Genomic DNA, 115343 nt, shown 5'->3' with positions numbered 1-115343 from the left:
TGCAAGCGATCACCTATTGCTACATCTGTCGCAGTTTTTACCACTTGGTCTTCCTTGGTCGTATAGGTATACCCTCGACCCATGATTTTTAGTGGACTTAATAAATCAAGTGATTGAATAGCTTGCAGCAAGCGATTTTCTTTCGCCGTGTATACATCCTTCATACTCTTGTTCAATCGTTGCGATAAGTAGGTCACTTCTTGTTGTGCCGACTTGATCCGACTTTGCAATTGCTGCTGTTCTAAACGGTGGATGACGCTTCGCGCCTGTTTGTCTTTTTCAAACAACATCGCTTGCAGCCCTTGATTCATGCGTTGCTGCAATTGATCCAGCTTGATAGATTGTGCTTCATATAACCGTTCTGGCTGCCTAAAGACATACGAGCCGATTGCTCGTTGATAGCGTTCCTGCTTGCGCTGGATCTGATGCATAAAGGCTTGGGACAAGCGGGCTTGTTTTTCTTCGATGCGCAAGATTTCTTCAGCTAATACCGGCACAGCCAACTCAGCAGCTGCGGTTGGGGTTGCTGCGCGAACATCCGCCACCAAATCAGCAATCGTTGTATCTGTTTCATGCCCCACTGATGAAATGACTGGTGTTTTGGCAGCGAATATTGCCCGTGCTACCCGTTCTTCATTAAATGGCCACAGGTCTTCGATTGATCCACCACCACGGCCAATAATCATCGTATCAAACTGACCATCTGCTTCAACACGTGCAATATTTCTCACCACATCATCTGCAGCTTTGTTGCCTTGGACCACGGTTGGGAATAAAACGATTTGCGCGATAGGATAGCGTCTTTGGGTCGTTGTGATAATATCTCGGATCACCGCACCACTCGGACTTGTTAAGACCGCGATGCGCTTGGGGTATCGTGGCAGTGGCTGTTTTGGCGCTGTGAACAAACCTTCAGCAGAAAGTGTTTGTTTCAATTGTTCATAGGCCTGATACAACGCACCGACACCGTCTGGTTCCATATGTTCGATCATCATTTGATAGTTGCCGCTGGCTTCGTACAATGTGATTCGGCCGACAGCCATCACTTTCATGCCTTCTTCGGGTTGAAACTTTAATTTGTCAAAGGCACCTTTGAACATGACCACCGATAGTTTGGCCCCATCATCCTTCAAACTGAAATATTGATGGTTGGGCCGCCGGCGAAAGTTAGAGATTTCCCCAGTCAAATACACCCGTTCTAAATAGGGATCCGCATCAAATTTTCGTTTTAAATATTTGGTCAAGGCAGTGACTGTTAAATATTCTTGTGCCATTTATTCTTCTCATTGCTCCTTTGCTGCTTCAATGGTCTGTGCCATCAGCATCGTGATCGTCATCGGACCCACACCACGGGGAACTGGTGTGATATAACTAGCAATTGGTTCGACTTCATCGAATTTGACATCCCCAATCAGTTTGCCCTGTTCGTCGCGATTCATGCCGACATCGATCACCACCGCACCTTCTTTGACGAACTCTTTTGTCACAAAATGGCCGCGGCCGATGGCAACAACTAAGATATCCGCTTGTTTCGCCAAGGCAGGCAAATCTTTCGTTTTTGAATGGGCGATCGTGACGGTTGCGTTCTCAGCCAAAAGTAAATGGGCCATCGGTTTGCCGACAATATTGCTGCGGCCGATCACCAAAGCATTTTTACCTTCTAGCGAAATATCATACGCCGAAAACATTTTCATGATGCCATAAGGCGTACAAGGAATACGGTCAGGAACACCGGCAAATAATTTACCAAGGTTCATCGGATGAAAGCCATCGACATCTTTTTCGGGTTTGATGGCCAAAAGTACTTTCTCTTCATTGATATGCTTAGGTAAAGGCAATTGAACTAAGATGCCATGAAATGCAGCATCTTGATTGTATTTCTCAATCTCAGACAGTAGTTCTTCCTCGCTGATCGTTTCAGAATAGCGGGCAACTTCAGAATGGATACCGATTTTTGTGGCCGCCAACTCTTTGTTTTTGACATAAGTTTGACTGGCTTTGTCTTCACCCACAAGCAATACCACCAATCCCGGTGTAATGCCTTGTTTTTTTAATGCTGCGGTTTCTAGTGTAAAGTCACTTTGCATGTTATCTGCTAATTCTTTTCCGTTGATCAATGTAGCCATTCTGACAATTCCTCCAACCTGATATACCACCATTTTATTTTACTTCAAAGAAAGACGACAGCTTGATTCACTGAAGGCTTTATGGTATCTATCATAGCATTTTCTGAAAAGAAAAACATCGGTAATTGCTTTATAATTTTGTTTCTAAACAATTGATCGTTCTCGCTATGCAAAAAACATCTTGATATCTCTATCAAGATGCTTCAGTCTTATTCTTCCGTTTTGTCTTCAGCAGACAACTCTTGGTTGACCGTTGATAAGATACCATTCACAAATTTACGTGATTGGTCATCACTAAAGGTTTTGGCAAGTTCGATTGCTTCGTTTAGCGCAACACGGTTTGGTACATTGTCGACATAGATCATTTCATATAAAGCGATGCGTAAGATCGTCACATCCATTTTGGATAGACGTTGGATCTTCCAGCCCGCTTTTAAATGGCTTTGGATCACTTTATCCAGCTCTTCTTTATAATGACAAACACCTACCACTAATTGATCTAGATATTTAGGAACGAAATGTTCTTGTTCTTCATCGACCAATTCATGATGTTCTAGTTCAATGGCGTGTCTGATTGCATCTTGTTTGGTTAAATCTTTATTAAAGTCCAACGGAAATAATGCTTGTAGCGCCATTTTCCGAATGTCATGTCTTGATAATTCTTTACTCATTTTCTTCCTCATCGTTTCCGAATAATTCTTCGATATCTGGTAATTCTACTTTTTCTGGCACAACTGCAACAACATGGACATTGACTTCTGTCAATTGCACATCCGTCATAAATAGGACTTGTTGTTTCACACGTTCTTGAATCTCCATCGCTACTTTAGGCACTGACACACCGTAAGTCATGTAGCTGTATAAATCAACTTTGATCCCCGTTTCGTCGATCGTTAAGTATACGCCTTTGCCATGCGCTGCACGGCCCAAAAGTTCAGTTACACTGTTGGCGAATGTGCCACGCATGCCATAGACACCGTCTACTTTTGACGCTGCGATCCCAATAATGATTTCAATGACTTCAGGTGCGATCACGATTTCACCTAACTCAGGACTAGCGTCTAAGACTAGATTTTTATCTTCATTCATCTGTTTTGCCTCCATTTTTGAACATCTGCATACTTGAGCAACGCCACGCTGCACAGCATTTCGAATCACAAAAGAGATGTGCGCGTCATCTGCGTTTTGCAGAGAGGTTTATTCTCGTTTTTAGTTTATCATTTTCTCAGCGGATAATCTATAATAACCCACTTTTCTCAACGAATTTCCTGTTTGAACGAGGGTCGGATTATAAGATGATCAATTCCTTTGGCGCATGGGTCAATACTTTGTTGCCTGTTTCAGTGATCAGCAAGTCATCCTCGATCCGGACACCACCAATACCTGGCAAGTAAATACCTGGTTCATCTGTGATGACATTGCCTGTAACAAAAGGTTTGTCCGCTCTAAAGGATACGTTTGGCCCTTCATGGATCTCTAAACCGATGCCATGGCCAGTTGAATGACCAAAGGCTTCGCCGTATCCGTAAGAAGCAATATGATCACGCGCAACAGCATCTAACTCGATACCTGTCATGCCAGGTTTAGCTGCAGCCAAAACTTTCTCTTGCGCTTCTAGAACGATTTTGTAGATATCTTTTAATTTGTCACCTGGATAACCAACAGCAAAGGTTCTCGTCATATCAGAGACATAACCTTGATAGTAACAACCGAAATCAAGCGTGATCAAGTCTCCTTGTTCAATGACTTTTTCACTGGCTACACCATGGGGCATTGCTGAACGCAATCCACTAGCAACGATCGTATCAAATGAGACACTCGTTGCGCCCAATGAACGCATAAAGAAATCTAACTGATTGGCTACTTCGATTTCTGTCATACCAGGACGCACCATTTTTAGAATGTGTTCAAATCCTTGATCAGCAATATGACAGGCTTGCTGGATCAACGCAATTTCTGTTTCATCTTTGACTTCCCGCAGATTTTCGATCATGCCGGAAATAGGTGCCAATGAAGACTCATCAATCAAATCTTCAAGAACAGAATAATCCGAGAAGCTTACAGAGCTTTCTTCAAAGGCCAGTACATTGATATCTTCATTTTTGCAAATCGCAGCTACTTCATCGAAGATCGGTCCGCTGTTCTTAACGATCTCAAATCCCACAGCTTGTGCCGCTGCTTGTTCCGTATAACGGAAATCTGTCACAAAAAAGGCTTTCGTTAACGTGATCACTGCTAGACCGGTCGTCCCAGTAAAATTGGTCAAGTAACGCAAGTTATATGGACTAGTGATCAAAAAACCATCGATTGATTCTTTCCGCATTGCTTCTCTTAATTTTTCAACTCTTAACATATGATATTCCAACCTTTCTTGTACGCTTCTTGTTTATTATAGCAAACTTCAGGAAAAAGCGGAAAGAATGGAAAATGTTTTCTGAAAAAAAACTCATTTGTGTATTCTTGCATGCTACCTAATTATCCTTCATTGAAATAAATGAAACAGTGTTGTTTCTACTACTCTAACGGCTAAAACATCTTCTCCTGTTTTTAGTAACGCAGTCAATTCATCTACATTCGTACGGATAGAGACCCCATACGTTGTAACGCCATTATTGCCTACATAATCCAGCGTGTCATTGATTTGGTCAGAAGATACGATTTTTCGACCATATTCTGGTTCAAGGGCTAAGAAATCTGTTTGCGTCTGCAAGTACTGCAACATAGAGGTAAAATGGGCAGCTTGCTGCGCTGACTCTGAATACGCTACTTGTTGTGCATCTGTGCTATGGAAATGGGTAAGAAAAGGGTATTTTTCCAGAAAAGCCTGGTCAAAGTCTTCTTGACTAGGCAGGACGCCAACATAGGCATTGGCAAACCCTAATGGCTGATAGTCCTGATCACTCGTCGGTACAGTGCTGCGGACTGCCGTCCATAGGACTTCTCCCTCACTTAAGTGATACGTTTGCCATTCTGCCAAATCATCTAAAGTCATGTCTTCATCAAAAATGACCGTCGCGATGATTTCCGTACTTTTCGGTAATCCTTTGACTTTTTCTAAAAGTAAATCTTTGTATAACGCACTATCAGTGAACATATCAGATGAGGCATCGTGAAACCGTTGATCAAATAAATAATCTGTCACTTCTGGTAGAGAAAGTTGATTCTCTTGGATTTGATTTTGCTTGACTTCATAGGTTTTCGTATTGGTTTGCGTTTGCGCTAGGTTTCTGTAAATCTCAGTGATTGTATAATTCCCATATCCTTGGGCCTTAATTTCATATCGACTGAGAAACTGATTTTGAGTTGTTAATTCATTGTTGATTTGGCGATTGACAATATAGCTGTCTAAGCTAGTTAATTGACTCTCGCTCTTAGGGTTATAGAAAAAAGAATCTATAAGTTTAGGCGCGCCCCAAATAATCATTAATGACATCAGCGCGGCCATACATACCAGCCATATGTTCCGACGCATTTGCTGTTTTTTCACTTGTTGCTGCACTTTTTGAAAATCAAATGGTTCTTTCATGTATGATATCCTCCTTTAATAATAAACGACCGCGATACAAGCGATTCTTCGTTTGGGTATAGGTCCATTCTTTATATTTGGCAATCTCATCGATAGACAATTCCATAAAATAAAAAAGCAGAATCACTTCTCGGGTATCCTCTGGCAAACGATCGATCGATCGATACAATGTTCTACGTTCTTCTTCTTTGATCACATGCGTCAACGGGGTATTGAATGCATCTTGTTTCGTATGATGCCATGCTGAACGGCGCCATTTTTGATGATTCTTTTCCTTACGCTGGCCATCGATAAACCCATTTTTGATTGTTTTGAATAAGTAATACTTGATTTGTTCTTCTTGTAAAAAAGGAAGGGCGTCTAGTATCGCGAGGTATGCTTGGCTGACCAAGTCTTCCGCTTGCATGGTATTTTTGGTAAAGTAGAACGCATACAAATAGCATTCTTTCCCATACAAATGATACATGTTCTCCAACAAATCCATTTTCACCTTCAAGCCCCTCCCCTTTTACACTTACTATACGTGCCAAGTACAAAAAAGTCACAACAAAAAAGCATTTTATCCCGAAAGATAAAATGCTGCCAAATTTGACACGTGTCAACGTATTTTATTTTTTTCGCCCGAAGAAAAATGTCACTACTGCGACGAAGATGACTGCACCAATAATCGCTGGTACGATCGCCATATCAGCCACTTGTGGGCCCCACGTACCAAATAATGCTTGACCAATCGATGCGCCGATCAATCCAGCTACAATATCAAAAATACAGCCACGCTTTTCGCCGGCGATCGCGCCACCTACTGAACCAATGATTGCACCTACGATCAATGTCCATAGAAAATGCATCGTAACGCCTCCTTTGTTTACTTTATTCTAGCCTAACACAGGCAGACGTCTTTGGAAAAAAATATGCTTACTTGTTATTTTCTGCGTGAAAATGAACGTTTCAGTACATCGAAAAAGCCTAGCGAATGAACCATATGATCAGGATCCACATATTCACGAATCGCACGCAGCACTTTTTTTGGTTCTTTTGATGAAAATGTGTAGGTGCCATTTTTCTTGGTTTTTACCGCATACCGAGGAATCCAACGGCCTTTGAACATGACAGATGCGATCACATAGTCCACATCTTCCCAAGGAATCTGAACAAACTTCCGTTTATCACGATCATTATAAAACTCAAAGGCATTGTCGCCGATCATGATTTTGCCATATTCATTGATACCTAAAAACGAGGTGGCATCAATAGTCAAATCAACTTTTGTATTCAGGGATTGTACCATCTTTGATAAGCTCCATTTCTGTCTTTTGCTATATTATACGTGTTTTTACGTATTTTGGCGACTATGTAAAAAAGTGCTTGGGTCACCCCAAGCACTTCGTTTTGAAAAGATTATAACAATCCGATCAAGTGTCCACCAATACCGACTAAGAATAAGCCGATGATGATGATGATTGGAGAAACTTTTTTCTTCAATAACCACATGCATAGAAGTGTCAATAACAATGCAGCCAAACCAGGAATCAATTGATCCAAGTTATTTTGCAAGGTTGTTACTTTCACATCTGACAATGCACGACCTTGAGCGACTTGTTCAAACGCTGTTTTCACACCTTCTGAACCTGCTGGAAGGTTAGCCCAATCGATATAAGCACCTTCATCTAACGGTACACTTGAAACGACTGGCGCAAATGATACAGATACCCAGCGTTGCACAAGAGAACCTAATACGAACATCCCTAAGATTGACGCACCTTTGGTCACGTCTTGCAATAGACCACCTGAAAGGTCATCAGTGATTTTAGAACCAGCACGGTAGCCGAATTCTTGTGTGTACCACATAAATGCCCAACGAATGATATTCCATGCCAAGAAGAAGATGATTGGGCCTAAGATGTTTCCGCCTAAAGCAAGAGAAGCACCTAATGCACCTAACATCGGACGAACTGTAAACCAGAATACTGGGTCACCAACACCGGCTAAAGGACCCATCATACCCACTTTTACCCCTTGGATCGCTACATCGTCAACGGGCGCACCATTGGCACGTTCTTCTTCCAAAGCCAATGTTACACCTAAAATAGGTGATGCAATATATGGATGTGTGTTAAAGAATTCCAAGTGACGTTTTAACGCAGCGGCACGGTCTTCTTTTGTCTTGTATAATTTTTTGATTGCTGGAATCATTGAGAATGCCCAACCACCATTTTGCATACGTTCATAGTTCCATGAACCTTGAATGAAGGTAGAGCGCCATGCTACGGCTAAACGATCTTTTTTATTTAATTGAATTTTTTCTGCCATTTTTTTCTCCTCCTTCGATTCTAATAGTCATTCAAGATATCGCCTAGAGGGTCGCCAGTGTTTCCGCCGCCGCCTCCATTTGATGATCCACCCATTTTGGTTACGTTCAAGTAGATCAATGCAATAGCTACTGCCAATGCACCGATTGCGATCAATGTTAATTCAGAGATTGCCGCAATCACAAAACCAATAATGAAGAATGGCCATACTTCGCGAGTTGCCATCATGTTGATAACCATTGCATAACCTACGGCAACGACCATACCACCACCGATAGCCATACCATCTGTTAACCATGCAGGCATAGATTCTAGGAAAGTTTGTACTGTGGCAGCAGGGATTGCTAACAATGCTGCAGCAGGAATCGCGATACGTACCCCTTGCATTGCAACAGCAGCAATATGCCACATTTCGATTTTACGAATATTGCCTTCTTCAGCTGCAGCATCCATAAAGTGAACGATTGGCACAGCCAAAGTACGAACGATCATTGTTAAGAACAAACCAGCTACTGCCAAAGGAATCGCAACAGCAATCGCTGTATCAACACCATTTGTGCCTTGTCCGCCTAATACCAAAATAATTGCAGATGCCACAGATGCCAATGCAGCATCCGGTGCAACAGCGGCACCAATATTCGCCCAGCCCAAAGCGATCATTTGCAATGATCCACCTAGGATAATACATGCTTCCAAGTTACCGGTCACTAAACCGATCAATGTACAAGCTACTAGTGGTTGGTGGAATTGGAATTCATCCAAGATTCCTTCCATACCAGCTAAAAAGGCAACGAGTACTACTAATACCATAGATATAATAGTCATGATAGACCTCCTATTTAGTTGAATACAATTCTATTTGTTTGCTAACTCATTTTTTGCTTTGCGTAAGATTTCGTCCATGTTGTCGCGTGAATCATTCGGTACTTTACGTACATCGAATTTAATGCCGCGATTTTTAAGTTCTTCAAATGTAGCAACATCTTCAGTTCCCATTGACAATACTTTACTTACAACAACTTTACCGACAGAGTGCGCCATTGAACCAACATTGACTTCTTGAATATCAACGCCGCCTTCGACTGCACGAAGAACATCTTCCGGATTTTCAAACAATAGCAAAGCTTTTGTATTCCCAAAACGAGGGTCTTTAGAAACTTCAATCATTTTATCTACCGGAATCACGTTTGCTTTCACGCCAGGAGGCGCTGCTTGTTCAATCAATTTCTTGCGCAAATCATCTTTTGCAACTGCATCAGATACAACGATGATCCGTGAAGGATTGACTGATTTTGTCCAAGCGGTTGCCACTTGACCATGCAATAATCGAGAGTCGACACGTGCCAATACGATTTTGACTTTGCCGTCACCTAGAACAGTGCCAGGAGGAAGTGATCCTTTTGGTTGGTCGTCTTGTACCGCTTTTGGTGCTGCAGCTTCTGCAGGTTCTAGCGCTTCAGGTTTGACCTTGACCCCTTCTTTGGCTGTTTCAACGATATGCGCAGCAATTTCATGCGCTTTATTCATTGAAAAACGTGATGCGTAAGCTTCGATCACCATTGGTAAATTCATACCTGCCACGATTGCCCAAGTATCTTTGTGGTCTTCAAACAAACTGTTGGCTTGGTTGAATGGTGTGCCACCCCATAAGTCAACTAAGAAAAGTACTTCTTCTTGGTCGTCAAATGTAGCGATTGCTTCTTGCATTTTTGCTTTGATGTCATCTGGTCCTTCACTTGGCATCAATGTTACAGCTTTAACATTTTCTTGTTCGCCGAAAATCATTGAACCGGATTGCAAAATGCCGTTTGCAAATTCTCCATGACTTGCTAGGATAATTCCTACCATCTTTTTACCTCCTATTTCAAAATTGAAAATTGTGACACGAATATGAAAGAAAAAACAACGACGAAAAATTAAGAGTGACTACCTTCCTTTTCCAAAATATCCTTCAAATATATTTTTCGATCAGCTGGAACTTTGCGAATCTCGACTTCAATGCCTTGCGCTTGTAAATAAAGCAAAGCGTCAAGATCTTGGTCATTGACAGAAACAAAGTTCGTGATCATCCGTTTTCCCATTGAAAAACTCATCCCGCCTATATTCACAGAGCGAATCGGAATCCCACCTTTGACGAGGGTCACGACATCTTGAGGGTTAGTAAATAATAACATGACTTTTTGGGTATTAAATAATGTGTTATGTGCTACCTCAAGCATTTTCGCTACCGTTACGACATTCGATTTGATTCCTGGCGGTGCAGCTTCTTTCAAAAGAAATTTACGCAGTTGATCATTGGCTACTTCATCACTGACCACGATGATTCGGTTGATACCGGTCAATTTCGACCATGCTGTGGCGACTTGACCATGAATCAGACGATCATCGATTCGGGCAAGACGTATATCCATTCCCATTGCAAAACCTCCTACATCGATCCACTGAACAATTTGAGGATCCGTCCTTTTTTTCGATCACCTCCTGTATCCACTTATATAAAAGCAAGAAGCGTGCCAACTTTTATCAATACACTAATCTTGTGAAAAGCTTAAGAACCAGCTTTGTATAGATACACTAAAAAAGATACACTGCGATTCAGTGTATCTTTTTTAGTGTATCTGTATTCTTTTTTATTTTAAATACAATTCTTTTTCTTGATGATTCTTTATAAGTGCCAACAAATAGAATTCTTCCGAATCAGGAATGGCTAAGTTCATCAACCGTGCAAAGGACTGCACGTGCACATGCAATTGTTCATATTGCGGATTGTCATACATCTCTTGGGTTTCTTCCGGGGAAATCGTTAGGGGTTGGCGCAAAACGATTCGTTCCAACATCCCCGCAGTATGCATGACAAAATTGATTTGAAATCCTTGTCTGGCATCATTCAATTCCAGATCATGAATCAACTCTTGGCTAAACTGCCACAATGGGTCGACCACTTTTTTGGCATTGATATAGGTAAAGTTTTCTTCCAAATAGCCGATACAAATTTCTTTTGATTGTCGATCATCTAATTGAACTTCGTCATCAAAACTCAATTCTTGCTCCAATAGGATATCTTCCAACAATTGATCGACATCTTGATCAATAAAGCGTTCCAACGAAATAAATGGTGCATCGATATGCGGATCAACAATCCCTGTAGAGGCAATCAATTGATAGCGCTGTTGGATACCTTCTAATTCAGAGCGCAGATCAGCAACAGACAGCGTCACGACTTCGACGGATTGGTTTTGCCGTTTGGACAATGAACTTTGGATCAACTCTTTGATTCGCTGGGCTGTACCTTTTCCTGAAGCACAGATAGCCAAAATGGCTTTCGGATGATGATTTGGTAGGATAGACTCTTCGTTGATGACAACACCATAGCCGCGAAACTTGCGTAAAGAATCGTACAATTGATCGATATCGGTCCCAATAACTGATGCTTTGCGGACTGTTTCCAATACGATCGATGTCGTGACCATGTCTACCGTCCTTACAACGACGCCTGTTTCTCGTTGAATCTCGCTATTAAAGGTCGCTAAAGACCCCATGTCCACTAACAACATCACGCCGCTGCCATCGTTGACTTGTTTGACACTTTCGACGATTTTTTTCAAAGCAACTGCCGGCGGCATATCCAACGGCATATCAACAGCAGTCACTTGATCGACTTCCAACAACTGCTTGACGACTTGCACCATACTACTAGCGGTACTATTGCCATGGGCTGCCACCACCACGCCGATTTTCCCAGAAGAATGGGTCGTGCGCAACGAAACAAGCAAGACGGCTAAATAGTAAGACTCGCTTTCCGGGATCGTTACCCGAAAACTTTCACCAATAAAAGCCCGTACTTCTTTGGCGGCTTCAAACTCTTCTGGATAATCGGCGACCATTTGACGAATATTGTCATTGGTTTGACGTTCTTCACCTAAATGGATTTTTTTCAAAAAAGAACTGATGTGCAAACTCATTGCATAAATAAAGTTTTGTTGAAAATCGACTTTCAAGCGTTGGCGCACCATTTCATAAATTTGGTTTGTAACAGTGATGACTTTTTGATCGACAAACTCACTAAGCTTGTTGACAGAATTAAAGGAAAAACCATGGTCTTTGTAAAACGACTTCAAATGCACATTGATATCCGTCGAGATAAAGTGATTGATGGCTTCTTGGTCTAAGCCATCGGCCTTTAACAATGCCGCTTTATCACCAATAATGTCGTATAAATTATAAGGCAGTTCATAGGCATCCGACTGGATGTCATTTAAATTTTCATTTGGTTGGACACTGATTTTCGGCGCCAACGTTTTGGATAATTCAGCCAGCTCGTTCCGACGATTGCCTAAGATGATCAATCCCGAACGAATCCCTTCAGGCAGATCCATCAATTCGATTTCGATTTCCTCTGCTTGCATGTGATTCAAAAAGCCTCTAGCGCAGACAAGCTGGACATTGGATTTCAACTGACCGATATTGCCAAAGCTCACACTGCCAATCAACGCTTTGACAACATCTTCCGTCAACGTGATGCTTCGTTGGATACGGGTAGCTTCTTGGCCAACCAATACACGAACCAATTCGATTTTTTCGGAAGCAGGTCGCTTCTCAAAAAACGGCAATTGAATATTGATGGGGATCCGTCGGGTAAAAGTATCCAAAAGTGTTGAATTTGGATCCTCTGTCGTTGCGCCGACAATCCGTACATTGGCTTGATGATTTTTACCGGTTTCACCTAGTCGACTGAAGGTACCATGATCCATAAAGTAAAAGATCATTTCTTGCCCTTCTGGCGGTAGTCGATGAATTTCATCAAGAAACAGCATGCTTTCATCGGCTTGATCAATGATCCCGATTTTCTCTTGCTCGGCACCGGTAAATGCGCCTTTGACATAACCAAATAAATGACTCATCAATAACTCTGGGTTATTGGCATAGTCGGCACAGTTAAAGACGATCAATTCTTTCTCGTCCGCAATCACTTGATTGGTTTTGGCAAATTGAAACATCGCATGGGCAAAGTAGGTCTTCCCAGAACCGGTCGGACCAGTGATCAAACAATTCAATCCCTTTGGCGGATACAAAATTGCTGCCTTGGCTTGTTCGACCGCGTTCTTCATACTGCCATTGGCACCGATGATCGTTGAGAAGATATCTCGCTTGCTTTTGACCACAGAGACCCGTTGCGGATGGGCTTTCTCTCTGGGAGGCCGATTTTCCATATAACTCGGCACATAATTTTCAGGCGCTTTCTCACTGACATTCGCCCAATAACGCACCGGTCGACTGTCACTTTTTTGAACACGGCCTTCTTTGACTAGCTGATTCAAATCTTTACTGGCATTGCTGCGTTGAATCGCTAGATGATCAGCGACCTCAGATGTCGACAACCCTTTCTTTTCTCCTAAGCCGCTCATCGTATTTTCAACGATATATTGATAAATACGTTCGATTCGCTTCCCCAACAGCTTCGCCTCCTCGTTTTTTTCCACTTGAATACTGTAATCATTTTTTCGCAAAAAAGCAACTTTTTATAAAAAATAGACGATCCTTGCTTGCTTTTCCCATAAAAAGTCGTCAATTATAGCCTAAGAATAAAGCATTTCACAAAAAAAAGACACTCATATGGCTATGGGTGTCCAGATAATTCAGTGATTGGTCGAAAAGGCGGAACGTCGTCATTGAATGTTTGCAGCTCTTTTTGCATCCAAATCACATCGTGCCATTGACCAAACTTATAACCGACTTTTTTAAAATCAGCTACTCGTTGATAGCCCCGTTTATGATGGAAGCCTTCGCTTTGCTGATTGCCACCGGTGATACAGGCGGTTAAGTTGACTATATGCTGTTCTTTCAGTATCTTTTCTAGGGCATCGTACAGTGCAGTTCCGATCCCTTTCGCTTGTGTCGACTGATCTAAATAGACCGTCACTTCCACCGTCCAATCATAAGCAGCTCGTTCTTTGTATGCTGTCGCATAGGCATAACCCAAGATGCGGCCTGATTCTTCCGCGACAAGATACGGGTATCTGCTGGAGATAGAACGAATCCTTTCGCTGAATGCCTCGATCGTTGGGATATCCGTTTCAAATGTGATTGGCGTATGAAGCACATAGTGACTATAAATAGCCAATACTGCTGGTGCATCCGCGGTAGTTGCAAATCGTATCTGCATACGATCCCTCATTTCGTTAAATTTCCAACAGTATACTCTTTTTGAACCAAAAAAACAATCCGCTTTCAGGATTGTTTTTCGGCACGAAGGCTGTGCGTCTCTTCGTTTTTTTCTTCACCACAATAAACAGTCAAGTGTTGCGGTAGCAATTGAATAGTCACTGGCAATTCGGGACCCGCATCTCCATCGACATTGGTCTCGATCGAAGTATTCCCTTTTAGGGAAATCTCGGCTTTCTCAAAGGTTTCATATCCTAAAACTTCATTCGATTCCGTCACGCCTTTCAATAATTCCGGAATACTCTTGATCGTTTCCCATAAATTGCTGTCCTTCAAATAAATCAAGTGTAACTTGCCATCCTTGGTGCTGGCTTTGGGCAACAACGATTCAAATCCGCCCACGCTATTTGAGGAACCGATGATCAAAGTACTGCTTTCGATGGATAGCTGTTTTGTTTCATCCGCTGCTGTTAAAGCAACGTCAAACTGATGGCTTTCATTTTTGCGGACTTCCCGCAAACCAGAAACAAAATACGCCATTTTGCCCAATTTGGTTTTCTCTTCCACTTCAACATTGTTGATGGCAGCGGGAATCATGCCAATAGCGACCACATTCATGAAATACTCATCATTGATTTGGCCAATATCGATAGGTCTTGAATGGGCGATGTCAAATGTATCAATGGCTTCTTGCGGATCAAGAGGAATCGCCAATGCTCTCGCCAGATCATTGACTGTACCCAAAGGAAAGAAACCAAAGTTTGGCCGATGGTCATGAGGTGCTAAGCCGCTGATGGCTTCATTCACAGTACCATCACCACCCATCGCAAAAACACTGTCGAAGACACCCACTGCTTCAGAAGCAAACTGCGTGGCATCTCCTGCTTCTTTTGTGTGTTTGACTTCAACCTCATCAAAAAACATCGCCAACTTCTCTTTGGCCTGTTGTTCATATTCCTTGGCTTGCTCACCACCAGCACTAGGATTCACAATCAATAATGCTTTCATAAAACAGCCTCCTCTGAATTCATTTTTCATACATTCAGTATAGCAAACCCAGCCACGACTTGTCCTTTTTGACACTGCAAAACAGCACACTGACAAAATCAGTGCGCTGTTTCATTGTGGATCAAACCAAACGTTTACGCAAACGACCTGAAATAAAGTCGATCACAGTAACGGTAACTACGATTCCTAACAAAATAATCCCAACACGATTCCAAGAACGAGCATTAATGGCAAAGATCATCGGCGTACCGATACCACCAGCACCAACGATCCCTAGAATTGATGCAGAACGCACCGCCAATTCAAAACGATACAATGTGAAAGACAAAAATTCCGGAATCAATTGCGGCAATGTCGCAAAGCCCAAGACATCCCAACGGTTCCCGCCAGCACTAATCACTGATTCTGAAGGGCCTTGATCCATATTTTCAATCGCTTCGCTATACAATTTTGCCAACATACCGATTGAGTGTACGCTGACAGCCAGCACACCGGCAAAAGAACCCGGGCCAACTGTTTTGATGAACATAATCGCCAACACGATCTCAGGAAATGTCCGTATCGCAGTCAACACCACTTTACCTACACCAGATAAAAAGCGCGGACTATTTTTACTACGGGCTGCCCAAAAAGCAAAGGGGATACTTAAAATTGATGAAATAAATGTGCCGACAAATGCAATCGCCACCGTTTGAATCATCAAACTGATCAAATCTTCGCCATCGCCGGTATAAACATAACTCCAGTCAGGATGAATCAACCCATCAAAGATCGAGCCGATGATTTGGCCTGCATTGTCTTTGACGCCATTAAAAGGAATACCGGAAAAAGCCCAAATATACATGACAACAATGGCAAAAATAAGCAGCCACAGTTTGACTTTCTTTTGTTTTGGTTCTGCAGGTAACATCATAATAATCGCTCCCTTAATCTATTACTGATGGTATCGATCACTAACACGACTGCAAAGATCACTAACACGATAACTGACGTTTGATCATACCTAAATTGACTCAACGAACGTTGCAAGAACACACCGATCCCACCTGCACCGATGTACCCAAGAATTGTTGACGCACGAATGTTGATTTCAAAAGCGTATAAAAGATAGCTCAAAAAGTGGCTCATCACTTGCGGCATGACCGCATAACGGATGATATCGAATTTCGATCCGCCAGAAGCTGTGATCGCTTCGATGGGGCCTTCATCAATCGTTTCAATTGATTCATAAAACAATTTCGTGATCATCCCAAAAGAAAAGACGGAGATCGAGATGACCCCTGCAACTGGCCCAATGCCGACAACTGCCACAAACAAAGCAGCCATCATCAAATCTGGAATCGTCCGGATAATATTCAGCACAAATCGAAACACGCCGCTAATCAAAGTATTGGTCATGATATTGCGGGCAGCAAGCAATGAGAACGGCAAAGCGACGATGGCACCAAAGGTTGTACCAACAATCGCCATTTGAATGGTTTGCAAAATCGGTTCAACGATAATAGGAACATAAGCCCAATCCGGTCGGGCCATTTTTTTCAAAATCACATTCATCTGGCCCATATTGCCAAAAAAGCTTGGCATATCTACACCAGAAATCGATCCACTTACATACAAAACGATCACAAAGATGGCTAGCCATAAGACGTTTTTCCAAAGACCGCTGCGTTTGGGCAACGTTTGGGTGGTCATAAAGCTTCGCCCCCTTGTTCTTCCATAATCTCACTGCCGTAGATTTCTTTCAAGCGTTGATCGGTTGCTTCGCTCACAGGCCCATCAAAGACCAAACTTCCATCACGCAACCCAATAATGCGGGTACCATATTCTCGCGCCAATTGAACCGAGTGCAAGTTGACAACGATCGTGATACCTAAGTCTTGATTGATACGTTTTAAGTCATTCATGACTTTCTCAGTAGTCAAAGGATCTAGTGATGCCACTGGTTCATCTGCCAAAATGATTTTCGGTTCTTGTGTCAACGCTCTGGCAATAGAGACCCGTTGTTGCTGACCACCTGACAATTCATCCGCTCGCGTGTACACTTTTTCAGCTAAGTTGACCCGTTGCAATGATTGGTAGGCGAGTTCTTTGTCCGCTTGCGGGAATAATCCAAATAACATTTTGATAGTCGGATGATAAGCCACCCGCCCCGTCAAGACGTTCCGTAAGACACTCGAACGCTTCACCAAATTGAAGCTTTGGAAAATCATGCCAATGTCTCTTCGAATCAAACGCAACGAACGCCCTTTGGCTTTTGTGATCGATTGATTGTCGATCAAAATCTCGCCGCTTGTAATTTCATGCAGCCGATTGATTGAGCGCAGCATTGTTGATTTCCCTGCGCCGGATAATCCCACCACAATCACAAATTCACCTTTTTTAATATCAATATTCAAATCTTTCAACCCCAAAACACCATTTGGGTATTGCTTGGTCACATTTTGGAATGAAATGATTGTATCTTTGTCTAACGCCATGATTCTCCTACTTTCTATTGTAAAAATCGCCATACATTCGAAAAGGGCACCTCAAGTTCTGGCACCCTTTCGTTATTGATGAATTATTGACCTACTTGCTCGGCATATTCTCTTACGATGTCGAAATTGCTGTCTTGAGAGACAACATACCCTTCATGAGAATAAATGTCAGAGATGATTTGTTTGCCTTCTTCATCTTGACCGATAGCGATAAAGGCATCTTGGATTTTTTTGTCCCATTCTTCACTCATATCACTGCGAACACTGATCGTATCGTTTGGAATTGGTTCAGTGAAGTACATTGGTTCTACTTCATCCATGATTTCTGGATAATCACTCTTCACGGTATTGCGGGCATCTTCAAAGACAAATGCCGCATCCACATCACCATTTAGTACAGATAGGATTGCTTGGTCATGTCCTTTGACTTGAACAGTGGTGACATCTGTATTGATATCGATCCCAGCTTTTTTCATTTCAGCTACAGGCCATACGTATCCTGCAGAAGAAGTGACATCTTGAGTCGCGATCGTTTTGCCTTTTAAGTCTTCAAGATCTTCGATACCACTGCCGCTTTTGACAACAATCATTGAACGGTAGCTATCTACCAATTCGTCTGTCGCTTCTCCACCAGGCTGTTTGATACCATATCTTTGTGCTTGCAATAATACCTTCACGTTGCTTTGCTCATGAGCCAGTACATATGCATTTGGCGGTAAGAAGCCGACATCTACTTGTTTTGAAGCCATGGCTTCAACGATCGTATTGTAGTCAGTAGAAACACTTACCGTAACTGGAATCCCTAGCTCATCACTTAATAATTGCTCTAAAGGTTTTGCTTTGGCTTCCAATGTTTCAGCCGCTTGAGATGGAACGAATTGAACAGTTAATTCCTCCGGCACATAGCTTTCTTCACCAGAAGCATCCGTACTTGAATCTCCTGATCCGCAAGCTGCCAAAGTAAATGCTGCGGCCAATCCTAGTCCAACTGTTGCTGCTTTTTTCCAAACTTTCATCACTTTTCCCCTTTTCAAATAAAAAAATCGAACAAAACGAAAATACCGAACTTTCCTTTCTGATTATAAGAAAAAAAAACCAACAAAACAACCAATTTTTATTTTATTCCATATATATTTTTTTAATTGTTCGTTAAAACCGAACATTATTTCGTGAGTCCTTTCCCAATCAGAGAAAATCAAAGTCGGAAAAATCCTAATTTGCCCTTCTTCAGCATCGTAACAAAGCACTGTGCATTTTAAGTTAGCAACGTGTAAAGCTTTTGTTAAGCTTACAAAAATACATTGTGAATTAAAAAACATTTATTGTTATTTTCATTTGTTCGTTCCTACAGAAATGCTGATCATTTCACCACTCAGCATTTCCGTAATAGAACGAACTCACCACTCACTTCTTCACCTGTTTTTTCAAAACCCATTTTCTCGTATAATGTCTCAGCTATTTCATTGCCAGCGACAGTTGAGATGCGTAATTCTTGCGCCTGCACATGTTCATTGAACCATTTGAAGGCAACTGCCAGCCCTTGGCGACCATATCCTTGCTGTTGATATTTGTGATCGATCATGTAACGCTCGATCCACCACGAATCTTTCGGATAATCATCATCTGCCGCATAATAACTGAAAAGGATAAACCCCACCATGTCTTTCTCGTGATAAATCGCAAATGCTTGCCTCTGTTCTTCGAAGATAGATTCCAATAATGAATACCAATTAGGGGAAACAAAGTCTTTTTGATGCCCTGCCAGTTCCAAGGCGATACAGGCACGATAATTCGATTGATTGATTTCTTTTAAATGAATCATTATCATCTCTCCTTCCGATTTTTTAAAACGCTTACATATCATCTGATAAAAAAGTCCGGGTACTATAAAGTATCCGGACTTTCTACTTATTAAGCTTCTTGCGCTACTGGGTAAACTGACACTTGTTTTTTGTCGCGGCCTTTACGTTCGAAACGAACAACACCGTCAACTTTAGCAAACAAAGTATCATCTCCACCGATACCAACATTTACACCTGGGTAAATTTTCGTACCGCGTTGGCGATAAAGGATAGATCCGCCTGAAACAGTTTGACCGTCAGCACGTTTCGCACCTAAACGTTTTGATTGAGAGTCACGTCCGTTAGACGTAGAACCTCCACCTTTTTTGTGAGCGAAGAATTGCAAATTCATTTTCATCAACATGAGATGCACCTCCTATTTTTCTTTAGTAGTTTTGATTTGGATATAATCGTTGTACTCTTCTTGAACTGATTGCAAGCCGATCAGCAAATTCTCCAAAAGAATTTGTGAGATATTCGACTGCTCTTGGGTCAAACGAGCAGGTAGTGTTACCAATAGATAACCACCTTGTTCATTGTCTGCTTCAACTTTTGGCGCAATGCCAGCTAAAGCGTCGATCCCATTTACTGCACTGATAGCCAATGCGGATGCTGCAGCACAGACGATGTCTTTGCCGTATTCTCCTGCTTGGGCATGTCCAGTAAGTTCAAAAGAAACAATCCGACCAGAGTCATTGCGTTTGAATGTCCCTTTGATCATATTCGTTACCCTGCTTTTCGTCAGAATTAAGCGTTGATCGCGTCAATAACAACTTTTGTGTATGGTTGACGGTGACCTTGTTTACGGTGTGAATGTTTTTTAGGTTTGTATTTGAAAGTCACGACTTTCTTTTGTTTGCCGTGTTTTTCAACAGTACCTTCAACAGTTGCACCAGCAACGATTGGGGCACCTACTTTTGTTGATTCGCCACCTACTAAGATGACTTCGTCAAAAGTAACTGTTTGTCCAGCTTCAACGTCTAATTTTTCAACGTAGATTGCTTGACCAACTTCAACTTTCACTTGTTTCCCACCAGTTTTGATAATTGCGTACATGCTCTACAGCACCTCCTTATGATATACTTAGACTCGCCATCCCAAGTGACTTTCGTGCTTAATACTTGTTCTGTGCGGTTGTAGCTGTGGAGTCCACAATTACAACAGACTAACTTTATCAAAATCCCAGCATAATGTCAATGCAGATAGTCAAAATAGTTTCATTTTTATTTTCTGCAAACCATTATGAATTGACACTTATTCTATGTAAAAATAGAAATCTTTTAATAAGAAAGGACTACTCATGGACTATCCTAAAGAACTCGCTTACCCTATTCAACAATTATCTAAGGCGTATCCCCTAGAAGGCTTCGTCGCTGGCCAAGGACCACTGCATCCTCGATTGATAATCGTGGGAGAAGCCCCCGGTCGAACAGAAGTTGAAAATTTCATTCCCTTCAGTGGCCAAGCTGGCAAAGAGTTGATCAAATCTCTAGCCCGAGCTGGTTTAACCAGAGAAGATGTCTATATCACTAGTGCCGTTCGCAGCAGACCCTACGGTACAAAAGAAAGGGTCAACAAACGATCCGGCGCTTATGAAATCGTCCACCCCAATAGAACGCCAACCAAAAAAGAAGTCTTGCTGCATGCCCCGCTTTTGGATTATGAAATTGCGCAAATTGACCCGCCGATCATCGTGACTGTCGGCAATATCGGTCTGCAACGTCTATTGGGTAACCAAATGGTGATTAAACACTGTCACGGACAAGTGATTCAATCGACGATCCAGCAATGTAATCGTGAAAGAACTGGGTATCAATGGTCTACTCTATCCTATTTGATTGTGCCTATGTATCACCCTGCAGCGATTTTCTACAATCGGACACTGGCTGCAGACATCGAAAAAGACTGGACTGGCCTCAAAACCATCCTTCAACAATAGAAAGTCCAATAACACCATCGTTTATTTTGGCAATCGATAGGCGGGAATCGTCTGCTCATAAGCGGTGATTTTATCCGCTTCTTGCAGCGTGATACCAATCTCATCAAGGCCATTGACCAGCTTATATTTCCAGGAAGCATCGATCACAAAGCTATGACTTTCTCCATTGATGACCACTTGCTGCAAAGGCAAATCGACATAAATTTCTGTCGTTGGCGGCAAGGCTGCTAGTTGTTGTCTGACCTTTAGCGGCAAGACAATGGGCAAGAGACCATTTTTGGTGGCATTCATATAGAAGATATCGCCAAAACTACCAGCAATTACCACTTTAAACCCATAATCCAGTAATGCCCAGGCCGCGTGTTCTCTAGATGAACCAGAACCAAAATTGTCACCTGCGATCAGAATCGAGGCCTGTTGGTATTCAGGAAAATTGAGAATAAAGTCTGGATTGGGCTTACGTTTCGCCAAATATCGCCAATCATCAAAGAGAAATTCACCGAAACCCGTTTTTTCTACACGTTTCAAATAGTTTTTCGGCAGAATCTGATCTGTATCGATATTGTCATTCATCAAAGGCATCGTCGTGCCTTCAAATTGCGTAAAAGCGTTCATCCTCTCGCCCCCTAATGATTTCTCTAACATCAATAAAATGCCCATGGATCGCCGCTGCTGCAGCCATGGCGGGACTACAGAGATGCGTTCGAGCATTCTTGCCTTGCCGTCCCACAAAATTACGATTCGATGTGGATGCGCAATGCACCCCTTCTGGTACTTTATCGGGGTTCATCCCTAAACACATCGAACAACCTGGTTCCCGCCATTCAAAGCCGGCAGCGATAAAGACTTGATCCAAACCAATGGCTTCAGCGGCTTTACGTACCGGACGAGAACCTGGCACCACGATACCAGTCACCCCTTCTTTGATATGCTGACCTTTCAGGATCGCGGCCGCTTCTTGCAGATCAGATAAACGGCCGTTGGTGCATGAGCCAATAAATATATATTCAATAGGAATCTCTGAAGCATGTTGTCCGGGTTGAAGTGCCATATAATCATAGGCTTGCTGATCGTTATGGTCTTTGACCGCCGGAAAGACCCCCGTCACTGGTACGCCCATTTCTGGATTGGTGCCCCATGTGATATAAGGCGCCAATTGGGCAGCGTCTAAAGTGATCAGCGCATCATATGTGGCGTCCTCATCCGTGTACAATGTCCGCCAATCAGCCACAGCAGCTTGATAATCATCTGGAGCAAAGTCACGGTCCTTCACATAAGCAAATGTTGTCTCATCAGGTGCCATCAGGCCCATTTTTGCCCCGCCTTCGATTGACATATTACAGATAGTCATCCGTTCTTCCATCGTCAAACTACGAACCGTATCGCCAAAATATTCCACCGCATACCCAGCACCAAAATCAGTCCCATGGGCAGCAATCAGTGCCAAGATAATGTCTTTGGCATAGACACCCGGCTGCAAGGCGCCAGTGATCTGGACGCCCATTCGTTTGGGTTTCATCTGCCACAAGGTTTGCGTCGCAAATACATGCTCCACTTCACTTGTGCCAATTCCGAAAGCAATCGCGCCAAATGCGCCATGGGTCGCTGTATGAGAGTCTCCGCAAACGATTGTCTTTCCCGGTTGTGTCAAGCCGACTTCTGGTCCCACCATATGCACGATTCCTTGACTGGCAGAACCATTGTCACAAAGTTGCACTTGGAAGTCTTGGCAATTTCTGCGTAAAGTATCCATTTGTTTTTTGGCGACCAAATCAGAAATCGTAAAGATATCTTGCGTTGGTACATTGTGGTCCATCGTGGCGAAGGTTTTCTCAGGACAGCGCAATGGGCGGTTGGCTTCCCGCAGTCCTTCAAACGCTTGCGGCGAAGTTACTTCATGGATCATGTGCAGATCAATGTACAATAATTGTGCCTCGCCTTCTTCACCAGCTACCACATGGCGCTCCCAAAGTTTATCAAATAACGTTTTCCCCATCTTGCATTCCTCCTAGCCGTGCGATCACCGCTGCCGTAAACGCATCAGTTGTTGCATCGCCGCCCAAATCTTTTGTCAAAATGCCTGCATTCATCGTATCAAAGCAGGCAGTCTCGATTGTTTCTGCTAATGACTCCATTTGAAAAGACTCCCGCAGCATCATCACTACCGAAAGAATCATCGACACCGGGTTTGCACTGTTTTGCCCTGCAATATCCGGTGCTGATCCATGAATCGGTTCATATAAAGACACACCGTTGATTCCATGGCTGGCACTTGGTAAGACCCCTAATGAACCAGGCAAAACAGACGCTTCATCACTCAAAATATCACCAAACAGATTTTCTGTCACAATGACATCAAATGCAGTAGGCTGCTGCATGATCTTCATCGCTGCCGAATCAACGTATTGATGTGTGAGTTGACAATCAGGAAACTCTTCTGCCACTTCTTCAGCAATTCGCCGCCAAAGCCTGCTCGTCGCCAACACGTTGGCTTTATCGATAGAGAGTACTTTTTTCTGACGTGTTCGTGCAATCCTAAACGCTTGACGCATGATTCTCTGAATCTCAACTCGGTCATAACGATTGATATCGTAGGCACTATCTAGCTCTTCCGCTTTATCACCAAAGTAGATGCCCCCAGTCAATTCACGAACGATCACAAAATCTGTCCCTTTGACGATTGTTTCTTTGATCGGCGACAAATGCAGCACGGCATCCACTACCTTGATTGGACGGATATTGGCATACAGACCTAATGCTTTACGCAATGCCAGCAGTCCTTGTTCAGGTGTGAAAGGAGCCTTTTCCCAACGTGGATCACCGATCGCACCGAGCAAAATCGCATCCGCTTCTTGGCATGCCTGCAAAGTTGCCGGTGGCAATGGTGTAGGGCCTATCGCCAACGCCGCTGCGCCAAAAGGCTGGTGATCAAATGAAAACACAGATGAATCAGACCCCATCGCTGCCCCCAACACCCGCAATGCGCTGTCCATAATCTCAGGACCAATGCCATCCCCTGCTAAAACAACGATCTTTTTCACACCAGTACACCTCGGTTCTTCAGCGCAGCACTGGCTTGCACATACGCTTTGGCAGAAGCTTGCAGCACATCAAAGTCTAAACCAATGCCACTGATTTTCTCATGACTGTCGCTGCATTCGATCAGCACATGCACTTCTGCTTGGGCATCTTCACCACTCGTCAAAGCTGTGATCTCATAATTCAATAAAGTCGGCTGTTGGTCAAAAATTTGATCGATCGAATTGTAGATTGCTTGGATACTACCAGAACCAATCGCGGAAGCAACAAACGTTTCTTGTTCTTTTTTGATGGAAACGACCGCTCCTTGGTGCCCATTAGAAACATACTGCAGCTGAACAGCATCCAATTCATAACCATCAGACCCGCGCCCTTGATCGGCGACTAACGCCAGCAAATCTTGTTCTGTGACTTGCTTTTTCTTATCCGCCAATTCTTTGAAACGTTTGAACAAGGCATCACTTTCATTTTGTTCAAACTGATAGCCCAATTGCGTCATCTTGTCGATAAAGGCATGTCTTCCTGACAGTTTCCCTAGCGGCAATGAATTGGTCTTGATGCCGACCAACTGCGGCGTGATGATTTCATAGGTTTCCGGATTCTTTAAGACACCGTCTTGGTGGATGCCTGATTCATGGGCATAGGCATTGCCCCCAACAATTGCTTTGTTTTTCGGTACGGCAATTCCTGACAAACGTGCAATCAAGTCGCTTGTCCGTTTGGTTTCGTCTAGTTTGATCGATGTATCGCTTTGATAAAAGTCTTTGCGGATGTGCAGTGCCAACGCTACTTCTTCCAATGCCGTATTTCCTGCCCGTTCGCCAATTCCATTGATTGTCCCTTCAACGCGATCCGCACCATTTTCAATTGCCGCTAATGCATTGGCAGTGGCCATCCCCAAATCATCGTGACAGTGAGAGGAGAAGGTGATCTTCTCATCACTGGTGATATGGCTGATCAAATAGGCAAATAGTTCACCATATTCTGTCGGATTGCTATACCCTACCGTATCTGGCACATTGATGATCGTTGCCCCTGCATCAATTGCTGTTTGAACAGCTGCTAATAAGAAATCTTTATCTGTCCTCGTTGCATCTTCCGGTGAAAATTGTACTTTCGCAAATTTCTCACGGGCATAACGAACATGAGTGTTGATCGACGCAAGCACTTCTTCTTTGGTCATATGCAATTTGAATTCTCGGTGGACAGCACTTGTCGCTAGGAAAACATGGATCTGCGGATCAACGGCCTGTTTCAACGCCTCATAAGCGCGATCGATATCTTTCTTTTGGCAGCGTGCCAATCCGGCAACTGTCATCTTGGTGACAGCTTTCGCAATTGCTTCGACAGCCTCAAAATCTCCCTCAGAGGCAATCGGGAACCCTGCCTCGATCACATCGACTCCCCATTTTTCAAGCTGTAAAGCCAATTGCACCTTTTCTCTGGTATTAAAATTGACCCCCGGTGTTTGTTCGCCATCTCTCAAAGACGTATCAAAAAATTGAATCTTTCTCATAAAAACTTCTCCTCCTTCACTGTTTATAGACTTGGCAACAAACATGGTTTGTGATCAATGATCGAAAAAGGTATAAAAAAAGCACTCCATAAAGGGCTAACCTTCATGCAATGCGAATAGGACTCTTCAAATGATGCCTGAAATTACGTGGCAAAATGAATGAGTCCTTACGATAATAATAATAAAAATGCTGCTGCGTTTTTCGTTTGTTTGATCATAACCGTCACCTGTCTGTTTTTTTCTTGTAATGACCATACCAAGCTTCCATCGAACTGTCAATAGTTTTTACCGAATTTTCTGAATATTATGATTTGACAGATACTTCGACAACTATTTTTCATGTAGGTGATGTGAAAGCGTCAACTGCGTAAAAATTTAGTATTTACTGTTGATTTCTTCACGCTATCTTAACCGAATTTAAACAATCATCGGTTATGCTATATGTATCCCAAAAATATTTTTTCACCCCTTTATCCTGCCAGTCGAATGACTGGTATTTTTTTTTGCCCTTGTTCAACGTGAGAAAAGATTGAACTTACAGTTCGTTCTTCGTATAATGAAGAGCAGCAATCATTGAGGAGGAAGAAGATGCGTAACGAAATGATGCATCGCCCAGTAGTCAAACCTGAACTAGTGGCATATATGCGCAACAACCAAAAACAATTACCCGGTGAACTCGGAAAAATAGAACAAGACGCCCACGAAAAAGAAGTACCGATCATCCCCCACGAAACTGTCGTCTTTATGCAATTTCTTTTGGGGCAATTAAAACCACAAGCGATTTTAGAAATTGGCACAGCGATCGGGTTTTCTTCAAGTTTGATGGCTAACATTGTTAAGAATAGCCACATCACGACTATTGATCGCTTCGATGTGATGATCCGTAAAGCCAAAGAAACCTATGCACGGCTGGACAACGAAGACCAAATCACCCTATTGGAAGGACAAGCCGCAGATATTTTGCCAACACTTAGCGGTCCTTATGATTTTATCTTTATGGACAGCGCCAAATCTAAGTACATTGAGTTTTTACCCGAATGCTTGCGTTTGCTGCGTAAAGGTGGCGTACTTATGGTCGATGACATTTTTCAAGCCGGAACGATTTTGCAACCGACTGAAGAAATCCCTCGCGGACAACGGGCGATCCATCGCAAACTAAATCTATTCTTGGATACAGTGATGACTCATCCGCAGCTAACCTCTACTTTAGTCCCCCTAGGCGACGGTGTGATATTGATCACCAAAGAAACCGAGCAAGTAGATTTGCCTGATCTAGCAGAGAATAACTAACCAAAATCATCTTTTTGTGGAGAAAATAAGAAAAAAGGGCGAAAAGCAATTGACATTGCCCCGCCCTTTTTCTATAATGTTATTTGTTGCTGAATTGTCATAGTAGCTCAGCCGGATAGAGCATCCGCCTTCTAAGCGGACGGTCGGGGGTTCGAATCCCTCCTGTGACGTTATATTATCATACGAACCATAGACAAACCGTTAGAAATATTGATTTCTAGCGGTTTTTGTTTACATTTTTTATGCAAACTTAGACATTTGTTTGTCATATGACTACATTTCAACAACACGTATATTGTGTTTGTTTTAGATAAAGATGCTCTACATGTGGGTACAGGATTCTTTCTCCTGTTTACTACCTTTATCATTTTTACACTAATTATTTACTAAGTCATACCATTGTGATATTCTCAATAAAAGGAGTGTTTTAATGAAGTTTTTTGTCCAAATATTGCTGATGACCCTGACTTTTGCTATCGTCACAATTATAATTGGTATTCTTTTTAGCGATTTCACATTTGCTACAATACCTTTGTCAGAAATTTTATACTCAACGACACTTTTCTTTTTGGGGTGCCTCACAACGTTCCTGATTCATGCTATTTATAAAAAAGTAAAATCCAAAAAGAGGTCTAAATAAATCAAGTCAAACACTCACTCTTTTAATTTTGGAAAACATGAAGCACTATTGTGTTTTTTACTTTACTTACTAAAAACGTCTAGGAGGCGCAAATGGGACTATCAAGCATTTTAATGATCATCACAACAATCAGTCTTTTTTTCTTATTGAATGGTGTAAATAGAAAGAACAAATTAATGATTTGGTTCTCTTTGATAACATTATTAGGAATAGCTATCTTCATAGTTTACTTTATTTTTTTGACTCCTGATTATATGTAATTGGTTTTAATTGGACAAATTTTCTGTTTTCTTATTGTATAATTTCAAAACATTATTCATATATGAACACAGAACGCACCTCTCCTACTTACATTTTTAGCACGCAATACAAACAAGCGCATCATATTATCTAAAGTGAAGTCATTTCGCTGTTCCCCCTCCTCACTCACTCGTGATACAATGAGCATAGGAGGCGATGACATGAACTTTCATCATTACAAAGATGCAGATAAAACTTATCTTGGTGTAGCTTTTGCTTTTTTTGCTTTAGGAATTGGTATGAAATTCTTTTGGATTCCGGCTTTTCTGTTTTTACTCGCTGCATTCTTAAAGAAATAGCTTTTTATAGTTCTTTTTTGCTACTAATCCAATCTATTTGAAAGGTGGTTTATTCATGAAAAGAGTTTGCTTTGTCTTGGTGCTCAATAATGTAATGTCATATACACCATTATCTCCGGGGCTTCTTTATAAAAAAGATCCAAGCCTTAAAGATTACTTCTCTCAGTTTTACGATGTTTCTGTGAATTATCTCAGAGACAAAGACCATGTTGATTACTTGGTCATGCCTGATCCATTCGTTCCTTTTGATAATGAAAATGACCTACCTATCATTAAAGTTCCTTCTATCTATTTTTTGACAAAAGATTATGGAAAAATCAAAAGGTATATTGATACTTACTTTAACGAGAACAAATCACACTAATTCAACTTGTGTTTTTCTTTATACTATTAGCCATGCCAGAAACAGCTAAGAATCATGTTCTTTAGCTGTTTTTGTTGTATAACTGGAATTGCTTTTACAATAATGAACAAAATTTCTCTCGCAAACACCATTTAAATATGCAAATTCACATAAAACTTCAATGGCTTTTCCTACTGTTTACAATATATATTATCTAAGAATAATGATAAAATAGAAAAGAGATGCGCTATCAGGGTGCACGTAAAGACTTCCCCAATAATCCGCCTGATAGCGCGTCTTCTTCGCAGCTGAAAGCTGCTCATTTCATGGTAAGATATCCTCCCAGATATTGCAAGCAACTGCTTTCATATGATACCAAAAGTACCTATGCCTGACTAAAAGACACCATCTCAATTAAATCAACTATGGGTAACTAGATATAGCATTATCGGTGACATTTTTTTTTTTGCTTTTGATTTCCCACTCTCCCTCATCACCATCAAGCTAAACCAATCACTATCTTTTCATTAATTCCTTCCTTACAAATAGCATTTCCCGTTCATTTCAGCTAAAATCAATATAAGCTATTTCCGTTCACATAAGAACTTGTGACCTAGAGAGGGAGAACATCATGGATGAGATGATGAAAACATGTATCACTGAAAAAGATTTGCTGCGTCAGATTTTGCTTTTAGAAACATTGGCCAACCATCAACAGATGACATCAAAGGCCCTAGCCACCTTATTAGGAACAACAGAACGGACGATATTTTCTGATATCATTTCTATTCGGCAGCAACTGCCCCCTCACTGGTCTTTGGCTGCTGACAGCAATGGTCTGTCCTTACAAACGTCAGATTCGTTGCCAGTGAGTCAACTTTGGGAGATTTTCTTTCCGCAATCGATTGGTATCTCTTTGCTTAAAGCATTGTTGTTCTCACATTCAGTCGGAACACAGGGGTTTATCCAAGAAAACGGGATCTCTCTCGAAACATTGCGTCGTCATACGTTGAAATTGAATCAAACCTTAGTTGATTTCTCATTACAGATCCGCGTGACTGCTAGTAAAATCGTTGTCGAAGGCAATGAAATCAATTTGCGGCTCTTTTACCATCGCCTGTTGTTGCCTTATACGCATAACAATTATTTCTTTTCAGAATACACGATCCATGAAAGCCATTATTATGAATTTTTGACAGCTCTGAACAAAAATAAGCTTGATATTGATGTCGAACAAGTATTTGGCACCTGCTGGTTTTTTATCAACACGATTCGGATCAAAGCCAATTGTCGCATTGACGATTTTACTTTTAATGTAACAGATCGATTTTTTGCTTTATTCAAGCAGCCGTTGGTTGCTCTTTATGAAAAAGAAGGCGTCTATGTCGAAACGAGTGAACATTTTTTTAGTTTTTATTGTTTTTTAGAAAGCTGGAACTACAACAATCACTGGTCACCCTTGATCCGCGAGACGCTAACATCCTATGCGACGATCTGTCAAAAGGCAACAGATTTTGTTCTCTTGATTGATGATACTTTGCAACTTGACTTAGCACATCAGACCCGATTGATTGATAATTTGTCTTTATTGCTGATCAAAGTGCAAGAGTCGACCAAACTATCGGTACAATTCCAATCGGAATATCAAGATATTCGTGATTTCAATTATCCGCAATTGGTTTCTATCGATCCTTTGATTACTGATTTTATCCAGCAGCATTTTTCAAAAACCGCACATTTGCAGCAATCGATCGCGATGACGCTTCGCTTATTGATCCAGCAAGCCCGCTTGCAAGCTGATCCAGTTATCGCCAAGGGATTGTTTGTGTTCCAAGGCGATCCTGCATGGAAAGTCTACCTGCTTCATGAGCTGAAAGATTATCTAGGACGACGGATTTCCCTAGCGGCTGCCGAACCTGGTCAATTGACGGCTGGATCATTGGCTGCGTCTGATTTTATTTTGTCCAATTTCCCGATTGAGTCAGCTAATTGTCCCATCTATTATCTTTCAATGGTACCTACAAAAAATGAGCTCAGCCAAGTGACTGAACTCATCCAAACGTATTATTTAAATTATCGCTAGACGATAAGTGTTTTTTCTGCCGCTTTTGTTGTTAACCTAGGTTGACTGGAGCGGCTTTTTGCCGTCTTTTATATGCAGCTGACAGCCATTTCTCCCCTTCCACGATGATGAACAAGAGTAATCCATTCGCGAGAATTGCCAGATGTTGTAAGAAGCTGAGTTGTTGTACACCTAGAAGCTGTTGGCCAAAAGGTGTAGCCAATGCGAAGGCTTGCAACAAGATCAATGCCGCAAATGACAGCAGCAGCGCGCGATTTTTGAACATGCCACGATTAAGTGCCGGCGCTAACAACTCTCGGCAGTTGACGAGATAGACAGCTTGCGCCATCACAATGTTTTGCAGCAAAATGCTTTGCTGTAAACCTGTTCCATCGAATTGGATCGCTAGCCAGTATGCGGGGATCATGATCAACAAGGATACATATGCGATCCTAAAGAAACTATATGCAGTCAAAATTCTTTCTTCAATGGCTCTCGGTGGGCGGTGCATCACATCTTTGCTGGCTTGTTCGAAACCTAATGCATAGGAAAGGGTGATGGTTGTCACCATATTGACCCAGAGCATTTGCACAGACGTCAATGGCAAGGGACGGCTGACCAATAATGCAGCGATGACGATCAACCCTTGGGCAAATGCAGTTGGCAAGAAGAAGAGAATGGTTTTCTTTAAGTTGTCATAGATTCTGCGTCCTTCTTTGACTGCATGGGCAATCGTATGGAAATGATCATCTGCGAGAACCATATCGGCCGCTTGTTTCGTTACTTCACTGCCTTTGATGCCCATGGCAATACCGATATCGGCCTTTTTAAGCGCTGGGGCATCGTTGACACCATCCCCAGTCATTCCCACGATTTCACCATTTTCTTGCAATGCTGTCACGATCCTCAGCTTATGCGCCGGTGTGGTGCGGGCATATATATCCACATGGTTGACCGCTTTTCGCAAGGCTGTATCTGAAAGCTGATCGATATCGATACCTTGCAAAACCTAATCGGTGTGCTTCAGCCCGATTTGCTTACCGATTGCTTGTGCTGTGTCGCCATGATCTCCTGTGATCATCTTGACCCGAATCCCAGCCTGTAAACAGTCTTTGACTGCTTCGATTGCACTTTCTTTCGGGAGATCATGATGCCTGCAAGTCCTGTAAAGTCAATTCGCTGACAGAATCATGGGACAAGGAATGTCCTGCTTCCACTTCTTTATACGCAAACCCAATCAAGCGTTGGCCTTTGCTTGCCAAAGCTTTGCCTCGTGTCAACCAGTCTTGTTTTTCTTGGTCGGTCAGATTGCTCCGATTGAGTAACACTTCTGGTGCGCCTTTGACAAACAGTATCGCTTTTTGTTGTTGATTTTGCATAGGATGCAAAGTCGCCATGTACTTGTACGCTGAGTTGAATGGCAGTTGGCTGATCGTGGGTTTCAATGGGCGATCAAAGGCTTCTACGTAGTGCAAGAGCGCTTTTTCAGTCGGATTCCCGACCAAATCCGCAGCTTTTTGTTGTTGCAGGTGTTTGATATCTTGGCAATTGGTCATGATATCTATCATCTGATCACGGCTGTTTTGATCATCGCTGAGAACTTCTACGACTGTCATTTGATTTTTGGTCAAGGTCCCTGTTTTGTCTGAACAAATCACTGTCATTGCTCCTAATGTTTCTACAGAAGGCATCGACTTGATGATGGCTTGTTGTTCTGACATCTCTTTGACACCCATTGACAATATCATGGTGAGCACCGCTGGCAACCCTTCCGGAATCATTGCGACAATCAATGCGATCACAGATGAGAATAAGACATTCAGTTCAAAACCGTAGCGGAAAGTGGTAAAGAAAATCAAGAACAGGACCAATGCAATGATACAGCGAAATAATTGGTGATTCAATTGCTTCATCTTTTTGATCAAAGGTGTTTCTTGGCTTTCAACAGATTGAATCGCTTGGTTGATTTGACCAATTTGCGTACGATCGCCAGTTTCAACAACGATCCCTGTCGCGGACCCACTCTCAACGTGGGTGCCGGAAAAGGCCATATTGACCTGATCGCCAATGATTGCTTCATTCGCCAGCGTGTGATGTTGTTTTTCGACTGGCTCTGATTCTCCCGTCAAAATTGATTCCTCGATCACTAAATCATGCGTCGTCAGTAAGTGCAAGTCGGCTGGCACAACATCTCCCGGTCCTAAAACCACCAAGTCACCAGCAACCAATGAAGCAACCGGGACTTTTTTCCGCCGACCATGAAGGTAGATGGTGGTTTCTTTGCCCATCAATTGCTTCAATCCATTCAAAGAGGCCTCAGCTTTTCTTTCTTGCCAATAGCCGACGATCCCGTTGATGATCACGACGGCAAAAATGATGCCACTCTCGGCGAAATCTCCTGACAATGCTTTGAGTACAGCGGCTATCATCAAGACCACCATTAGCAAATCAGTGAAATGTTTGCTGATTTGGCGCCATTTTGGCAGTTGTTGTTTTTCGCTGATGACATTCTCACCCTGCTTTGCCAAACGTGCTTCACGTGCTTGCACCGTTAACCCTTCTTGATCCGTTTGCAACTCTTCTAAGATAGTCAGCGTCGATTTTTTGTACTATTTCATAGTGTTTCCTCCTTGTCGGTTTCTTTAACTTGATAAAAGTATACGACAGGAATGAAAAAATATATTGGCGATAATTTCATGAAACTCTGAAATTAATGCGTCATCGATAGTCGATCATGACCTGCAGCTTTCTTTCTTGTATATCCAACAAAACTCCAGTAAAATAGAGAAAATGTAACTCGGTTTTCAATCCAAAGGAGATGTTCGTATCGCTATCTTCTCTAATACCCGCATGACACAAGGACCTATTCTCTATATATCTGGGCAAACGCCACAACAAGACACTGAAATTCCTGTAGCTATGTACGCCCAAACGACAATTGTTTTGAATAAGATTGAAGCCATTCTGAACCAGCATGATCTCAAGTGGTCTGCCGTCGCAAAAATGACCGTCTTCATCACAGACGCTGCTGATTTGGGTGGTGTCCGCGACGCGTTCACTGCCATTCTCGGTGAGGAGAAACCAGCCATGAGTTTGGTTGTAGTATCTGGGCTGATTGATCCATCGTATAAAGTGGAGATTGAGGCGCAGGCGGAGTTGCCTCGATAATCAAGATGGACTAAAATGCAATAAATTGATGAATAGACGACAAACCTAGTTCTTGCTTCTGCAAGAAGGGTTTGTCGTCTATTCTTTTGATTATTTATTTTGCTTTCTTCGCTGATTCTTTATGGATTCCATCGATGATACCGGCTATCCCTCGGGCAGTCAAATACGTATTCGCTAATGTGCGCTCGTGGTCCATTGCTTCTGCCAATGTGATTGGCCCCTGCTGAATACTAAATACCCCCATTGCGAGATGCGCCATTTCCCCAATGTTTGTTTGCCTAGAACCGCACAAAACGATGACAGGAATCCCTAAATCATGGGCGATCGTTGCCACGCCAAATGGCACTTTGCCCTGATCCGTCTGCTGATCGATGCGTCCTTCACCCGTAATGACAAAATCAGCTTGGGCAATTTTTTCTTCGAAGCCTATGATCGATGCAATCGTTTGAAACCCAGATTGCAGTTGCCCACCCGCAAGTAAAATCGCGCCACCTAAGCCGCCGGCTGCCCCTGATCCAGCTTTGTTCACATATTGTTGTTTTGATTGCGGCAAATGCATGATGAAGGTTTCCGCCCGTTGATCCAATCGTTCAATAGTTGCAGCTGAAGCCCCTTTTTGTGGCCCAAAAACATGAGCGAAGCCATTTTTCCCCGCGTATGGATTGGTCACATCTGCTAAGCCAATCAGTTCAACAGCCGCTAAGCGGGTATCAATGGTGGCAAAATCGATCGTATCTGCCCAAAGCAATGGATTTCCAAGATTCGGGTTGTTCTTTTGATTCGACTCAAGCGTGGCGCCAATTGCTTGTAAAAAGCCAAGTCCGCCATCGGAAGTTGCTGTTCCTCCTAATGTCAAATAGATCTGCTGCACATTTTCCTTCAAAACAGCTAGAACCATTTTACCTAGGCCATATGAAGAAGCATTTAGTGTCGTATCATCTGTTTGTTCAACGAGATTGATGCCAATCACCGCTGCTGATTCAATAATGGCAATTTTTCTACCATTAAAAGTAGTCAGTAAACATTCAGCGGTGATTTCATTTGCTAGCGGATCTGTTGTAACGACTTCGATATACTTCCCACCTAAATCTGCATGAATTGCAGCCATTGTGCCCTCACCGCCATCGGCGATCGGTATATTACATTTCTTCACATCATCAGAAAAACCCGCCAATGCTGCTGCGTTTAATTCCTCTGAACTTGCGCTTCCTTTGAATGAATCTATTGCTGCCACTATGTTCATACATCATCCCCATCCTTTCAAAACAATATTGATCAACGAATCAACCCCAAGTTAACTTTCTACCGCAAAAGTTAACCTACCCTCCATTGAATAAACTTCTCCGTCAAGGTACCATTTTAGTATACCAAACAAAAAAGACATTGCACTGTAATCAATCAACAGGCAATGTCTTTTTCGCGATACGTTCTTCTGTGGCAGTGGGTGTGGTCTGTTCACGTTTCAGCTGCCTTGTTTGTTCAAACTTCAGTAAATTGCGCATAAAGAAGGCAATCAAGTAAATCGATAATGCGGAGACCAAGGCCTCTTGCCAAGAAAAAATCATCAAGTTCAACAAAACGATGACCGCGTTCGTCAATAATACACCAGTAGATTTACGGATACCGTAATATTTTTCTAGAATCAGCGGCGGAATCGTAACACCGCCATTTGAAGCCCCGATTCGATAAAGAGAATAAATACCTAGACTAAAAAAGAAACTGCCTAGTATCAATGATACGCCATAAAATCGGATCAGCATCCATTCAGGCAACAGTGCCAACATGACGGGAAAAGTCAAACTGCCAACTAGAGTATTAATGAAGACAGCGCGTTCCAATAAGAAATAAGTCAGGGTCAACATCACCAAGTTGATCGACCAGACGATCACATGGCGATTGATCTGCCAACCTGTTTCAACCAAATACCCAATCGACCCGACACCTGCCGAAGCGATACTATGGGGCAGCAAGAAGAAGTTCAAAGCGATACAAATCCAGAGAACACCCAATAAAATAGCCACCTGTTTTTTCATCTGTATATTCTTCAAGTCATTCTCCTTTTCATGAATATAGTCAACACGTCAAAATTGCTTCTCACCATTTTATCAAAAAGTTGCAAAAAAGAAGAACCAAATTTTTCATAGGACGTTGAAAAATTTGCTTCTTCTTTAACAATGATTATTCCACCCGATTCAGCACCTCCGCGATACACGCTTGGCGAATAAACACTTGCCTGTCCTCAACCTGCTTTTGCTTATTCCCACAAGGCAGATCTATGAATGTCACGTGTAATCCGGATTCTCGCAACAGCGATTCAGACATCGCTATATTTCTGTTTAAGATCTGCGCATGTTCCTCTCGCTCTTGCTGGGTCTTGGTCAACAGAAATTGCTGCACTGTCGGTGTGACTGTAATCAAATGCGCTTTATCCAGTAAAGCCATCGCTTCGATCACCCGTAAGGTGGCCCGAGGATCTTGGATATCCAACAGCAACACTCTATCACTTTTTTGCAAACAGCGGACCAGTAAACCTAAATCGACAAGCTGCTCCTGCGCTACTTCAATCAGTGTTTCTTCAGGCAGCCGATATGCGTCCATCTCTGCCTGATTGTCTATCTGATTGGCTCTATTTGATTGCATGATTCTTTGGCGAATGTCATGCCCCAATACGGTATCTGCACCTAGCAAAGCTATCGTATACATTTGGTTCCTTTCTATTAATCATATTATAACCAGTAACACAGTTGAAAAAATTTCATACTGGCTGTTTTTATTTTTTGACGGGCTTTCGTTGTCGCAATCGTTCTTCTGTTGGCAAGATATGTTCATCGTAATGATCCAATTTATACTCAAGACGTTCGACTGCTTCTGTCATATCATTGATTTTTTCTCTTAAGACTGCGATTTGTTCAGCCAATAATTGTTTGCGTTCAGGCACAGTTTGCGGTCCTTCGCTAAACAATGCTAAGTAATGGGTCAACCCTTCAATCGACAATCCAGCATTGCGCATTTGACGGGTAAATTTGATCCATTTCAAATCTTCCTCATCAAACGTCCGTACGCCATTTTTATTGCGTTTGACTGGTGGAATCAGGCCAATCTTTTCATAATAACGAATCGTATCTGCTGAAACACCGCTGATTTCACTGATTTTTTTGATATTCATCTAATCTCTCCAAATCCCATATGATCTTTCAAGCCTGATGCGGCTTTTCTTCTATTATACCGCACCCATAACGGCATGTGGAAGATACGGTGCTTCTAAATAAGCTATCTCATCTGCAGACAGGATCAATCCTAAGGCTGGCAGCGCGTCTAACAAATGACTTTCCTTGGTTGCGCCTATGATCGGTGCCACAACTTGGTCTTTTTGCAATAGCCACGCCAAGGCAACTTGCGCCCGTTTGACTTGATGTTTTTCTGCCAGTTCTGCCACCCGTCGAACGATTTCTTGGTCTTGTTCTTTGGTTTGGTCATATTTGCTTTGCGCGGTTTTGTCCGTCAAGAAACGTTTGGTTTCTGCATCCCAATCTCGGGTCAAACGCCCTGCTGCCAATGGGCTGTATGGTGTGACCGCAATTTTTTGATCGGCACACAGTGGCATCATTTCTCGTTCTTCTTCGCGGTACAATAAGTTCAAGTGGTTTTGCATCGAGACGAATTTGGTCCAGCCATGCTTATCCGCCACTGCTTGTGCTTTCGCGAACTGCCACGCATACATCGCTGAAGCTCCAATATAGCGGACTTTGCCAGATTGCACCAATTCATGGAGTGCTTGCATCGTTTCTTCGATTGGGGTATGGTAGTCCCACCGATGGATGATATAAAGATCGATATAGTCCATTTGTAATCGTTGTAAACTTTGTTCCACTTCATAGAAAATCGCTTTTCTAGATAAACCGCCACTATTCGGCGCTTGTTTCATTTTTGAAAACAATTTCGTAGCCACAACAATCTCATCTCGCGGCGCAAAATCATTCAATGCTTTCCCGACAATCTTTTCACTGGCGCCATAAGAATAAATATTTGCCGTATCAAAAAAATTGATTCCTAGATCCAAGGCTTTTTTGATGACTTGGCGGCTCTCTTCCTCCTCCAGTACCCATTCGTGAAATCCGCTGTTGGGATCACCAAACCCCATCGTTCCTAAACATAAACGCGATACATCTAATCCAGTATTGCCTAATTTGATATACTCCATTGAAATACCCCTCCTTTGGTGTTGACTTCAGCATACAGCTTGGAGTGGACTCTAAGTCAAGTGAAAACGCACACTTTTTTTGTTTCGTTTCGCTGAATATGGAAAATTGTTTATTCAACCACAAAAAAGCTTGTGACAGAGTCAGTAAAACACAGGATGTCATAGGCTTTTTTGTGGTTTATTCAGATTCATTGGATTCTCTTTATTCCTTTTATCCATTAACTATAGGTCTTCGTGTTGACTTGATACATTCATCTGATTATCGATTGTCATCAACAAAGTCCCAATGATTGTTCCAATAAGCAACTTCTTTATTGCCTTCTTTGTTCTCATATTCAACGGTAATCTTGTGACGCATTTCGCTGACAGGAACTTCTAAGATTATCACCTCTTCGGATGGTTTGTTTTCTACTTCGTAGTCCTTGAATTTCTCTCCATTGATAAACACTGTAAAACGACTCGTATTGGTATAATATATATGCAACTGCTGATTGATGACATTCAGCTGAATTGATCCGTCTGATTGGGCTGGTTCAATATATAAGGTCACCCAAAACTGATTTTTCCAATCTAGTAACGTATTGTAAGCGCTGGGTTCCGGTTGATCTAAAAAAAATACTGGTTTGGCATCAATCAGATTGGTTTCCGTATGAACTCTATTGTCCGTAGAAACCACGGATCCTTTATAGGCGTAAAAAGTAGGAACCAGTGATTCTAAGTGCAGTGAGAACGCAGAGGCATGCTCATTATACAGTCTCGGATACGTCACTTTTGTATAAGGAACATCCCCTACACCAGATTCAACCATATAATACTGTGTTTGCGTGGTTGTATCAGAGGTCTGATCAAGGATACCGGCAATTGATACGCGTCCTTTATCAGGAATAGCCAACTTGTCACTAGCATCAGCTATGACTTGCCGCACATGTAATTCTACTGGCGCTAAATAGCGATATGTGATTACGAAGTTTTTATCCATAGCGGGAATCGTCACTGTTGTATTCTTTATCTCTTCTTCTACTGAAATATCTGCATATTCATACCCATACGGTATCCATTCGCCAGCCGTTGGAAATGATTGGACATACGCTTCTCCCTTACGCAACATCACATAGGTGTCAGGTTTCAGCTGCTGCTCCAATCCAATGTATCTTTCAGTGACTCGATACTCTGGCATATAGTCGATCAAAGGAGCAGTCGTCACTTGACCGACATTGTTGGCACGATCCACTGCCAATACCATGATTGACAAATCTTGTTCTCCGTACGTATTGAAGATGTCTGTCCCGTTAAGTGTTAGATTGGCTTTCGTATTGTATTCAGTTAATGCACTATTTTGCGGTGCTACATACAGATCATACCTATTCTCGGGAATACGACCAAATTCATTTTTGAGATTCTCGACTTCATTCAAAAAATCTGTTTCGTTATAAGTATCTGTTTTAAAGCGATAAAAGTAACCGGCAATATTGCTGACGATTTCTTCTTGTACTATATCTGATGTTAATTCACCATATGCTTTATAATCGGCCTCTACTTTCCATTGATACCGATTCCCCTGATCAAGACTGTCGATTTCCAAAGAAAAACGATCAAATGTACCTTCCTCAATCCCCTTCAATGTGGGTTTATTAGGAGCTAAACTATCTTTGACGGTATAGTCGCTTGCAAACGTATTAAAGGAGACTTGAGCTAGATTATACAAGGTATTGACGAGAATTTTCATTTCATCTTCAGTCGATTGTCCATTTGAATGTCCTGTTTGAATGATTGCTAAATTTCCTTTTGTTAAAAGATAAAAATTGTTTGTACCATACACAGGATCCGTCACATGATTTCCATTTGACCCAGCAGATGTTTGGCCAAAAGGTCCAATAAACTCTAACCATTGCCGATTTGTACCAACACCAGACATTTGAGCAGCAGAATGGGTATAAGGTATAGTTAATGTTAAATTATTGGCCAGCTCATGCGGATACTTCATCAAGTAACCATTATCTATGACCCGTACTTTGGAGCTCCCCATTCTTAATTCAACACCCCATGGATTACTTGTTCCAGTACTGTATGTAGTTATCCCTAAATCATTTTGGAATGACCTAAAATTTGCCCGACTCGTCCAAATTGTATCGTGACCAAATAAAACACCTCGTCCAGAGTCCATAAAGGCTTTCGTTGAAATCGTTGAATGAGTATTCAAATCTTTTGCATTATTCGTGTCCCAAGACCCGAAAAATATGACATCATATATATACTCATTATTATTGTCTCTTAAAATTTTTTCAGGATTACTATTATATTCTGTGATCGTTATAGGTGTAACATTGACAAGGCCCAGGCCAACTTGTTCTTGATCCATCCACTCTTTCAGTCTATTACTACCTTCAATATCCGGATATACATTTAGCACCTTTACTGTTTCACCATAGTTCATCGAGACATTTTCCCACGTCTCACCTAGGTTGTCTGAAACAAACAACCGATAACCGCCTTGACTGATTTCACCTAAACTATCCCATGAAATAGAAGCATAATTTCTTTCATTTTCCCTATCCCATTTATTTTCAGCACTCAGCGCGAAGTCGCCTTTAGAAATGACCAAACCATCCGCGAAAACATTGCCCATATATAAATGTATGACTAATGCTACGGTTACTGTCGCGGAAAGCAAAAAAATGGTTTGTACTAACCGTTTCATATGATTTTCACCTCTTTTTGATAATCCTGATTGTACCCTTGCTTTTCTGCTCATCAGCGTTTCCACATCATTCCGGTATCATTTTTCCTGTTTCATAGTTGGATAGATAATATAACTTGATCACTATACTGCCTGAAAAAGAATCTAGCCCTGCAGTATTGGTCGATCTGCGGTAGTCTATCGATTCAATTTTCAAAAATCGATTCAAATTCTCCATACGGTCAACAAAATCAAGTATATCTTGATCACTTGATCCAATTAGATCAAAACCAACGCGCATCATCCTTAATTGAGTCGCCATAGAAACCTCAGTCGCGCCATTCGTTTGATGTTCCTGTGTCGGATAGAGCATCTCCTCTTGGAAAGTTGATTGTAAAACGGAGACAGACAAATCTTGTTCAATCGATGACACCTCATCAAAATAGGTAGCAATTGCTACACCATTGGGAATGATTGGTATGCCTTCAACGCCTTCAGAAGTCAATAAATCTGGTTCATTTCGCAAATAAGTCAGCGCATCACTGATTTGTCTTACTTCCGACTTTACCCCTTCTAATTCTTGTGCCAGTTCTATTCCTTCCATCCTTTTAGGGCTGATCATAAACAACCAAAAGAGGGTAACTGTTGCTGCGAGTACAACAAAGATCGAGGCAGAAATAATCAGATGCTTTTTCGAAAAGAATACTTTAGTCATCTGTTTCCTCCTCATTTTCCACTTCAATTTGTGGTGCATTATTTTTTGAAAGATACACTGTGACCAGACCTTGGTTAGGCAGTGTCCCATGCGTAAAGGATTGATAAGTCACATGATGGACCCACGGAATCTCCTCAAAGGCTTCTTTGACATGAACTAAGTGATCATATACGCCGCCTTGTACCACCATGCTGACATGTGGAAATAGACTCGTCCCATCCTCGGCAATATCACCACCTGCCCGATCATCATTCAAAAGCAAATCGTAAGAGATAATGGTGACATTGATAGATGCTGCAGCTTCTTCCAGTGCTTCCATCACAGGTGCGGTAAAGTATTTTTGCTGTTTCAAGTCTATAACAAATTGTTGCAGCTCCTGTGATTTTGCGTCTGACAAATCTTCAAGTTGGCGTTGTAAAACAATTCGTTCCGCTTGTGTGGAGGTAATACTGCTTTGATAATTATTGACTTGAATAAAGTAAAACCAAAAACTCAATCCGAAAATCGTGACAACCAAAAGCGTCACGATAATCGCAACTAAAAAAATCAGCTCCGAAGCGCGGTTGCGAATAAACTGATTTGGCAACAAATTGATATTCATGGCTACACCTCTTTCATCGCCAAACCAGCTGCTAACACATAGTGATCTGGAATTTTCTTACGGTTGGTTTCACTTACTTTGACTGTTAACAACTTTACAGGAATGGATGTGATGTCTGAGAATATCTCCTCAACTTCTTTTCTTAGCATAGGATGCCCGCCGACAAGATAGATCTTACTTAATGTACAATTTGGCGAGACTTCTCGATAAAAATAATCAATCACCGAATTGATGGTTTCAGCAATTCCTTCAAGCGCTTGAATCTCGGCACTCTCCCGAAAGGATACTTGCACAGATTCTTGATTTTCAACGTATTTCCAATTCGCTTGATTGTAATCTTCGTATTGGACATATATGGGGACCAATTCTTCAAAAAACACAATATTGGCAACACCTGCATTCATTTCAATCAAGACAAAATTTTCACCCCAATTGATCTGACGGGGAAACATCCTCGTATATGCCAAAAAACTACAATCGACCCCCATGAGTTGATGGCCTCCTTTTTTCAGCACTTCACCCACTTGAACCAAAATCGGCTCAGAGGTGACTGCAACTGGAACATGTCCATTGATGCTGAATCGATTCCTTTGGATAACGATTGCTTGAGAAGATGATGCATCTTGTGTGACTGACTGCCTGATTCCTGCTTCTGGTTCTCCAACTTTTTGTTTTTTGCCGCGAAATGTGAGAATCGATGACTGCATCTTACGATTTATCTTAGATACTTCTTGCTTGTTTCCTTGGCCTAAAATCAACAAATCAAATATTGGTTTTTCAAAAGGGAGTGAAATGGATTCTCCCAGCTCAAAATAGACATGCTCTCGGATTTCTTTTTCGGTGCGCATCGTCCCGATGGGCACTTGTTTGATTAGCAGTTTTGCATTTGGCGCGTTGATCACGACGTTCATCGTACGAATCCTTAATGCTTTCGAAATTTGTTCAAAGGCACTTTCTAAACTATCAGGATTGCGCAGCTTATCATCTTTAAAAATCGTACCGTTGACTACCAGTTCACCACATTTAAAGCGGTCACCTTTTTTCGTGCAATACCGAATACAATTTTTCTGAATATCGATTCCAACAATACGAGGCGGTGTTTTTTTTTTACCAAACATTTCAAAACCTGCTTTCTATTCTATCTCATCAATGGCGTAAAAATTTTAAATACTCTATGTAGATACTTGGCCAGTCGACCAAGCAAATCTTTTTTTTATCACGTCACCACAACCAGCCGCTAGCCAAGTAAACAAAGCCCGTAGCAATGGCGATAAATGGGCCAAAGGCGATGTAGCGGCTTTTGGTTTTTCCCCGGATCATTTGGAACACGTACACTGTCACAGCTAAGCATGAAGCCAAAAACAATACACTCAACACTTGCAATGGACCAATATATACACCTAAGACAGCAAATAGTTTGATGTCTCCACCACCCATCCCTTTCTTACTCAGCTCTGCCAAAAGATACAATGGCAAAAAGCCAGCAACGAAACCGACAAGCCAATACCACCACAATTCATTTTGTGGCTGGACCAGACGCAAACCGATACCACTAGCTAAAAATGGTGCCAACACTTTATTGGGGATCACCTGATAGAAACTATCACTGGCAGAAATAATGGCTAATAAAGCTAATAATGACCAAGCGACAAGCACTTCAGCGCTACCCCAAAATCGGAGTGTAGCAATCACAAATAAGCTGCCAATCAAAGCTTCATAGACAACAGCAATCACTGGAATCCTGTATTGACAATGACGGCACTTGCCTTTTAAAAAAATGTAAGATAAAATCGGTATGAGTTCTCTTGCACTTAATGGCTTTTGACAGTCATCACAATGTGAGCGCGTCAGCAGAGATTCCTTCTTAGGAACCCGCCAACCAACCACAAGGAAAAAAGAACCTAGACACATTCCTATGATGAAAAGATAACCAATGATTAGGGCCATTGGGGTATGTTGTACTATTTCGTTCATAAAAAACTCCTTTTTTCCTTGATGCGGAAGTTGTTGGTTTTAGGTCATGGTTATGACCGATATTGCGAGTGACTGAGAATTAAGACGATATGTCTCAATTCTCAGTCCTCTTTTTTGTTAAATAGTTTGTCGCGTGTTAGAGCATTAATTTCGTTTTGGGATTGACCTGCCCCTTCCGCCCCAACTTCATCATTCGGGATTTGGCCCGCCATTAACACGCCATCTGGTACATACATTGTTAAATCACCATTTGTTCCAATATAAAATTCAACCGTGTCTGTGCCTGTCCATGAAGTACTGTTAAGCAAGTTGTCCTCCATGACTTCTTCCAATGTAAATATTCTTTTCGGTTCATCATCTTTTCCATCATTCAAACTACGGTTTGTTGACAAATATAGAACGGCTGCTGAGTAAGCTTGCTGTACATCAGCGACAGCTGCATCTTCACGAGTATTTTGGATCACGTTACCGATAGCGATAACCCCGATACCAGCGATGATTGCTAAGATAACGACTACTGCCAGCAACTCGACCAAAGATAGGCCTCGTTCGTCCTTCATTAATTTATTGAACCGGTTTTCTGTTGTTTCTTCAACTAAAATTGCATCAATCATATTCTATTTACTCCTCCTATTTTTTCATATATATATATTAAACAAGTCGTCTAGATGACTTGTTAATACCCAAATAAGATTACCCTTGGATTGCACTAAAGAGATCGAACATAGGGATCATGATCGCGGCCACGATCAATCCTACGATCATACATATCACCAAGATGACAATCGGTTCGATGATCGTTTTAAGCCGCTTGCTTGTCTCATCCACTTCTTTTTGGAAGATGATACTTAAGCGTTTTAACATATCCTCTAGCGAGCCGGTATGCTCACCGATCTCAACCATCTGCGTCACCAGCATGGGCACCATAGTGTTGCCACGAAACACATCACTCATTTTTCCGCCTTCTTCAATTTGAAAGGCACAGTTATCAATAATGCGTTTGATGTACTGATTAGCCACGACGTCCCGACTCATATTCAGCGCGGTCACCATGCCGACTGAACTGCTTAACAGAGTCGACATCGTTGTCATAAACAATGAAAAACTGTTTTTCGTGATCATGTCCCCTACTAAGGGGATGCGCAAAAGAAAGCTCTCGAATGCGAAATTAAATTTTTCATTCCGCCTAGCGAGCCAAAAGAACAATCCACCGCCCACGATAAAGATCAATAGGATCCAACCTCTCGTTTGAAGAAAGTCACTGACAGCCATTGTTGCTACCGTAATCGCCGGCAATTCGGCATCAAATCCTTCAAATACTTCGACGAACATGGGCACGATCATCACCAATAAGATGATCCCTACGATAAAGGTCAAGATAACCAAGATAATCGGATAGACCATGGCTGTGATGATGCCGCTGCGGCTCTCCGAACTCTTTTCATAATAATCAGCCATATCTTTCAAATTGCTTTCTAGTGATCCAGACATTTCAGACACTGCTATCACACTGGTCAACAGTGTCGGGAAGGCATTTGGATACTCTTTGTAGGCCTCTGAAATAGGGCGTCCGCTATCGATCTCATCTCTGATCTCACCAAGTATTTTCTTGAAGTTGGGATTTTTTTGTTGCTCTTCCAACATTCTTGACGCATCAACGACTGTGATGCCAGAAGAAATCAACGTGGAAAATTGGCGTAAATAGCCAACCAGCAACTTGAGAGACACTTTGGTAAATAGTTGGATTTCTTTGTTTGCCAATGTTTCCGGCTGTTCAATCAAGTTGCTGACTTTTATATGTTTCTTACGTAATTTTTGACGGGCTTCCACTGTTGAATTGGCACGTAAGCTGCCAGAAAACGATTCGCCTCTAACATTGGTGCCTTGATAGGCAAATAATGCCATCGACTATTCGCTCCCTTCTTCCAGTAAATTATCCGCAACATCGGCTTCCACTCTTTCCATTGCAACCAAATCCTCCAAAGAGGCGCGCATTGTATGCATGCCTTCGTTTTTTCCCATTTGCAGCATATTGTGTATCTGATGAGTTTTCGCTTGACGGATCAAGCTGGCGATTCCTCGTGTGTTGAGCATCATTTCAGTGGCTGCCACCCGCCCGTTACCGTCTAACGTTGGCAATAAACGCTGCGATAAAATGCCGATCAAAGCCCCTGCCAACTGTGTTCTTATCTGCGTTTGCTGATCTGCTGGAAAGACATCGACGATCCGTTCGATTGTTGCTGGTGCACTTGACGTGTGCAGTGTACCCAAAACCAAATGCCCTGTTTCAGCAGCAGTCAGTGCAATGGAAATCGTTTCAAAATCCCGCAGCTCCCCGACTAGAATCACGTCAGGATCTTGTCGCAACGCTGCCCGCAAGCCATTGCCGAATGATAACGTATCACTGCCGACTTCTCTTTGGGCAACGATGCTTTTTTTGTGATTGTGGATATACTCGATTGGATCTTCCAATGTCAGAATGTGCGTCTTTTTGGTATCGTTCAAATAATCCAACATGGCTGCGAGGGTTGTGGATTTACCAGATCCTGTCGGTCCAGTCACTAAGAACAATCCTTGGCTCTTATGGATCAGCGTGCGTAAGACTGACGGCATACCTAATTTACTCAGTTTTGGTATCTCGATCGGAATCTGACGCAACGCGATGGACACCGTATCTTTTTGGCGAAAAATATTGACCCGAAACCGACAGATAGCGCCCAACTCATAGGCTAAATCTGTTTCGCCTTTTTCGGTAAATTCTTGCCATTGCCGCTCATTACATAATACTTCTGCGATGGCTTCGATATCTTTCGTATCAATTGTCGGCACACCTTCAATCGGGAGCAAATCACCATGTCGTCGAAAGATTGGCGGGACACCTTCTACTAAATGGATATCAGAAGCCTTCTGATCGACAGCGATTTTCAGCCAATGATCGATTCGTTCTGCAGGGGCCATATTTGAGAAAGAGGAAATAACTGATGGATCTGCAGTTGTTGTTTCGCTATAGTTTCCATCTGGTTGTCCCTGCACCTGACGTTCGACTTTCTCAATGCTCTCCCGTGTCGACACACGATAATCTGACTCTGACGATCGGTTACGGGTGCGATTTTTTTCTCTGACCGCTCGATTCTCACGGATACGGGTGCGATTTTCTTTTGGCATCCTTGGGTTTGCATTACGTTCTTTTGCTGCTATTTTCGTACGTTCCATCATCACTGCCCCTTTCTATGAGCGCATCTCAATGTGCCTGTGGAGATGCGTCTTATCTCTTGATTACGTATAAGAATGTTCCTTCAAAAAAAGACACCTTTAGTCTTCTTCGCTCACAACTTTCAATACTTCTTCGATAGTTGAATATCCTTGCTGTACTTTGTCTAGTCCATCATCCAATAAAAAGCGCATCTTTCGTTCTTGCACATAGTCCATCAATTGATCATTGGTCGCTTTATTCGTGATCATTCGCCGCAAACCACTATCGATCGTGAGCAGTTCTTGAACGGCCATCCTTCCTTTGAAACCTGTATTAGCACATTTTGGACACCCCACTGGTTGCGCCAGTTTTGTCACTTTGATGCCATACTGTTCGAACAACTGTTTATCTCGATCGCTTGCCCGCGCCAGTTTCTTGCAAGAAGAACAGAGTGTTCGAACAAGCCTTTGGGCCAAGATGCCCTCTAGTGCATTTGCAACAAGAAAGGGTTCAACCCCCATGTCAACCAGACGATTGATCGTACTGACAGAATCGTTTGTATGCAATGTTGATAAGACCAAGTGCCCGGTCATTGATGCGCGAATCGCAATTTCAGCAGTTTCACCATCTCGAATCTCACCCACCATGACCACATTTGGATCCTGTCTTAGAATAGAACGCAAGCCTGCCGAAAAGGTCAAGCCGACATTGCTATTGACCGCCACTTGATTGATGCCTTGTAATTGGAATTCTACTGGATCTTCAACAGTTATAATATTGATCTCAGGTGTATTCAACTCCTGAAGTGCAGCGTATAACGAAGAAGATTTCCCAGACCCTGTAGGCCCTGTGACTAAGATAATGCCATGGGGTTTATGCAATATTGATTTAAACGTGTTGAGTACAGTCGGTTCAAACCGAAATTCATCTAAGCGACGAATGCCGCTGGAACGATCCAATACCCGGATAACTACTTTTTCGCCATGAATGACTGGCAAAACCGAAACCCTTAAGTCGACGATACTTCCACTGTTGCGAATCATTGCTCGCCCATCTTGGGGTACGCGACTTTCTGTGATATCCAATGATGAAATGATCTTCAATCGTGAAACGACACCTGTTTGGATGTTTTTAGGCAGATTCTCGTGGGTACGCAATTCACCATCCACCCGTAATCGAACGATTAAGCCTTTTTCTTGAGGGTCAAAATGAATATCGCTTGCCCCTCGATCAACAGCATCTTGTAATAATGTATTGACCAGTTTAACAATCGGCGAATCATCCAGTTTTGAGTCTGCTTCATGATCAATGGAGTCAATGATAGAATCGTTCAATCCATCTAAACTGATTTCAGAAGGATAATCGCGAACGATCAATTGCTGGATATCCGCGTTGTGGGCTTTTTGCGGACGAATCAACAGTCCTGTGATGAGACGCATTTCATTGATTGCCGCATAGTCCCCTGGATTTGCCATTGCAACGGTCAAGCGATTGCCTTTCTTCTCTAATGGATAGACACTGTGCTGCTTTGCAAAAGAACGCGGAATCAATGATAAGATCTCCGAACTGATCACTAAATCAAATAAATTGCTCGATGTGGATCTTTTGCTGGTTTCTGAAGTTCTTGAAGGTCTTTTCGGCTTTTTGCGGGCCGCTCTTTCACTTGATTCCGCCATTAGGCAACCTCCTTTCAATAGTTGATTGTACGAACATAATCAAAAGTCCGAGAAATAATTTGATTGCTGCCGATACTTGCACCGCCGCTTTTCTCGACAATCGATATTTGTCCCTCAACCGCTTCACTGGCATGTGCACAAAGAGAATAGCTGATACCCAAAAGATCTAGCTGACTTTGTAAACTCGCTTGATCAGCAGCATGAAAGGGTTCAAGAATCACACGTCCTTGTAACACATGATTCATTTGCCCATTACTCAAAAATGTTGGATCGAAGAGAGCCAATCCTGGCAATAATTTCATTGAAAAACTGGCTGTTCGATCCACTTCTAAAACAAAGGGTTCCACACCTGTATAATCCAAAACCAATTGTGCGCCATCTTTGAGCACAATCTGATTCCAACTTTTTTCGTCATAGAAATAAGCATCAAAATGTTCTGTTGATCCGGCTTCTGCTAGTGACGGTCGACGGACCGTTTTTGGTGCATCGATAAAGGTCATTCCGGCTACTTGCATCAAGGTATTGCGCCCTTCTAAGATAAGTGTGGAAGGTGCATGAGGAACGGTGATACCATTGTTTTGTGTAAAATAAGAAAAATCACGGATACCAGTATTGCTAGAGATACTTGCATTTGACAACATAAAATTCCCTTGAATATCAATCTGACGTACTGTATCTGATGAAGTATGTACAATCGTTCCTTCAGTAATTGGCCCCGCATAAAAATTACTGCTTGTCATCACAAATGAACCGCTGGTGAATTGATCCCAAGCACTATCACGAGGATTTGATTTCGTCACGTCAGTGATATAATGATTAAATTGGAAATTGTTTCCACTCGTATTCGGTTGCACAGTAAGATATCCTGCGCCAAACAACATGCCTTCTTGCGACTGCGCATTCTCTTGACTATTGCTATTGTTCAACCACAAGTTCCCTGCCATTAAGCTGGATGACTCCTGAGATACAACGAGGCGACTGCCTCTTTGGCTGCCAAGATCGACGTACATCCCCACACTTGCTTGCACATCTATATCCTTGATCAAGTGCAAGCCATTCGTTGGCGGTGCACTTCCATCATTTCGGATAGACAACATATTTCGAACAAACAAATTGCCCATTTGCCTACCATCAAGTTGGATACCATGATTAAAAATAAAAGATCCTTCGAATTGTAAGTCGTTGACAATCGGTCGGCTGTAGAAGTCCAAGAAATAGCCATCTCTGAAATCTTGCAAGACACTTCCTGTGTAGCCAAAGGTAGCTGGTTGCGTTTCATCGTAATTGGCATAGTCAAAAGTCGAGCGGACTTGTTGATAGTCATATACTTGATACATCTTACGGATCCAATCATCAGCTGATACCCGCTGTGCATCATTGGGCAAATAATACGCATAGAAAATGTAACGCCAAATATCCATATGCGTGACAACATCCTCAACATCATATTCATCCCATTGAATCTCATAGACATACGCAGCAGAAGCCGTTCCTTTCCGCGTATCTGCACCCCTCGCGGTGACGTTCGTTTCTAATGTAAAGGTAAACTCAATATTCGTCTTATCAGACTCGAAACTATTCGACTGAACCCAACCATGTTCTCCAACATTCGTATTTAACAAATAGGGCAATGTTTTTGTCGCCTGAATCTCCTTTAGCTTGACATGATAATCAAATTGGTGCGCCGATCCAATATCAGACTCAGAGAGTTCGTATGATCGTACCCAAGATGCCACCAAATCTTCGATGATTTTTTCATCATTTCCGAAATCAATCAAGGTCAACTTTGATAAACCATCATCAATTTGCTTCTTTATTTGCTGTGTTGCTTTTTGTAGCGAATACTCTTGAACGTCTTGGATATTGCTCAGCGTATCGATGATTTTGATTTGCGAATGCACATTGCGCGCCATGACAAAGACTAGCGCAATGATTAACGAGGCGATGATAATACTTATAAGTGCATATACGAGTGCATAACCTGCCTCTTTTTGATTACCATCGCCCATCTCCCGGAACCCCTCCTCTTGCCTTTTCATCATCTCTGTATTGAATCGAAAATTCTCGATGATAGATTGCCTGCTCTTGATAGTCTGCCAAAAGATCCGCCAATTGCCACCAACCAGTTGAATAGTCATAGTAATCGGAAAAATTGATATCACCTGTGTAGAATATCAGAAGCACTTTTGTTTGAATCGTAAATGTATCTCGATAATTCGCTGTGTAATATTGTGTACGAGTAACTTCATTTTCATTTTTTTGTTGAATGAGTTTCAATTTTATGTTTGAATCCTTGGTGTCATAATAACGTCCCCGACTATTTGTCGTATCATTGATATCTGTCAGCATCAGTCGACTGCTTCCTTGATCAGTCATGTTTTCTCCCGACGCTCCTTCCGGTATCACCTTCAAAATATGCTCTTCATGAAAATTCAAGCTATCAAATTTGCCCAAATATCCTGCTTGTTCATAAATACCATTAGTTTTTGCAATGCCTTCTGTTTGTGCAACGATCTCATTGGCCATTTGTTGATAACGCACGATCCGTCCTTGTAAGGTAGATGCTTGTACAATCAGATGTAAGGTACTTGAAAACATCGCGATGACAATGCCAAAAATAAGGACTGCCCCTAATAATTCTACAGTTGATATTCCTTTTTCATCGGCTATGTAGGTCTTCATCCTTCTCCTCCTCACCGCAAAAACGTGTTCAATGCACATCAGTATTCAATCACCCAATTAAGAATCGTCTCCGTGAGTAAATCCCCTCTGGCTTTGCCATAAATCTGTATAATCAACCGTACGCCTTGCCTTCGTGGATCGAAATCAGCGCTGGTGGTGTCTTGTTCCACCAAAATTTTCACGAGATAGTCTGTAGCTTCACCGTTTTCAGACAAATAGTGTCCAATATAGAAAGGTGCATATTCTGAATAGGCTAAGTTTTCTGGCAATTCATCACCATCAAATTTATATTCGACTTTCCGAATAAATGTTCCTCTTAAATCATCTTCAATGTCGATGGGTGTTTCTCCATATAACGGTTGTCCTTGTGCATATTGAATACCTGTATTATCAACGACCAAGTGATTTCTACGTTGTTGCATCGCCGTTGATTCAGCATGTGACGGTTCTGTAAATACCCAAGGATTTAAATTTGCTATGTCTTGAATTTGGGCTTTATAGAGCAGCCATTCCTTAATATCTTCCCGCGCTGCAATCGCTTCTTCTTGCTGCTTATTGAAGTTGATTGCATAGTTGTTTTGGATCACCAACGAGGCAATCAAGAGGAAAGAGATACCCAAAATGACGATCGCGCCTATGACCTCAATAAGGCTAAAGCCTGCTTCGTCAAGATTCCCTCTCTTTTTCATGGATTCTTTCAGATTCATCACCTACTCATCATTTTGTACAGTCAAAAAGAGGTGCGTGGTGCCTATCATCAACATATGATTCCCTAAAAAATATGCTGCAATTAGCTTATCAAACAAATCGATACAAATCTATATTTTTTGCTAAATAAATAAAAATAGTAAAACAAACTCGGATGCCATTTGTAAAAATATATATTTAAGATATTTCACTAAAATGTGTTCTACTATCTGAACACTGCGAATTACAGTACGCTTGCTTATCAGGGTACCCGTCAGTTCCTCACATAGATCAAGCACCGATAAAATTCACTTCCTTTGATCTATCTTTCACAAAAGAACAACCACTACTGCTTGATTAGATTTGTATCCAAATGATGATGTTGGTCTGTAGAACCGCAGTCCTCTTTCACCCCGATGATCCAAAAGGATGACGGATGAAAAAAATTGTTCTTCTCTATCGCTGTTAACGATTGATCATACGATGTCTGATCATTGATGGTACTTTTCGTCATGTTTAGTATAGCGAGAAGGAAAGAAAAGCAACATTCATTTTTTTCAACGATCAAAGAAATAGTTGCTGTTTCACAAAAAAAATGCCGACAAAAAAGGCGATAGCGATTGATGTATAGAATAGATTGTCCCTAAGGAATGAGGCTGTTATACTTGAAAGAAGCAAATATTCGTTCGTCATCAGATATATTCAGAAAGGTGTGTGACAGATGTCCTGTCCCTTCTGCATCAATCAAACCACTTTGATCGAATCAGAGCTATTCTTCGTAATCGAAGACCGTTATCCTGTATCCAAAGGTCATATACTACTGATTCCTAAAGCGCATCGCACAGATTACTTTGCGCTGACTTCGAAAGAAAAAATCGCCCTCAGCAAACTCCTTGAGGAAGCAAAATTATTGCTGGATACTCTTCACCAACCCACTGGCTATAACATTGGCTTCAACTGCGGCGAATCCGCGGGACAAACGATCTTCCATTATCATTTGATTCCTCGCTACGACGGAGATGTGGAACATCCGCGAGGCGGTGTGCGTGGTGTTATACCGGATCGAAAAGAATATCCCTTTGCCAAAGAGTGAAACTTGCATCAAGTGAGGTTTCTCATCTCTTTTTCTACATAAACAAAAGACCAGCATCTGCAGATACTGGTCTTTTGTTTATTTTCCGATAGCTGAGTGGTTCATCAATCGATTGATGTGAACACCTAGAAAGACGATTTCATTCTCAGGAATCTTTGTGTCAAATTCTTGGTCTAAATACGCTTTGACTTTGGTAGCAATATCCATTGCATTGGGATACAAAGCCCACATCTGCCGATATAATCCTTCATCCGTTTCTTGTGTCAAATCATCCATAAAGAAACGATCAACAAAAAACCGCACATGGGTAATGAACCGACTATAGTGAATTGAATTTGTGTCCATATCTTGCTGAATGGTGTAACGCACCAAATTAACGATCGTACTGATCAACTTGGCTTTTTTTAGTCCATCTTGATTCTCTTCTCCTGCTTGGGCGTTGATCAAATGAAATGCGATATTCGATGCTTCCTCATCAGGCAGAACCATCTGGTATTTTTCGGCTAAGAGTGCCATCGCTTTTTCCGCGACTTCAAATTCTGCAGCATAGTAATTTTTGATTTCCCAATACAATCGATTGGTCATACTCATGCCTTTTTGCTGCCGTTCTACTGCGAAGTGCAAATGATCGGATAGAGTCAGATAAATCGTTGGGTTAAGCGTATAGGGCAGTTGTCTTTCTGCAATATTAACAATGTCTTTGGTCATTTCAAAGTAGTGCAATGGAATCTCATCCACCAATGCTGCGAATTGACTGGACTTGTTTTCAGTGATTGGCAAGAAGACTTGGTCAATATCCGTGTCTGTGATCACGTCACCGTTCTTCTTACCAAACCCGATACCTTTGCCCAACGCAATCATCTCTTGTCCTTGGTTATCCACCAACACGACACTTGAATTTAGTACTTTTTTGATTTGGATCATGCCGCTACACTCCTCGACGATTATTCTGCTAAACTTGCACCATTCGTTGCAATGACTTCTTTGTACCATTCAAATGAGTCTTTTTTGATGCGGTCATAGGTGCCGTTGCCTTCATCATCGGCATCAACATAGATAAAGCCGTATCGCTTAGATACTTGAGAAGTCCCTGCACTGACCAAATCAATCGGGGCCCAACTGGTGTACCCGATCAAATCAACGCCTTCATCAATGGCTTCTTGCATTTGTTGGAAATGCGCTTTGAAATAATCCATGCGATAAGGATCATGGATATGCCCATTTTCAAGCACATCAACAGCCCCCATACCGTTTTCAACGATCATCAAAGGCACTTGGTAGCGATCATACAATTCGATCAAAGAAATTTTCAATCCTTTGGGATCGATTTGCCAGCCCCATTCAGTCGAAGGCAAGTTGGGATTTTTGACCCCTAGAACGGTATTGCCTGGTGTTCGTTCCGCATTGGGATCACCAGATTCTGCCATTGACATATAATAACTAAACGACAAAAAGTCCACAGTGTGTTTCTTTAAAATCGCCCGATCCTCATTGGCCATTTCGATATGGATACCTCTTTTTTCTAAATCACGCTCAATCAAACGTGGATATGCACCTTTGACTTGTACATCTGCATAGAAGTCGTTTTCTAAATTTTTCTTCAAAGTCAGTTCTACATCCAAAGGATCACAGGTCAATGGATAGGTCATCAATTTGGTCATCATACAACCAACTTGATTGTCAGGATTAATTTCATGAGCCGCTTTTGTGACCAACGCACTCGCTACAAATTGATGATGCAGTGCTTGATAGATGTCTTGCTCTGCTTCCCCTGACGCACTTTGTTCAGGGATGATTCCTGCTGTGGTAAATGGATGACGATGAATACTGTCAATTTCATTGAATGTTAACCAGTAGGTCACGTATTCTTTATATTCTTCAAAACAAATCGTTGCGAAACGAACAAAGTCATCGATCACTGAACGATCGACCCAGCCATTATGTTTTAGACTCAGTGCTAAAGGCATCTCGTAATGAGACAATGTCACGATTGGTTGAATACCTAGTCGCTTCATTTCTTTAAAGACGTCTCGATAAAAGGCAACGCCAGCTTCATTCGGTTCTGATTCTTCACCAGTTGGGAATAAGCGCGTCCACGCGATCGATAAGCGCAAGACTTTAAAACCCATCTCGGCAAAAAGTGCCAAATCTTCTTTATAGCGATGATAAAAATCGATCCCTCGTCGTTTTGGATAAATGGTGTCTGTTTCATCAGCAATTGCTTCTTGGACAGCTGCGACCGACACATCCATATGCGCAGCGAAGTTTTTGACATCCACATTTGGTTTAAAGGTAGCGATATCGGCTACTGATAAACCTTTACCATCCAAGTTCCAGCCTCCTTCTACTTGATTAGCGGCTATAGCCCCGCCCCATAAGAAATTTTCTGGGAATACACTGTTCGTCATGATTGTAGTTCTCCTTTGTTTATCGTTATTTATCGTGCAGCTATTTGATTACAGGACAGGTGCGATCGACAACACATCATCTTGCAACTTACCTGCGGTTGGTTCGATTGGTTTGATCACAAAGTTTTCTTTATTTGTGACCACACAGATCACTGTTGGATCGTATCCTAAGTCTTTGATTGCTTGAAGATCAAAATGGATCAACGCTTGACCTTTTTTCACAACATCACCCGCTTGAACATCCGGAGTAAAGTGCTTGCCGGCCAATTGCACCGTGTCTAAACCTATATGGAACAATAGTTCAGCACCATTTTGTGTTTTTAAGCCAAGGGCATGATTGGTTTCAAATAACATGGTCACTTCACCGTCCTCAGGTGCGACCAACACGCCGCTATCTGGAATAATGCCGAAGCCTTCACCGATCATTCCACTTGAAAAAACATCATCATTGACTTCAGCTAAAGAAACGACTTGACCAGAGATCGGTTTTGATAATACTTCTGATTTTGTATCGATAATCACGTCATGTTCAGCAACTTTGTCTTTGAACAAGAACAAGACGAAAACAAACGAAGCGACAAAGGATATCCCTAGTGTAACGAAAGCCCAGATTAAATTCATCGGATTTGCTTCATCAACGAACATCGTGATACTGGCAAGACCTGGTCCCACCAATGCAAAACCTTTGATGGCAAAAATCCCGGCTGTTGTTCCGCCGATCAAACTTGCGGCCATGACACCGTATAACACCCGTTTGTGTAAAATCGTAACCCCATATAACGCTGGTTCAGTAATACCAAAAAGAGCGGAGATACCTGCTGAAATCGCTGTTGAGCGTAATCGTTGGTCTTTCGTACGAATGGCTACTGCAAAACACGCCCCAGATTCAGCAATATTATGTGCCAATGATGCCGGCAAGTACAATAATTCTGCGCCAAGCTCGCTCATTGAAGATACAGCATAAGGAATCATCGCTTTATGCATGCCTGTCACCACCATCAAAGGCAAGACGGCAGCCAACAATCCAGTAGCGACCCATCCCAATTGTTCATACAACCAAATAATCATTGCTGAAAAGACAGTGCCTACCTGAAAGCCCAAAGGTCCTAAGATCAACAACGCAATCGGAACTGTGATCAGCAAACTCATCATTGGCACAAAGAAAATCCGAATCGGTTTTGGTGAAAATTTGGTAAACCATTTTTCGATTTGTGCATAAAACAAGACAGTTAAGATTGCTGGAAACACTTGCGATGCATAGGCGATACTTTGCAGACCAAAGCCCATGAATGTTGCGCCTTCAGTCAGCATTGCTGTCATATCTGGCAAAATCAACGCACCTACAGCAGAAACTGCAACTAATTGATTGACCTTCAATTTATTGGCAGTCGTCATTGCCACCAAAATCGGCAGAAAGTATAATGGCGCGCCGCCAATCAAGTTCAGCACTTGATAGGTTTGACTTTGATTATCCAATATACCAATCAAAGAGGCCAATAAGAGCATTGATTTTAAGACACCGCCACCTGCCACTGCTGGAATCAATGGCTGGAAGATAGAAATGATGAAGTCCAGTAAAACAGCGCCCCAAGATTGTTTTTTGCCTGTGGTTGCACCACTATTATCTAGCTGATGACCTAAGACGTGCATGACTTCATCATATACTTCAACTACATCATTCCCGATGATCACTTGGCATTGTACGTTTTGACGTACACCAATCACACCATCGACTTTTTCCAATTGGTCCTTTTGCACTAGTGCATCGTCTTTCAATGTAAAGCGTAACCGTGTCGAGCAGTGTTCCAAATGTGCAATATTTTCTTTTCCGCCAACCAACGCCACGACGGATTTTGCCGTTTCCTTTGTATTCATCCTTCATTCTCCTTTTGATTGATTTTTTCTTTGTCGGCCAAACAAAGAAAAAAACAGGCAGCACCTAAAAAAACAATCAAAAAACCCAAAGGTTCCTTTTGCTTTCATAGGTCCTGCCTGCATTACCAGTCACATGCCTGTTTATTAACTGCATAATAACACGTTCAATTTGAAACCGCAACCATATTTTTTTATTTTCTTTTCGGAAACACCAACATTTGATACACTGGCAAAAAGAAAACAATTTTGACTACTGAAAGGTGATGCGCATGAACCCACTGACACATACACTACACGTTGCTGTACCGACTGCTTTTGATGCCCACGAACAACTGGATCAGCAAGCGACCATCGATCATATCCTTCGTTTACAAGAAGAAGGGATTCGCTCATTTTTGATCTGCGGTTCGACAGGTGAACAACACAGCTTGACGGTCACAGAGAAAATCAGCTTGATCGATGCACTTGCTGCTGAATCTAGATTCTCGGAAGAGGTTGAATTGCTTTTTGGCGTTGCAGCCATTCGCTACCAAGAAGCCCAACGATTAGCTGCCCATATAGCGAGATCAAGTATCAGCGGTATCGTACTTGGATTCCCTCCCTATCTTTGTCCTACGCAAACCGAAGCCATTGCTTATGCAAAGGGTCTGATCCAAGCAGCGAACAAGCCTGTGATCCTCTATAATAATCCGCGGCGTACCGGTTTTGATTTGAGTGTGGAAAGCTTGTATACCCTCGCCAAAGATCCGCGTGTTATTGGCCTGAAGGAAGCCGGCGATGTGCAGCGAATTGCCGCAATCACATCCACCCTCTCTGCTGACTTTCGTTTTTATGCTGGTGGGGAGCAAGAGTTGATCCAAAAAGTCCAACTGGGCTTCAACGGCTTGTCTTCTATGGCTGGCAACCTTTGTCCACAAGAAATCATTCAGTGTTGGCAGGTGCTCACGCATTCGAAAGATCTCAATACCGACGATCCAGCATGGCTGCGTATCACAACGGCAGCTGCTGGCGATCCGACCAAAACTATCAGTTATTTGCCATGGTTGAAAGCACAATTAACTGCCAAGTATTCCAGCTTTGGCGCTTGCCGCAACCCCTTAGGCATGACCCACGTAGAAGGAGCAGTACTGTGATCAATCCGGCATTGAAAGCTTATATTGAAGAGAAGATCATTCCGCTCTATCTGCCATTTGATCCAAGTCATTCTCCAGAACATGTATACCAAGTAATCCAAAACAGTTTTGAGATTGCGACAGACTTACATGTGAATTTCGATATCGTCTATACAGTTGCGGCCTATCATGATACTGGCATGCGTGACGGGCGCAAAAATCATGAAGCGACGTCGAAAGCCATTGTTATGGCAGATCCTCATTTGCCTCAGTTTTTCTCTGGTCCGCGCATTCAGTTGATTGGGGAGGCAGTGGAAGATCATCGTGCCTCATTAGCCACTGAACCGCGATCCATATACGGTAAAATTATTGCTGAGGCTGACCGAGATTTGGATTTCCAACGGATTTTGACCCGCACCTTGAGCTATGCCCTCCATGTCAAAGGCATCAATCATCCAGATCAATTGAGGCAAGAAGCTTATCAATATATTGCCAATAAATATGTCACAAATCGTCGTTTCCAGCTTTGGCTGCCTTACCAAAAAAACAGCCAAGGCTTAGCGGAAATCACTCAGAAAATCAACGATCTCCAAGCCTTTGAAGAATCTTTCAACAGTATATATCAGCAAATCAAAAAAACCAGTCCGCAGACTGGTTGATTTATTTTGCTGGTCGAAAACCGGCTTTCACCGCTTCCACCTCAGTTTTGAAATATTTTATTGGTTTGGTGGTTTGTTTATAATATTGACTGCCGGGCAAATGGAAAATTTTGGCAGAAGAACCTTTAATCGTTCCATTTCCTTTAGAATCGACATATTTCTTGGTGCCATTGTGAAAAGGATTGGTGACACTGCCCGGTGCTTTGCTGCCTTTTTTGACCAATTTCACTTGTATGGCTTCAACCTGAAAACTCAACCCAGAGCTGCCAGCTTGTGCGCCATTCTTGGCCCAACCTAACCAGCCATATTGCGGAATATTGACACGATAATATACATCATATTTTTTGGCTAGATCCCCCGTTAAACGAATTTGGATTGCTTCCATCCGCAGATTTTTGCCAGTCGTCCCCGCAACTGTACCGTTAGAGCGGTAGGTTTTGTCCCAACCTTGTTTTTGGCTATAAGCTTTATATTCAATATTGCCATTAACCTTTGTATTGCTGATTTTTAGCTTGATCGCTTCTAAACGCTTATTTTGACCCGTAGTCCCCGAAGTCTTGCCATTTGATTGCCAACTTTGCCAACCCGATTTTTGCAAGGAACTTTGGTACGTGACAGTCGGATTTGACGCCGCTTGACCCGTGATCGGAGCGACAAAGAAAACAAACAACAGTGAGAGAACCAACAATGACTTTTTCACTTAAACCCCTCCTTTTTTCAGTTTATTATCTCAGTTTCACAGCAAAAAAACAATTTTTATTTAACGAATCAACACAATAATGATTGACTATTTATCGAAGGAATCAAGCAATTTATTTCTCATTGATGAACCGACATGATACAGTGATTTTATCACTTGATAAAATCATAGGAGGAATGTTTATGTTTTTGGCAATCAATGAAATACGCCATTCAAAATTACGTTATGCCCTTGTCGCAGGGGTCATGTTTTTAATTGCTTATCTGGTCTTTTTCTTAACGGGGTTGGCTTATGGTTTAGCCCAAGATAATCGGACAGCTGTCGACAAATGGGATGCGTCGCAAATCGTTTTAACAGAAGAGGCCAATGACAATCTCAATATGTCAATGATTCCTAGAAGTACGTTTGACGAAATCGACGCTGACGAAAAAGCGCTGCTGGCGCAAACTGCTGGTGTCGTGACCAAAGAAGACAGTCAAGAAAAGATCAATGTCAGTTTCTTTGGCATTGATCCCGATCAGTTTTTGACACCAGATATCACTGAAGGCGACCTTTTTTCATCGGACGATGAAGCGGTAGCTGATAGCAGTGTCGCAGATGAATATGGACTTGCCATCGGTGACACGGTGCAATTGGCCGGTAGCGACAAAGAATTGACGATTGTCGGCTTTACCGATGATGCTCGCTTTAACGTGGCCCCTGTCTTCTATACGTCTATTGGGGCTTATCAAGAAATCCGTTTCGAGACCCAAGATGACAGTGACCAAGCCAGAATCAACGCCATTGTGATTCGTGGAGATGTCCATGATCTTCCAGATGATTTGGTGACCACACCAATCAGCGACTTTATCAATGAATTGCCAGGATACAGTGCCCAAGTATTGACCTTTGGCTTTATGATCGGCTTTTTGATTGTGATCGCTGCAATTGTGATTGGGATTTTCATTTACGTATTAACCATGCAAAAGGCTGATATTTTTGGGGTAATGAAAGCCCAAGGAATCTCCAGCCGCTATATTTCCTATTCAGTGATTGCACAGACTTTCTTATTGGCTGCTTGCGGTGTGCTGCTAGGCGTTGCGGTCACCTTTGGCACCGCGCTGATTCTTCCGGCAAGCGTCCCTTTCCAAATCAATTGGCTATTTTATGTCGTGTTGAGTCTACTGATGATCGTGATCGCCATAATCGGTGCCTTCTTCTCAGTACGCACCATCGTCAAAATCGATCCGTTGAAAGCCATTGGATAGGAGGAAAATAATATGCGTGCAATCGAGTTTAAACAAGTAGAAAAATCATTCAAAGATGGCGATACCACCATCGAAGCGTTGAAAGAAACCAATTTTTCCGTTGAAAAAGGCGAATTTGTGGCCATCATCGGTCCTTCAGGATCAGGTAAAAGTACCTTCTTGACGATCGCCGGTGGTCTGCAATCACCTTCAAAAGGACACGTTTTGATCAACGGAGAGTCCTTCAGTGAACAAAAAGAAAAACAGCGGGCTGCCACTCGTTTTAAAGAAATTGGCTTTATTTTACAAGCTTCGAACCTTGTGCCTTTCCTTACGGTCAAAAAACAATTACAATTAGTCGATAAAGTCAGTAAAAACACCCAAACGCAAAGTGGTGAAGCGTTATTTAAACAATTAGGGATTGCTGACTTAGTCAATAAATATCCAGAAGATTTATCTGGTGGGGAACGGCAACGAGTCGCCATTGCCCGCGCCCTTTATCATGATCCTACGATCATTTTGGCCGATGAACCTACCGCAAGTTTAGATTCTAAGAAAGCCATTGAAGTCGTCGAGATATTGGCACGAGAAACCAAAGAAAAAGACAAAGCAACCATCATGGTTACCCATGACACACGTTTGATCGATTATTGCGATCGCGTATTGGTCATGGAAGATGGGGTACTAACTGAACAAGACCATCAAAAAAAAGCAGTTGATTCTAACGATCACTAAAAGGAGTTTGAATGAAAAAGATTATTGTTGTCGGTGCAGGTGTTGCTAGTTTATCTGCCGCTGTTCGTTTGCAAAAGTTAGGTTATCAAGTCACTTTATATGAAAAAGAAAGTCAGCCTGGAGGAAAAATGAATCAAATCAAAGGACAAGGATTTACCTTTGATGTGGGTCCCACGATTGTGATGATGCCAGAGATTTATCGCGAAGTCTTTACCTTTGCTGGTGTTGATCCTGATGATTATATCCCAATGGAAAAAGTTGATCCGATGTTGGATCTGCATTTTTCTGAACAAGAATCCCTGTCGTTCTCTAACGATTTGGTTGAATTGACAAAATCACTCGAAGCCATTTCAGAAGAAGATGCACAAGGGTATTTCGCCTTCTTGGCCGATATTTACAAACGGTATGTCATTGCGAAAGAAATGTTTATCACCAAATCCTTTCGGACATGGCGGGACTTTTACAATCCCAAATCCTTATGGGCAGGTCTGAAGCTCAAGACCTTCAGCGATGCCTACTCCTCCATCTCTAAATTTGTCAAAGATGATCGGTTGCGCAAGTCGTTGGCGTTTCAAACTTTATATATAGGGGTCTCGCCTTATCAGGGTCCTTCTTTATATACAATTATTCCGATGATCGAATTGATGTACGGTGTCTACTTTATCAAAGGTGGAATGTACACATTGGCCAAAGGTCTAGCCCAACTATTTGAAGAGTTAGGTGGGACCATCCATTACGATAGCCCTGTCGAAGAAATCGTCATTGAAAACAAACAAACCAAAGGCATCCGTTTTGCAGGCAACCTGATTGCTGCGGATGCTGTGATCTGCGGCGCTGATTTTCCTTATGCAATGTCTGCTTTGATCCCTGATGAGAACAAACGCGGCAAATATACAGACAAGAAGATTGACGCGATGGACTATTCCTGCTCTTGCTTCTTGCTCTATCTTGGTTTGGACAAAACTTATGATCAAACAGCACTCCATAATATTTATTTTGCTGATGATTTCAAAAAAAATGTCGATGATCTTTTTGAAGACGGTCAATTACCACAAGACCCCTCCTTCTATCTGTATCGACCAAGTTTGCTGGATCCGTCATTGGCACCGGCTGGCCAAGAAGGCTTGTATGTCTTGGTTCCAGTTCCTGAATTATCAAAATTCAACGATTGGTCTGATTCAGTAATTCAAGACTACCGCCAGCAAGTGATTGACTTGATCAAAGAAAAAACACCTTATCATGATATCGACGCACATATCGTATTTGAGAAAATCTATACACCAGAAACGTTTAAAGGGCGCTTCAATGCCTATAATGGCGCCACTTTCGGACTGAAACCAACTTTGGCACAAAGCAATTATTATCGCCCCCATAATAAATTCGACTATGCTGAAGGTCTATACTTCTGCGGCAGCAGTACCCATCCTGGGGCAGGTGTTCCAATTGTGATGCAAAGCGCCAAACTTGCAGTAGAGGAGCTTTTGAGAGATGACCGCTAAACAAATCGATTTTGATGCCTATCAGCAAGACTTTGCCTATTGCGAAGCGATTATTAAAAAACATTCGAAAAACTTCCATACCGCTTTTTCGCAATTACCAAAAGACAAAGCCCGCGCTGTTTATGCGGTTTATGCCTTTTGTCGTCGCGCGGATGATGCTGTAGATGAATACCAAGATCCAGAATTATTGGCACAAATGGCGCAGCAGCTTGACGTGTTGAAACAGGCACCATCTGACCAAGCGCGCTTGGCGCTTTATTCTTATGATTCAGATCCTGATCATAGGATTTGGCGGGCTCTAGCACTGACATTCATTCAGTTTGATTTGGATTATCAGCCTTTCTTTGACCTGTTGACGGGACAAGCGCAAGATTTATCCTTTGAACAACCAGTGACAGAAGCGGATTTGGCGACATATAGTTATTATGTTGCTGGCAGTGTCGGACTGATGCTGCTGCCCATTTTGTCCAGCCATGCCAAAGAGATCCAAGAACCCGCCAAGAAATTAGGCGAAGCGATGCAGCGAACCAATATCTTGCGAGATATCGGTGAGGATCTTCGCATGAACAGAGTCTATTTGCCAAAAGAAACCATGCTTGCATTCAATCTGACACAAGACGATTTGTCCTTGGGAAATCAACTTGATTCTTTCATTGATTTGTGGGAATATGAAGCAAGGATCGCTGAGTCATTATACGAAGCATCCTTTGAGATGATGCCTTTGATCGATCAAGATTGTCGAGAATCCTTGATGGCTGCAGCCTTGATTTATAAGGAGATTCTTCACGTGATTCGAAAACAGCATTATCAAGTGATACACCACAAACAAGTTGTGCCCAAACAGCGCAAATTGCAATTATTGTTTACAGCAAAAAAAATGCTGCGACAAACCGATCTGGAGGTCAATTGATGTACGAGCAAATTTTACAAGTCGCCGAATCATTTTTTATGCAACAAGGGTATCATGGTACGTCTACAAGACAAATCGCAGATGCCTTAGGAATCAAACAACCAAATATCTATTATCATTTTAAAGGAAAAGAAGCGATTTACTTTGAGGTCATGGTCACACTATCACAAGAAGTATCCGTCAATCTTTGGCGTATCGCAGAAGATCCTGCGTTGACATTGGCTGAGAAAATCTATGAGATGTTTGCTTTTTTGAAAAGACGGCATCCTGTCAATTTTTATATGATGATGAATGATATTCAACATTCGGTTTCTAAGGATACCTCATTCAAATTGTATCTTCTTTGGAAAGAAAATTATCAAAAACCGATCGTGACTCTTTTTGAATCCAGCGACACCAAGATCCGCGGTGGCGTTAGTGCTGAATTTGCAACCAGTCAATTGTTTATCTTGTTGGCAGCCCATTTGGATGTCAATCAACAAACCCATGATCAAATGGCTCCTGCGATCGATCTTTTCTTGCACGGATTGATCAATGAAACGCCTGAAGCTTGATTTTTGTCAAATAGGTGCTCTTAAATTTTGCTATCAAATTAAAAATACCGCAAAGCCAACTGTTTCAAACAGTCTACTTTGCGGTATTTTTCTATCGAATCAAATCTGTACCCGGTGCATGCATGACTTGTTCTACCTGTTCAACAGTGGTCAAACAGACATCCCCTAACATAGTATGCGCCAAGACTGCATTGTTGATTGCAAACGTTGCGGTTTTTTCGATGGACCAATGATTGGCATATCCATAAAGAATCCCTGCTGCATAGGCATCACCGGCGCCGATCCTGTCAAGGACTTGCAGCAATTGGGCATCTGTTTCGTAAGCCGCTTCTTTGGTGATGATTTTGCCAGTGATAAATTGTTGATCAGCCACTGCCAAACGTTTCGTTCCACAAAACCACTTGATATCGTAGACGTCCATGAAAGATTGAATCAATTGATCATCTGTTTCGTCAGGGAACACTTTGCGGTAATCCAGCAATTCAGCTAAATCACGTGTTGACCCAAAGACGATATCGCTATAAGGCAAAATCGTTTTATAGCGTTCTTTCAACTTCGCCCGATCGGCCGCATCATTTAAGCTGGGGCGGAAATTAAAATCAAAGCAAACTGCTACTTGTTGCGCTTTTGCCGCTTGTGCTAAAGCCAATGCTGTTTGCCAAGTTGCCTCCGTCAAACTTAACGAGATACCGCAAATGTGTACCAGATCGACTTGCGCCAAAAAATCATGCAGTGCATAAGTATCTGGTCCTGATACGCCAAAAGAACTATTGTGGCGGTTTTGATAGGTGACATATGTTGGACGTGCACCATAACCTACCTCTGCAAAATAGCTGCCGATGTGGTTGTGCCGTTTGCCGACAAATGAAGTCTGGATCCCATAGGTTTGCAAGTTGGCCTTTGCTGTATCGCCTAAGCGATTGTCAGGTACTTGGGTCAACAGTTTCGTGTCCAACCCAAAATGGGCCAGATTGCCTAATAAGTTGACCCCAGTGCCTGTGAAATCCATCCGCAATGAGTGGGTTTGCTCTAATGTTCGATATTCCGGTGGCGTCAAACGCATCATCACTTCACCGTAAGCCCCGATCCGCATCGCTACCCCTCCATTGATCCATTCTTTTTAAGGACATTTTTGGTCATTGCTAAGAGTGTTTGCACATCTTCAGGTCTGGTATCGCCAGTTTCCCCGTCAATGATCGAACTATAAATATGCGGGATAATTTTTTTGACACCTGCATCAACAGCGATTTGCAAAATTTCTTCGTAATTGTCCAGATCGATACCGCCAGTTGGTTCCAAATAGAAATCATGGGCGGCACATGCTTTTGCGACTGCAATAAATTCTTCTTTGTGGGCCAATCCTTTCATTGGGAAATATTTGACCGAGCTTGCCCCCATATCTTTCAATAAAGCAATTGCTGTTTCGACAGGTATCTCAGCAACGGGTTGTTGGCTGCTTAGCGGACCAGTTGCAATATTGACGTAGCCAACTTTACCTGTCGGCGAAACCAATGCGTTGATCACGGTTTCTGATTGACCCAACAGGGCTCTTGAGGCAGCTGCACCTGTAAAGACTTGATTGACATGTTGCGGTTGTAATTTAGCTGAGATACGAGTCACCATGGTACTTTGATTTGGATCACCCGCACCTAAGCCCACTGAAAGGGCATTATCGGTTGCGGCTTGATACCGTGTCATGTCTTCGATGGCCGCTTCATCTGATGAATAGTTTTTCGAAAGCACACCTAAGACGACGTGCCCTTCTGCTGCTTCGTAACAAGCTTGCGCATTTTCAACTGATTTTGCCAAGATATTCAGGCAAACCCGTTCATTTAGATAATTGGGTGTTTTGTTCATTTTTCAAAAATCTCCTATCATGATTTGGTGCAATCTTTCAACGATTGCGTGCATCTCGCTGGCATCAACTGCCCGTATATCAAATTCAATGATCCCATTATTGGCTTGATACTCTCTCGTATAAATCGCAGGATTCTCTGTTTTCAACGCTTTGATCACCGCGATTGCTGAACCATTGCACACTTTGACACTGGCACGGTAAATATCCCGACCGGCACCGTCTTGAACGATGGTTGCTTGCAGTCCTTCTATTTGGTTGATGCGATCGATAAAAGGCTGCAGCCGTTGTTTCATAGAAGTACCAGATTCAGTACCATCAGTTAAATAGGCAACTACTGCTTCGGTGAAGCCAAGGATATTGTCTTTGCCGATTTTCATCGAACGACCGATACCTTTTGATTGCAGACGTACCCATTCAATATAGTTTCCTTTGCCAACCACTAAACCAGCACTCGGGCCTGATAATGCTTTGGCGCCAGAGTAAATCACCACATCTGCCCCCGCTTCGCTGTAAGCAAACAAATCTTCTTCCGCCGCCGCATCAACGATCAATGGTATCTGATGGGCTTTGGCAACTTCTGCCGCTTGCGCCACTGTCAGCATACTTTTTTGTACCGTGTGATGACTCTTGATATACAAAATAGCAGCAGTATCTGGGGTGATCATTTGGGCAATATGTTCTGCTGTACACATATTGGCATAGCCCGCTTCCACCACTGTGCCACCCCCTTGGGCCACCATCACTTCGACAGGTGTCCCATAATCTACATTGTGGCCTTTGGGTAAAATGATTTCCCGCTTGCTGATCTTCGGGCTATAAGGATGATACAGATGGTACAGATCCCCTTGGCCAATCAAGGCAGCCACAGATTGCGCGATTCCTGCTGATGCAGAGGATACGATCTGGGCATCTTCCACGTTCAACAACTTGGCTAAGTAAGCGCCGGTTTTCACAGCGAGGTCAGCCATTTCAAAAAAGTGTTCACCGCCATATTTCTGTGCTTTTAAAACACCGTTGCTGACTTTGGAAACACCCAATATTGTCATTTTACCTGAAGCATTGATGACTTCTTTTAACGCCAGATCGTCAATAGTCAGTTTCAAATAGTTCTCCCCCAATCACTACTTTTGATGGTATGATCTGAATCGATGTATTTCGAGTATTGCCGTTTGAATCAGTCAACACTTTATCAGCTGCTTTAAAGGAGAAAATCGTCAAATCTGCATCATATCCTTCCGCAATTTTGCCTTTGGTTGTTAGACCAAATTGAGCGGCAGGAGCAATCGTCACTTTCTCGATGATCTCTTTCCAATCATACCCTACGACTGCTAATTTTTCCATTGTGGTTGCCAAGTCATAGACGGGTCCATTGGTTCGATTGCGAATATAGATATCAGAACTGATCGATGACGCTTTGATACCAGCTGCCAGTGCTTTTTCAGCCACATCAAAATTAAAACTGTCTGTACCATGACCAATATCAAAGGCAATGCCTTTATGATAGGCATCAAAAACAAACGGTTTGATTGATTGATTTTCTTGGTCCAAAATACCATTTGCTTTGCCGTTGAAACAATGGGTCAACACATCATGTTTTTCCATGCGGCCTAAAATTTCATCCAGCGTGGGTGGCGCTGACCCGATATGGACCATCAGCGGCAAGCCTTGATTGGCGCGTTGAATGTCTTTTGCAAGGTCTAACGGCGTGATGCCATTATCCCCAATCACTGTTTTACTCATTCTTGCTTTAAGCCCAACGATAAAGTCAGGATATTTTTTCAACACATCTGTTACTAACTCAGCTTTGATTTTGGATAGGTCTGCCAGTTCATCTTGTTCAACAATGCCCCATTTAGAGATATTGACCAGTGCAAAAACGTTGGTTTGGGCTTCTTTAGCCAAATCATTAAAGCGATGAATGTTCTCAGCGCCAGTTGTTCCTGCATCAATCACCGTCGTCACACCATGTTTATACCCAATCTCGTCTGGATAATCATAATATAAGGTCATTTTTTCAAAACAATGAACATGGTCATCAATCCAACCAGCTGAAAGATATTCGCCTTCCTTTAAGCAGATTTCGTTTTCTGCTAGGGCATCGATAGAGGGAGCAATTTGCTGAATCTTGCCATCCTTGATGCCAATATCCATTTGTTGCTGATCAATCGTCTGTGCTTGACGAATAATCAAATCAAACATCCTAACTCATTCCTTTCTTGTCCGTAAAGGTGAATTTAGACCATGGATGAATAAAGTCCAATAACAACAAATCAGACGCAGCAATTTGGCCAACTTTATTTTTTCGTTCATCAGCGTGCGGTTCCAAAACAACTTGCAACTCATTTTTGTACTTGCCAAAACCATCATTTCCAATCACCACATCGCCTCTTTGGAAAGTAGCTAGCTGGTCATGGGCAGGATTGGCTTCGTGCTTATATTTTTTGCGGACTTCAGTGGATCGAATCATTCGTGATGTTATGTCTCCTCGACGATAATGCTGCTCATTCAATACGATTTGGCGCTCTACATCATTTGCTTCTGATGCAAATTCGATCGTAAAGGACGTTTGATACCGATCAATGGCACCCATTGCTGCCAATTCTGCTTCTGAAGCGTAAGCATTCCCGATAATCACATCATCAATCACACCTGTCGCAAATAAATGTTTGGCTGCTGCATCTGCTGGCAAATGACGGTGCATTTCCAATGTAGGCAGCCCATCATTGATATCCCATGGTCCGATGTTCCCGCTTTCTGCTGTAACAAAAGCCGCAGTACGAATGCCTTTTTCTTTGAAACGACGGCTGCATTGCATAAAGAAATCATAAGGCAGACCGGTGCCTTCTTGCGGATAAAAGTTGTGACAACCATACAAAAAAGGAATATTGGCTTGATAGGTCAAAATATTGTCTAAATATGCCACGTCGTTGCTCATATTTAGTTCAATCGCTAAACCAAAAGGATTGTAAGTCAACATCGCCTCTTTATTGCCATCGAAACCAAGATCAAGACGAATCCCATCTGCGCCTAATTCATGGAAGAACGTCAGGTCATCATATGAAATCTCGAGTTCTTCAAAGATACTTGGTGCTACATCCAAAATCGTTTCAAAGCCTAAAGATTTCCCATAATCAATCAAGCCTTTAAATTTCGCTTGCACGTTTTCTTTGCCTTCTGTGACCTCTAACATACTCATAAAAATGCGGCTAAAGCCATATTTTTGTGCTAAAGCTAAGTAGGCTTTGTCATCTTCGATGTTGCTATGGTCTGGATAAACGGAGATACCTAATTGTCGTTTTGTCATTTATTCAACCTCATTTCTTCATAAAAAGTCGTAAACCTTGTCAATAAGAGTGAACTGCACAGTATCGTCACCGTAATAATCAACCATGGCGCAAAAGGCAAATTTATACTCAAAACTATTACCATCGTAATCACCACGATCATTCCTAACGTTATTCGCCAAAAAGACAGTTGTTGCATCTTCTTTGCGAAGGCTGATTTTGTTGACCATATCTGGCAGGCAAAAAATAATACCATTGCATAGATGACCATACTTGCACCTCTTTCTTATCGGATGTTTTATTTTTACATTTCTGTTGTTTCTTCAGCTAATTCTCGTTCGATTTGTTGTTTTTCAAATACTTTAAAGAATGGATAATAAATCGCCAATGTGATCAAGAAGTTGACAATAACTAATGCGCCAGCTGCCACACTCCAGTTCGTACTCATCCATGCGGCAATCGGTGCCGGAATCGCAAAACCTAATCGGGCAGCCATCATCGGTACGATACCGGTTGTGGTCGCAAAGTACGAAATTGTCGTTGTAATCAAAGGTGCCACTAAGAATGGTATCCCTAAGATAGGGTTCATCACGATTGGCGCACCAAAAATGACTGGTTCATTGATGTTGAACAATCCTGGTAATAGAGACAAACGGCCCAATTGTTTCAAATATTTGGACTTTGAAAAGACAAACAACACGACCAATGCCAGCGTTGTTCCTGCCCCGCCGATCCATACAAACCATTGTAAAAATTGTTCGGTAAAGATATTCGGTAAATCATGGGCATTGCCAGACAGTTGAAACGCATCCATATTTTCCGCAATAGAAATATCCCAAAACGGACGAATGACTGGACCCATGATCGCTGGTCCGTGGATACCCAACACCCAGAAGAAACAAATCAAGAATACTGTCAATAAACCGCCGAACAAACTATTTCCCGCCAAGACATCTTTCAATGGCATCAATAAGTTGCTTAGGAAAGCATTGATATCAAAGCCAATGATATGACGAATCACCCAGAATAAGACCAAGATCGCGCCTCCAGGAATCAATGCCATAAATGAATTTGTCACTTCTGGTGGTACACCGTCTGGCATTTTGATGGTAATATTTTTGACGATAAAGAATCGATAGATTTCTACTGAAAGAATCGCCGTAACAATGGCGCCAAATAGTGATCCTGACCCTAGATTCGCCACATTGATATAACGTCCTGCATCAATGATCCCCTCAACAGAATCAAACACACGTATTGGCGGGGCAGCGGTTACAAGAAAGGCCATCGTTGCCAAAATCCCTGCTGTCAACGCATCTAGTTTGTAACTTTTGGCCAATGATGATGCAATACCAAAAGTCGCATAGAGTGCCAATAAGCCAACGGTATAACGAAACGGAATATCTAATACCTCCCGATAGGCTCAATCACTGCAGCAACCGATTCAATAGGAAAATTCAATAGGATCGTGAAAAATGACCCAACAATCGTGAGTGGCAATGTTGCAATGATTCCCTTTCGTATCGCCACCATGTGCCGTTGCATCCCCACTTTATTTGCAACTGGCATCAATTTTTCTTCAATAAATGCGACAAACCCGTTCATATAACTCCTCCTAATTATAACATTATAATGTTTACGAGGGAAATGATAACATAGGAATGTGTGTAAGTAAATGACAAATAAAAAAAAGGCTGATGATCATTCATCAACCTTTTAATTTAATGTGTATTCATGGCTTTCTTTTTGCTTTCAGATAGTTCACCTATAATGAGTTTATCTGATAATCCCAACTGTTTGAAATAAGATGTTAGAACTTCGGAAGTATCTTCAAAAAAGAATGAAAATTGATTGTTTTTTCGATTATGAAAAGTAACAAAGGATTGTCCATTGCCTAGATTCTCAATTTGAATCGCAATATATTGCTGATAATCGCCGTTTAAAACACCAAATTTTACTAAATGATCATCAGCCAAACCATCTTTAAGAAAACCAATCGCACAGATCAAAACGGCAAATGCAATCATTTTTACTTGATCCGCTAACTGTTCTGGCCAGAAAATAATTAAAACCATCATAGCAAGTGTCAGTGAGATAATTTGCTTCAATCGGCTTCTCTTAGTAACTAAAGTGATGCGCTGCTGTTCCCGAATTTGTAAAAAAATCAACAGCATGAGAAAGACCACCACAATGATTGCTTCTGCCATTTTTATTCCCTCCTAAATTACCATTCCGCTATGGTGCCGTCATAATTTTTCCACTGTGGATTAGTCCATACCAATCCTTCTTGGGCAATTTCTTTTACGCGGTCTTCATCCATCTCAAGACCTAAGCCTGGTTTTTGTGGTAAATCAACATAACCATCTTTGTATTGGAAAACCTCTTTATTTTTTACAAAATCGAGTAAGTCAAACCCTTTGTTATAGTGAATACCTAAACTTTGCTCTTGAATGAATACATTCGGCGTGCAAGAATCCACTTGAAGGGTTGCTGCTAAAGCAATTGGTCCATATGGTGCATGCGGAGCAACTGCAACATCGTAGGCCTCAGCCATTGCTGCGATCTTACGTGTTTCAAGAATACCTCCGCATAAAGCAACATCTGGTTGAATAATATCAATGGCTCCTTCTTGGAATATCGACTTAAATTGCCATCTAGTATAAAGTCTTTCCCCCGTTGCTAAAGGAACAGAAACTGCTTGCGCAACTTCTTTAAAGTGCTCCTCATTTTCAGGAAGTACAACTTCTTCTAGAAACATTGGATGGTATGGCTCTAAGGCTTTTGCTAATACTTTTGCCATTGGCTTATGAACTCTACCATGAAAATCAACGCCGATATCCAGCTTATAACCAAATTTCTCACGTATAGATGCTACTCTCTCTACAACTTCTTCGACTTTTTCATAAGAATCTATATAGTGTAGTTCTTCTGTTGCATTCATTTTAACTGCTGTAAATCCACGATCAAATCGATCCTGTGCTTGTTCAACCACTTCATTTGGCCGGTCGCCGCCTATCCATGAATATACTTTGATTCGATCCCTCGCGGCACCACCAAGTAATTCATAAACAGGTACCCGCAAAGCCTTCCCTTTTATATCCCACAAGGCCATTTCTAACCCTGAAACGATTGTTCCATGAATAGGTCCACCTCTAAAGAAAGAGCGATGCATTATTTGAAATAGGCGTTCAATTTCAAACGGGTTTTGTCCCACCAAAAAGCGGTTTCCGACTTCATAAGCGCCTGCTACCACTGTTTCAGTCTTTGTACCCGAAATCATTTCTCCCCACCCTTCGATGCCTTCATCTGTTGAAATTTTAACAAAAATCCAACGGGGTTTTACCTTATAAACAGTTATCTTGGATATTTTCAAACCATACACTCCCTTTTACTATCTGAAAAATAGTCTACTTAATTTTGTTCAACTACTGATTCATTGTTAACTTTCTTGATGCCTTCAAAGAAATACCATACACCACCAAAAGCGAGCAATAAAACTGGTATCCCAATAAGAGGATTGTAGGTAAAGGCTAAGAACACAAGATAACTTTGAATCATAGAAGTTGCTGCAAATGAAGATATCAACATTGAACTTGAACCTAAATCAATTCCTACTTGTTTTGCAATCTCTGTTAAGATTGGTGACGTTGCAGAACCACACCATAATAATGAAGCGGTAACAACTAAACCGATAATAATATTTTTCAGCAAATTACCTCTTGTTAATGCAACAACCATAGCGACCCGAAATGGGACTACGGCTAAATCTGCAAAAGGCAATACCCTGTTGCCCGGTAAAACAAGTGCTGTCGCAATCGTTAATGGAATAATAATCAGGGCCGTTGTAATCACGTCAGGATTACCAACAACGACTGCGGCATCTAAGCCAATAAACAATCGGCGACCTTTGAATTTTTTTTGAGACCATTTTTGTGCTGCATCAGAGATTGGCATCAACCCTTCCATGAAAAGAGAGGTCATTTTAGGTATTAAGACCAAAACTGCTGACATACTCACGCCAAGCTGAAGGACTGCTTTGATATCGTAACCAGCCAGAATTCCAATAACGATACCGATTACACCACCCATAATCATTGAATCCCCAAAAAAGCCAAGATATTTCTGTGCATCTTTAATTGTAAACTTAGAATTTCTAAATACAGGAATTCGATCCAATAACCAATTCAAAGGCCAGGCAATAACCAATGAAGAAAGTGCCGACACCGTTGGCAGTGATACACCAGGAATACCAAAGAAATCTTCAACCAAAGGCTGCGACCAATCTGACATTTTAAACGTAACGACTGCCATAACAACTGATGCACCCACACCTAATGCGACATTTTTAGTAACAAAATAGACCATTACCCCTACTATAGCCATATGGTGATAATTCCATATATCAACATCCAACGTTTGTGTACGCTTTAGAATCAGCATGATAACATTGACGATCAAAATGGCAAAAATCAAGACAGCGATGATAGGCGAAGCCCATGTGATAGCAGCAATTGATCCCCAACCAACATCTAATGCATCTAATTGAACACCAGTCCGATCAACCATCGCTTTCGCTGCAGGGCCAACATTTGTGGTCATAAAATCCAAAATCAATTTGATCCCTGCAAAACCAATACCCAAAGTTAACCCAGATTTGAATGCACGTGATATCTTCAGCCCAAAAATCATACCGATGATGGTGATAATAACTGGCAACATCACTGTAGGTCCTGCGTCAATAAAGAAATTAAACACATTCATTACAATTTTCATTGTATTCGCTCCTTACTCCTATTTTTTAATTTAAATGATTCAGAATTTCTTCCATTGTTTGTTCAGCGCCAATACCTGTTAAAATCGGCATACCTTTTACAACGGGTACATCACCTGTTTGACCTTCAAATTGTCCTGTAGTAACTAACAAATCATAATCTTGAACTTTGCTTGGCACTTCCATTAATTTGGTTTGGGTGGTGGAAGCTTCTACTCCATGATCACTCAAATAATCTTTCACTTTTGATGCCACCACTGTTGATGTTGCAATTCCGTTTCCACATGCGATTAAAATACGTTTCATTTTCTTTTCCTCCTATTTTTAGGCAATAGCCTTTTTTAATAAATTGAGTAGTATTTGATCTGTTTCTGCTGCTACCATTTGCTTCCTGAGAGGCTCATCTTGAATAATACCAACTATTTTTTGAAGCATTTCTACTTGGCCATGAGGTTCCCCAATCGCCATCATGATAACGATCTGAGTAGGTATTAGTGAATCATTGTCTTCCATGTTATGGAAGACAACTGGATTTTCCAGTGTTGCAATGGCTAATGTTGTATGATGTACCAACTCATAGTTTGCATGCGGAATCGCTACACTTGGCTGAGTTGAAGGAAGTCCTGTTGGGTATTCTCTTTCTCTAGATTGAATTGCTTCAATATAAGATTCTTCAACAAACCCTTTTTTATAAAGCTGATCTGCTAAATAAGCCAACACTTCTTTATCTGAATTTACTTTAATGTTTCGAAATACAAGTTCTTTATCTAATGTCACATCCATATTTATTCCTCCTTAAATCAAAGATGAAATCGTTTGCAGTGAAGCTTCCAGACGGTCAATATTTTTCGATATGAGATCCTCTTTTTTGAACAGATTTGATCCAAAACCCAAATAACTCGCACCTTTGTCAAAATACTCTTGTGCATTATTTGCTGAAACACCACCAACAGCCATCAGGGGTAGTTCCCCGAAAGGTGCTTGAACGTCTGAGAAAAAACGAGGTGTAACAACAGCTGCCGGAAATACTTTCACTATATCTGCACCCTTATTAAACATGTCATTGATTTCTGAAGGTGTCATCGCTGCTGGAACAGCAATAATACCTTGTTCCTTCGCGAAATCAAGCATTTCTTCGGAGAAAATATGCGGTCCCAAAAGAAATTTTGCCCCCGCATCTACTGCTGCTTTAGCATCATCTAATGTCCTGACAGTACCTGCACCAATCAAAATACGTTCCCCATAGCGAGCATTTAACTTATTGATATGTTGTAGCGCATGATTCGTGTTCAACGTCATCTCTACAGCGAAAAGGTGTTCGTACCCTTTCATTGCTTGCAAAATTGCATCCGCTTCATCATATGTATATCCACGCATAATAATTGTAAAACGAGGATAATTTAATTTATTCATTGTTGACCTCCTTATGTGAATTGTCTTAAATACTGATACATTTCTTTTGTATCAAGTGCATTCAATAGCTTATCCATCAATCCTTGATTATTGCTGAAATCCGCCAACTGATTAACCGCCTTCAAGTGCTTTGACAAATCATAAAATGACAATGGAAAAATAAAAGAAATACTTTGTCCATTAGGAAATTCTATTGGTATTTTTGATACTAACAAACTAATTCCATCTCTCATGACTCCGTGTTCTACTGTCGTATGAGGAATACAAGTTCTTGTTCCTAAATATCCCGCATAGCCCTCAGTTTCAATTTGCTTTAGGCAATCTACAATAAATGTTTGATTGATTATCTGATGTGTCAATAAAGGTTGGCATGCCAATGATACAGCTTCTTTCCAAGTCATTTTCCGTTCAATAATAGTTATAAAATTCGGTTTTAAATAATTCGTCAGTGCAGGTAATACTTTTGCATTTTCTAAAGGGGAATCTTGCTTTTCTCTTAATAAAAAATACTCTAATTCTTCTATCAGCAGTTTAGAATCTTGAACTTTCGTAAATTTTCGTATAATGCCCATTAACTCATCCACTGACCGATCAATTCCATTTAGCCCCAAATCTTTAAGCACACGATATCTTAAACTGATTTGTTCTTTGTACGACATAATCGGATCAATAATAAATTGAAGTAAATTACTTTTTAAAGCTGTTGTAGAAAACACAAGATCATAGTCAGAACTGAATCTGTAAAAATCTCTTACAGAAAAAGAAGCCAAGAAATGTAATTCAGGAAAAAGTTTTTTTAAATTTTCTTGCATCAGCTTTGATACCATTACACCATTCGTGCAGACAACTACTGCTCGCGGTTTTTGCATGATCGTATTCCCCGGACTTGATAACTGATAGCCAAAATAATAAGATAACAATTCTAATTCATCAGCTGGAAAAGCTTTCCCTAACCAATTCTCGATTGGAATAATCAGTTCCTTCATCAACTCATTTAAAATTGCATGATTACTGTCTTGAACTAAACTATCTAAAGAATAAACACCCAAACTCAAATGATACTTGATTCTAAAACAAGCAGGTCTTAAATGCCCCAGAATTCTTCGTTGAAACATGTCACGATCCTCAATATTGATCAGTGTTTGATTTTCAAAATTCATAATCATATTATCTATCAATTGACGTAAAACTTGATCCGAATCAAATGTTTGAGTCGTTTTTCGTTCGAATATATTTGATGTTAAAAATAACAAAGCAATCCATGCTTGCGCCTGACTATCAATTGTTGACCATGTCGTATCTTGTAATAAGACTTTTACAAATTTATACTCTGGTGTAGCCGTGATATCTTTTTGGATATAATTTTCATCAACTGATAATTGTCGGATTGCTCTTTGTAGCGAGAAACGAATTGCGACTTGTAAATAATCAATTGACTCATCTGAATAACTTAGATGCAGCATTTGCTCCATGTTGTGTATGAAATGAATCACATCTTCTTCAGAAACATCAGGTGCCAAGCGCTGCTTGATTTCAAGCGTTCTGAAAAAATCATATTGTTTAACAAGATCAGATAGTAATTGCAATACTCTCCTTTCTAAACCTCTTAATTGGTAGCCGTTTTGTCGATCGTAATAAATGGAAAGTGCATATTTACTGGCTACCCATTCTGCTTTCTTTAAATCTTCTTGAACTGTATTACGAGAAACCATGAGCACATCTGTTAAATGATTCATGCTAGTATAATCAATTCTGGTACATAAATAACAAATCATACACGCTATTCGCTCATTTTCGGTAAGCACCTGTTCATTATAGGTCAAATTATCATCCGCGTTTCTTGCTGAAAACAACCTAATCACCTCTAAAGGAATCATAAAGTCACCAGCATGATTTCTCGTAATTTCTGGTACCTGGTTTTCAGAAAGTTCTTCATTGAATTGTTGAATGGCATAATTGATTTGTCTTTTTGTCAAGGAGAGTTCCTTCGTCAACTCTGCTATTTTTGTATCTGGTTTTTTGATTAAATACATGATGATAGTACGAACACGCTCATTCATATCTTCCCCTCCTGACATCTATATTATACGTGTAGTAGTTTCAACAAGCGCTTTCATTGGAAACGTTTTTTGTCACAGCTGTAATTTTCATTTGTCACAGTCCTTCTCTTCAAAATTAAATGTACGTATGGGTATAGTTTTATGTAACGATCAATCTTGGTTCATAGAATACTAGCCAGTGTTAAGCACATCAAATACTATTCTGTCACATGAGCAGTCAATAATCAAAAACTTTATTTACTTAAAATTTTTCTCTCATCATAGCTTCCATTCTTTTAAAAACTCTTACTATTTATTCTTTTTATTAATAATATTCAGCACGCAATCTTCCTAAAAAGAGTAGAAAAAAAGCTACATACTCATAACGTTAGTTACGAATATGTAGCGTATCGTCTTCGTTCAACCAATCCTCAAATGCCCGATTATCCCCAATCTCAGTCATATGAGGCGATTTTTTGGCAAGTGCGGCAATCCGATCAGCCTGATTTGTGCTACCAGATAACACCTTTTCAAAGGGCAAACCGCCTTTCTCGACTACTTGTTCATAAAATATAGTAACTGCTGTGGCTGCATCCATGCCAAGTTTTTGCAAAATCGCTTCAGCTGCTGATTTTAAATCTTTGTCAATTTCAATTTGAATGATTTCTTGCATTGACATGATTCATCTCTCCTTTTCTATTATCCCCTCAAACATTCAACACCGCTTCTCAAAAACATAATCATCCATCACAAAGCCGCCACCGATGTCCACGACGCGCTCACCGATTTTTTCAAAACCGCGATGCTGATAGACAGCAATTGCTTGCTTGTTATACTTGTTGACGTTCAAATGCAATATCTTGCCTTGTGCCAAAGTCTCATACCAATCAAAAATGGCACTTGTATACCCTTTTCCTCTGGTGGTCTTGTCTAAATATAATTTACTTAGATAGATCTGCGCATCGGTTTCCTCGTAAGCCGTATACCCCACAGCTTGTCCCTCTTCTTCTAGAATCAAATAAACAGCACCTGCTTGGATCTCTTTTTTGATTACTGCCAACGACTGATAATGCGCCAGCATATACTCGACTTGTGCTTCTCCAATGATTGGTTCAAAGACTTCTGGCCAAATACGCTGAATCAGTGCCATTAATGTTTGTTCGTCTTGATCAGTCTGGACGATTTTTTTGTTTAGCATAGTTATACTCCTCGCTTTGTCTATTCTACTTATGTAAATGCTATTCTAAGTATACTGAATAGAAATTTTTTCTAAAAGTGTAATATCAAAAAAGAGAGAAACATGCGCAAATTTTTTACATGTTCTTTTCACCAATTCACACTTGATAGGTTTGATCCTTCTCAGTACACCAAGACTTTTAAAAAACTTTTTAAAAGGTCCATACATCTAACTAAAGCAAACCGCCAACCGCAGGGTTCTCTCCTGCAAGTTGGCGGTTTCTTTCTTTTTTATCATAGATTTACGCTGGTTCAATATGCACATCGGTATCAAATACTTGGAATCGTTCGGCCAACATGACTTCGATTTCGTCTGCGACTTGATGGCTCTCTTCAACGGTCAGTGTTTTCTCCATGGCAATCACGACATCCACAAAAACATTGGCACCGTACATTCGTCCACGAATCGCCTTGACGGCCAACACCTCCGGTAATGTTGCTATTGCTTGTTCATATTGAATAACCAATTCATCATCAAAGCCGTCCGACAATGAAAAGGCACTCTCACGAAAAATATCGATGGCTGTTTTGAGAATCAAAACCGCCACTACGATGGCGGTCAAACTATCTAACCACCCCAAGCCAAATGATGCGGCAAAAATGGCTATAGCTGTACCAATACTGGTCCACGCATCGCTGCGATTGTCTTTGGCAGCAGCTAACAGCGCCGAACTTTTGACCGCTGCAGCTAATTGTTTATTATAAAAGTACACACCATACATCAACACTGCCGAAACGACACCGACAATTGCAGCAATCATATCTGGACTGGTTGTTTCGCCAGCGATGATCGTTTGGATCGATGAGATCAAGACTTGAAGACCGACCGCCAACATAATCAGCGAAGTCACCAAGCTGGCAACATTCTCCGCTTTCCAATGGCCATATTTGTGTTCTTTATCTGCTGGTTTTTGCGCCACACGCAAACCGATCAAAACGGCTATGGATGCAATAATATCTGTCGCATTGTTCAAACCGTCCGCCCATAGTGCCTCTGAGTTACCGAAACGACCAATCAGCAATTTGGCAGCTGAAACAATGATATAGGCGACAATACTGATTATGGCTCCTTTTTCAGCCTTTTTTAATTCATCATATCTTGCTTGATTCATCATATCCCTCCATTAGTCAACTTGAAAATAATAACTGAAAATTTCCAAGGTTGCACCAATTATTTGAGAGAATTAATGTTTTAGGAATGGCAAACATTCACTTCTCGTAGAACGAATTTTTACCCTATTTATAACCAAAAAAAGTGATATGGCAAGACTGCCGATGTCTTCCTGTAAAAACATCGGCAGTTGCATCATCACTTTTTACCAAATGGATATGGCTGAACCAATTTATTCGTTGACCAGCAATTGGTGATTCATTTCGCTGAATTTCTCATTATGAGAGGAAACCATCGCTTGCGGTACACTCGCCGGATCAAGGTAATGTTTGATTTGATTGATGGCTTGGGCCGCATCTTGAAAAGCCCCTGCCAGCAAGTTGACTTTACCGGCAAAATAATGGATATCCCCCGCAGCAAACACACCTGGATGACTGGTTTTCGTTGGGATCTCGCAATTCAAGTAAAAGTCTTCGTGTTTCGCCAAATCAAACGACACTCGATCCAGCAGCGCACTATCACGATCATAACCATGCTGGATCAATAGATGGTCACATAAATAATCGATCCGCTCTTTCGTTTGGCTATTTTTCAGGGTCAGAATCATGTTGAAGGTATCTGCTTGATTGACACCGTCAATGGTATGATTCATGATCACATGAATGCCCTCGGTGGTTAGTTTTTTGACTTGTGCTTCATGGGCTCTCAACTGCTCCCCGCGATAACACAATGTGACTTTCGCACCGTAAGAAGCGGCCTCGATGGCGTAATCAACAGCTGCATCACCACCGCCTGAGATTACCAAATGTTTGCCATTGATTGCTTGTTGATCCGGGAATTGATAATGAATAAAGTCATCCACATTATTGTGAATGAAGCATGGCAATTTTTGCGGCGAAACCACACCACCGCCAATACAGACTAGCACCGTCCGGCCAATATGGGTTCTGCCTAAATCATCTTCTGCATAAAACAAGTCATTTTCTTTGGTTAAAGCAACGATTTTCGTTTTTGTATACACCGTTGGATTGAATAATTTGGCTTGTTCGATTAATTGTTCTTTGACTTTTTTTCCTTTTGTAGGCGGCAAAGCCCCTACATCCCACACCATTTTTTCAGGATAAAAATTGATTTTTCCGCCTAGTTCTGCTTGTGCTTCAAAGATGGCTACCGATAAATCACGTAACCCTGCATAGAAACTGGCATATAAACCAGTGGGTCCACCGCCAATAATTAATACATCCATGATTGTTGACATTGTTGATTACCCCCTCTAAATGAAAATCATTCTCAATTGATTAATGAAATTATAGACAATTTATTGTGCATTGTAAAGAATTTTCAGAAAAATCAGGTGAAAAACTTTCCTCCAAATCGACAATGAATAGTTAGACAACCACTTTATACATGGCATCATACACACGATGATCAATCATGAAAGTAACCTACATTATTTTTTCAAAAGAAAACAGACAATTATTGAGAAGACAGGAGGATTCAAGGTATACTCTTATAAAGTAGGTGAAAAAATGGAAGTAGAAAAATGTTATGCATCACTACAAGATGGTTCTGTTCTCTATTATGAAAAAATCGGACGTGGCGATCCACTGTTCTTATTACATGGAAATGGCGGCAGCAGTGCATATTTCTCTCATCAGATTGCTGCACTGAGCGCGCATCATCAACTGTATTTGATCGATAGTCGCGGTCATGGCAAGTCCACCAACACACAAAAGAAAATGGACTTTTTTATTATGGCAGATGACTTGATGGCCATTGTCAATCAAGAAAAACTCACATGCATTTCACTATTGGGTTTCAGTGATGGTGCGAATTTAGCGATGGTCTTTTGTCACAGCTATCCTGAATATGTCCGCTGCCTGATTTTGAATTCTGGTAACACTGAACCAAGTGGCGTGCGGCTGCTTTCAAGGATCGGCAGTTTGATCCAATATCTCATCGTGTGGTTATGCGCGCCTTTCTCCAAAGGAATGAAGGGATTTCTTCCTATACTAGGCTTGCTCTTTCGGCCAATTGGCTTAACGAGTGCTGATTTGAATCAAATCACCGTACCCACATTGATTTTGGTCGGCAAACGCGATTCAATCAAATTGTCCCATTCATTCTATATCGCAAACTGTATCTCAAGTGCCAACTTTATGGTCGTCAAAGGACAGGGACACAGCTTTGCCCGCAAAAACCCGCAAATTTTCAATACAAAAGTATTGTCATTTCTTGAAAAAGTTGGAGGTTGACATGCACATTTTACAATGGTTCAAAAAAAATCAAACACTGTTCAAATCATTATTTCTGATCACAGTCGCCGTGATCGTTCTTTCTGAAGTTTTGTCGTTAAGCAAAACGATCTCAATACAGCAGCTGCAATCGATTTTTGCTTCATTGTCTGTCGGGCGAGTAAGCATGATGGCAGTCATAGGATTGCTCTGTGTTGTCCCTATGATCGGCTATGATGTCGTACTCAATCGTATCCTTGATCAGCACTTACCAAAACGCTATTTGCTTGAAACAAGTTGGATGATCAATTCATTGAATAATTTAGCTGGTTTCGGCGGCTTGATCAGCATTGGTTTGCGCTCTCAGTTCTATGGCAAAGACAAAAAAGGAAAAGACATAGCCAAAGCGTTGTCGAAAATTTTTATTTATCTCATGTTCGGCTTGTCGATGCTTTCCTTGATTGGTTTGTTATTGCTGGTATTTGGTCCGGCATCGCCTTTTCTGCAGCAGTATTGGATTTGGCTTTTGGGCGGTAGTCTTTATTTTCCAATCGTTTATTTACTCAGTTTGTCCCAGAAGAATGATTATTTAGGAAACATGCAGCAAAAAGACAGGTTGCTTTTGATTGCCACCTCATTTTTTGAATGGGTTGGTGTCTTTACAGCATTTGCATCGGTTGGCTGGTTGATGGGTCTCTCGTTTGATGTCTGGCAATTGCTGCCTTTGTTCATTGCTGCTTCATTGATTGGTATCGTATCAATGATTCCTGGTGAACTGGGAACCTTTGATATTATGATGATCATGGGGATGACTGCCTTTAACGTTCCTAGAGAATCTGTTGTCGTCTGGCTCTTGCTGTTTCGTCTCTTTTATTATGTGATTCCTTTTTTGATTGGCGTTGCTTTATTTAGTAAGAATATTGGCGTGTCCTTCAATCAACGTTTCGCTGGCTTGCCAAAGGAACTGTGTTTAGAAATTGCCCACAAAATTGAAGTCTTCCTGCTCTATTTCACTGGCACGATGTTGGTTTTGTCTGCAACGATTCCTGATGCTTTCGATCAAATCAAATGGCTGGCACAGTTAAATCCGATTCGATTAAACTTTATTCTGCAATATCCCAGCATTATATTAGGCTATATGTTCATTGTGGCTGGTAGAGGGATCTCGGCTCGGGTCATGCGGGCGTATTTCCCTACCCTATTTTTGATTGCAGCAACTATTGTTTATGCCTTTATTGGTGGTTTCCGTATCTCAACAATGCTATTTTTGATCCTCTTATTTGTGATCATGGTGGTTTCCAAATCAGAATTATACCGCAAGCAAATCGTCTATGCTTGGGAAGCTCTTACGATAGATGGTCTTTTGATTGGTGCATTGACGATTCTTTACATTGTGATTGGCGTCTATAATATGCCCCACCTCAACCACCATCCCCATCAGCATTCGATGGACTTTCTGCTGTTCCCCTCTGAAAAAATGTGGCTCCACGGATTTATCGCGATTATGGTCGTAGCTTGCGCTATGTTGCTCTTCGCACGATATTTGATGGGGTCTAAACATCAAATTGGTGTAGAGGCGCCTTTAGATACGATCAACCAGGTTTTAACAACCTACGGCGGTAATAGTGACAGCCACTTGGTGTATTTGAAGGATAAACAAGTCTTCTTCTATCCTGACGTTCAGGCGCCAGAAGTGTTCTTCCAGTTTTCGACGATCAACAATAAATGTTTGGTCATGGGTGATCCATCCGGTAACACTGCACGTTTTCCTGAAGCCATACAAGCTTTCATTGAAGAGATGGACCAGTGGCATTATTTGCCAGTTTTTTATGAAACAAGCGAAGAGATTGTTTTGCTGCTGCATGAATTCGGTTATGACTTTATCAAATTTGGTGAAAAAGCGCTGGTTGACCTATCAACTTTCACACTATCTGGCAAACGAATGAAAGGGCAACGCGCGCTTAACAACAAAATCACCAAAGAAGGATTCACCTTTGAGGTTCTTCAGCCGCCATTTTCAACAAATCATTTATCAGTTTTGCGAGATGTCTCTGATAAATGGTTAGATGGGCGCAAAGAAAAAGGATTTTCCCTTGGTTTTTATTCTGAAACCTATTTAAACCAGGCACCTGTTGCGGTTGTCCGCAATCAAGCAGGAAGGATTGTTGCCTTTGCTTCCTTCATGCCTACCTATCAAGACACATCCGCCTCTATCGATTTGATGCGCTACGATCCAGAATTGGCGCCAAGCGGTACAATGGATTATTTGTTTATCCAATTGTTTACCTATTTCCAAATAGCTGGCAAAGAAACCTTTGATTTAGGGATGGCGCCGTTGGCAAATGTCGGTACTTTTCGATCGAGCTTTATTCAAGAGCGCATTGCCTATCTGATTTACAACTTTGGCTCGCACTTCTATTCTTTTGAAGGTCTGCGAGACTATAAACAAAAATATGCTGCGGTCTGGCAACCTCGCTATACGTTGTATTCCAGAGACAGCTGGATCGGTTATGTGATGATTGCCCTCTTGCTCGTGGACAACAAACCCATCAATCGTTCTTAATAATTATTTCGACAAAAAAGCGATCTTACATAGATAGGGTCGTTTTTTTGATTTGTATCCTATTTTTGCAAGTATGAGCACATCATTTGCAAAAACGATTTAGATTGCATACAATTTAATTGTAAAAAATAAAAAATATGGAGTGATTGTCTTATGAAAAAAATGTATTCTACAAAAATGATCAACACTGGTGGCCGTTCTGGAGAAGTCCACAGCCCAGATCACTCACTTGAATTAAATATCGCAGCCCCTGGTAAACGTGTTGAAAATGCAACAAACCCTGAACAACTTTTTGCTGCTGGTTTCGCCGCATGTTTCAATAGTGCATTGGACTTAGTAAAATCAAGCAAAGGGATCGACGGCGCTTCAACTGTTGCCGCACAAGTTTCTTTATACGCTGAAAGTGAATCAAGTTTTGTTCTAGGTGTTGAACTTGAAGGATCAATCGAAGGGTTATCTTTAGAAGAAACACAAGAGTTGCTAGAAGTTGCCCATACAGTATGCCCATACTCAAAAGCGACTGCTGGCAATATTGAAGTGACAGTGAAAGCTGTCGAAGCGTAAAGACGATCATGTCTGAGGACAGAAATACAGCGTTGCATGATCAAACACCTTTCGATGAACTGGCATTGGAAAACCAGCTTTGCTTTTCCTTGTACGCGGCATCAAAAGAAATCATCAAGCAGTACAAACCTTTATTAGCCCCATTGAACCTCACGTATACACAGTATTTAGTCATGTTGGTTTTATGGGAACAAGGTGATGTGTCTGTGAAGGAATTGGGCAGCCATCTATGTTTAGATTCTGGTACGCTGACCCCCGTTCTCAAAAAAATGCAAGAGAAACAATTGCTGAATCGGATACGGGATCCCCATGATGAACGAAGTGTGGTCATTTCACTAACACCTGATGGTCACGCGTTAAAGCAAGCAGCTGAGGCGATTCCAAAAACACTCCTTTCGCTCTTTCCATTGACTGCAGAAGAAGCGGCCACATTACAACGTCTGGCTGTGAAACTCGTTCAAGGCAGCGAAACTAACTAAAAAAACACGCCCTTTCATTTCTGCTACTTGAAAAGAAAGGGGGTGTTTTTTTGATACATGTAACAAACTGATGAACCGACGAGCCATGAGCATCATATTAGACCGCTTGGCTGCACTTTGCTTCTTCGATCATCGTTAATAATTCTTGACAGACTTCTGGCGAGTCAATCGATTGGATGACATTTTTGATCATTGCCCGAAGTTGTGTTTCTGTTAATAACTGTTGAAAAACATCATGCTCTGTCACCGCTGGTTGGAATCTTCTTGCCAATACAGATCCACTCATCTTGATGCTTTCAATCTCTAAAATGCCGTGATTCAATAATTTACGGATAACAGCTAGAACAGTATTGCGATTCATCCCAAATTGTTCACTGAATTCAGCACAGCAAAGCGGTTCAGAGGTCGACCAAAATCGGACCAGAACCTCCCATTCTTTTTTCGAAAATTCTAAATAATCCATAAAAAAACTCCTTCCGCATTCCCTTCTTTCAAGTTCAAAAACAAATGGCCGCTACGCATTTAGACATCCTAGTTGTCTTTTTGGACATATCTTTTTTAACTACATTCATAATAACTTACTTTTATTCTTTAATCAAAAGTATTTTTAATTATTTTGAATATTATTAACGTTATTTTAAACAATTCTATTCATTTCAATTAAGTGACTGCAAAGAATAAGCTTTCATGTGGTTTTTCATTCAGCGTGTAGCCGCAAAATTCTTTGTTGATCGTCACATAGTCTTTTTCAACCATTTGAATCAATTCCTGTTCAGTCAAATCAATATCAGAAAGAGCCAATAATGAATCTAATAGAACGAATCGAGCATCTAATCCCATGAGGATTGGATAGTGGGACCAAAAGTTTTGCCCGTTGATTTCTGCTAAAGTTTGCTCAAATTCTTGCTGCAGCGTTTCGATATATTGTCTAATCAGTGAATCCGCTTGGTGGCAGGTATCATGCAGTTGATGTGCGGTCATTCGATCAAAATAATGTTTTGAATCTTGATATAAGTTCTTTGTGTCCATCAATTTTCTTCATCCTTTTTGATTATAACGATAATGGCATCGATATACGTATTTTCTTTTCTTTGTTTATCCAAAAAACAAGTACTTCATTTACTCGTTCAATGTCCTCTATTATTTATAGCATATGAACTACTCTTTTTATTATCAAAAAATGTCTGGATTTTCGAAATGAGAGAGAATGTATTTTTTGACAACTTTATTCTTTTTAATAGAAAGCCTCGGCCCTCAGCATATATCCAGACATTCTGTTCATTTGTAGGTATAATAAGACTATACACAGAAGAAGGAGCGGATATTCATGGGACACTTAACAAATCATCATACAACTGTTGGCACTACCAAAAAAGCGCAAAAAGCGCAGCGAATCGCTTCACTTGAAAAATTTGTCAAATATAGCGGTTTTGCTTTAGCAGCCTTCTCCTTGGTTTTGAAAATTGCCAAGGAACGACAAAACTGATTTTTTTTCCGAACTAGCAGGCGACCCTTCATTTGAAGGGTCTTTTTTTGAGGCACTTTTTTCATGCAGCTATTCCCCTGTATTGAAAAAATCTGCGATAGCAGCCTTATTTTTCTCTTCATCAATCGACAAGACGCTTCCAGTTGGCGTATGATCATTAATGTCCCATGAATGATCAACTGGCACTGACAGAGCATCAATGGTTCCAGTTTCGCCTTTCAGATAATCCATCAAGACATCAATTACGACTGACATCGGCAGATTGGTATCGATTTGCCCCCAAATTTGGCCGACTGCTTTTGGCAGCCTGGTCATAACAGTTATACTTTACACTTGTTCTTGGTATCATTTTGTGCCACCAACAACGTGTCAGAATGACCATTTCCCTCCTGCATGTTTTCCAATCATTTTGATTGCTTAATCTAAAAAGAGTGTTGCTTGGTGCACATGTCAAAGGAAACACAAAACTAACGCACGTTATTTTAAACTGAAAATAAAAACCAATTGATTAAAAAAAGACAAACTTCTAGTGTGAGTAAGAAGTTTGTCCATTATTTCCCCTCATCGTCCGAGTTTTGACACTATACAACGTAAAGACGCGTCTTAGCTATCTTATGAAAAGCCTTAATCCGACAATTCCTGTTTTACACATTGGCGTCTTTCGACGTTTCTGCGCAATAGCTTATGTTTGTATAGGAGCCTCACCTAACAAGTATTTAGTTATTTATTCTCTCGTTGAAAGGATACATTTTTCTATGGATAATAGCAATAAAATTGAGACTATAAATTATATTTTAATAGATTCTTTATCTTTGCATCTATCGTCCAAAAACCATAGCATAAAAAAAACGCACATGACTAAATCAGTCATTTCGCGCGTTTTTTTTATTTTGTCATTTACTATGCAAAGAATGAACCACCGGTAATGCTATACACTTGACCCGTCACGTAGCTTGCTTCATCAGAAGCCAAGAATACATATACCGGGGCCAATTCAACAGGTTGACCGGCACGTTTTAACAATTCATTTTGACCAAATTCTGGAATCGCTGATTGCGGTTGTCCACCACAAATTTGCAATGGTGTCCAAATTGGTCCAGGGGCCACAGTGTTGACCCGAATCCCTTTTTCACTCAATTGCGCGGCTAACCCTTTACTAAATGAGGTAATCGCACCTTTTGTTGCAGCATAATCCAATAATTGTGCACTCGGTTCTGCACTTTGGATCGAAGTAGTAGTTAAAATACTTCCGCCAGCAGGCAGATAATCTAGCGCTTCTTGGACGGTCCAATACATTGAAATGATATTGATAGTAAAAGTATCTTTGATTTGTTCTGTTGTCAGATCTTTAATGTCTTGCACAGCTTGCTGCATACCTGCATTCAAGACCAATATATCTAAACCGCCTAAAGCTGCTGCCGCATCATGCACCAGTTTACGGGTAAAGTCTTCATCTCTCAAATCCCCCGGAATCAAGACCGCTTTTTGACCTGCTGCTTCGATCGCTGCTTTGACTTCTTGGGCATCTTCTTCTTCAAATGGCAAATAATTGATGGCAACATCGGCCCCTTCTTTGGCATAAGCAATCGCTGCTGCTCGCCCAATCCCAGAGTCCCCACCAGTCACAAGGGCTTTTCTACCTGTTAATTTGCCGGATCCTGTATAACTTTCTTCACCACAATCGGGAACTGGTTGCATTTTCCCTTGGATCGCTGGTGCTTCTTGGGGCTGTTTCTCAAACTTCCCATTGTAATACTTTGTTAATGGATTGCTGATTTTTTCTGACATTTTCCATTTCCTCCTATTATTTTGTGATAGTCTTTTTCTTTTATACTTCCTACAAAAAGTGTAGAGGAAAAATACCGAAAAGGAAAATAAAATGCTTTTTCCTGCCAATAGGGTGTAGAGAAACCAAAAAAAGCCGAAAAAAATCTTCGACTTCGTCATTGTTAAAAAGTGTAGGCAACTCAAGAGCCTGGCGGAGCCGTCAATGTACTTGGTTGGCTTTCATCTGTCGATATGGCAAGATCAAGATGAACCGCCAATAATCGAATCTCACTTACGGGCAATAGCTCTATAGGCGCGCTGATCTCTTTTGCTATTTCCAACGCTTCTTTAGATACAGGCGGGAAATCATCCATGCCAATGTCAGCAGTGACACCCCATCTTTCGTGGATCGTCCGTTCAGTCAGTTCTTTTAGATGCACCAAAAAAAATTGCCAATGCTGCGGATGAATCATTAAATGATAGTCATTCAAAACATCTATACACGTTTCGACCAATTTCTGAAATAGCGGCTCATTAGAAATCATTTGCATTTTGTACACAACAGAAGCCGGTATACCCAAAAGACCCTCCCCCCTGTCTAATCAACAAAAAAGCCGATTGCTGTCTTCATGCTGCAAGTTCATTCAACAGATTATGCGCTATCATTCCCCCAATGATCTTCAGAAAATGTAAAACCAAACGTCACAGCTAATTGACAGATATCGACTTATATTCTCATCTTAATGAAAGCGTCTACTGAATTCAAGAGGAACGAAAGAGAAAATATCCTTTCTTTTTCCTTTTTTTAAAAAAATAAAAAAAGGAAAAAACTTTGAACAAGCTGCGCGCTGCTCTATATAATCGATTGTTTGCTTGATCTAATTAGGATTGACCCCTAATGTGATACGTCCTAAACGACTGATTCTTGTCAGCTGCCATGTCGGAGACCACACGACATTCACTTTGACATCGTCGATGACAGGCAATTCAATCAAACGGTCTTGGATTTCAGCTGGAACAGAATCAATACAGCCACATCCAGCACCCGTAAAGGTCATGACGATTTCACACAGCCCATGATCACGCAAATTGATTTCATAAATCAGACCTAGATTATAGACATCCAAACCAATTTCCGGATCCATCACCATCTCCAATTTCTCAATGATGGCTGCTTGATTCTCTTGTGCTAAAGGGTTCATTTTGATTTCATTTGACATGGCGAAGTCCTCTTTTCATAGATAATTATATTTATTTGACCACGAACGATCCGAAATAACAAGGTTTTTTTGCGAATTTTCTCAATCTTTCGAAAATGATTGCGCTTTTCGCTAAAGTACGGTTAAATAGTAGGAAAACACTCGATGGGTCTTATCGAAAGGAGTGCTTCACGATGTCAGAACAAGCAAAAAAAGATATCCGTATCCGCAGTCATGTCTATGATCATATGGTCAAATCACCGAACAGGGCCATGTTACGGGCCACAGGCATGGACGACGAAGAATTTAAAAAACCAATCATTGGTGTAATCAGCACATGGGCTGAAAATACACCTTGCAATATCCACCTGCATGATTTGGGCAAATTGGCCAAGCAAGGTGTCCTGACTGCGGGTGGCTGGCCCGTTCAATTTGGGACGATCACCGTCGCTGATGGGATCGCCATGGGTACCCCTGGCATGCGCTATTCCTTGCCTTCTCGCGACATCATTGCTGATTCTGTAGAAACTGCTGTCAGTGGGCATAACTGTGATGCATTCGTAGCCATTGGCGGCTGCGATAAAAATATGCCTGGCTGCATGATTGCGATCGCCAATACAGAAGTCCCTGCAATCTTCGTCTATGGCGGTACGATTGCGCCAGGAAATTTGGATGGCAAAGACATCGATTTGGTTTCCGTGTTTGAGGCTATTGGTCAATGGAATAATCAAGACATCACAGCTGAAGAGGTGCGTCGCATCGAATGCAATGCTTGTCCCGGTCCTGGGGGCTGTGGCGGCATGTACACAGCCAATACAATGGCTGCTGCCATCGAAGCCATGGGAATGAGTTTACCAGGATCCTCCTCTCACCCTGCCATCACCGAAGAAAAACTCAAAGATGTTGAAGCAGCCGGTGAAGCTGTGTTACACCTATTAGAAAAACAAATTTATCCCAAGGACATCATGACACGAAAAGCCTTTGAAAATGCCATCACAGTTGTCATGGCATTAGGTGGATCAACCAATGCCATCTTGCATCTTATGGCGATGGCTCACGCAGCGAATGTTGATTTGACATTAGATGATTTCAATGATTTTCAAGCCAAAGTGCCTCATTTGGCAGATTTAAAACCCAGCGGCCACTATGTGTTCCAAGATTTGTATGAAGTCGGTGGTGTATCGGCAGTTATGAAATACCTTTATGAAAATGGCTTTATCCATGGCGATTGCCTGACAGTCACAGGCAAGACGATCGCGGAAAATCTTGCGGAAGTATCTTCCTTAAAAGCTGGTCAGCAAGTCATCATGCCTTTAGAAAATCCGAAACGTAAAGATGGCCCTTTGATTGTCTTGCATGGTAATTTAGCGCCTGATGGTGCAGTCGCGAAAGTTTCTGGTGTCAAAGTCCGGCGACATGTCGGCCCAGCCAAAGTATTCAATACAGAAGAAGAAGCCATTGATGCCGTGCTCTCCGATGAGATCGTCGATGGTGATGTTGTGGTCGTCCGTTATGTAGGCCCTAAAGGCGGACCTGGTATGCCGGAAATGTTGTCTCTATCTAGTATGATCGTTGGTAAAGGGCAAGGAGAAACAGTGGCCTTACTGACCGACGGCCGTTTTTCTGGCGGCACCTATGGATTGGTCGTCGGACATATCGCACCGGAAGCCCAAGACGGTGGTCCGATTGCATTGCTTAAAACTGGCGATACGGTCATCGTGGATCAAGATACCAAAGAATTGACAATGGATGTATCGGCAGAAGAATTAGCCAAGCGTCAAAGTACGTTGGTGATCCCTCCCCTTCATTCACGAGGCGCATTAGGAAAGTATGCACATATCGTATCCAGTTCTGCCAAAGGCGCGATTACTGATTTTTGGGAAAAACAGGATTAAATCCTCACACAAAAAAGCTGTATTTCACTTGAAATACAGTCTTTTTTGTACCTTGATATTTGTTTTTATCCACCAATTTGGCTCATATGTCGCCAAGTAGGTTTCTCAGATAGCTTGCTTTCCTCAATATCTAATGCCATCTCATGATTTTCCGGTTTCCTAGCCAATGCCTCCTTCACCTTGTTTTCAAAAAGTTGAAAGTCAGTTAGATAAGGTCTTAAATTGATTTCGTCTTCCCAAAACAAGCATGCTTTTAAGTAGCCATCTGCTGTCACACGTAAACGATTGCACGCCGCACAGAATTGACAGCTGATTGGGTGAATCAAGCCAAACCTTCCTTTTGCACCATCCATTTGAAAGTTTTTTGCGGGACCGTTTCCTTTCATCTCGATAGCGCGATAGGTCCACTCTTCTTGATGGCAGATATCAAACACACGCTCAACTCCTTTATAGGCGTCTTGCCATTTCTTTTGATTGGCCTGCCCAATCGGCATATATTCGATGAACCTCACTGTCACATCATGTTCAAATGTGTATGACAAAAAATCACGCAACTCTTGGTCATTTTGTCCTTGTATGACGACCACATTCAATTTGATTTCATCAAAGTTGGCAGCTATTGCAGCTTCAATCCCCGCCAACACTTGCTTTAAATTACCTCCACGCGTGACCATCCGGTAGCGCTTTTGATCAAAGGTATCTAAACTGATATTTAAGCGGTGCAGACCAGCATCTCTTAAAGGTTGCGCCAAGCGTTTTAAGGCCAATCCGTTTGTTGTCATGGAAAGGTCCTTTACAGCTGAGAGTTGATGGATTCCCTCAACGATTTCAAGAATGTCTTTTCTCATCAATGGTTCCCCACCAGTCAAACGCACTTTATCAACGCCAAGTTGACAAAAATTGTCGACCATCGCGATGATTTCTTGTGTGCTCAATAGACAGTGATCTGGAAAAAAGGCCAATCCATCCTCAGGCATGCAATAAGTGCAGCGCAAAGAACACTTATCGGTCACTGACAGGCGCAGATAATCATGGGTACGTTGATACATGTCCGTCATTCGGTAAGGCTTCATTGACGTCATCCTCCACTCACAGGGGGGATAAGCGCAATCTCACTTTTATCGGTGATTGACCTCATTTGGCTATCAATAAACTGATGATCGATGGCGACCCTGCAACTTGCGATATCCCTTTCATATGCTGGAAATAAATCGATCATCGTCTGCAATACAGCTTCTTGATTCACTTCTACAGGCAATGTACAATGAACTGCTTCTTTTATTTTTGATTTTAAAGGTCCCAGTATGATAATTTGCTTTAACATGCTTTATGACTTCTCCTTCATGATTTTGTTGCATTGCATTCCTCTTTCCAAATTGGCACTCTTACTTTTAATTCTTCAATGATATGGGTGCATATTTGAAATGCTTCTTGTCGATGAGGGGCGGCAACACCAATAAACACAGCTGTGTCCATCGGATCAAGGGTGCCTATTCTATGAATGACGGTGATAGCTGTATCCTCAGTCCACACTTCCTTTGATACGTTGATCATTTCGCGTATGGCCATCTTCTCATACGCTGTATACGTAATGGAGATCGTCTTTACCTCATCTGTCCATTCACGTACAGTCCCATGAAATGTGACAATCGCTCCTTTATACGGTGATTTTAAATGCTGAATTTCCTGATCCGTATTGATTTTTTTATCTTGCAGCGAGACATTTATCAAAAAACTCACCTCTTTCTTCTTTTTTAAGTAAACAGACATGATATAATGATAAATATACCATATTTCCATAAGCAAGGAGAGACTTTATGAATCGATTTGATCGTCAGATACGCGTACCAGCAATAGGTAAAAACGGCCAAGAGAAAATGATGTCCTCCACAGTATTACTCGTAGGGTGTGGCGCTTTAGGCAGTTATTGCGCTGAACAATTGGTACGCGGTGGTATCAAAAAGCTGATTTTAGTTGATTTTGACCATGTTGAAGTCAGTAATTTGCAACGACAGGCTCTCTTTGTCCATGAAGATGCCCAAAATAAAACAAAAAAAGTGATTGCCGCAAAAAAACAATTGAGCCGTATCGATCCTACTGTGGAGATCATCGCTTATGCTGAACATTTTGAACAAACTATTTTTCGTTCATTGGATTCACTCGACTTGATTCTTGATTGTACAGACAATTTTGCCACTAGAGAGGTGATCAATAGCTATGCTTATCAGCAGAATATCCCTTTCATCTTTGCTGCTTGCAGTCAAACAGTTGGACAATTAATGGCCATTGTTCCTCGAAAAAAACCATGTCTCCATTGCCTATTTCCGAATGCGGATATCTTAGGAGAGAAGGCGTGTGATATTCAAGGTATCCTCACCCCATTGATTCCATTGGTCACCAGCCTGCAAATCTCATTGGCATACAAAATACTCATTGGGGACCCTTCAATATCTTGGGAAACCTTTTATTTTGTCGATATTTGGGATTGCTCGTTCCAATCTTTTCATGTATCCAAAAACAAAGAGTGTCCATACTGCTCGTCCTCAACAGCGACGAGCACTCAACTATCAGAATTAAAGAAAGTATGCGGAACAGATGTCTATCAAGGAAAGTACCCAGTATCAATGGCGCCTATACTTATAGCTGATTGCAAAAATCACCAAGGAAAAATCATCCAACATCCAATGGGTGTGTTGCTGATTTGGGACACGATCCAACTGACATTATTTAAGAATGGCACCATGCTGATTTATGGATTGAAGGAAAAACCAGATAAAGACGCTTTCCCTCAGTTTTTTCAGTCTTTACAGAAAGGAAGGAAACACATTGACTGCCAATATAACCATTTTAACAATCAGTGATACCCGCACAGAGGAGACTGACTTATCAGGCAACAGAATCATGCAGCTTGCGCATGCCCATCGTCAGACAGTCCTGTCTAAACACATTGTGAAGGATGATGTCTCAGCTATTCAAGCTAGCTATCAGCAATTATGCACGACTGGATGCGACTTGATTATAACGAATGGCGGAACGGGCATCGCTCCAAGGGATGTAACGATAGAAGCACTTCAATCGTTTCTCATAAAAGAGATGCCCGGTTTTGGCGAACTATTCAGATGGCTCAGTTATCAAGAAATCGGTGCACATGCTATGGCCTCGAGAGCATTGGCCGGCATCAACGAACATCAGCAGTTGCTATTTATCCTTCCCGGGTCCGTCAATGCTTGTCATTTGGCCGTTGAAACATTGATTCTGCCAGAAATCGACCACTTAATGAAAGAGTGCAAAAAATATACATAATGTTTTTTGTCCTCTTCATCCTTTCAATCAGCTATTTATGATAATTCATTTTGCCGCCACATTTGGCCAGCAAGTGACACGCAGTGATTTCGATACTTGGATCAATTGCTTTGCACATATCATAGATCGTCAACGCTGCAATTTGACAAGCAACCAAAGCTTCCATTTCTACACCGGTTTGATCAATTGCTTTAGTGGTGCTGATAATGGTAATTGAGGTATTGTCGTTAAATTCAAAATGGATATCCACACTCTTTAACGCAATCAGATGACACATTGGAATCAATGTACTGGTTTGTTTGGCCCCCATGATCCCAGCAACTTGGGCAACGGCTAAAACATCGCCTTTTTTGATTTGATTGTTTCTGATGCGTTCAATTGTTTCTGTTTTCATAGTTAATCGGCATGAAGCAACGGCTACGCGTGATGTGGCCTTTTTCATTGAGACATCGACCATCTTGGCTCGTTGCTGCGCATTGAAATGCGTGAGAGAATCTTCTTCGTTGATATTCTCACTTAGCCATGCTGAAAACCACGTTTGGGCTTTTTGTTTATCACTCAAATCAACGATGTTTCTTTCTTTCACAACATCTGCGTATACTGAGGCATAAATGATCTGACCCGAGCAAGAAAAATGATCCTTGTTCTCTCCGGGTTTTAACAAGATCAACTTGGGCAGCCCTGCATCTTTGTAGCCTTCTAGTAACAATATATCTGCATCAGGTGCAATATATCTTTCAAAAGCTGATAGCCGAAAATTGCCATCTGCTAGTCCACATACTTCTTTGCTTGCTATTGTATTTCCGCTGCCTGAGATTGGTCCTTGAAAAAAAACATGGGTTGGATTTTGTAAAAAGACTTGGTGCGCACCAGCTTCCGCAAAACGATAGGAGTCAGTTCCTTCAAAATCCATTGTTGCCTGATGATGTGTACTCTTACAGGCTGTGACATTTAGATCAAGCATTTGGGCTTTTTCGATAAAATGGCACATGGTCGTGGTTTTGCCACTATTTTTATGTCCGATTATCTGCAAGGCAACAACCATACGTCCACCTCCATTTCTTTGGTGCAGTGTGTATTGGCGGGAATTTTTATAAAGCACGTCGTTTCAGCTGAAGCCTGCAAGGCACTTGATTGATTCTTTGCTAGTGGCTGAACCCGTCCATAACTATGCGTCGCACGAAGATAACGTTCGAATGTGTTTTTTTGCGGAATCGACTGTGCCAATGTCATTTTTTTGTATACCAATCTGCTTGCTTGTTTTCTGAATTTTTGGATCATCGGCTCAGCCAAAAAATAAAAGCCTGTAAAACATGCGCCAGGATTCCCAGAAAGACCGATCACAGGTACATGCTTATAACAAAAAGCTGTCGTGCAACTGCCTGGGCGCATAGCAATCTTATTGAATAACAGCTTCTCTCGTTGCGCAATGGCTGCAATATAATCGTAATCGCCTACCGAAACACCGCCACTTGTTAAAATCAAATCACATTGATGACTCATTTCAACTATTCGTCTGTCGATTTCGTCCAGATCATCAGAAACGGTATCACACAGCACAACCTGGCCACCGCTTTCTTCCACAAGGAGTGTTAAGAGTATTTGATTGCTATCGAAAGTGGTCCCCTCTTTTGTGGTTGATTTAATGTCTATGAGTTCTGATCCTGTTGTGAGAATACCCACGCTGATTTTTTGATACACCTTGATTCTCTTGATACCGAAGGCGGCTGCCAAACTGAGCTTTGCCGCCGTTAATTGCGTTCCAGCTTTTAAAATGACTTGTCCTTGCTCGACTTCATAGCCTATTTCGGTGATATTCGCTTTTGTTTCATTTTCGTTCACTTGAATCCTTTTATCCTCATAGACAGTTACTTTTTCTATGGGTATCACTTTTACAATCTCATCGGGTACCCGGCAGCCGGTCATCAGTTTGACCGTCTCGTTCAATCCAATGTCCCTTGTAAATCGATCACCTGCCCCGATTTCTCCCACTATTTCATATTGTGCAGAGGAATCTAAATCAGTTACATCTGATATACCATAGCCATCGTATTCTGCGCGACGAAAATTCGGTAACGGAAAAGGCGCGCTGATATTCTTAGCCAAAGTTTCATTTAAGGCATCATGTAAACTGACAGATACTGTCTTTGGTTCAAATGATAGTTGATTTAATCTCGCTTGTGCTTCATGCAAGTAAATTACTTCTCGCTGTTTATCCATATATTCACTCACTTTATATTTTTTCTCCTCATTAATTTTGATTATTCCTGTTAGGAGTTGTTTACTATGTTGATTGGTATTATTTTAGCTGGTGGTTCTTCCAGACGTTTCATGCAAGACAAAGCACTCTTTGATGACCAACGTTTCATGATGAAATGGGTGGAGATTGCTGTTCACAGGCAGCTTGCCCTTGCTGATAAGGTCTATGTGTCAGCAAATCAGCAGAATGCCGAGGCATTGCGTCAGCTCTTCCCAGAAGACAAGGTACATATTTTGCTTGATTTAGCAGAAATCTCTGGTAAAGGCCCATTAAGCGGTATCTATACAGTTGCAAAAAATCATCCCGATGATCGGTTATTGATCACAGCTGTTGACTATCCTTTTTTACAAGCGGACAGTTTATTGACACTCTGTGCACATCCAAATGTCTATGCACAAGATACTGATGGCAGACAACATTATTTGATTGCGCACCTTTTGGTGGATAAACGTATGCTTGGTCATCTTAGACATGCACTTTTTTCAGACCAATTACGGGTTCAAGATTTCTTTGAACAAATGGATATCCACCCTGTAGTGCTTGCAAATTCTGAATTAACTACAAGCAATTACCCTATCAGTTAGAATTTGACAGACACGTCATATTTGCACAATCTCATTGGTCATAAACGATAACTCCGCTTTACTGTGACTTACCAGTATCGTTTGAATTCTTTGCGCTTCAATGAACTGTTTCAAAAAAAACATTACCTTTGTGTGGGTCACATCATCTAACCCGTTAAAAGGTTCATCAAGCAACAATAACTCTGGTTGACTCATCAAGGCTCGAGCCAATGCCACACGTTGTTGCTGTCCTCCAGAAAGGCGTTCGACAGATTCATTGGCATATTCAGCTATCTCAAGTGCGTCTAAGAAAAAAGACAACTGTTTTGGTGGAACTTGCGGTGAGCGTTTTTTCGACCACTGCATGTTTTGACTAAACAAAATATTTTCTTCTACGCTCATCTTTGGAAAAAGGGCAGTCTGCTGCATGACAAACCAAACATTGCGTTTTTGTGTTGGATAATGATAGCAGCACTTTGTGTCTAGCCATACTGTTTCGTTGAAATAAATGGCACCTGCATCACATTGTGTCAACCCAGCAATCACTTTGAGGATCGTCGTCTTTCCTGCCCCGCTAACACCTTGAATGCCTGTAATCAGATGTGTAAATCCATGGTCGAATCGCAGCTGTTTGTGAAAGAGTTTTTTTTCAATATTTACATGTAATGTCACGGATTTCCCCTTTTATTTAATAATTGAATCATTCCTAACGACAAAAAACCAATCAACAGACTAACCAAACTCAGTGTGACCGCTTTTTGATCATCTCCTTGCAATACAGCAAAATACATAGCCGTTGCGATCGTATCTGTCTTCCCTTCTATATACCCGGCCATCATTAAACTGGCACCAAATTCGCCTAAGCCTCTGCAAATAGCCAGCAAACTGCTTGCTAAGATACTCGGCCACGAATGAGGAATGATGATATACAACAATCGTTCCCTTTGATTTGCGGAAAGGATTTTCGCAGCGTCAATCAACTCTTTCGGCACACTCAAATAAGCAGCTTTGATTCCTTGATATAAAATTGGCAGGATAACAATCGTCACACTGATGATTGCCCCCGTCAGTGTAAAGACAAGATTCACATCAATATGCGCCAGCAACGCCCCCCCTAAACCATTCCGTCCAAAAAAGCGCAACAACCCATAACCAATAATCGTTGGTGGCAAAACAAGCGGCAGTAAAATGAGTGTTTCAAACATGATTTTCCCGCGATAATCATGATAGGCATTGAAATAAGCTACTGGCAATACAATGGCTAAACCCACAACTAAGGAGCCAAGTGAGATCAAAACAGAATGAATGATTGCTGTATTCATGCTTCACCTCCCCTCGCTGCGGGTTTCACCTTCGTATAACTCAAACCCATACTTTCGATAGATATCATTTGCGCTGTCACTAGCCAAGAATTCATTGAAAGCAACCGCTACTGGATTTTTTGCATCAGTCCGAACCAAACCACTTGAATAAAGAATCGGTGCATGTGTACTCGAATCGATAACCGCCACGATACCTATATTGCTTGAAACTACTACGTCCGTTTGGTAGACAAACCCGATGACTGAATCGACTGATTCGACATACGACAACACTTGTCGCACGTCACTGCCAAATACAAATTTTTCCTCAATCGTTTCAAGCGCAACCAGCTGTGTCAAAGCTTCCATTGCATAGCTTCCGGCAGGAACTGTATTCGGTTCGCCAATGGCAATATAGGTTGCTTCTGACAGCAATTGTGTTAATGATTGATAAGATGTATTTAGGTTGTTTTCAGCTGTAACTGCAACTAGTCGGTTTTGTAATAAAACTTGTTGATTCTCAAGTACTTTTCCAGCATCTAATTTTTGGATATCCTCTTGGCTAGCTAAGAAAATGCCATCAATGGGGGCACCTGACAGTACTTTCTCCCGAATCGCCCCGGAACCGCCATAATCAACAGTTACCAAATAAGATGGGTGCACCCTTTCAAAGGCAATCACCATTTCGTCCATAACTTCTTTCAAACTGGCAGCAGCTGAAAAATGAGCGCTATACGTCACTTTCTCTCTATCACGTATAGTGATAAAAAAAGCGATACTTGTGAAAAATAAAATCACGATCAACTGAACAGGATGAAATCTCCGGTTCATTCAGCTTCCTCATTTCTTTGGTTGTCAAAAATAGACACTGGGGTAAAATTAGACAAAGCTTCTTTTATAAAGGCGGCTGTGAATCGATAGCCAACGAACAGTAAAACACCCGTAGCAAAAAATAGCACCAAAGAAAAAATATGATATAGGATACTTGCACTAAAATCGAAGCCATTTCCAGATAAGAATTGTGCGCCCCGATAAAGAGCAACTGTGCAAATGCCAAGAGGGAACGTCATGGAAGCAAAGGTTGGATCAAACGGCCGTGCTAAAAATGAAGGTATTCTGCTTGTTAACATGATCAGTGCAACCGTCAGACATGATAGCAAGAAAAGTAAGACAAACAGATTGGGCTGTTCAATAACATTCAAATAGCCGACGATACATAAGCTTAAGGGTGCTAAAAAAATCATCCTTGTCACATTCATTTTAGATGGGATCTTTTGCACGAGCATCAACGGAACCAAGGTCAAGGTTGCGATAAATCCGTATCCGACAATGATTTTTTGAAGAAGCGGATGACCGATTGGTCCACCGACAACGACAGGAACCAGCAAGCCCACATAAGTGACAAACCATGTGGGCAAAAAAGAGGCCTTATCGAAATGTTTGACTACATTTCGATAACTAAATAACCCAATGTGGATGATGTGCATCGTTACCGCTAAGTACCAAAAAAATGTACCTGCATAAAATGAATAAGGAAAGATGAAACTACTTAAGACAGCTGTCAACATTGCAAATGTCGCATACAAACTAGCTGGAACAACTTGTTTATATTCCTTGAGAAAAACGTCCCGACAAATCAGGATTTTGATTGCGGCTAGAATCCACACGAGACAGCCAAAACTCATCATCAAGTAACGGATCGCCGCTAACTCGAAAAAATTATAGGCGTTTGATAATGTGCATAGGCCAAGCGTTGTAGCAATCATTCCAACCGGCAACGTGGCAACCGTTCGAGTGAATTTATTCATATTCGTCTCCTTTATTTTGACAAAAGGTAAATTCTAAGTTATCCGTTAGATCAAAAAAATCCGCGTAAGTCAGTGAAAACAATGATTTCCCATGACGATCTGTGGGAATCCCCGTTTTGACCATTTGGGTCAAGATACCCGTATAGGATAAGTTTCCTTGGACCAATGCCCCATAGATCACGCCATCCTTATGAATGATTTTGCGATAGACATCCTGATTGTCATCGATTTCTACCATATAACTATCATCTGCTGGATAAGGATTTCCCAAAGACAATGTATGAATGTTCATAAATGTCATGGTGGATTTACTGGCAAAAAAATCCGTTAATTCTCTTTTTATTCCAACCATATTTGATGCTGCAATGATGCCTTCTTTCACAGCGGCGGGCCAGATTGGATTTCTGCCAGATATATCACCAGCCGCGTAGATTGAATCAATCGATGTCTGACCAAAAGAATCGAACACCAAGCCGAATTGATCAGTAATCAGTTGACCGTCAGACAAAAAGCCAATATTCGGTCTAACCCCTGTAGCCACGACCAATAGATCACATGGCAAGATCTCTCCAGTAGAAAGGCGCAACTGCTTTACTTGCTGGTTCTCATCCATAATGACTTCTTTGACTGCAGTATCATAATACTGTTCAACACCCACTTGCTTGAATGCTTCTTGATAGGCCATCGCTGCACGGGCATCCAATTGAATTGGCAACAATCGGGAACCAAATTCGACCAACGTAGGTGATTTACCTAAATGCAAAATACCTTCTAGCGCATCAATACCTACTAATCCAGCACCCATCACAACGATACTTTGCGCCTTTTGACTTTTTTCCCGAATCTGTTTCGCATCCGCTAATGTTCTTAACCCCACGACATGACGCGCCACATCAATATTCGTTACTGGTGGATAATTGGTGGAGGCGCCCGTAGCCAAAAGCAACTTGTCATAAGCGACAGTTTGACCGTCCATCAATTGCAGGACTTTCTTGTCTGTATCAAGAGACGCTAGCGTCCCTCCTTTGATCCAATCGATCTGATAACGCTCAATGAAATCAGCTTCAACAAAAGATAGTTCCTCAATTGTTCTTGAGCCTTCGATATAATGGTGCAAGATACAGCGAGAATAGATATGCGTATCTTGAGAAATCAAGCAGATTTCAGCCTTTGGGTCCAATTGACGCAATGTGCGCACACCGTTTATCCCAGCTGCTGAAGCACCTACTACAACATACTTCATAGAACACCTCCGTTGTCACTGCTCATTTGATAGGCCGGCACACTTTCTAAGGTGATTGCTTGCATAGGACAATTGGCGACACATTGCGGAGTTTGGGTTGCATGTTCAATACACATATCACATTTCATGATGACTTTGTGTTGTAATTTGTCAGCCTTCAAGACGCCATAAGGACAAGCCATGATACACATGAAGCAACCGGCACATTTTTTTTGATCATATAGTACATACCCGCTTGACGGATCTTTATACATCGCCCCGGTCATACAGGTATACACGCATTCAGGTAAATCACATTGTCGACAAAATATGGGTGTATTGACCCCTTCTTCAGATATAACTACACGATTTCTGGGATCTTCCCCCTGGTGGGCGATTGAACATGCGGTCACACAGGTCAAACAGCTAATACATTTGCTGCGGTCAATTTTGATCCTTTTCATATAAGTTGCTCCTTTTCTAAGCGTACAGGCGTTGATTTATATGAGGGTTCTTTAGAATAATCATCATATAACGCAGGTGTCAGCACATTGACTTCAGCGTAATGCATTGGAGAAAAAAGCTCATTTACTTGAACATATGGTGAGACTTTCACAAAAAATCGAGCGCTTTTCCCATTTATGGAATGCAGCATGACTGGTTCTTTGTGGGCAATGTTTAAATCTGCAGCTGTATCAGGATGCACCCAAATGACTGCCTGTTGATCAGAAGCTTCGCGCACCTCTTTGATTTCTCGAGTTCGTGTTTCAGTATGCCATTGTCCGACAGTTCCTCTACCGGTGTTGAACATGAGCGGATAGTCGCTAGATAGCTTTAATGGATTTTCTTTCTCTTTTTCAAACACGAATCGGGCTTTTTTAGATAGCGTATAATATTGCCCGTTTTCATACAGTCGCCGTTCTGTCTCATGATCTGGATTTGATTTTGGAAATGGCCACTGAATGCCGCTTGAACCGGTCAACATGTCATACTCAACACCGGTAATATCACAAGGCATTCCTTTGGTGCATGCTTTAAGCAGATCAAATGCAGATTGAGGTGTTTCCCAGCCATTTAATAAGTCCTTCATCCCTAATGCATGTCCCATCTTCAAAAAGACCTCATAGTCAGTATGCTCTTCAGCCGTTTTTGCCAATACAGGACGCAAACCGGATAGCCGTCGCTCTGTGTTGATGAATGTTCCCGTCTTTTTCAAACCCGATACGACCGGAAAAAAGATATCTGCCTCTTTGGCTGTGCGTGTATCCGCATATAAATCTTGTACGATCAACAAATCGAGTTTGGCTAGAGCCAACTTGAAGCTGTCACTGTCTGTCCACGAGTGCATTGGATTTGTGGCAACAACCCACAAGGCCTTGATACGTCCTTCATTGATTCCTTCGATGATTTGGTTGTAAGGAATAGTGGGTTTATCCGCTAGCCAATGGGGTTGAATGCCCAATGCTTCAGCAACCGTCTTTCTCCTCACAGGATTGTCAAAATCTCCTCCGCCATATAATCCAGCAGTGTTACTAAACAAACGGGAACCCATGGCATTACTTTGTCCGGTCAAAGAATTGGCGCCAGTCCCCTTTCGACCGATATTCCCTGTCATTAGTGCAATATTGATGATTGCTTGTGCTGTTCTAACCGCCTCGTAGCCCTGATTGACACCCATTGTCCACCAAAGAGAGACATTGCGTCCTTGATGAATCATCTCTGCCAAGGAGAGGATCTGTTCTTTTGACAACCCAGTCATTTCAGCCTGATCAAGAGAATAGTCCGCCGTAAAAGTCCGAAATTCGTTGAACCCTTCCGTATGATTTCTTATATAATCATGATCTATCCAATTTTTCTGAATGAGTACATTGGCTAAAATATAAAATAAAACCAAATCGCTTTTCGGTTTGATGGCAAAATGAACATCGGCTTGATGAGCAGTTTCTGATGGTCGTGGATCAATAACAATGATTGTTTTGTTGGGGTGCTGATTTTGCCGAATTCTTCCCCATAACACTGGATGCGCAACGACAGGATTTGCCCCAATCAAAATGATCGTATCCGAAGCGTCAATATCACTTAATGAATAAGGCGGCGCGTCGAAACCAAAACTCTGCTTGTAAGCAACTACACTTGTCGCCATACACAAACGCGTATTCCCATCTAGATGCCCTTTTAGGAAGTTTCGTAAAACATGTCCAAACAAAGCCATTTCTTCTGTAGGGATCTGCCCGGTGCTAATACCAGCAATACTCTCCGGCCCATATTTTTTTTGAATTGCAAGTAATTGGCCGGCTGCTTGATTGATCGCATCTGTCCAAGCAACTTCTTTTTGTTGTCCGTTTTCACGACATAGCGGTTTTGCTGGTGGTTGAACGACTTGTTGTTGTTGTTTCAAAAACAACCCTTTGATACATGAAAAACCTTTGTTCACAGGATATGTTTTTGTGGGCACAACTTTTAAAATCGTATGATCCTTGACATGAAAGTCCAAATTGCAAGCCAATGCACAGTAATTGCATGTCGTTTGAATAATGTCCATAATTCCCTCCTATTTAAATTGTCCATTTTCAGTCATTATAGCATAATTTATTTTCGATTTTTGAAGTAAATGTAAATTATATACAAAAAAACCGAGGTATCACCTCGGCTTTCTTACTTTATTCATTAGTAAACAAACTACCGCCATTGCTGCTGATTACTTCTTTGTACCAGAAGAAACTATCTTTGCGAGAGCGATCAAAGGATCCATTGCCTTCATCATCTGCATCGACATAGACAAACCCATATCGTTTGGACATTTCAGAAGTCGACGCTGAAACCAAATCTGTACAACCCCATGGTGTATAGCCCATCAATTCAACACCATCTTCAATAGCTTCGTACATTTGTTCAATATGTGCTTTCAGGTAATCGATCCGGTAAGAATCATGGATCGAACCATCTGCTTCAACCGTATCGAAAGCACCTAAGCCATTTTCAACAATGAATAATGGAATTTGGTAACGATCATACAAGTTATTCAATGTCACACGCAACCCGATTGGATCGATTTGCCAACCCCAATCGGATGCTTCCAAGTAAGGATTTGATTCACCTAGTGAGAAATTCCCAGCAGCTGAGTCGCCGCCTTCTTCAGGGTTGTGACGAGCGATTGAACTCATGTAATAAGAGAATGACATGAAATCAACAGGATATTGCGCCAAGATGTCTAAGTCGCCCTCTTCAAACGTTACCTCGATATTGTTTTCTTTGAAGAAGCGTTTTGTATACGCTGGATATTTCCCGCGTACTTGGACATCTGAGAAGAACAGATTTTCGTGGTCTTTTTTGATTTCTTCCATCACATCGGCTGGGTTTGGTGTCGCAGCATAGGATTGCATCCGTGCCAACATCATACCGATTTTGATTTCAGGATTGATCTCGTGAGCAAATTTTGTCGCAAGACTAGATGCAACGAATTGATGATGAACGGCTTGGTACATATCTGATAGGCTTTGAGTGCCATCTTCTGAAACCAAGGCACCGCCAACATAGCCTGAGATGCCCATGATATTGATTTCGTTGAAGGTCAACCAGTATTTGACTTTGTCTTTGTAACGGGTCAAAACTGTTTCCGCATATTTGACAAATAAGTCGATGACTTGACGGTTTTTCCAGCCGCCGTAGTTCAAAGCGATGCCAATTGGTGTTTCATAGTGAGACAATGTGACCAATGGTTCAATGCCATATTTCGCACATTCATCAAACACATTGTCATAGAATTGCAAGCCTTCTTCATTAGGTTGTGCATCGTCCCCATTTGGAAAAATCCGTGACCATGCAATCGATAAACGAAATGTTTTGAAGCCCATTTCTGCATATAATGCAATGTCTTCTTTGTAGCGATGATAAAAATCAGATCCCCAACGTTTCGGGTATAATCCTTCTTGATCATTCAATGCAAATTCAATTTTTTCACGGGTCATCGGTGCAGCGAAATCCGCCATATTTTTGCGGTCTTCTGGTTTCACTGCAACTGCTGTATCAGAAGTCGCCGGACCACGGCCACCTTCATTCCATGCGCCTTCGAACTGATTGGCTGCTGTTGCGCCACCCCATAAAAATCCTTTTGGAAACTGTTTGTCTGTCATAACTGTGCCTCATTTCTATTATTCGGCCACAGGACTTGCATCTATTTATAATCCTTCAATTCAAGTCCTGCGCCCGTCATTCACTTATTTTACAACTTCGATTAAATTGTCGTTGGCTGATACATCTGCTGCATCAGTTGCCAGAACGGTTGTGTAGTCATTGGTATTGGTCACAATCACTGGTGTCAGTAAAGAGTATCCGGCAGAACGAATCGCATCGGTATCAAATGAGATCAATTTTTGTCCTGCTTTGACTTTGTCTCCTTGGTTGATATAAGCAGTGAAGTGGTTGCCTTCTAGTTCAACGGTATTCATACCGATATGGATCAGTAATTCAGTACCATCTTCTGTTACTAAGCCGATCGCATGTTTGGTTGGAAATAAAATTTTCACTTCTGCATCAGCTGGTGCAGTAATTTCACCGATCGCTGGTTCAACTGCAACGCCTTTGCCCATTGCGCCAGATGAGAATACTTTGTCTTCCACATCTGCTAATGCAACAACGTGGCCAGAAACTGGGCTTTTGATGGTTTCATCTTTCACAAAAGCAGAAACGGTACGTTCAGGTGTTGCAGGTGTCACAGGTACATCTACTGGTGCGTCGATGTCAGCATATAATGTAGGTACTTTCAACATCATCATGACAACGAATGAAGCAACGATCGCAAGTACTGTACCGATCGCCAAATGAATCACACTGTGGAAGCTGCCTGTTGCTGGATCGATGTATGCTGGATATAAGAAGATTCCCATACCACCCATTGCATAACCAGTTACGTTAAAGATTGATAAGTATACACCAACCAAACCAGAAACGATACAAGAAACGATAAATGGTGTTTTCATTGGCAATGTGTATCCATAAATTGCTGGTTCAGTTACGCCAAAGATAGATGAAATCAATGCTGGCATTGTGCCTTGTTTGACTTTAGGTTCCTTCGTTTTCAACCAGATAGCTGCTAAGACGCCTGTTTGCGTGAAACATGGTAAAACAGCTGCTGTCAAAATGATTGAATGGCCATTTTGTGCCATGTCCATGATTGCCAAAGGCACCAGACCCCAGTGCAAACCGAACATAACCAACACTTGCCATAATGCACCTAATGCAAAACCGTAAACGATTGGGCTAAAATCATAGACTGCTTGGAAGGCAATCCCGATCCAGCTTGAAGCTGTGTTGGCCACTGGACCTACAACGAAGAATGTTAATGGTACAGTGATCAAGATTGTTACGAATGGGACAACGAACATTTTCACTACATCTGGTGTGATTTTGCGCATGTATTGTTCGATTTTAGATGCCACAAAAATCGCCAAAATCACAGGCAACACGCTATTGAAGTAGCCGCCGGCTGGTAATGTCAAAGTCAAACCAAAGACTTTGCTGGCTGCTGCAACACTATCAGATAAACCTGGGTATACCATTGCACCGGCGATTGCCAACGCGGTATAGACATTCATTTTGAACTTACGAGCTGCTGTTACCGCCAAGATCATTGGTAAGTATTGGAATAAGCCATCCCCTAATGTGTTCATCACAACATAAATACCGTTTGTTGCATCCATCCCTGTTGCAGCTAGTAGCCCCGTGATTCCTTTTAAGATACCGGCTGCTGCCAAAGGTCCTAAGAAAGGTTGGAACAAACTTGAGATCACGTCGATGAAGCGATCGAACAAGCTGCCTTTAGGGCCGTCGCCTTCATCGATATCTACGGAACCACCGTCAGCCAAACCGCCGACTTTCAAAACTTCTTCATAAACATCAGGTACATGATTACCGATAACGACTTGGTACTGTCCGCCTGCTTTTACAACAGTGACAATGCCATCGCGCTTTTGCAAATAATTGGTATCTGCTTTGCTTTCATCCTTCAAGTGAAACCGTAGTCTTGTTACACAATGCTTCACAGATGACACATTTTCTTTACCGCCAACGTGTGCCAAAATGTCTTGGGCTAATTCTGTATATTTTGCCATTTTAATTACTCCTTTAATGTTTTTTTCGAATATAAAAAGACCAGCATATTTTTTACAAATCATCTTCGTGGATAGACTTCTCCCCAAAGAAAGTCTTATCTTAGACGTATTGTAAGAAAGTGCAGGTCTTGCCAGCCGAACTGTAACGAATCCATTGAATTTCTTATGATATTTTTGAATGAGCCGCTAAGTTGCCGATATGCAAGATCAGATACATCAATTCCATATCATTCACGAGCCAACCTTTTTGTTCATATAAATACTCTTTGATTGAATCTGCGGTTTCTTTTTCCTTTGGATAACTACTGAAGGCCAGCGCAATCATTGGATTGGTCATCACTGGTTCATCGGTACCCTGACTTTGTCGAATCAAATAATAGCGAATGTGGGTCACGAACCGTTGGAAGTAGGATGAATTCTCATCATATTCGATGTTCATACTGTACTTGACGATTCTTAAAATATTGTTTGTCAGTTCTGTGTGCTCGAAGGCACTTTGATTGGCACTCTTTTCAATTTCCGCATTGACAAAATGCAATGTGATAAAAGCAGCTTCCTCTTGTGAAAAATCTGGATACAGTTCTTGGCGAATCAATGCGACTGCCTGCAAACTGACCGCATATTCTTTGGCATAGATTTTCTTGATTTCCCAATGCATAGGATTGGTCAAGACAATGTCCTGCTTCTGTCTGCTGATGGCAAATAAGATATGATCCATTAATGTAAAATAAACATTTGGATTGAAATCGGTTTCAATACTATCTCGAAAGATTCGGACGATTTCATAAATCACTGCCATTTGTTTTTCGTTGGCTTTGGTCATGACTTTCGACATGTGTTCAACAGTCAAGTCATCTTCTGGATAATACTTTTTTTCTATTGACTCTGGTGGGATCCAATCACCGGGTTTTGTTTGAAAACCGATGCCCTTTCCCATGAGGATCACTTCGACTTCTTCTTCTTTCGAGAGTACAACATTGTTGTTGATCCTTTTGACTATTTTCACGAACAATCCTCCTTAATCAGCCGTTCTCGCAGGAAAACGCATTCATTCTTAGCAAGCGAGTTGTTTATGCCGAAGGTTTTTGTCCTTAGCCCATTCACTATGCGTCTTGCCTCTTTCGGACAACAGTGTCACCAGCAGTGTTGCCTGTTTGATCTTTCATCTAACTCGACAGTTGCTACTAATGAGAAAAAGAGCCAATCATCAACGAACGGGTCCAACCTTATAATGAAATCATTCCCTTTTCTTCTGTGCCCCCTTCAAGCCGCATGGATGCAGCTAAGACTAAGATTCAGTAACTTCGGAACCGGTTCTTTTTTCGTTCAAATCAAATGAATTTGAGTAAAAAAAGAAGACCAAAGCAAAAAAGTGTACAACCCCGAGAAGGATCCTCATGGGTAATCAACGCACTTTTTTCCTCTGGTCTTGCCTGCCGAACAGTAACGAATCCAGTTATCAGAACACTCTCGCGCTCTGTTGAGATTATATTACTCAATCCGTGAAGGAATGTCAATACTTTTTTGCAAACGTTTTTAAACTATTTTGACAAGGTAGACCAATTTAGCTTAAGAACAACGATCGAATAAAACAAATAAAGCAAACAGTGATCTTAGTGAAAACCAAGAATACTGTTTGCTCACTCCTTTTAACGCTGCTCAGCAGTAACTCCCACTTTAGCCCATGGATTGTGGTCAACATCATAAGCCCATGAAAAGTTCGCTACTCTGTCAGAGATTGGCAGAATCTGATTACGATATAATGTTGGAATCGCGAACGCTTCCTCAAATGCATACGCTTGCCATGCATCAAAAGATTCTTTGCGCTTAACTTCATCAAAAGAATCATTCGAGTCAATTGCTGCTAACAAACGTGTATTCTCTTCTGATTCGTAACGTGTATAGTTAAACGCTGAGTTTGGTCCCCATAAACTGGTCGGTGAAGGATCTGACCCTGTCCCCCAAGCTGCTTGATAGACATCAATTTCAGGATCATCATTTTTTAGTCGATCATAGAAAGCTTGAAAATCAATCAATCGGCCGGTTGTATACTCAATATTTAGTCCAATTTCTTGCCATTGCTGTAAATAATAATCTGATAAAGGTTGTGCTGTTTCACCACCAGACATCGAAGCAAAATTAATTGTTAATGATTCACCATTAGGATCTTCACGGAAGCCATCCCCATCTATATCTATATAACCAGCATCATCCAGCAATTGGTTTGCCTTATCAATATTTAATGTATAACCTTTAATCGTTGTATCATGTAGTGAGCCAAACACCGGAGGAATCAAAGTAGTTCCATTTGAACGAAGACCGTGATAGAATCGTTCTCCAATTGAATCATTGTCAATTGCATAAGCCATTGCTTGGCGCAAATATTTATTAGCCATTTTCGACTCATCATCGTAGTCTACACTTCCAGATTCTTCATCCCAAGTACCTAAGTTAAAACCAATATAGGTATATGATTGTTCGGGTCTGCCAAGCATTTGATAACCGTCCATATCTTGGTATGTGTCAAATGTATCCGTCGGCATTTTTATGGCCATATCATAATGTTTGGCTAACAGGGCTTCATTGATTGATGCAGATGGCACTGCGCGAAGCACCAATTTATCAAGCGAAGGACTTTCTCCATAATAATGCTCATTTGGTAGGTATTCCACTGATTCACCTGCTACTATACTTGACATAACGTAAGGTCCGAAACCGATTGGAGCTTTTCGCACTGGATCACTTGATTCCATGTCTTTAACTTCAATTCCTTCGAAGGTATGTTTTGCTAACGCTGAGTGATATACACCGCCACCTTGTTGCAACATCCCGGGATGAACTTCTTTATATTCGATTTGAACAACTTTATCATTGATTGCAGTGATCCCTGCAATTGTTTCTACTTCCCCGGCATGATAATCCTCCATACCAATAATGTTGGTAAAGTTATTGTCATAACGAATTCCAGTATAATCTGCATGACCAATCACTTCATAAGAAAAAATTACATCCTCAGCTGTAACGTCCACACCATCTGACCATTTCAATTCATCTCTTAATGTAATTGTTGCAGTCTTGTTCTCTTCATCCAAGACCAAATCTGCTGGGCCTCCATCCACGATCATAAAATCATTATTCTTTAAGAATAAATATTCATGACTTGGCTCTAAAAAATCACGATCATAACTATCTTGATAGAACTCCCATTGGAATAACCCCTGAAACTGCGTATCCATTACGACCGCGACATCCAACACTCCTCCATCGATGATTTCATTCTCATTGCTGACAGCCACTGGAAAGTCTAAAATATTTGTGTCAGAAACACTCGTATCTTCGCTCGCACCGGTCGCATCCGTTTGATTATTGCCACCACTTTGCCCACATCCACTTAAGACGATCATGCTGCACAAGGCGATACTGCCAAATATTTTCTTTTGCACTTGTCTTCCTCCTCTTTGTATCGATCTAAGTACTTTTTCTGTCACCTATTAAAAAATACGTTATTTATACAAATGAGCCTGTCTGATTAAATAGCACTTGTCATTTTAGCAAAACAACGCATTGCTAATAGATGTCATTTCAATTAGAAAAAGCGAGTTATAACTTAGAGAATTATAACAATCTTTGGAAAACAGGGTTAGTCAACTTTTTCACCGACCTATGAAAATCTTGAAAAAAACGCATCTCATCAACGTTTGATTCCTTGACATCATGAGGGATGTCACTGAAACAACGAAGATGAGATGTGCATCATGTTACACAATATCCATTTGTTATTTAAGAAGAAGCCGCCTGATCTGACAAGCAGGCAATTGCTTGTTCGATCCGGTTTTTTCTGATGTCCAAGACTCGTTCTTTCAACCCTTCCCAATCTGATTGTTTAGGCGGTGTTGACCATTGAACTAAGACCGATTTGTCAGCATCATGAATCAAAATATCCGAGATGATCAGCTCTGTTGTTTCATCAGGATTTAACTGGAACTGCATGGGTGTATCAATGAAATGAGCAATATTTTGCTGCAAGATGCGGTTATACTTTTCACCATATGAAAAATCAACACATGTTTTGATTGGATCTAAAATCCCTTTAACAGAAACCACAGATACCAGCAAGGTCAGATAATGATGGAAAAGGAATTTGGCATCATCACTATTGAAGTCAAGTTTTAGATTCATCTCAATAAAGGCACGGCTAAAGGTGCTGAATTCAGGATAATCTTCTACAAAAAAACTGATATCAGCTTCAAGATACTGCCATGTAGAGGTTGGTGGGAAACTTAAGACAAGGTAATGGATCCCATACAATTCTTTTTCGATTGTTTCAAAATCCTGCGCACTGACCGGAAAACACTCCACCAAATTATCCAAAAAGCGGTGATTCATCTCCGCCACTTCCGGACGCCCAGCACTTGCAAAAATCGATCCATCGATCAATCCTTCTGAAATCAAAAACTGTGCAATCCCTTCGGCTTCGACTTGACAGATATGCTTCTCTTGAATTGGATTGATATCATAGACCCACTGACTGATTTTGTTCAATAAGGGGTCCTCAACAGGAACCAGAAGGCCATTTGGCCGGGCGTTACCTAGATGATGCCCATGTTTGACACGAATCGCGATGATATTTAAAATCAATGCCAACTTGACACTCATGCGCGTATCAGAGGGATAAAGAAAGCTGGGGTCGTCAAAAATCAACGTGAATTTCTTGACCGATTCGGTACTCAATGAAGGGAAGAGTTCATTGATTTTTTCCTTGTTTCGCAAGAAGAAAACAAATAGAAATTCTCTGACAACCCACTCATCTCCTATCAGCTGGAATTCTTTGTTGATTTTGATATCAAAGTCAAGTAAAAGTTTTTTTAGCGCTTTGAATTCTTTATAAATGGGGTTATGGCTGAAAAAATGGACAGCCGCAAATTCATAAACTGAAACGAGCCGCTCAAAAAAACATTCTTTGAACATACAGTATTTTAATGAATCTTCTAAATAATGAGAGAAAAGTAAATCAGCACTGACTAACCCATTACGGGTCAATTTCACGATATTTCCTTCTAAATAGATATGATATTCTCCTGCTAATCCAAAAGCATTAAAGTCTGTATGTAATTCGTCGATCGTTTTGTAAAAAAGAAAACTTGACATCGCAAGATCAGCCATCACAACTTCTTTGTCTTCGCTTAAAGTTGGCAGTTTTTCAAGGTATTGTACGAATAAAAATTTTCGTTTATCGGCTTTGTTTAGAAAATCGGGAAACATCTCGTTCCTCTCCTTATATGTATTTGCTAAATCTAAAAGCTATAAGCAGCTATCTTTTGACACAATCTTCCATATTTACCAGTAAGATTGTTCATTCATTTTCAAGATATGCTTCCTTCATTCGTATCATTGGTTTCTCAAAAAATGAAACTGAAAAAAAGAACCATTCAAGAAATTAGAAGATGTCATTTGATACGACACTTATAGAATCTTTCTTCATAGCAGCAGATGCAGAACAAACGCTTCATTGCAGACGCGAAGTATTTTTTTTACAGATAATGTAATTTAAACATAGGAATTGAATCACAAATTTTCCCAAATGAAATAAAACACAAATGTATGCTCAAATTGTTTATTTTAGACATCTATACTAAAAAGTATAATGTTTTATGA

At 41.4% G+C, this 115343-nt stretch carries 111 protein-coding genes, 1 tRNA gene, 3 pseudogenes, 1 riboswitch and 1 other annotated feature (1 of these 117 cut by a window edge); of the genes and pseudogenes, 24 read left to right on the top strand and 91 right to left on the bottom strand.

The features are described 5' to 3' along the window. From xseA to rplU, 24 genes are all read right to left on the bottom strand, one after another. Nucleotides 1-1274, bottom strand: the 5' portion of a protein-coding gene (xseA, locus tag A5886_RS05845; protein WP_086274078.1) for an exodeoxyribonuclease VII large subunit. Its footprint begins 79 nt before the window's first position; 1274 of the gene's 1353 nt are visible here — the first part of the coding sequence; it begins with the start codon at nucleotides 1272-1274; the stop codon falls past the left edge of the window. A gap of 9 nt (nucleotides 1275-1283) precedes the next feature. Beyond that, on the bottom strand, nucleotides 1284-2126 hold the full coding sequence (locus A5886_RS05840; RefSeq protein ID WP_086274077.1) for a bifunctional methylenetetrahydrofolate dehydrogenase/methenyltetrahydrofolate cyclohydrolase: 843 nt from the start codon (nucleotides 2124-2126) through the stop codon (nucleotides 1284-1286). Nucleotides 2127-2335: 209 nt separating this feature from the next. Next, nucleotides 2336-2797: a transcription antitermination factor NusB gene (gene nusB / locus A5886_RS05835; protein ID WP_086274076.1), complete on the bottom strand. Its 462-nt coding sequence runs from the start codon at nucleotides 2795-2797 to the stop codon at nucleotides 2336-2338. Next, entirely contained in the window at nucleotides 2790-3215 is a 426-nt protein-coding gene (locus A5886_RS05830; protein WP_086274075.1) for an Asp23/Gls24 family envelope stress response protein, read from the bottom strand. The genes nusB and A5886_RS05830 overlap by 8 nt, the downstream gene beginning before the upstream one ends. 199 nt (nucleotides 3216-3414) lie before the next feature. Then, nucleotides 3415-4479, bottom strand: coding sequence for a M24 family metallopeptidase (locus A5886_RS05825; RefSeq protein WP_086274074.1), 1065 nt, complete (start codon nucleotides 4477-4479; stop codon nucleotides 3415-3417). A gap of 129 nt (nucleotides 4480-4608) precedes the next feature. Continuing rightward, the gene (locus A5886_RS05820) at nucleotides 4609-5652 is read right to left on the bottom strand and encodes an anti sigma factor C-terminal domain-containing protein (RefSeq protein WP_086274073.1); all 1044 of its coding nucleotides are present in this window, start codon (nucleotides 5650-5652) and stop codon (nucleotides 4609-4611) included. Continuing rightward, nucleotides 5636-6136 (bottom strand): RNA polymerase sigma factor, encoded by a 501-nt coding sequence (locus A5886_RS05815; protein ID WP_086276003.1) that lies wholly within the window; start codon nucleotides 6134-6136, stop codon nucleotides 5636-5638. The genes A5886_RS05820 and A5886_RS05815 overlap by 17 nt, the downstream gene beginning before the upstream one ends. Before the next feature lie 124 nt (nucleotides 6137-6260). Further along, nucleotides 6261-6500 (bottom strand): GlsB/YeaQ/YmgE family stress response membrane protein, encoded by a 240-nt coding sequence (locus A5886_RS05810; RefSeq protein ID WP_086274072.1) that lies wholly within the window; start codon nucleotides 6498-6500, stop codon nucleotides 6261-6263. A 74-nt stretch (nucleotides 6501-6574) separates the two neighbouring features. Continuing rightward, complete coding sequence (locus tag A5886_RS05805) at nucleotides 6575-6940, bottom strand: DUF956 family protein (protein WP_086274071.1); 366 nt, start codon at nucleotides 6938-6940, stop codon at nucleotides 6575-6577. Between the two features lie 110 nt (nucleotides 6941-7050). Beyond that, on the bottom strand, nucleotides 7051-7962 hold the full coding sequence (locus tag A5886_RS05800; RefSeq protein ID WP_086274070.1) for a PTS system mannose/fructose/sorbose family transporter subunit IID: 912 nt from the start codon (nucleotides 7960-7962) through the stop codon (nucleotides 7051-7053). Between the two features lie 20 nt (nucleotides 7963-7982). Further along, entirely contained in the window at nucleotides 7983-8786 is an 804-nt protein-coding gene (locus A5886_RS05795; RefSeq protein WP_086274069.1) for a PTS mannose/fructose/sorbose transporter subunit IIC, read from the bottom strand. A gap of 30 nt (nucleotides 8787-8816) precedes the next feature. Further along, complete coding sequence (locus A5886_RS05790; protein WP_086274068.1) at nucleotides 8817-9809, bottom strand: mannose/fructose/sorbose PTS transporter subunit IIA; 993 nt, start codon at nucleotides 9807-9809, stop codon at nucleotides 8817-8819. A gap of 68 nt (nucleotides 9810-9877) precedes the next feature. After that, the gene (locus A5886_RS05785) at nucleotides 9878-10372 is read right to left on the bottom strand and encodes a PTS sugar transporter subunit IIB (protein WP_179190075.1); all 495 of its coding nucleotides are present in this window, start codon (nucleotides 10370-10372) and stop codon (nucleotides 9878-9880) included. Nucleotides 10373-10591: 219 nt separating this feature from the next. Beyond that, complete coding sequence (locus tag A5886_RS05775; protein WP_506511088.1) at nucleotides 10592-13414, bottom strand: sigma-54-dependent transcriptional regulator; 2823 nt, start codon at nucleotides 13412-13414, stop codon at nucleotides 10592-10594. Nucleotides 13415-13578: 164 nt separating this feature from the next. After that, a complete protein-coding gene (locus tag A5886_RS05770; protein ID WP_086274066.1) occupies nucleotides 13579-14124 on the bottom strand; it encodes a GNAT family N-acetyltransferase in 546 nt (181 codons plus the stop codon). Nucleotides 14125-14189: 65 nt separating this feature from the next. Then, nucleotides 14190-15131, bottom strand: coding sequence for a diacylglycerol/lipid kinase family protein (locus A5886_RS05765; RefSeq protein ID WP_086274065.1), 942 nt, complete (start codon nucleotides 15129-15131; stop codon nucleotides 14190-14192). 121 nt (nucleotides 15132-15252) lie between these two features. Next, on the bottom strand, nucleotides 15253-16044 hold the full coding sequence (gene phnE, locus A5886_RS05760; RefSeq protein ID WP_179189979.1) for a phosphonate ABC transporter, permease protein PhnE: 792 nt from the start codon (nucleotides 16042-16044) through the stop codon (nucleotides 15253-15255). After that, complete coding sequence (gene phnE, locus A5886_RS05755; RefSeq protein WP_086274064.1) at nucleotides 16041-16823, bottom strand: phosphonate ABC transporter, permease protein PhnE; 783 nt, start codon at nucleotides 16821-16823, stop codon at nucleotides 16041-16043. Before phnE (A5886_RS05755) ends, phnE (A5886_RS05760) begins: the two co-directional genes overlap by 4 nt. After that, the gene (phnC, locus tag A5886_RS05750; RefSeq protein WP_086274063.1) at nucleotides 16820-17608 is read right to left on the bottom strand and encodes a phosphonate ABC transporter ATP-binding protein; all 789 of its coding nucleotides are present in this window, start codon (nucleotides 17606-17608) and stop codon (nucleotides 16820-16822) included. The genes phnE (A5886_RS05755) and phnC overlap by 4 nt, the downstream gene beginning before the upstream one ends. An 83-nt stretch (nucleotides 17609-17691) precedes the next feature. Further along, nucleotides 17692-18624 (bottom strand): phosphate/phosphite/phosphonate ABC transporter substrate-binding protein, encoded by a 933-nt coding sequence (locus tag A5886_RS05745; protein WP_086274062.1) that lies wholly within the window; start codon nucleotides 18622-18624, stop codon nucleotides 17692-17694. Between the two features lie 356 nt (nucleotides 18625-18980). Beyond that, nucleotides 18981-19430 (bottom strand): GNAT family N-acetyltransferase, encoded by a 450-nt coding sequence (locus tag A5886_RS05735; RefSeq protein WP_086274060.1) that lies wholly within the window; start codon nucleotides 19428-19430, stop codon nucleotides 18981-18983. Nucleotides 19431-19519: 89 nt separating this feature from the next. Next, complete coding sequence (gene rpmA / locus A5886_RS05730) at nucleotides 19520-19813, bottom strand: 50S ribosomal protein L27 (protein WP_003126181.1); 294 nt, start codon at nucleotides 19811-19813, stop codon at nucleotides 19520-19522. 12 nt (nucleotides 19814-19825) lie between these two features. Continuing rightward, nucleotides 19826-20170, bottom strand: a complete 345-nt coding sequence (locus A5886_RS05725; protein ID WP_086274059.1) for a ribosomal-processing cysteine protease Prp — start codon at nucleotides 20168-20170, stop codon at nucleotides 19826-19828. A 26-nt stretch (nucleotides 20171-20196) separates the two neighbouring features. After that, nucleotides 20197-20505 carry a 50S ribosomal protein L21 gene (gene rplU / locus A5886_RS05720; protein WP_086274058.1) on the bottom strand — a complete coding sequence of 103 codons (309 nt, stop codon included), beginning with the start codon at nucleotides 20503-20505 and terminating at the stop codon, nucleotides 20197-20199. 19 nt (nucleotides 20506-20524) lie between these two features. Continuing rightward, nucleotides 20525-20595, bottom strand: a sequence feature (ribosomal protein L21 leader region). 154 nt (nucleotides 20596-20749) lie between these two features. Here rplU and A5886_RS05715 point away from each other — a divergent pair. Next, entirely contained in the window at nucleotides 20750-21388 is a 639-nt protein-coding gene (locus A5886_RS05715) for a uracil-DNA glycosylase (protein ID WP_086274057.1), read from the top strand. A 21-nt stretch (nucleotides 21389-21409) separates the two neighbouring features. Here the strand turns inward: A5886_RS05715 and leuD are convergent, their stop codons facing one another. The 4 genes from leuD to A5886_RS05695 are packed head-to-tail and all read right to left on the bottom strand — an operon-like array spanning nucleotide 21410 to nucleotide 25943. Then, complete coding sequence (gene leuD, locus A5886_RS05710; protein WP_086274056.1) at nucleotides 21410-22003, bottom strand: 3-isopropylmalate dehydratase small subunit; 594 nt, start codon at nucleotides 22001-22003, stop codon at nucleotides 21410-21412. Beyond that, complete coding sequence (leuC, locus tag A5886_RS05705; protein ID WP_086274055.1) at nucleotides 21981-23384, bottom strand: 3-isopropylmalate dehydratase large subunit; 1404 nt, start codon at nucleotides 23382-23384, stop codon at nucleotides 21981-21983. The genes leuD and leuC overlap by 23 nt, the downstream gene beginning before the upstream one ends. Next, a complete protein-coding gene (gene leuB / locus A5886_RS05700) occupies nucleotides 23365-24429 on the bottom strand; it encodes a 3-isopropylmalate dehydrogenase (protein ID WP_086274054.1) in 1065 nt (354 codons plus the stop codon). The genes leuC and leuB overlap by 20 nt, the downstream gene beginning before the upstream one ends. Beyond that, nucleotides 24426-25943 carry a 2-isopropylmalate synthase gene (locus tag A5886_RS05695; protein WP_086274053.1) on the bottom strand — a complete coding sequence of 506 codons (1518 nt, stop codon included), beginning with the start codon at nucleotides 25941-25943 and terminating at the stop codon, nucleotides 24426-24428. The genes leuB and A5886_RS05695 overlap by 4 nt, the downstream gene beginning before the upstream one ends. 588 nt (nucleotides 25944-26531) lie before the next feature. Here A5886_RS05695 and A5886_RS05690 point away from each other — a divergent pair. The 5 genes from A5886_RS05690 to mafR all read left to right on the top strand — a co-directional run bounded on the left by A5886_RS05690 (nucleotide 26532) and on the right by mafR (nucleotide 30898). Further along, on the top strand, nucleotides 26532-27233 hold the full coding sequence (locus A5886_RS05690; RefSeq protein ID WP_086274052.1) for an O-methyltransferase: 702 nt from the start codon (nucleotides 26532-26534) through the stop codon (nucleotides 27231-27233). A gap of 96 nt (nucleotides 27234-27329) precedes the next feature. Then, nucleotides 27330-27403: transfer RNA gene (locus A5886_RS05685), tRNA-Arg, on the top strand. Between the two features lie 931 nt (nucleotides 27404-28334). After that, a complete protein-coding gene (locus tag A5886_RS15775; protein WP_179189978.1) occupies nucleotides 28335-28472 on the top strand; it encodes a hypothetical protein in 138 nt (45 codons plus the stop codon). Nucleotides 28473-28527: 55 nt separating this feature from the next. Then, entirely contained in the window at nucleotides 28528-28836 is a 309-nt protein-coding gene (locus A5886_RS05675; protein WP_086274050.1) for a hypothetical protein, read from the top strand. A 610-nt stretch (nucleotides 28837-29446) separates the two neighbouring features. Then, a complete protein-coding gene (gene mafR, locus A5886_RS05670; RefSeq protein ID WP_086274049.1) occupies nucleotides 29447-30898 on the top strand; it encodes a global transcriptional activator MafR in 1452 nt (483 codons plus the stop codon). A 31-nt stretch (nucleotides 30899-30929) separates the two neighbouring features. Here mafR and A5886_RS05665 read toward each other — a convergent pair. Continuing rightward, nucleotides 30930-33471: pseudogene (locus tag A5886_RS05665) on the bottom strand (HAD-IC family P-type ATPase). 232 nt (nucleotides 33472-33703) lie between these two features. On the opposite strand from A5886_RS05665, the gene A5886_RS05660 reads away from it, so the two are divergent. Next, on the top strand, nucleotides 33704-34045 hold the full coding sequence (locus A5886_RS05660) for a RidA family protein (RefSeq protein ID WP_086274048.1): 342 nt from the start codon (nucleotides 33704-33706) through the stop codon (nucleotides 34043-34045). A 94-nt stretch (nucleotides 34046-34139) separates the two neighbouring features. Here the strand turns inward: A5886_RS05660 and A5886_RS05655 are convergent, their stop codons facing one another. The 17 genes from A5886_RS05655 to A5886_RS05575 form a co-directional block, all read right to left on the bottom strand. Then, the gene (locus A5886_RS05655; protein WP_086274047.1) at nucleotides 34140-35288 is read right to left on the bottom strand and encodes a glycerate kinase family protein; all 1149 of its coding nucleotides are present in this window, start codon (nucleotides 35286-35288) and stop codon (nucleotides 34140-34142) included. Nucleotides 35289-35439: 151 nt separating this feature from the next. After that, on the bottom strand, nucleotides 35440-36078 hold the full coding sequence (locus tag A5886_RS05650) for a YitT family protein (protein WP_086274046.1): 639 nt from the start codon (nucleotides 36076-36078) through the stop codon (nucleotides 35440-35442). A gap of 145 nt (nucleotides 36079-36223) precedes the next feature. Further along, complete coding sequence (locus A5886_RS05645; protein ID WP_086274045.1) at nucleotides 36224-36748, bottom strand: hypothetical protein; 525 nt, start codon at nucleotides 36746-36748, stop codon at nucleotides 36224-36226. 67 nt (nucleotides 36749-36815) lie between these two features. Next, nucleotides 36816-37211: a MerR family transcriptional regulator gene (locus tag A5886_RS05640; RefSeq protein WP_086274044.1), complete on the bottom strand. Its 396-nt coding sequence runs from the start codon at nucleotides 37209-37211 to the stop codon at nucleotides 36816-36818. Nucleotides 37212-37265: 54 nt separating this feature from the next. Next, the gene (locus tag A5886_RS05635; RefSeq protein WP_086274043.1) at nucleotides 37266-38246 is read right to left on the bottom strand and encodes an aldo/keto reductase; all 981 of its coding nucleotides are present in this window, start codon (nucleotides 38244-38246) and stop codon (nucleotides 37266-37268) included. A gap of 259 nt (nucleotides 38247-38505) precedes the next feature. Beyond that, complete coding sequence (locus A5886_RS05630) at nucleotides 38506-40944, bottom strand: DUF5057 domain-containing protein (RefSeq protein ID WP_086274042.1); 2439 nt, start codon at nucleotides 40942-40944, stop codon at nucleotides 38506-38508. Between the two features lie 67 nt (nucleotides 40945-41011). Next, nucleotides 41012-41638, bottom strand: a complete 627-nt coding sequence (locus A5886_RS05625; RefSeq protein WP_086274041.1) for a hypothetical protein — start codon at nucleotides 41636-41638, stop codon at nucleotides 41012-41014. After that, entirely contained in the window at nucleotides 41631-42239 is a 609-nt protein-coding gene (locus A5886_RS05620; RefSeq protein ID WP_086274040.1) for a PilN family protein, read from the bottom strand. The genes A5886_RS05625 and A5886_RS05620 overlap by 8 nt, the downstream gene beginning before the upstream one ends. A 2-nt stretch (nucleotides 42240-42241) precedes the next feature. Next, entirely contained in the window at nucleotides 42242-43357 is a 1116-nt protein-coding gene (gene pilM / locus A5886_RS05615; protein WP_086274039.1) for a type IV pilus biogenesis protein PilM, read from the bottom strand. A gap of 103 nt (nucleotides 43358-43460) precedes the next feature. Next, complete coding sequence (locus tag A5886_RS05610; protein WP_086274038.1) at nucleotides 43461-44213, bottom strand: prepilin peptidase; 753 nt, start codon at nucleotides 44211-44213, stop codon at nucleotides 43461-43463. Between the two features lie 101 nt (nucleotides 44214-44314). Beyond that, complete coding sequence (locus tag A5886_RS05605; protein WP_086274037.1) at nucleotides 44315-44827, bottom strand: type II secretion system protein; 513 nt, start codon at nucleotides 44825-44827, stop codon at nucleotides 44315-44317. Nucleotides 44828-44906: 79 nt separating this feature from the next. Next, the gene (locus A5886_RS05600; protein ID WP_086274036.1) at nucleotides 44907-46118 is read right to left on the bottom strand and encodes a type II secretion system F family protein; all 1212 of its coding nucleotides are present in this window, start codon (nucleotides 46116-46118) and stop codon (nucleotides 44907-44909) included. A gap of 3 nt (nucleotides 46119-46121) precedes the next feature. Further along, complete coding sequence (locus A5886_RS05595) at nucleotides 46122-47426, bottom strand: type IV pilus twitching motility protein PilT (protein WP_086274035.1); 1305 nt, start codon at nucleotides 47424-47426, stop codon at nucleotides 46122-46124. 99 nt (nucleotides 47427-47525) lie between these two features. Beyond that, a complete protein-coding gene (locus A5886_RS05590; RefSeq protein ID WP_256926157.1) occupies nucleotides 47526-49082 on the bottom strand; it encodes a GspE/PulE family protein in 1557 nt (518 codons plus the stop codon). Nucleotides 49083-49096: 14 nt separating this feature from the next. Continuing rightward, nucleotides 49097-51091 carry a hypothetical protein gene (locus A5886_RS05585; RefSeq protein ID WP_086274033.1) on the bottom strand — a complete coding sequence of 665 codons (1995 nt, stop codon included), beginning with the start codon at nucleotides 51089-51091 and terminating at the stop codon, nucleotides 49097-49099. Continuing rightward, nucleotides 51078-51764, bottom strand: a complete 687-nt coding sequence (locus tag A5886_RS05580) for a prepilin-type cleavage/methylation protein (protein WP_086274032.1) — start codon at nucleotides 51762-51764, stop codon at nucleotides 51078-51080. Before A5886_RS05580 ends, A5886_RS05585 begins: the two co-directional genes overlap by 14 nt. A 38-nt stretch (nucleotides 51765-51802) precedes the next feature. Further along, entirely contained in the window at nucleotides 51803-52471 is a 669-nt protein-coding gene (locus A5886_RS05575; protein WP_086274031.1) for a type IV pilus modification PilV family protein, read from the bottom strand. Nucleotides 52472-53172: 701 nt separating this feature from the next. On the opposite strand from A5886_RS05575, the gene A5886_RS05570 reads away from it, so the two are divergent. Further along, nucleotides 53173-53544: an HIT family protein gene (locus A5886_RS05570; protein ID WP_086274030.1), complete on the top strand. Its 372-nt coding sequence runs from the start codon at nucleotides 53173-53175 to the stop codon at nucleotides 53542-53544. A 78-nt stretch (nucleotides 53545-53622) separates the two neighbouring features. Here A5886_RS05570 and A5886_RS05565 read toward each other — a convergent pair whose 3' ends face one another. From A5886_RS05565 to A5886_RS05555, 3 genes are read right to left on the bottom strand one after another with little or no spacing between them, the layout of a single operon-like run. Further along, entirely contained in the window at nucleotides 53623-54468 is an 846-nt protein-coding gene (locus A5886_RS05565) for a PRD domain-containing protein (RefSeq protein WP_086274029.1), read from the bottom strand. Between the two features lie 20 nt (nucleotides 54469-54488). Beyond that, nucleotides 54489-55952: a glycoside hydrolase family 1 protein gene (locus A5886_RS05560; protein ID WP_086274028.1), complete on the bottom strand. Its 1464-nt coding sequence runs from the start codon at nucleotides 55950-55952 to the stop codon at nucleotides 54489-54491. A 48-nt stretch (nucleotides 55953-56000) separates the two neighbouring features. Then, nucleotides 56001-57827: a beta-glucoside-specific PTS transporter subunit IIABC gene (locus A5886_RS05555; RefSeq protein ID WP_086274027.1), complete on the bottom strand. Its 1827-nt coding sequence runs from the start codon at nucleotides 57825-57827 to the stop codon at nucleotides 56001-56003. A gap of 269 nt (nucleotides 57828-58096) precedes the next feature. Here A5886_RS05555 and A5886_RS05550 point away from each other — a divergent pair, with 269 nt between their 5' ends. Then, nucleotides 58097-58960, top strand: a complete 864-nt coding sequence (locus A5886_RS05550) for a dihydrodipicolinate synthase family protein (RefSeq protein WP_086274026.1) — start codon at nucleotides 58097-58099, stop codon at nucleotides 58958-58960. After that, nucleotides 58957-59598, top strand: coding sequence for an HD domain-containing protein (locus A5886_RS05545; RefSeq protein ID WP_086274025.1), 642 nt, complete (start codon nucleotides 58957-58959; stop codon nucleotides 59596-59598). The genes A5886_RS05550 and A5886_RS05545 overlap by 4 nt, the downstream gene beginning before the upstream one ends. A 1-nt stretch (nucleotide 59599) precedes the next feature. Here the strand turns inward: A5886_RS05545 and A5886_RS05540 are convergent, their stop codons facing one another. Beyond that, the gene (locus A5886_RS05540) at nucleotides 59600-60298 is read right to left on the bottom strand and encodes a sunset domain-containing protein (protein WP_086274024.1); all 699 of its coding nucleotides are present in this window, start codon (nucleotides 60296-60298) and stop codon (nucleotides 59600-59602) included. A 182-nt stretch (nucleotides 60299-60480) separates the two neighbouring features. Between A5886_RS05540 and A5886_RS05535 the strand changes: the two genes are divergently transcribed. Genes A5886_RS05535 through A5886_RS05515 form a run of 5 tightly spaced genes read left to right on the top strand, consistent with a single transcriptional unit; the run spans nucleotide 60481 to nucleotide 65222 of the window. Continuing rightward, nucleotides 60481-61545: an ABC transporter permease gene (locus A5886_RS05535; protein ID WP_086274023.1), complete on the top strand. Its 1065-nt coding sequence runs from the start codon at nucleotides 60481-60483 to the stop codon at nucleotides 61543-61545. Nucleotides 61546-61557: 12 nt separating this feature from the next. Beyond that, a complete protein-coding gene (locus A5886_RS05530) occupies nucleotides 61558-62259 on the top strand; it encodes an ABC transporter ATP-binding protein (protein ID WP_086274022.1) in 702 nt (233 codons plus the stop codon). An 11-nt stretch (nucleotides 62260-62270) separates the two neighbouring features. Continuing rightward, nucleotides 62271-63758, top strand: a complete 1488-nt coding sequence (locus tag A5886_RS05525; RefSeq protein ID WP_086274021.1) for a phytoene desaturase family protein — start codon at nucleotides 62271-62273, stop codon at nucleotides 63756-63758. After that, nucleotides 63748-64668, top strand: coding sequence for a phytoene/squalene synthase family protein (locus tag A5886_RS05520; protein WP_086274020.1), 921 nt, complete (start codon nucleotides 63748-63750; stop codon nucleotides 64666-64668). The genes A5886_RS05525 and A5886_RS05520 overlap by 11 nt, the downstream gene beginning before the upstream one ends. Then, on the top strand, nucleotides 64668-65222 hold the full coding sequence (locus tag A5886_RS05515) for a TetR/AcrR family transcriptional regulator (protein WP_086274019.1): 555 nt from the start codon (nucleotides 64668-64670) through the stop codon (nucleotides 65220-65222). Before A5886_RS05520 ends, A5886_RS05515 begins: the two co-directional genes overlap by 1 nt. A gap of 91 nt (nucleotides 65223-65313) precedes the next feature. Here A5886_RS05515 and A5886_RS05510 read toward each other — a convergent pair whose 3' ends face one another. The 17 genes and pseudogenes from A5886_RS05510 to A5886_RS05425 form a co-directional block, all read right to left on the bottom strand. Further along, nucleotides 65314-66315 (bottom strand): sugar kinase, encoded by a 1002-nt coding sequence (locus A5886_RS05510; RefSeq protein WP_086274018.1) that lies wholly within the window; start codon nucleotides 66313-66315, stop codon nucleotides 65314-65316. A gap of 2 nt (nucleotides 66316-66317) precedes the next feature. Beyond that, nucleotides 66318-67079 carry a 2-dehydro-3-deoxy-phosphogluconate aldolase gene (dagF, locus tag A5886_RS05505; RefSeq protein ID WP_086274017.1) on the bottom strand — a complete coding sequence of 254 codons (762 nt, stop codon included), beginning with the start codon at nucleotides 67077-67079 and terminating at the stop codon, nucleotides 66318-66320. A gap of 3 nt (nucleotides 67080-67082) precedes the next feature. Further along, entirely contained in the window at nucleotides 67083-68183 is a 1101-nt protein-coding gene (locus A5886_RS05500; protein WP_086274016.1) for a DgaE family pyridoxal phosphate-dependent ammonia lyase, read from the bottom strand. Continuing rightward, nucleotides 68167-69279, bottom strand: a complete 1113-nt coding sequence (locus A5886_RS05495; RefSeq protein ID WP_086274015.1) for an amidohydrolase/deacetylase family metallohydrolase — start codon at nucleotides 69277-69279, stop codon at nucleotides 68167-68169. Before A5886_RS05495 ends, A5886_RS05500 begins: the two co-directional genes overlap by 17 nt. Nucleotide 69280: 1 nt before the next feature. After that, nucleotides 69281-70384 (bottom strand): DUF871 domain-containing protein, encoded by a 1104-nt coding sequence (locus A5886_RS05490; protein ID WP_086274014.1) that lies wholly within the window; start codon nucleotides 70382-70384, stop codon nucleotides 69281-69283. Between the two features lie 284 nt (nucleotides 70385-70668). After that, nucleotides 70669-71969: pseudogene (locus A5886_RS05480) on the bottom strand (PTS sugar transporter subunit IIC). Nucleotides 71970-72085: 116 nt separating this feature from the next. After that, nucleotides 72086-72571, bottom strand: a complete 486-nt coding sequence (locus tag A5886_RS05475; protein WP_086274012.1) for a hypothetical protein — start codon at nucleotides 72569-72571, stop codon at nucleotides 72086-72088. A gap of 17 nt (nucleotides 72572-72588) precedes the next feature. Then, a complete protein-coding gene (gene dgoD / locus A5886_RS05470; protein ID WP_086274011.1) occupies nucleotides 72589-73737 on the bottom strand; it encodes a galactonate dehydratase in 1149 nt (382 codons plus the stop codon). Between the two features lie 38 nt (nucleotides 73738-73775). Further along, entirely contained in the window at nucleotides 73776-75137 is a 1362-nt protein-coding gene (locus A5886_RS05465) for a PTS galactitol transporter subunit IIC (RefSeq protein WP_086274010.1), read from the bottom strand. 25 nt (nucleotides 75138-75162) lie between these two features. Continuing rightward, the gene (locus tag A5886_RS05460) at nucleotides 75163-75441 is read right to left on the bottom strand and encodes a PTS sugar transporter subunit IIB (RefSeq protein WP_086274009.1); all 279 of its coding nucleotides are present in this window, start codon (nucleotides 75439-75441) and stop codon (nucleotides 75163-75165) included. A gap of 18 nt (nucleotides 75442-75459) precedes the next feature. After that, nucleotides 75460-75918: a PTS sugar transporter subunit IIA gene (locus tag A5886_RS05455; protein ID WP_086274008.1), complete on the bottom strand. Its 459-nt coding sequence runs from the start codon at nucleotides 75916-75918 to the stop codon at nucleotides 75460-75462. Nucleotides 75919-75930: 12 nt separating this feature from the next. Continuing rightward, entirely contained in the window at nucleotides 75931-76548 is a 618-nt protein-coding gene (locus A5886_RS05450; RefSeq protein WP_086274007.1) for a bifunctional 4-hydroxy-2-oxoglutarate aldolase/2-dehydro-3-deoxy-phosphogluconate aldolase, read from the bottom strand. 11 nt (nucleotides 76549-76559) lie between these two features. Continuing rightward, on the bottom strand, nucleotides 76560-78608 hold the full coding sequence (locus tag A5886_RS05445; RefSeq protein WP_086274006.1) for a BglG family transcription antiterminator: 2049 nt from the start codon (nucleotides 78606-78608) through the stop codon (nucleotides 76560-76562). A 367-nt stretch (nucleotides 78609-78975) separates the two neighbouring features. Next, nucleotides 78976-79266 carry a type II toxin-antitoxin system RelB/DinJ family antitoxin gene (locus A5886_RS05440; protein WP_256926155.1) on the bottom strand — a complete coding sequence of 97 codons (291 nt, stop codon included), beginning with the start codon at nucleotides 79264-79266 and terminating at the stop codon, nucleotides 78976-78978. Between the two features lie 36 nt (nucleotides 79267-79302). After that, on the bottom strand, nucleotides 79303-79785 hold the full coding sequence (locus A5886_RS05435; protein ID WP_086274004.1) for a GNAT family N-acetyltransferase: 483 nt from the start codon (nucleotides 79783-79785) through the stop codon (nucleotides 79303-79305). A 280-nt stretch (nucleotides 79786-80065) separates the two neighbouring features. Continuing rightward, nucleotides 80066-80935 (bottom strand): cation diffusion facilitator family transporter, encoded by an 870-nt coding sequence (locus tag A5886_RS05430; RefSeq protein ID WP_086274003.1) that lies wholly within the window; start codon nucleotides 80933-80935, stop codon nucleotides 80066-80068. 231 nt (nucleotides 80936-81166) lie between these two features. Continuing rightward, a complete protein-coding gene (locus A5886_RS05425) occupies nucleotides 81167-82192 on the bottom strand; it encodes an NAD(P)/FAD-dependent oxidoreductase (protein WP_086274002.1) in 1026 nt (341 codons plus the stop codon). Between the two features lie 271 nt (nucleotides 82193-82463). Between A5886_RS05425 and A5886_RS05420 the strand changes: the two genes are divergently transcribed. From A5886_RS05420 to A5886_RS05405, 4 genes are all read left to right on the top strand, one after another. Next, nucleotides 82464-83189: an alpha/beta fold hydrolase gene (locus A5886_RS05420; RefSeq protein ID WP_086274001.1), complete on the top strand. Its 726-nt coding sequence runs from the start codon at nucleotides 82464-82466 to the stop codon at nucleotides 83187-83189. Nucleotide 83190: 1 nt separating this feature from the next. Continuing rightward, entirely contained in the window at nucleotides 83191-85731 is a 2541-nt protein-coding gene (mprF, locus tag A5886_RS05415) for a bifunctional lysylphosphatidylglycerol flippase/synthetase MprF (RefSeq protein WP_086274000.1), read from the top strand. A gap of 153 nt (nucleotides 85732-85884) precedes the next feature. After that, nucleotides 85885-86295 carry an organic hydroperoxide resistance protein gene (locus A5886_RS05410; protein ID WP_086273999.1) on the top strand — a complete coding sequence of 137 codons (411 nt, stop codon included), beginning with the start codon at nucleotides 85885-85887 and terminating at the stop codon, nucleotides 86293-86295. Nucleotides 86296-86303: 8 nt separating this feature from the next. Continuing rightward, the gene (locus tag A5886_RS05405) at nucleotides 86304-86774 is read left to right on the top strand and encodes a MarR family winged helix-turn-helix transcriptional regulator (RefSeq protein ID WP_086273998.1); all 471 of its coding nucleotides are present in this window, start codon (nucleotides 86304-86306) and stop codon (nucleotides 86772-86774) included. A gap of 97 nt (nucleotides 86775-86871) precedes the next feature. Here the strand turns inward: A5886_RS05405 and A5886_RS05400 are convergent, their stop codons facing one another. Both A5886_RS05400 and A5886_RS05395 read right to left on the bottom strand, forming a co-directional pair. Beyond that, the gene (locus A5886_RS05400) at nucleotides 86872-87237 is read right to left on the bottom strand and encodes a helix-turn-helix domain-containing protein (RefSeq protein WP_086273997.1); all 366 of its coding nucleotides are present in this window, start codon (nucleotides 87235-87237) and stop codon (nucleotides 86872-86874) included. A gap of 197 nt (nucleotides 87238-87434) precedes the next feature. Next, nucleotides 87435-87803 (bottom strand): DUF7006 family protein, encoded by a 369-nt coding sequence (locus tag A5886_RS05395; protein ID WP_086273996.1) that lies wholly within the window; start codon nucleotides 87801-87803, stop codon nucleotides 87435-87437. A 298-nt stretch (nucleotides 87804-88101) separates the two neighbouring features. On the opposite strand from A5886_RS05395, the gene A5886_RS15650 reads away from it, so the two are divergent. Continuing rightward, nucleotides 88102-88260 carry an acetyl-CoA carboxylase gene (locus A5886_RS15650; RefSeq protein ID WP_143353763.1) on the top strand — a complete coding sequence of 53 codons (159 nt, stop codon included), beginning with the start codon at nucleotides 88102-88104 and terminating at the stop codon, nucleotides 88258-88260. 69 nt (nucleotides 88261-88329) lie between these two features. Here A5886_RS15650 and A5886_RS05390 read toward each other — a convergent pair whose 3' ends face one another. The 4 genes from A5886_RS05390 to A5886_RS05375 all read right to left on the bottom strand — a co-directional run bounded on the left by A5886_RS05390 (nucleotide 88330) and on the right by A5886_RS05375 (nucleotide 91247). Beyond that, complete coding sequence (locus tag A5886_RS05390; protein WP_086273995.1) at nucleotides 88330-88575, bottom strand: LCP family protein; 246 nt, start codon at nucleotides 88573-88575, stop codon at nucleotides 88330-88332. Nucleotides 88576-88812: 237 nt separating this feature from the next. After that, nucleotides 88813-88980, bottom strand: a riboswitch (M-box (ykoK) riboswitch). Between the two features lie 180 nt (nucleotides 88981-89160). Next, nucleotides 89161-90048 (bottom strand): SDR family oxidoreductase, encoded by an 888-nt coding sequence (locus A5886_RS05385; protein ID WP_086273994.1) that lies wholly within the window; start codon nucleotides 90046-90048, stop codon nucleotides 89161-89163. A gap of 179 nt (nucleotides 90049-90227) precedes the next feature. Then, a complete protein-coding gene (locus tag A5886_RS05380; protein WP_086273993.1) occupies nucleotides 90228-90608 on the bottom strand; it encodes a hypothetical protein in 381 nt (126 codons plus the stop codon). A gap of 297 nt (nucleotides 90609-90905) precedes the next feature. Beyond that, entirely contained in the window at nucleotides 90906-91247 is a 342-nt protein-coding gene (locus A5886_RS05375; protein WP_086273992.1) for a metal-sulfur cluster assembly factor, read from the bottom strand. Nucleotides 91248-91420: 173 nt separating this feature from the next. Here A5886_RS05375 and ilvD point away from each other — a divergent pair, with 173 nt between their 5' ends. Further along, entirely contained in the window at nucleotides 91421-93121 is a 1701-nt protein-coding gene (gene ilvD, locus A5886_RS05370) for a dihydroxy-acid dehydratase (RefSeq protein WP_086273991.1), read from the top strand. 65 nt (nucleotides 93122-93186) lie between these two features. On the opposite strand, the gene moaA is transcribed toward ilvD, so the two are convergent. From moaA to A5886_RS05355, 3 genes are read right to left on the bottom strand one after another with little or no spacing between them, the layout of a single operon-like run. Further along, the gene (gene moaA / locus A5886_RS05365; RefSeq protein ID WP_086273990.1) at nucleotides 93187-94194 is read right to left on the bottom strand and encodes a GTP 3',8-cyclase MoaA; all 1008 of its coding nucleotides are present in this window, start codon (nucleotides 94192-94194) and stop codon (nucleotides 93187-93189) included. A gap of 5 nt (nucleotides 94195-94199) precedes the next feature. Next, nucleotides 94200-94445: a MoaD/ThiS family protein gene (locus A5886_RS05360; RefSeq protein ID WP_086273989.1), complete on the bottom strand. Its 246-nt coding sequence runs from the start codon at nucleotides 94443-94445 to the stop codon at nucleotides 94200-94202. 17 nt (nucleotides 94446-94462) lie between these two features. Next, nucleotides 94463-94861 (bottom strand): molybdenum cofactor biosynthesis protein MoaE, encoded by a 399-nt coding sequence (locus A5886_RS05355; RefSeq protein ID WP_256926154.1) that lies wholly within the window; start codon nucleotides 94859-94861, stop codon nucleotides 94463-94465. 77 nt (nucleotides 94862-94938) lie between these two features. On the opposite strand from A5886_RS05355, the gene A5886_RS05350 reads away from it, so the two are divergent. Both A5886_RS05350 and A5886_RS05345 read left to right on the top strand, forming a co-directional pair. Beyond that, the gene (locus A5886_RS05350; RefSeq protein WP_086273988.1) at nucleotides 94939-95982 is read left to right on the top strand and encodes a HesA/MoeB/ThiF family protein; all 1044 of its coding nucleotides are present in this window, start codon (nucleotides 94939-94941) and stop codon (nucleotides 95980-95982) included. Beyond that, a complete protein-coding gene (locus tag A5886_RS05345) occupies nucleotides 95948-96424 on the top strand; it encodes a MogA/MoaB family molybdenum cofactor biosynthesis protein (protein WP_086273987.1) in 477 nt (158 codons plus the stop codon). Before A5886_RS05350 ends, A5886_RS05345 begins: the two co-directional genes overlap by 35 nt. Before the next feature lie 31 nt (nucleotides 96425-96455). On the opposite strand, the gene moaC is transcribed toward A5886_RS05345, so the two are convergent. From moaC to A5886_RS05335, 3 genes and pseudogenes are all read right to left on the bottom strand, one after another. Beyond that, nucleotides 96456-96932, bottom strand: coding sequence for a cyclic pyranopterin monophosphate synthase MoaC (gene moaC, locus A5886_RS16030; RefSeq protein ID WP_256926250.1), 477 nt, complete (start codon nucleotides 96930-96932; stop codon nucleotides 96456-96458). A gap of 78 nt (nucleotides 96933-97010) precedes the next feature. Continuing rightward, nucleotides 97011-97415: pseudogene (locus A5886_RS16025) on the bottom strand (molybdopterin-guanine dinucleotide biosynthesis protein B); the annotation flags it as partial. Between the two features lie 32 nt (nucleotides 97416-97447). Next, complete coding sequence (locus A5886_RS05335; RefSeq protein WP_086273985.1) at nucleotides 97448-98656, bottom strand: molybdopterin molybdotransferase MoeA; 1209 nt, start codon at nucleotides 98654-98656, stop codon at nucleotides 97448-97450. Between the two features lie 54 nt (nucleotides 98657-98710). Between A5886_RS05335 and mobA the strand changes: the two genes are divergently transcribed. Further along, nucleotides 98711-99268, top strand: coding sequence for a molybdenum cofactor guanylyltransferase (mobA, locus tag A5886_RS05330; RefSeq protein ID WP_086273984.1), 558 nt, complete (start codon nucleotides 98711-98713; stop codon nucleotides 99266-99268). A 15-nt stretch (nucleotides 99269-99283) separates the two neighbouring features. Here mobA and A5886_RS05325 read toward each other — a convergent pair whose 3' ends face one another. The 12 genes from A5886_RS05325 to A5886_RS05265 form a co-directional block, all read right to left on the bottom strand. Further along, a complete protein-coding gene (locus A5886_RS05325) occupies nucleotides 99284-99919 on the bottom strand; it encodes an ATP-binding cassette domain-containing protein (RefSeq protein WP_086273983.1) in 636 nt (211 codons plus the stop codon). Then, nucleotides 99916-100569, bottom strand: coding sequence for a molybdate ABC transporter permease subunit (locus A5886_RS05320; RefSeq protein WP_086273982.1), 654 nt, complete (start codon nucleotides 100567-100569; stop codon nucleotides 99916-99918). The genes A5886_RS05325 and A5886_RS05320 overlap by 4 nt, the downstream gene beginning before the upstream one ends. 3 nt (nucleotides 100570-100572) lie before the next feature. Beyond that, nucleotides 100573-101379, bottom strand: a complete 807-nt coding sequence (gene modA / locus A5886_RS05315) for a molybdate ABC transporter substrate-binding protein (RefSeq protein WP_086273981.1) — start codon at nucleotides 101377-101379, stop codon at nucleotides 100573-100575. Next, the gene (locus A5886_RS05310; RefSeq protein WP_086273980.1) at nucleotides 101376-102356 is read right to left on the bottom strand and encodes a TDT family transporter; all 981 of its coding nucleotides are present in this window, start codon (nucleotides 102354-102356) and stop codon (nucleotides 101376-101378) included. Before A5886_RS05310 ends, modA begins: the two co-directional genes overlap by 4 nt. After that, on the bottom strand, nucleotides 102349-103599 hold the full coding sequence (locus A5886_RS05305; RefSeq protein ID WP_086273979.1) for an NAD(P)/FAD-dependent oxidoreductase: 1251 nt from the start codon (nucleotides 103597-103599) through the stop codon (nucleotides 102349-102351). Before A5886_RS05305 ends, A5886_RS05310 begins: the two co-directional genes overlap by 8 nt. After that, a complete protein-coding gene (locus tag A5886_RS05300) occupies nucleotides 103596-104042 on the bottom strand; it encodes a 4Fe-4S dicluster domain-containing protein (protein ID WP_086273978.1) in 447 nt (148 codons plus the stop codon). The genes A5886_RS05305 and A5886_RS05300 overlap by 4 nt, the downstream gene beginning before the upstream one ends. Further along, nucleotides 104039-106120 (bottom strand): molybdopterin oxidoreductase family protein, encoded by a 2082-nt coding sequence (locus tag A5886_RS05295; protein WP_086273977.1) that lies wholly within the window; start codon nucleotides 106118-106120, stop codon nucleotides 104039-104041. Before A5886_RS05295 ends, A5886_RS05300 begins: the two co-directional genes overlap by 4 nt. 118 nt (nucleotides 106121-106238) lie before the next feature. Beyond that, complete coding sequence (locus A5886_RS05290; RefSeq protein WP_086273976.1) at nucleotides 106239-107711, bottom strand: glycoside hydrolase family 1 protein; 1473 nt, start codon at nucleotides 107709-107711, stop codon at nucleotides 106239-106241. Between the two features lie 84 nt (nucleotides 107712-107795). Next, on the bottom strand, nucleotides 107796-109688 hold the full coding sequence (locus A5886_RS05285; protein ID WP_086273975.1) for a beta-glucoside-specific PTS transporter subunit IIABC: 1893 nt from the start codon (nucleotides 109686-109688) through the stop codon (nucleotides 107796-107798). A gap of 163 nt (nucleotides 109689-109851) precedes the next feature. After that, nucleotides 109852-110694: a PRD domain-containing protein gene (locus A5886_RS05280; RefSeq protein WP_086273974.1), complete on the bottom strand. Its 843-nt coding sequence runs from the start codon at nucleotides 110692-110694 to the stop codon at nucleotides 109852-109854. Nucleotides 110695-111337: 643 nt separating this feature from the next. Next, nucleotides 111338-113131 (bottom strand): oligopeptide ABC transporter substrate-binding protein, encoded by a 1794-nt coding sequence (locus A5886_RS05270; protein ID WP_086273973.1) that lies wholly within the window; start codon nucleotides 113129-113131, stop codon nucleotides 111338-111340. Nucleotides 113132-113468: 337 nt separating this feature from the next. After that, the gene (locus A5886_RS05265) at nucleotides 113469-114950 is read right to left on the bottom strand and encodes a helix-turn-helix domain-containing protein (RefSeq protein WP_086273972.1); all 1482 of its coding nucleotides are present in this window, start codon (nucleotides 114948-114950) and stop codon (nucleotides 113469-113471) included. Nucleotides 114951-115343: the final 393 nt, after the last annotated feature.

The organism is Candidatus Enterococcus testudinis, from assembly GCF_002140915.1.
Taxonomy (GTDB): Bacteria; Bacillota; Bacilli; order Lactobacillales; family Enterococcaceae; genus Enterococcus_D; species Enterococcus_D testudinis.
The sequence above is the reverse complement of the archived record's forward strand: the minus strand, read 5'-3'. Positions and strand labels throughout refer to the sequence as shown.

Bases quoted from the DNA above. Each gene is read 5' to 3' on its own strand.
- A5886_RS05840 (WP_086274077.1), bottom strand. From the start codon at position 2,126: ATGGCTACATTGATCAACGGAAAAGAATTAGCAGATAACATGCAAAGT.
- nusB (WP_086274076.1), bottom strand. From the start codon at position 2,797: ATGAGTAAAGAATTATCAAGACATGACATTCGGAAAATGGCGCTACAA.
- A5886_RS05830 (WP_086274075.1), bottom strand. From the start codon at position 3,215: ATGAATGAAGATAAAAATCTAGTCTTAGACGCTAGTCCTGAGTTAGGT.
- A5886_RS05825 (WP_086274074.1), bottom strand. From the start codon at position 4,479: ATGTTAAGAGTTGAAAAATTAAGAGAAGCAATGCGGAAAGAATCAATC.
- A5886_RS05820 (WP_086274073.1), bottom strand. From the start codon at position 5,652: ATGAAAGAACCATTTGATTTTCAAAAAGTGCAGCAACAAGTGAAAAAA.
- A5886_RS05815 (WP_086276003.1), bottom strand. From the start codon at position 6,136: ATGGATTTGTTGGAGAACATGTATCATTTGTATGGGAAAGAATGCTAT.
- A5886_RS05810 (WP_086274072.1), bottom strand. From the start codon at position 6,500: ATGCATTTTCTATGGACATTGATCGTAGGTGCAATCATTGGTTCAGTA.
- A5886_RS05805 (WP_086274071.1), bottom strand. From the start codon at position 6,940: ATGGTACAATCCCTGAATACAAAAGTTGATTTGACTATTGATGCCACC.
- A5886_RS05800 (WP_086274070.1), bottom strand. From the start codon at position 7,962: ATGGCAGAAAAAATTCAATTAAATAAAAAAGATCGTTTAGCCGTAGCA.
- A5886_RS05795 (WP_086274069.1), bottom strand. From the start codon at position 8,786: ATGACTATTATATCTATGGTATTAGTAGTACTCGTTGCCTTTTTAGCT.
- A5886_RS05790 (WP_086274068.1), bottom strand. From the start codon at position 9,809: ATGGTAGGAATTATCCTAGCAAGTCATGGAGAATTTGCAAACGGCATT.
- A5886_RS05785 (WP_179190075.1), bottom strand. From the start codon at position 10,372: ATGGATATACGTCTTGCCCGAATCGATGATCGTCTGATTCATGGTCAA.
- A5886_RS05770 (WP_086274066.1), bottom strand. From the start codon at position 14,124: ATGCAGATACGATTTGCAACTACCGCGGATGCACCAGCAGTATTGGCT.
- A5886_RS05765 (WP_086274065.1), bottom strand. From the start codon at position 15,131: ATGAAAGCATTATTGATTGTGAATCCTAGTGCTGGTGGTGAGCAAGCC.
- phnE (WP_179189979.1), bottom strand. From the start codon at position 16,044: ATGATGTTACCTGCAGAACCAAAACAAAAGAAAGTCAAACTGTGGCTG.
- phnE (WP_086274064.1), bottom strand. From the start codon at position 16,823: ATGACCACCCAAACGTTGCCCAAACGCAGCGGTCTTTGGAAAAACGTC.
- phnC (WP_086274063.1), bottom strand. From the start codon at position 17,608: ATGGCGTTAGACAAAGATACAATCATTTCATTCCAAAATGTGACCAAG.
- A5886_RS05745 (WP_086274062.1), bottom strand. From the start codon at position 18,624: ATGAAAGTTTGGAAAAAAGCAGCAACAGTTGGACTAGGATTGGCCGCA.
- A5886_RS05735 (WP_086274060.1), bottom strand. From the start codon at position 19,430: ATGATTCATTTAAAAGAAATCAATCAATCGAATTATCGTGCCTGTATC.
- rpmA (WP_003126181.1), bottom strand. From the start codon at position 19,813: ATGTTGATGAAAATGAATTTGCAATTCTTCGCTCACAAAAAAGGTGGA.
- A5886_RS05725 (WP_086274059.1), bottom strand. From the start codon at position 20,170: ATGATCAAAGGGACATTCAAACGCAATGACTCTGGTCGGATTGTTTCT.
- rplU (WP_086274058.1), bottom strand. From the start codon at position 20,505: ATGTACGCAATTATCAAAACTGGTGGGAAACAAGTGAAAGTTGAAGTT.
- A5886_RS05715 (WP_086274057.1), top strand. From the start codon at position 20,750: ATGGACTATCCTAAAGAACTCGCTTACCCTATTCAACAATTATCTAAG.
- leuD (WP_086274056.1), bottom strand. From the start codon at position 22,003: ATGAACGCTTTTACGCAATTTGAAGGCACGACGATGCCTTTGATGAAT.
- leuC (WP_086274055.1), bottom strand. From the start codon at position 23,384: ATGGGGAAAACGTTATTTGATAAACTTTGGGAGCGCCATGTGGTAGCT.
- A5886_RS05695 (WP_086274053.1), bottom strand. From the start codon at position 25,943: ATGAGAAAGATTCAATTTTTTGATACGTCTTTGAGAGATGGCGAACAA.
- A5886_RS05690 (WP_086274052.1), top strand. From the start codon at position 26,532: ATGCGTAACGAAATGATGCATCGCCCAGTAGTCAAACCTGAACTAGTG.
- A5886_RS15775 (WP_179189978.1), top strand. From the start codon at position 28,335: ATGAACTTTCATCATTACAAAGATGCAGATAAAACTTATCTTGGTGTA.
- A5886_RS05675 (WP_086274050.1), top strand. From the start codon at position 28,528: ATGAAAAGAGTTTGCTTTGTCTTGGTGCTCAATAATGTAATGTCATAT.
- mafR (WP_086274049.1), top strand. From the start codon at position 29,447: ATGGATGAGATGATGAAAACATGTATCACTGAAAAAGATTTGCTGCGT.
- A5886_RS05655 (WP_086274047.1), bottom strand. From the start codon at position 35,288: ATGAACATAGTGGCAGCAATAGATTCATTCAAAGGAAGCGCAAGTTCA.
- A5886_RS05650 (WP_086274046.1), bottom strand. From the start codon at position 36,078: ATGAAAAAACAGGTGGCTATTTTATTGGGTGTTCTCTGGATTTGTATC.
- A5886_RS05645 (WP_086274045.1), bottom strand. From the start codon at position 36,748: ATGTATACGATAGCTTTGCTAGGTGCAGATACCGTATTGGGGCATGAC.
- A5886_RS05640 (WP_086274044.1), bottom strand. From the start codon at position 37,211: ATGAATATCAAAAAAATCAGTGAAATCAGCGGTGTTTCAGCAGATACG.
- A5886_RS05635 (WP_086274043.1), bottom strand. From the start codon at position 38,246: ATGGAGTATATCAAATTAGGCAATACTGGATTAGATGTATCGCGTTTA.
- A5886_RS05630 (WP_086274042.1), bottom strand. From the start codon at position 40,944: ATGAAACGGTTAGTACAAACCATTTTTTTGCTTTCCGCGACAGTAACC.
- A5886_RS05625 (WP_086274041.1), bottom strand. From the start codon at position 41,638: ATGACTAAAGTATTCTTTTCGAAAAAGCATCTGATTATTTCTGCCTCG.
- A5886_RS05620 (WP_086274040.1), bottom strand. From the start codon at position 42,239: ATGAATATCAATTTGTTGCCAAATCAGTTTATTCGCAACCGCGCTTCG.
- pilM (WP_086274039.1), bottom strand. From the start codon at position 43,357: ATGTTTGGTAAAAAAAAAACACCGCCTCGTATTGTTGGAATCGATATT.
- A5886_RS05610 (WP_086274038.1), bottom strand. From the start codon at position 44,213: ATGAACGAAATAGTACAACATACCCCAATGGCCCTAATCATTGGTTAT.
- A5886_RS05605 (WP_086274037.1), bottom strand. From the start codon at position 44,827: ATGATTGATGCAATTTTAGTTGAAGAAACAACAGAAAACCGGTTCAAT.
- A5886_RS05600 (WP_086274036.1), bottom strand. From the start codon at position 46,118: ATGGCATTATTTGCCTATCAAGGCACCAATGTTAGAGGCGAATCGTTT.
- A5886_RS05595 (WP_086274035.1), bottom strand. From the start codon at position 47,426: ATGGAACGTACGAAAATAGCAGCAAAAGAACGTAATGCAAACCCAAGG.
- A5886_RS05590 (WP_256926157.1), bottom strand. From the start codon at position 49,082: ATGGCGGAATCAAGTGAAAGAGCGGCCCGCAAAAAGCCGAAAAGACCT.
- A5886_RS05585 (WP_086274033.1), bottom strand. From the start codon at position 51,091: ATGGGCGATGGTAATCAAAAAGAGGCAGGTTATGCACTCGTATATGCA.
- A5886_RS05580 (WP_086274032.1), bottom strand. From the start codon at position 51,764: ATGAAGACCTACATAGCCGATGAAAAAGGAATATCAACTGTAGAATTA.
- A5886_RS05575 (WP_086274031.1), bottom strand. From the start codon at position 52,471: ATGAATCTGAAAGAATCCATGAAAAAGAGAGGGAATCTTGACGAAGCA.
- A5886_RS05570 (WP_086274030.1), top strand. From the start codon at position 53,173: ATGTCCTGTCCCTTCTGCATCAATCAAACCACTTTGATCGAATCAGAG.
- A5886_RS05565 (WP_086274029.1), bottom strand. From the start codon at position 54,468: ATGATCCAAATCAAAAAAGTACTAAATTCAAGTGTCGTGTTGGTGGAT.
- A5886_RS05560 (WP_086274028.1), bottom strand. From the start codon at position 55,952: ATGACGAACAGTGTATTCCCAGAAAATTTCTTATGGGGCGGGGCTATA.
- A5886_RS05555 (WP_086274027.1), bottom strand. From the start codon at position 57,827: ATGAATACAAAGGAAACGGCAAAATCCGTCGTGGCGTTGGTTGGCGGA.
- A5886_RS05550 (WP_086274026.1), top strand. From the start codon at position 58,097: ATGAACCCACTGACACATACACTACACGTTGCTGTACCGACTGCTTTT.
- A5886_RS05535 (WP_086274023.1), top strand. From the start codon at position 60,481: ATGTTTTTGGCAATCAATGAAATACGCCATTCAAAATTACGTTATGCC.
- A5886_RS05530 (WP_086274022.1), top strand. From the start codon at position 61,558: ATGCGTGCAATCGAGTTTAAACAAGTAGAAAAATCATTCAAAGATGGC.
- A5886_RS05525 (WP_086274021.1), top strand. From the start codon at position 62,271: ATGAAAAAGATTATTGTTGTCGGTGCAGGTGTTGCTAGTTTATCTGCC.
- A5886_RS05520 (WP_086274020.1), top strand. From the start codon at position 63,748: ATGACCGCTAAACAAATCGATTTTGATGCCTATCAGCAAGACTTTGCC.
- A5886_RS05515 (WP_086274019.1), top strand. From the start codon at position 64,668: ATGTACGAGCAAATTTTACAAGTCGCCGAATCATTTTTTATGCAACAA.
- A5886_RS05510 (WP_086274018.1), bottom strand. From the start codon at position 66,315: ATGCGGATCGGGGCTTACGGTGAAGTGATGATGCGTTTGACGCCACCG.
- dagF (WP_086274017.1), bottom strand. From the start codon at position 67,079: ATGAACAAAACACCCAATTATCTAAATGAACGGGTTTGCCTGAATATC.
- A5886_RS05495 (WP_086274015.1), bottom strand. From the start codon at position 69,279: ATGTTTGATTTGATTATTCGTCAAGCACAGACGATTGATCAGCAACAA.
- A5886_RS05490 (WP_086274014.1), bottom strand. From the start codon at position 70,384: ATGACAAAACGACAATTAGGTATCTCCGTTTATCCAGACCATAGCAAC.
- A5886_RS05475 (WP_086274012.1), bottom strand. From the start codon at position 72,571: ATGGCAGAAGCAATCATTGTGGTGGTCTTTCTCATGCTGTTGATTTTT.
- A5886_RS05465 (WP_086274010.1), bottom strand. From the start codon at position 75,137: ATGAAAATTGTAATGAATGTGTTTAATTTCTTTATTGACGCAGGACCT.
- A5886_RS05460 (WP_086274009.1), bottom strand. From the start codon at position 75,441: ATGAAACGTATTTTAATCGCATGTGGAAACGGAATTGCAACATCAACA.
- A5886_RS05455 (WP_086274008.1), bottom strand. From the start codon at position 75,918: ATGGATGTGACATTAGATAAAGAACTTGTATTTCGAAACATTAAAGTA.
- A5886_RS05450 (WP_086274007.1), bottom strand. From the start codon at position 76,548: ATGAATAAATTAAATTATCCTCGTTTTACAATTATTATGCGTGGATAT.
- A5886_RS05445 (WP_086274006.1), bottom strand. From the start codon at position 78,608: ATGAATGAGCGTGTTCGTACTATCATCATGTATTTAATCAAAAAACCA.
- A5886_RS05440 (WP_256926155.1), bottom strand. From the start codon at position 79,266: ATGTCAATGCAAGAAATCATTCAAATTGAAATTGACAAAGATTTAAAA.
- A5886_RS05435 (WP_086274004.1), bottom strand. From the start codon at position 79,785: ATGCTAAACAAAAAAATCGTCCAGACTGATCAAGACGAACAAACATTA.
- A5886_RS05430 (WP_086274003.1), bottom strand. From the start codon at position 80,935: ATGAATCAAGCAAGATATGATGAATTAAAAAAGGCTGAAAAAGGAGCC.
- A5886_RS05425 (WP_086274002.1), bottom strand. From the start codon at position 82,192: ATGTCAACAATCATGGATGTATTAATTATTGGCGGTGGACCCACTGGT.
- A5886_RS05420 (WP_086274001.1), top strand. From the start codon at position 82,464: ATGGAAGTAGAAAAATGTTATGCATCACTACAAGATGGTTCTGTTCTC.
- mprF (WP_086274000.1), top strand. From the start codon at position 83,191: ATGCACATTTTACAATGGTTCAAAAAAAATCAAACACTGTTCAAATCA.
- A5886_RS05410 (WP_086273999.1), top strand. From the start codon at position 85,885: ATGAAAAAAATGTATTCTACAAAAATGATCAACACTGGTGGCCGTTCT.
- A5886_RS05405 (WP_086273998.1), top strand. From the start codon at position 86,304: ATGTCTGAGGACAGAAATACAGCGTTGCATGATCAAACACCTTTCGAT.
- A5886_RS05400 (WP_086273997.1), bottom strand. From the start codon at position 87,237: ATGGATTATTTAGAATTTTCGAAAAAAGAATGGGAGGTTCTGGTCCGA.
- A5886_RS05395 (WP_086273996.1), bottom strand. From the start codon at position 87,803: ATGGACACAAAGAACTTATATCAAGATTCAAAACATTATTTTGATCGA.
- A5886_RS15650 (WP_143353763.1), top strand. From the start codon at position 88,102: ATGGGACACTTAACAAATCATCATACAACTGTTGGCACTACCAAAAAA.
- A5886_RS05390 (WP_086273995.1), bottom strand. From the start codon at position 88,575: ATGACCAGGCTGCCAAAAGCAGTCGGCCAAATTTGGGGGCAAATCGAT.
- A5886_RS05385 (WP_086273994.1), bottom strand. From the start codon at position 90,048: ATGTCAGAAAAAATCAGCAATCCATTAACAAAGTATTACAATGGGAAG.
- A5886_RS05375 (WP_086273992.1), bottom strand. From the start codon at position 91,247: ATGTCAAATGAAATCAAAATGAACCCTTTAGCACAAGAGAATCAAGCA.
- ilvD (WP_086273991.1), top strand. From the start codon at position 91,421: ATGTCAGAACAAGCAAAAAAAGATATCCGTATCCGCAGTCATGTCTAT.
- moaA (WP_086273990.1), bottom strand. From the start codon at position 94,194: ATGAAGCCTTACCGAATGACGGACATGTATCAACGTACCCATGATTAT.
- A5886_RS05360 (WP_086273989.1), bottom strand. From the start codon at position 94,445: ATGTTAAAGCAAATTATCATACTGGGACCTTTAAAATCAAAAATAAAA.
- A5886_RS05350 (WP_086273988.1), top strand. From the start codon at position 94,939: ATGAATCGATTTGATCGTCAGATACGCGTACCAGCAATAGGTAAAAAC.
- mobA (WP_086273984.1), top strand. From the start codon at position 98,711: ATGTTGATTGGTATTATTTTAGCTGGTGGTTCTTCCAGACGTTTCATG.
- A5886_RS05320 (WP_086273982.1), bottom strand. From the start codon at position 100,569: ATGAATACAGCAATCATTCATTCTGTTTTGATCTCACTTGGCTCCTTA.
- modA (WP_086273981.1), bottom strand. From the start codon at position 101,379: ATGAACCGGAGATTTCATCCTGTTCAGTTGATCGTGATTTTATTTTTC.
- A5886_RS05310 (WP_086273980.1), bottom strand. From the start codon at position 102,356: ATGAATAAATTCACTCGAACGGTTGCCACGTTGCCGGTTGGAATGATT.
- A5886_RS05305 (WP_086273979.1), bottom strand. From the start codon at position 103,599: ATGAAGTATGTTGTAGTAGGTGCTTCAGCAGCTGGGATAAACGGTGTG.
- A5886_RS05300 (WP_086273978.1), bottom strand. From the start codon at position 104,042: ATGAAAAGGATCAAAATTGACCGCAGCAAATGTATTAGCTGTTTGACC.
- A5886_RS05295 (WP_086273977.1), bottom strand. From the start codon at position 106,120: ATGGACATTATTCAAACGACATGCAATTACTGTGCATTGGCTTGCAAT.
- A5886_RS05290 (WP_086273976.1), bottom strand. From the start codon at position 107,711: ATGACAGACAAACAGTTTCCAAAAGGATTTTTATGGGGTGGCGCAACA.
- A5886_RS05285 (WP_086273975.1), bottom strand. From the start codon at position 109,688: ATGGCAAAATATACAGAATTAGCCCAAGACATTTTGGCACACGTTGGC.
- A5886_RS05265 (WP_086273972.1), bottom strand. From the start codon at position 114,950: ATGTTTCCCGATTTTCTAAACAAAGCCGATAAACGAAAATTTTTATTC.